Annotated in this window: 110 protein-coding genes, 2 tRNA genes and 1 other RNA gene (2 of these 113 only partly in view); 50 read left to right on the top strand and 63 right to left on the bottom strand. The window is 70.6% G+C overall.

Annotation, left to right across the window (positions count from 1 at the left end; translation table 11 throughout):
• Both fdhA and F6J84_RS06180 read left to right on the top strand, forming a co-directional pair.
• Window positions 1-671: the 3' portion of a formaldehyde dehydrogenase, glutathione-independent gene (gene fdhA / locus F6J84_RS06185; RefSeq protein ID WP_150974718.1), read on the top strand. The gene continues 547 nt to the left of window position 1, outside the view; only the last 671 of its 1,218 coding nucleotides appear in the window; the start codon falls outside the window, past its left edge; it ends in the stop codon at window positions 669-671.
• A 41-nt stretch (window positions 672-712) separates the two neighbouring features.
• Entirely contained in the window at window positions 713-1,111 is a 399-nt protein-coding gene (locus F6J84_RS06180) for a GlcG/HbpS family heme-binding protein (protein ID WP_150972251.1), read from the top strand.
• A 54-nt stretch (window positions 1,112-1,165) separates the two neighbouring features.
• Here F6J84_RS06180 and F6J84_RS06175 read toward each other — a convergent pair whose 3' ends face one another.
• The 5 genes from F6J84_RS06175 to F6J84_RS06155 all read right to left on the bottom strand — a co-directional run bounded on the left by F6J84_RS06175 (window position 1,166) and on the right by F6J84_RS06155 (window position 6,243).
• Window positions 1,166-2,863 (bottom strand): long-chain-fatty-acid--CoA ligase, encoded by a 1,698-nt coding sequence (locus tag F6J84_RS06175; protein WP_150972249.1) that lies wholly within the window; start codon window positions 2,861-2,863, stop codon window positions 1,166-1,168.
• A 62-nt stretch (window positions 2,864-2,925) separates the two neighbouring features.
• Entirely contained in the window at window positions 2,926-3,657 is a 732-nt protein-coding gene (locus F6J84_RS06170) for a PRC-barrel domain-containing protein (protein ID WP_150972247.1), read from the bottom strand.
• Window positions 3,658-3,700: 43 nt separating this feature from the next.
• A complete protein-coding gene (locus F6J84_RS06165) occupies window positions 3,701-4,360 on the bottom strand; it encodes a hypothetical protein (RefSeq protein WP_150972245.1) in 660 nt (219 codons plus the stop codon).
• Between the two features lie 118 nt (window positions 4,361-4,478).
• Window positions 4,479-5,339: an LLM class F420-dependent oxidoreductase gene (locus tag F6J84_RS06160; protein ID WP_150972242.1), complete on the bottom strand. Its 861-nt coding sequence runs from the start codon at window positions 5,337-5,339 to the stop codon at window positions 4,479-4,481.
• Window positions 5,340-5,646: 307 nt separating this feature from the next.
• Window positions 5,647-6,243, bottom strand: a complete 597-nt coding sequence (locus F6J84_RS06155) for a winged helix-turn-helix domain-containing protein (RefSeq protein WP_202980477.1) — start codon at window positions 6,241-6,243, stop codon at window positions 5,647-5,649.
• A 79-nt stretch (window positions 6,244-6,322) separates the two neighbouring features.
• Between F6J84_RS06155 and F6J84_RS06150 the strand changes: the two genes are divergently transcribed.
• Window positions 6,323-7,591, top strand: coding sequence for an MFS transporter (locus tag F6J84_RS06150; RefSeq protein WP_150972240.1), 1,269 nt, complete (start codon window positions 6,323-6,325; stop codon window positions 7,589-7,591).
• Between the two features lie 181 nt (window positions 7,592-7,772).
• Here F6J84_RS06150 and F6J84_RS06145 read toward each other — a convergent pair whose 3' ends face one another.
• The 4 genes from F6J84_RS06145 to F6J84_RS06130 form a co-directional block, all read right to left on the bottom strand.
• Window positions 7,773-8,105: a DUF7882 family protein gene (locus F6J84_RS06145; RefSeq protein WP_150972238.1), complete on the bottom strand. Its 333-nt coding sequence runs from the start codon at window positions 8,103-8,105 to the stop codon at window positions 7,773-7,775.
• Window positions 8,106-8,211: 106 nt separating this feature from the next.
• The gene (locus F6J84_RS06140) at window positions 8,212-8,505 is read right to left on the bottom strand and encodes a hypothetical protein (protein WP_238702618.1); all 294 of its coding nucleotides are present in this window, start codon (window positions 8,503-8,505) and stop codon (window positions 8,212-8,214) included.
• A 127-nt stretch (window positions 8,506-8,632) separates the two neighbouring features.
• Window positions 8,633-9,598 carry a DUF1254 domain-containing protein gene (locus F6J84_RS06135; RefSeq protein ID WP_150972236.1) on the bottom strand — a complete coding sequence of 322 codons (966 nt, stop codon included), beginning with the start codon at window positions 9,596-9,598 and terminating at the stop codon, window positions 8,633-8,635.
• Window positions 9,599-9,679: 81 nt separating this feature from the next.
• On the bottom strand, window positions 9,680-11,737 hold the full coding sequence (locus F6J84_RS06130; RefSeq protein WP_191905768.1) for a serine hydrolase domain-containing protein: 2,058 nt from the start codon (window positions 11,735-11,737) through the stop codon (window positions 9,680-9,682).
• Between the two features lie 162 nt (window positions 11,738-11,899).
• On the opposite strand from F6J84_RS06130, the gene F6J84_RS06125 reads away from it, so the two are divergent.
• Entirely contained in the window at window positions 11,900-12,892 is a 993-nt protein-coding gene (locus F6J84_RS06125) for an alpha/beta fold hydrolase (protein ID WP_191905767.1), read from the top strand.
• 43 nt (window positions 12,893-12,935) lie between these two features.
• Here F6J84_RS06125 and F6J84_RS06120 read toward each other — a convergent pair whose 3' ends face one another.
• Window positions 12,936-13,769 carry a helix-turn-helix domain-containing protein gene (locus F6J84_RS06120; protein ID WP_150972230.1) on the bottom strand — a complete coding sequence of 278 codons (834 nt, stop codon included), beginning with the start codon at window positions 13,767-13,769 and terminating at the stop codon, window positions 12,936-12,938.
• Window positions 13,770-13,841: 72 nt separating this feature from the next.
• Here F6J84_RS06120 and F6J84_RS06115 point away from each other — a divergent pair, with 72 nt between their 5' ends.
• Complete coding sequence (locus F6J84_RS06115) at window positions 13,842-14,438, top strand: dihydrofolate reductase family protein (protein ID WP_150972228.1); 597 nt, start codon at window positions 13,842-13,844, stop codon at window positions 14,436-14,438.
• Between the two features lie 49 nt (window positions 14,439-14,487).
• Here F6J84_RS06115 and F6J84_RS06110 read toward each other — a convergent pair whose 3' ends face one another.
• The 3 genes from F6J84_RS06110 to F6J84_RS06100 form a co-directional block, all read right to left on the bottom strand.
• Entirely contained in the window at window positions 14,488-14,754 is a 267-nt protein-coding gene (locus F6J84_RS06110) for a hypothetical protein (protein ID WP_150972226.1), read from the bottom strand.
• 110 nt (window positions 14,755-14,864) lie between these two features.
• Window positions 14,865-15,629, bottom strand: a complete 765-nt coding sequence (locus F6J84_RS06105; RefSeq protein ID WP_150972224.1) for a YidC/Oxa1 family membrane protein insertase — start codon at window positions 15,627-15,629, stop codon at window positions 14,865-14,867.
• A 103-nt stretch (window positions 15,630-15,732) separates the two neighbouring features.
• Window positions 15,733-15,999 carry a DUF6412 domain-containing protein gene (locus tag F6J84_RS06100; protein WP_150972222.1) on the bottom strand — a complete coding sequence of 89 codons (267 nt, stop codon included), beginning with the start codon at window positions 15,997-15,999 and terminating at the stop codon, window positions 15,733-15,735.
• A gap of 185 nt (window positions 16,000-16,184) precedes the next feature.
• On the opposite strand from F6J84_RS06100, the gene F6J84_RS06095 reads away from it, so the two are divergent.
• The 3 genes from F6J84_RS06095 (at window position 16,185) to F6J84_RS06085 (ending at window position 17,932) form a co-directional block, all read left to right on the top strand.
• Window positions 16,185-16,694, top strand: coding sequence for a hypothetical protein (locus F6J84_RS06095; protein WP_150972220.1), 510 nt, complete (start codon window positions 16,185-16,187; stop codon window positions 16,692-16,694).
• A 363-nt stretch (window positions 16,695-17,057) separates the two neighbouring features.
• Window positions 17,058-17,408, top strand: a complete 351-nt coding sequence (locus tag F6J84_RS15600) for a helix-hairpin-helix domain-containing protein (RefSeq protein ID WP_202980476.1) — start codon at window positions 17,058-17,060, stop codon at window positions 17,406-17,408.
• Window positions 17,409-17,515: 107 nt separating this feature from the next.
• Window positions 17,516-17,932, top strand: a complete 417-nt coding sequence (locus tag F6J84_RS06085) for an SRPBCC family protein (protein WP_150972218.1) — start codon at window positions 17,516-17,518, stop codon at window positions 17,930-17,932.
• A 666-nt stretch (window positions 17,933-18,598) separates the two neighbouring features.
• Here F6J84_RS06085 and F6J84_RS06080 read toward each other — a convergent pair.
• The gene (locus tag F6J84_RS06080) at window positions 18,599-19,219 is read right to left on the bottom strand and encodes an HAAS signaling domain-containing protein (protein WP_150972215.1); all 621 of its coding nucleotides are present in this window, start codon (window positions 19,217-19,219) and stop codon (window positions 18,599-18,601) included.
• Entirely contained in the window at window positions 19,209-19,550 is a 342-nt protein-coding gene (locus tag F6J84_RS06075; protein ID WP_150972213.1) for a PadR family transcriptional regulator, read from the bottom strand. Before F6J84_RS06075 ends, F6J84_RS06080 begins: the two co-directional genes overlap by 11 nt.
• Window positions 19,551-19,701: 151 nt before the next feature.
• On the opposite strand from F6J84_RS06075, the gene F6J84_RS06070 reads away from it, so the two are divergent.
• Complete coding sequence (locus F6J84_RS06070) at window positions 19,702-20,385, top strand: DUF1345 domain-containing protein (RefSeq protein ID WP_150972211.1); 684 nt, start codon at window positions 19,702-19,704, stop codon at window positions 20,383-20,385.
• Window positions 20,386-20,513: 128 nt separating this feature from the next.
• On the top strand, window positions 20,514-21,119 hold the full coding sequence (locus F6J84_RS06065) for a hypothetical protein (RefSeq protein WP_150972209.1): 606 nt from the start codon (window positions 20,514-20,516) through the stop codon (window positions 21,117-21,119).
• 83 nt (window positions 21,120-21,202) lie between these two features.
• Here F6J84_RS06065 and F6J84_RS06060 read toward each other — a convergent pair whose 3' ends face one another.
• Entirely contained in the window at window positions 21,203-22,057 is an 855-nt protein-coding gene (locus F6J84_RS06060) for a hypothetical protein (protein ID WP_150972207.1), read from the bottom strand.
• 230 nt (window positions 22,058-22,287) lie between these two features.
• Window positions 22,288-22,657: a transfer-messenger RNA gene (gene ssrA, locus F6J84_RS06055) on the bottom strand.
• A gap of 229 nt (window positions 22,658-22,886) precedes the next feature.
• Between ssrA and F6J84_RS06050 the strand changes: the two genes are divergently transcribed.
• From F6J84_RS06050 to F6J84_RS15770, 4 genes are all read left to right on the top strand, one after another.
• Entirely contained in the window at window positions 22,887-23,711 is an 825-nt protein-coding gene (locus F6J84_RS06050; RefSeq protein WP_150972205.1) for a siderophore-interacting protein, read from the top strand.
• 53 nt (window positions 23,712-23,764) lie between these two features.
• The gene (locus tag F6J84_RS06045) at window positions 23,765-24,418 is read left to right on the top strand and encodes an SIMPL domain-containing protein (RefSeq protein ID WP_150972203.1); all 654 of its coding nucleotides are present in this window, start codon (window positions 23,765-23,767) and stop codon (window positions 24,416-24,418) included.
• Between the two features lie 75 nt (window positions 24,419-24,493).
• Window positions 24,494-25,354 (top strand): DUF222 domain-containing protein, encoded by an 861-nt coding sequence (locus F6J84_RS06040; RefSeq protein WP_150972201.1) that lies wholly within the window; start codon window positions 24,494-24,496, stop codon window positions 25,352-25,354.
• Window positions 25,314-25,955, top strand: coding sequence for an HNH endonuclease signature motif containing protein (locus F6J84_RS15770; RefSeq protein ID WP_191905766.1), 642 nt, complete (start codon window positions 25,314-25,316; stop codon window positions 25,953-25,955). The genes F6J84_RS06040 and F6J84_RS15770 overlap by 41 nt, the downstream gene beginning before the upstream one ends.
• Window positions 25,956-26,024: 69 nt before the next feature.
• On the opposite strand, the gene smpB is transcribed toward F6J84_RS15770, so the two are convergent.
• From smpB to prfB, 4 genes are all read right to left on the bottom strand, one after another.
• Complete coding sequence (gene smpB, locus F6J84_RS06030) at window positions 26,025-26,501, bottom strand: SsrA-binding protein SmpB (RefSeq protein WP_150892209.1); 477 nt, start codon at window positions 26,499-26,501, stop codon at window positions 26,025-26,027.
• A 69-nt stretch (window positions 26,502-26,570) separates the two neighbouring features.
• Window positions 26,571-27,485: a permease-like cell division protein FtsX gene (ftsX, locus tag F6J84_RS06025; protein ID WP_150892208.1), complete on the bottom strand. Its 915-nt coding sequence runs from the start codon at window positions 27,483-27,485 to the stop codon at window positions 26,571-26,573.
• Window positions 27,482-28,534 carry a cell division ATP-binding protein FtsE gene (ftsE, locus tag F6J84_RS06020; RefSeq protein ID WP_150972197.1) on the bottom strand — a complete coding sequence of 351 codons (1,053 nt, stop codon included), beginning with the start codon at window positions 28,532-28,534 and terminating at the stop codon, window positions 27,482-27,484. The genes ftsX and ftsE overlap by 4 nt, the downstream gene beginning before the upstream one ends.
• A 79-nt stretch (window positions 28,535-28,613) precedes the next feature.
• Window positions 28,614-29,723: a peptide chain release factor 2 gene (gene prfB, locus F6J84_RS06015; RefSeq protein ID WP_150892206.1), complete on the bottom strand. Its 1,110-nt coding sequence runs from the start codon at window positions 29,721-29,723 to the stop codon at window positions 28,614-28,616.
• Between the two features lie 26 nt (window positions 29,724-29,749).
• Here prfB and F6J84_RS06010 point away from each other — a divergent pair, with 26 nt between their 5' ends.
• Both F6J84_RS06010 and F6J84_RS06005 read left to right on the top strand, forming a co-directional pair.
• Complete coding sequence (locus F6J84_RS06010; protein ID WP_150972195.1) at window positions 29,750-31,057, top strand: MFS transporter; 1,308 nt, start codon at window positions 29,750-29,752, stop codon at window positions 31,055-31,057.
• Window positions 31,054-32,298 (top strand): FAD-binding protein, encoded by a 1,245-nt coding sequence (locus F6J84_RS06005; RefSeq protein WP_150972192.1) that lies wholly within the window; start codon window positions 31,054-31,056, stop codon window positions 32,296-32,298. The genes F6J84_RS06010 and F6J84_RS06005 overlap by 4 nt, the downstream gene beginning before the upstream one ends.
• Before the next feature lie 51 nt (window positions 32,299-32,349).
• Here F6J84_RS06005 and F6J84_RS06000 read toward each other — a convergent pair whose 3' ends face one another.
• From F6J84_RS06000 to F6J84_RS05965, 8 genes are all read right to left on the bottom strand, one after another.
• On the bottom strand, window positions 32,350-32,775 hold the full coding sequence (locus F6J84_RS06000; RefSeq protein ID WP_150972190.1) for a hypothetical protein: 426 nt from the start codon (window positions 32,773-32,775) through the stop codon (window positions 32,350-32,352).
• A complete protein-coding gene (locus F6J84_RS05995) occupies window positions 32,772-33,269 on the bottom strand; it encodes a TadE family protein (protein WP_150972188.1) in 498 nt (165 codons plus the stop codon). The genes F6J84_RS06000 and F6J84_RS05995 overlap by 4 nt, the downstream gene beginning before the upstream one ends.
• Complete coding sequence (locus tag F6J84_RS05990) at window positions 33,244-33,645, bottom strand: TadE/TadG family type IV pilus assembly protein (protein WP_191905765.1); 402 nt, start codon at window positions 33,643-33,645, stop codon at window positions 33,244-33,246. Before F6J84_RS05990 ends, F6J84_RS05995 begins: the two co-directional genes overlap by 26 nt.
• 7 nt (window positions 33,646-33,652) lie before the next feature.
• Entirely contained in the window at window positions 33,653-33,859 is a 207-nt protein-coding gene (locus F6J84_RS05985; protein ID WP_150972186.1) for a hypothetical protein, read from the bottom strand.
• 43 nt (window positions 33,860-33,902) lie between these two features.
• On the bottom strand, window positions 33,903-34,823 hold the full coding sequence (locus tag F6J84_RS05980; protein WP_150972183.1) for a type II secretion system F family protein: 921 nt from the start codon (window positions 34,821-34,823) through the stop codon (window positions 33,903-33,905).
• On the bottom strand, window positions 34,820-35,689 hold the full coding sequence (locus F6J84_RS05975) for a type II secretion system F family protein (protein WP_420846179.1): 870 nt from the start codon (window positions 35,687-35,689) through the stop codon (window positions 34,820-34,822). The genes F6J84_RS05980 and F6J84_RS05975 overlap by 4 nt, the downstream gene beginning before the upstream one ends.
• Entirely contained in the window at window positions 35,677-36,852 is a 1,176-nt protein-coding gene (locus F6J84_RS05970; protein WP_238702616.1) for a TadA family conjugal transfer-associated ATPase, read from the bottom strand. Before F6J84_RS05970 ends, F6J84_RS05975 begins: the two co-directional genes overlap by 13 nt.
• A gap of 513 nt (window positions 36,853-37,365) precedes the next feature.
• Window positions 37,366-38,346, bottom strand: coding sequence for a DUF5692 family protein (locus F6J84_RS05965; protein ID WP_150972179.1), 981 nt, complete (start codon window positions 38,344-38,346; stop codon window positions 37,366-37,368).
• A 131-nt stretch (window positions 38,347-38,477) separates the two neighbouring features.
• On the opposite strand from F6J84_RS05965, the gene F6J84_RS05960 reads away from it, so the two are divergent.
• The 6 genes from F6J84_RS05960 (at window position 38,478) to F6J84_RS05935 (ending at window position 44,430) form a co-directional block, all read left to right on the top strand.
• Window positions 38,478-39,116, top strand: a complete 639-nt coding sequence (locus tag F6J84_RS05960) for a TetR-like C-terminal domain-containing protein (protein ID WP_150972177.1) — start codon at window positions 38,478-38,480, stop codon at window positions 39,114-39,116.
• 7 nt (window positions 39,117-39,123) lie between these two features.
• A complete protein-coding gene (locus F6J84_RS05955) occupies window positions 39,124-41,754 on the top strand; it encodes a helix-turn-helix transcriptional regulator (protein ID WP_150972175.1) in 2,631 nt (876 codons plus the stop codon).
• 210 nt (window positions 41,755-41,964) lie between these two features.
• Window positions 41,965-43,143, top strand: a complete 1,179-nt coding sequence (locus F6J84_RS05950; RefSeq protein ID WP_202980475.1) for a glycosyltransferase family 2 protein — start codon at window positions 41,965-41,967, stop codon at window positions 43,141-43,143.
• A gap of 72 nt (window positions 43,144-43,215) precedes the next feature.
• A complete protein-coding gene (locus F6J84_RS05945; protein WP_150972173.1) occupies window positions 43,216-43,404 on the top strand; it encodes a hypothetical protein in 189 nt (62 codons plus the stop codon).
• A gap of 109 nt (window positions 43,405-43,513) precedes the next feature.
• Window positions 43,514-43,595: transfer RNA gene (locus F6J84_RS05940), tRNA-Leu, on the top strand.
• A gap of 61 nt (window positions 43,596-43,656) precedes the next feature.
• The gene (locus F6J84_RS05935; protein WP_150972171.1) at window positions 43,657-44,430 is read left to right on the top strand and encodes a DedA family protein; all 774 of its coding nucleotides are present in this window, start codon (window positions 43,657-43,659) and stop codon (window positions 44,428-44,430) included.
• 51 nt (window positions 44,431-44,481) lie between these two features.
• Here F6J84_RS05935 and ku read toward each other — a convergent pair whose 3' ends face one another.
• Window positions 44,482-45,330 (bottom strand): non-homologous end joining protein Ku, encoded by an 849-nt coding sequence (gene ku, locus F6J84_RS05930; RefSeq protein WP_150972169.1) that lies wholly within the window; start codon window positions 45,328-45,330, stop codon window positions 44,482-44,484.
• A 56-nt stretch (window positions 45,331-45,386) separates the two neighbouring features.
• On the opposite strand from ku, the gene F6J84_RS05925 reads away from it, so the two are divergent.
• Complete coding sequence (locus tag F6J84_RS05925) at window positions 45,387-47,849, top strand: ATP-dependent DNA ligase (protein ID WP_238702614.1); 2,463 nt, start codon at window positions 45,387-45,389, stop codon at window positions 47,847-47,849.
• Between the two features lie 10 nt (window positions 47,850-47,859).
• Here the strand turns inward: F6J84_RS05925 and F6J84_RS05920 are convergent, their stop codons facing one another.
• The 4 genes from F6J84_RS05920 to murI form a co-directional block, all read right to left on the bottom strand.
• Window positions 47,860-48,777, bottom strand: a complete 918-nt coding sequence (locus F6J84_RS05920) for a cation diffusion facilitator family transporter (RefSeq protein WP_150972167.1) — start codon at window positions 48,775-48,777, stop codon at window positions 47,860-47,862.
• Window positions 48,778-48,957: 180 nt separating this feature from the next.
• Entirely contained in the window at window positions 48,958-49,557 is a 600-nt protein-coding gene (gene rdgB / locus F6J84_RS05915) for an RdgB/HAM1 family non-canonical purine NTP pyrophosphatase (protein ID WP_150972165.1), read from the bottom strand.
• Window positions 49,554-50,306, bottom strand: a complete 753-nt coding sequence (gene rph / locus F6J84_RS05910; protein WP_150972163.1) for a ribonuclease PH — start codon at window positions 50,304-50,306, stop codon at window positions 49,554-49,556. The genes rdgB and rph overlap by 4 nt, the downstream gene beginning before the upstream one ends.
• A 26-nt stretch (window positions 50,307-50,332) precedes the next feature.
• Entirely contained in the window at window positions 50,333-51,151 is an 819-nt protein-coding gene (gene murI / locus F6J84_RS05905; RefSeq protein WP_150972161.1) for a glutamate racemase, read from the bottom strand.
• 38 nt (window positions 51,152-51,189) lie between these two features.
• Here murI and F6J84_RS05900 point away from each other — a divergent pair, with 38 nt between their 5' ends.
• Window positions 51,190-52,506, top strand: coding sequence for a nicotinate phosphoribosyltransferase (locus F6J84_RS05900; RefSeq protein WP_150972160.1), 1,317 nt, complete (start codon window positions 51,190-51,192; stop codon window positions 52,504-52,506).
• A gap of 39 nt (window positions 52,507-52,545) precedes the next feature.
• Here F6J84_RS05900 and F6J84_RS05895 read toward each other — a convergent pair whose 3' ends face one another.
• Genes F6J84_RS05895 through F6J84_RS05885 form a run of 3 tightly spaced genes read right to left on the bottom strand, consistent with a single transcriptional unit; the run spans window position 52,546 to window position 55,725 of the window.
• The gene (locus F6J84_RS05895) at window positions 52,546-52,812 is read right to left on the bottom strand and encodes a DUF3039 domain-containing protein (protein ID WP_150892175.1); all 267 of its coding nucleotides are present in this window, start codon (window positions 52,810-52,812) and stop codon (window positions 52,546-52,548) included.
• A 49-nt stretch (window positions 52,813-52,861) separates the two neighbouring features.
• Entirely contained in the window at window positions 52,862-54,427 is a 1,566-nt protein-coding gene (locus F6J84_RS05890) for a hypothetical protein (protein ID WP_150972158.1), read from the bottom strand.
• Window positions 54,403-55,725 (bottom strand): ABC transporter ATP-binding protein, encoded by a 1,323-nt coding sequence (locus tag F6J84_RS05885; RefSeq protein ID WP_238702612.1) that lies wholly within the window; start codon window positions 55,723-55,725, stop codon window positions 54,403-54,405. The genes F6J84_RS05890 and F6J84_RS05885 overlap by 25 nt, the downstream gene beginning before the upstream one ends.
• Between F6J84_RS05885 and F6J84_RS15675 the strand changes: the two genes are divergently transcribed.
• The 3 genes from F6J84_RS15675 to F6J84_RS05875 all read left to right on the top strand — a co-directional run bounded on the left by F6J84_RS15675 (window position 55,712) and on the right by F6J84_RS05875 (window position 58,219).
• Window positions 55,712-56,176, top strand: coding sequence for a hypothetical protein (locus tag F6J84_RS15675; RefSeq protein WP_238702610.1), 465 nt, complete (start codon window positions 55,712-55,714; stop codon window positions 56,174-56,176). The two genes, F6J84_RS05885 and F6J84_RS15675, sit on opposite strands and share 14 nt — an antisense overlap.
• Before the next feature lie 256 nt (window positions 56,177-56,432).
• Window positions 56,433-57,125 carry a phosphocholine cytidylyltransferase family protein gene (locus F6J84_RS05880; RefSeq protein WP_150972154.1) on the top strand — a complete coding sequence of 231 codons (693 nt, stop codon included), beginning with the start codon at window positions 56,433-56,435 and terminating at the stop codon, window positions 57,123-57,125.
• A gap of 104 nt (window positions 57,126-57,229) precedes the next feature.
• Window positions 57,230-58,219, top strand: a complete 990-nt coding sequence (locus F6J84_RS05875; protein ID WP_150972152.1) for a hypothetical protein — start codon at window positions 57,230-57,232, stop codon at window positions 58,217-58,219.
• Window positions 58,220-58,244: 25 nt separating this feature from the next.
• On the opposite strand, the gene F6J84_RS05870 is transcribed toward F6J84_RS05875, so the two are convergent.
• Window positions 58,245-59,534 (bottom strand): CDP-glycerol glycerophosphotransferase family protein, encoded by a 1,290-nt coding sequence (locus F6J84_RS05870; protein ID WP_150972150.1) that lies wholly within the window; start codon window positions 59,532-59,534, stop codon window positions 58,245-58,247.
• A 42-nt stretch (window positions 59,535-59,576) separates the two neighbouring features.
• On the opposite strand from F6J84_RS05870, the gene F6J84_RS05865 reads away from it, so the two are divergent.
• Window positions 59,577-60,671, top strand: coding sequence for a glycosyltransferase family 2 protein (locus F6J84_RS05865; RefSeq protein ID WP_150972147.1), 1,095 nt, complete (start codon window positions 59,577-59,579; stop codon window positions 60,669-60,671).
• 6 nt (window positions 60,672-60,677) lie between these two features.
• Here the strand turns inward: F6J84_RS05865 and F6J84_RS05860 are convergent, their stop codons facing one another.
• From F6J84_RS05860 to F6J84_RS05850, 3 genes are read right to left on the bottom strand one after another with little or no spacing between them, the layout of a single operon-like run.
• Entirely contained in the window at window positions 60,678-62,129 is a 1,452-nt protein-coding gene (locus tag F6J84_RS05860) for a CDP-glycerol glycerophosphotransferase family protein (protein WP_150972145.1), read from the bottom strand.
• Window positions 62,126-63,397 (bottom strand): CDP-glycerol glycerophosphotransferase family protein, encoded by a 1,272-nt coding sequence (locus tag F6J84_RS05855; RefSeq protein WP_150972143.1) that lies wholly within the window; start codon window positions 63,395-63,397, stop codon window positions 62,126-62,128. Before F6J84_RS05855 ends, F6J84_RS05860 begins: the two co-directional genes overlap by 4 nt.
• A 49-nt stretch (window positions 63,398-63,446) precedes the next feature.
• On the bottom strand, window positions 63,447-65,000 hold the full coding sequence (locus F6J84_RS05850; protein WP_150972141.1) for a S1C family serine protease: 1,554 nt from the start codon (window positions 64,998-65,000) through the stop codon (window positions 63,447-63,449).
• Between the two features lie 98 nt (window positions 65,001-65,098).
• Here F6J84_RS05850 and F6J84_RS05845 point away from each other — a divergent pair, with 98 nt between their 5' ends.
• Complete coding sequence (locus F6J84_RS05845) at window positions 65,099-66,301, top strand: aminotransferase class I/II-fold pyridoxal phosphate-dependent enzyme (RefSeq protein ID WP_150972139.1); 1,203 nt, start codon at window positions 65,099-65,101, stop codon at window positions 66,299-66,301.
• A 4-nt stretch (window positions 66,302-66,305) separates the two neighbouring features.
• On the opposite strand, the gene F6J84_RS05840 is transcribed toward F6J84_RS05845, so the two are convergent.
• Window positions 66,306-67,112 carry a carbon-nitrogen hydrolase family protein gene (locus tag F6J84_RS05840; RefSeq protein ID WP_150972137.1) on the bottom strand — a complete coding sequence of 269 codons (807 nt, stop codon included), beginning with the start codon at window positions 67,110-67,112 and terminating at the stop codon, window positions 66,306-66,308.
• A 108-nt stretch (window positions 67,113-67,220) separates the two neighbouring features.
• Between F6J84_RS05840 and F6J84_RS05835 the strand changes: the two genes are divergently transcribed.
• Window positions 67,221-67,294 (top strand) — tRNA-Met (locus F6J84_RS05835).
• Window positions 67,295-67,367: 73 nt separating this feature from the next.
• Here the strand turns inward: F6J84_RS05835 and F6J84_RS05830 are convergent.
• Window positions 67,368-67,841, bottom strand: a complete 474-nt coding sequence (locus F6J84_RS05830) for a MarR family winged helix-turn-helix transcriptional regulator (RefSeq protein ID WP_150974710.1) — start codon at window positions 67,839-67,841, stop codon at window positions 67,368-67,370.
• 78 nt (window positions 67,842-67,919) lie between these two features.
• Here F6J84_RS05830 and idi point away from each other — a divergent pair, with 78 nt between their 5' ends.
• Genes idi through F6J84_RS05795 form a run of 7 tightly spaced genes read left to right on the top strand, consistent with a single transcriptional unit; the run spans window position 67,920 to window position 73,523 of the window.
• Complete coding sequence (gene idi, locus F6J84_RS05825) at window positions 67,920-68,477, top strand: isopentenyl-diphosphate Delta-isomerase (RefSeq protein ID WP_150972135.1); 558 nt, start codon at window positions 67,920-67,922, stop codon at window positions 68,475-68,477.
• Window positions 68,474-69,532 carry a polyprenyl synthetase family protein gene (locus F6J84_RS05820; protein ID WP_150972133.1) on the top strand — a complete coding sequence of 353 codons (1,059 nt, stop codon included), beginning with the start codon at window positions 68,474-68,476 and terminating at the stop codon, window positions 69,530-69,532. The genes idi and F6J84_RS05820 overlap by 4 nt, the downstream gene beginning before the upstream one ends.
• Window positions 69,529-70,407 (top strand): phytoene/squalene synthase family protein, encoded by an 879-nt coding sequence (locus tag F6J84_RS05815; protein ID WP_150972131.1) that lies wholly within the window; start codon window positions 69,529-69,531, stop codon window positions 70,405-70,407. The genes F6J84_RS05820 and F6J84_RS05815 overlap by 4 nt, the downstream gene beginning before the upstream one ends.
• Window positions 70,404-71,999, top strand: coding sequence for a phytoene desaturase family protein (crtI, locus tag F6J84_RS05810; protein WP_150972129.1), 1,596 nt, complete (start codon window positions 70,404-70,406; stop codon window positions 71,997-71,999). Before F6J84_RS05815 ends, crtI begins: the two co-directional genes overlap by 4 nt.
• Entirely contained in the window at window positions 71,999-72,340 is a 342-nt protein-coding gene (locus tag F6J84_RS05805) for a lycopene cyclase domain-containing protein (RefSeq protein WP_150972127.1), read from the top strand. Before crtI ends, F6J84_RS05805 begins: the two co-directional genes overlap by 1 nt.
• Complete coding sequence (locus F6J84_RS05800) at window positions 72,337-72,642, top strand: lycopene cyclase domain-containing protein (RefSeq protein WP_150972125.1); 306 nt, start codon at window positions 72,337-72,339, stop codon at window positions 72,640-72,642. The genes F6J84_RS05805 and F6J84_RS05800 overlap by 4 nt, the downstream gene beginning before the upstream one ends.
• Before the next feature lie 17 nt (window positions 72,643-72,659).
• Window positions 72,660-73,523 carry a prenyltransferase gene (locus F6J84_RS05795; RefSeq protein ID WP_150974709.1) on the top strand — a complete coding sequence of 288 codons (864 nt, stop codon included), beginning with the start codon at window positions 72,660-72,662 and terminating at the stop codon, window positions 73,521-73,523.
• Window positions 73,524-73,586: 63 nt separating this feature from the next.
• Here the strand turns inward: F6J84_RS05795 and F6J84_RS05790 are convergent, their stop codons facing one another.
• Together F6J84_RS05790 and F6J84_RS05785 are read right to left on the bottom strand one after the other, a co-directional pair.
• Window positions 73,587-76,487 (bottom strand): UPF0182 family membrane protein, encoded by a 2,901-nt coding sequence (locus tag F6J84_RS05790; RefSeq protein ID WP_150972123.1) that lies wholly within the window; start codon window positions 76,485-76,487, stop codon window positions 73,587-73,589.
• Between the two features lie 62 nt (window positions 76,488-76,549).
• The gene (locus F6J84_RS05785) at window positions 76,550-77,677 is read right to left on the bottom strand and encodes a YlbL family protein (RefSeq protein WP_150972121.1); all 1,128 of its coding nucleotides are present in this window, start codon (window positions 77,675-77,677) and stop codon (window positions 76,550-76,552) included.
• Window positions 77,678-77,801: 124 nt separating this feature from the next.
• On the opposite strand from F6J84_RS05785, the gene F6J84_RS05780 reads away from it, so the two are divergent.
• A complete protein-coding gene (locus F6J84_RS05780; RefSeq protein WP_150892155.1) occupies window positions 77,802-79,187 on the top strand; it encodes a zinc-dependent metalloprotease in 1,386 nt (461 codons plus the stop codon).
• A gap of 717 nt (window positions 79,188-79,904) precedes the next feature.
• Here the strand turns inward: F6J84_RS05780 and F6J84_RS05775 are convergent.
• Window positions 79,905-81,665, bottom strand: coding sequence for an ATP-dependent helicase (locus F6J84_RS05775; protein WP_150892154.1), 1,761 nt, complete (start codon window positions 81,663-81,665; stop codon window positions 79,905-79,907).
• Window positions 81,662-82,570: an NAD(+) diphosphatase gene (nudC, locus tag F6J84_RS05770; protein WP_150892153.1), complete on the bottom strand. Its 909-nt coding sequence runs from the start codon at window positions 82,568-82,570 to the stop codon at window positions 81,662-81,664. Before nudC ends, F6J84_RS05775 begins: the two co-directional genes overlap by 4 nt.
• A gap of 62 nt (window positions 82,571-82,632) precedes the next feature.
• Between nudC and F6J84_RS05765 the strand changes: the two genes are divergently transcribed.
• Window positions 82,633-83,922 carry a phosphotransferase gene (locus tag F6J84_RS05765; protein WP_150892152.1) on the top strand — a complete coding sequence of 430 codons (1,290 nt, stop codon included), beginning with the start codon at window positions 82,633-82,635 and terminating at the stop codon, window positions 83,920-83,922.
• 21 nt (window positions 83,923-83,943) lie between these two features.
• Here the strand turns inward: F6J84_RS05765 and F6J84_RS05760 are convergent, their stop codons facing one another.
• On the bottom strand, window positions 83,944-87,279 hold the full coding sequence (locus F6J84_RS05760) for an ATP-dependent DNA helicase (RefSeq protein WP_150972119.1): 3,336 nt from the start codon (window positions 87,277-87,279) through the stop codon (window positions 83,944-83,946).
• Window positions 87,240-90,368: an ATP-dependent helicase gene (locus tag F6J84_RS05755; protein ID WP_150972117.1), complete on the bottom strand. Its 3,129-nt coding sequence runs from the start codon at window positions 90,366-90,368 to the stop codon at window positions 87,240-87,242. The genes F6J84_RS05760 and F6J84_RS05755 overlap by 40 nt, the downstream gene beginning before the upstream one ends.
• A 133-nt stretch (window positions 90,369-90,501) precedes the next feature.
• On the opposite strand from F6J84_RS05755, the gene F6J84_RS05750 reads away from it, so the two are divergent.
• Window positions 90,502-90,726: a DUF3107 domain-containing protein gene (locus F6J84_RS05750; RefSeq protein ID WP_150892150.1), complete on the top strand. Its 225-nt coding sequence runs from the start codon at window positions 90,502-90,504 to the stop codon at window positions 90,724-90,726.
• A gap of 4 nt (window positions 90,727-90,730) precedes the next feature.
• Entirely contained in the window at window positions 90,731-91,021 is a 291-nt protein-coding gene (locus F6J84_RS05745) for a hypothetical protein (RefSeq protein ID WP_150972115.1), read from the top strand.
• Window positions 91,022-91,070: 49 nt separating this feature from the next.
• Here F6J84_RS05745 and F6J84_RS05740 read toward each other — a convergent pair whose 3' ends face one another.
• Window positions 91,071-91,787 (bottom strand): ferritin-like fold-containing protein, encoded by a 717-nt coding sequence (locus tag F6J84_RS05740; RefSeq protein ID WP_420846178.1) that lies wholly within the window; start codon window positions 91,785-91,787, stop codon window positions 91,071-91,073.
• 135 nt (window positions 91,788-91,922) lie between these two features.
• Here F6J84_RS05740 and F6J84_RS05735 point away from each other — a divergent pair, with 135 nt between their 5' ends.
• On the top strand, window positions 91,923-93,374 hold the full coding sequence (locus F6J84_RS05735) for a DEAD/DEAH box helicase (RefSeq protein WP_150972113.1): 1,452 nt from the start codon (window positions 91,923-91,925) through the stop codon (window positions 93,372-93,374).
• A 38-nt stretch (window positions 93,375-93,412) separates the two neighbouring features.
• Here F6J84_RS05735 and F6J84_RS05730 read toward each other — a convergent pair whose 3' ends face one another.
• Window positions 93,413-94,282: a PHP domain-containing protein gene (locus F6J84_RS05730; protein ID WP_150972111.1), complete on the bottom strand. Its 870-nt coding sequence runs from the start codon at window positions 94,280-94,282 to the stop codon at window positions 93,413-93,415.
• A gap of 82 nt (window positions 94,283-94,364) precedes the next feature.
• Between F6J84_RS05730 and F6J84_RS05725 the strand changes: the two genes are divergently transcribed.
• Both F6J84_RS05725 and F6J84_RS05720 read left to right on the top strand, forming a co-directional pair.
• Window positions 94,365-95,384, top strand: a complete 1,020-nt coding sequence (locus tag F6J84_RS05725) for an endonuclease/exonuclease/phosphatase family protein (protein WP_150972109.1) — start codon at window positions 94,365-94,367, stop codon at window positions 95,382-95,384.
• A gap of 34 nt (window positions 95,385-95,418) precedes the next feature.
• Entirely contained in the window at window positions 95,419-96,840 is a 1,422-nt protein-coding gene (locus F6J84_RS05720; protein WP_150972107.1) for an aminopeptidase P family protein, read from the top strand.
• Window positions 96,841-96,888: 48 nt separating this feature from the next.
• Here F6J84_RS05720 and F6J84_RS05715 read toward each other — a convergent pair whose 3' ends face one another.
• Window positions 96,889-97,590, bottom strand: coding sequence for a YflT domain-containing protein (locus tag F6J84_RS05715; protein WP_191905764.1), 702 nt, complete (start codon window positions 97,588-97,590; stop codon window positions 96,889-96,891).
• A gap of 72 nt (window positions 97,591-97,662) precedes the next feature.
• Here F6J84_RS05715 and F6J84_RS05710 point away from each other — a divergent pair, with 72 nt between their 5' ends.
• The 3 genes from F6J84_RS05710 to F6J84_RS05700 are packed head-to-tail and all read left to right on the top strand — an operon-like array spanning window position 97,663 to window position 100,671.
• Window positions 97,663-98,931 carry a magnesium transporter MgtE N-terminal domain-containing protein gene (locus F6J84_RS05710; protein ID WP_150892144.1) on the top strand — a complete coding sequence of 423 codons (1,269 nt, stop codon included), beginning with the start codon at window positions 97,663-97,665 and terminating at the stop codon, window positions 98,929-98,931.
• The gene (locus F6J84_RS05705; protein ID WP_150972106.1) at window positions 98,931-99,533 is read left to right on the top strand and encodes a DUF1003 domain-containing protein; all 603 of its coding nucleotides are present in this window, start codon (window positions 98,931-98,933) and stop codon (window positions 99,531-99,533) included. Before F6J84_RS05710 ends, F6J84_RS05705 begins: the two co-directional genes overlap by 1 nt.
• Window positions 99,517-100,671: an Mrp/NBP35 family ATP-binding protein gene (locus F6J84_RS05700; protein ID WP_150972104.1), complete on the top strand. Its 1,155-nt coding sequence runs from the start codon at window positions 99,517-99,519 to the stop codon at window positions 100,669-100,671. The genes F6J84_RS05705 and F6J84_RS05700 overlap by 17 nt, the downstream gene beginning before the upstream one ends.
• Before the next feature lie 123 nt (window positions 100,672-100,794).
• On the opposite strand, the gene F6J84_RS05695 is transcribed toward F6J84_RS05700, so the two are convergent.
• Complete coding sequence (locus tag F6J84_RS05695; RefSeq protein WP_150892141.1) at window positions 100,795-101,175, bottom strand: twin-arginine translocase TatA/TatE family subunit; 381 nt, start codon at window positions 101,173-101,175, stop codon at window positions 100,795-100,797.
• A 70-nt stretch (window positions 101,176-101,245) separates the two neighbouring features.
• Between F6J84_RS05695 and F6J84_RS05690 the strand changes: the two genes are divergently transcribed.
• Window positions 101,246-101,887 (top strand): O-methyltransferase, encoded by a 642-nt coding sequence (locus F6J84_RS05690; RefSeq protein ID WP_150972101.1) that lies wholly within the window; start codon window positions 101,246-101,248, stop codon window positions 101,885-101,887.
• A gap of 59 nt (window positions 101,888-101,946) precedes the next feature.
• Here the strand turns inward: F6J84_RS05690 and F6J84_RS05685 are convergent, their stop codons facing one another.
• The 3 genes from F6J84_RS05685 to dapE form a co-directional block, all read right to left on the bottom strand.
• Window positions 101,947-102,117 (bottom strand): DUF3117 domain-containing protein, encoded by a 171-nt coding sequence (locus tag F6J84_RS05685; protein ID WP_150892139.1) that lies wholly within the window; start codon window positions 102,115-102,117, stop codon window positions 101,947-101,949.
• A 102-nt stretch (window positions 102,118-102,219) separates the two neighbouring features.
• Window positions 102,220-103,434, bottom strand: a complete 1,215-nt coding sequence (locus tag F6J84_RS05680; RefSeq protein ID WP_238702608.1) for a hypothetical protein — start codon at window positions 103,432-103,434, stop codon at window positions 102,220-102,222.
• Window positions 103,419-104,492: a succinyl-diaminopimelate desuccinylase gene (dapE, locus tag F6J84_RS05675; protein ID WP_150972099.1), complete on the bottom strand. Its 1,074-nt coding sequence runs from the start codon at window positions 104,490-104,492 to the stop codon at window positions 103,419-103,421. The genes F6J84_RS05680 and dapE overlap by 16 nt, the downstream gene beginning before the upstream one ends.
• A 60-nt stretch (window positions 104,493-104,552) precedes the next feature.
• Here dapE and dapD point away from each other — a divergent pair, with 60 nt between their 5' ends.
• Together dapD and ppk2 are read left to right on the top strand one after the other, a co-directional pair.
• Window positions 104,553-105,503, top strand: a complete 951-nt coding sequence (gene dapD, locus F6J84_RS05670; RefSeq protein ID WP_150972097.1) for a 2,3,4,5-tetrahydropyridine-2,6-dicarboxylate N-succinyltransferase — start codon at window positions 104,553-104,555, stop codon at window positions 105,501-105,503.
• Window positions 105,500-106,291: a polyphosphate kinase 2 gene (gene ppk2 / locus F6J84_RS05665; RefSeq protein WP_150972094.1), complete on the top strand. Its 792-nt coding sequence runs from the start codon at window positions 105,500-105,502 to the stop codon at window positions 106,289-106,291. Before dapD ends, ppk2 begins: the two co-directional genes overlap by 4 nt.
• 60 nt (window positions 106,292-106,351) lie before the next feature.
• Here ppk2 and F6J84_RS05660 read toward each other — a convergent pair whose 3' ends face one another.
• The 7 genes from F6J84_RS05660 to F6J84_RS05630 form a co-directional block, all read right to left on the bottom strand.
• Window positions 106,352-107,953, bottom strand: coding sequence for an L-lactate permease (locus F6J84_RS05660; protein WP_150972092.1), 1,602 nt, complete (start codon window positions 107,951-107,953; stop codon window positions 106,352-106,354).
• Between the two features lie 134 nt (window positions 107,954-108,087).
• Complete coding sequence (locus F6J84_RS05655) at window positions 108,088-109,386, bottom strand: citrate synthase (protein ID WP_150972090.1); 1,299 nt, start codon at window positions 109,384-109,386, stop codon at window positions 108,088-108,090.
• 155 nt (window positions 109,387-109,541) lie between these two features.
• Complete coding sequence (gene dapC / locus F6J84_RS05650; RefSeq protein WP_150972088.1) at window positions 109,542-110,651, bottom strand: succinyldiaminopimelate transaminase; 1,110 nt, start codon at window positions 110,649-110,651, stop codon at window positions 109,542-109,544.
• A gap of 12 nt (window positions 110,652-110,663) precedes the next feature.
• Window positions 110,664-110,984, bottom strand: a complete 321-nt coding sequence (gene fdxA / locus F6J84_RS05645) for a ferredoxin (protein WP_150892132.1) — start codon at window positions 110,982-110,984, stop codon at window positions 110,664-110,666.
• Between the two features lie 9 nt (window positions 110,985-110,993).
• Complete coding sequence (locus F6J84_RS05640) at window positions 110,994-111,380, bottom strand: DUF6113 family protein (protein ID WP_150972085.1); 387 nt, start codon at window positions 111,378-111,380, stop codon at window positions 110,994-110,996.
• 22 nt (window positions 111,381-111,402) lie between these two features.
• A complete protein-coding gene (locus F6J84_RS05635; RefSeq protein WP_150892130.1) occupies window positions 111,403-111,717 on the bottom strand; it encodes an AzlD domain-containing protein in 315 nt (104 codons plus the stop codon).
• On the bottom strand, window positions 111,714-111,830 hold the end of the coding sequence (locus F6J84_RS05630) for an AzlC family ABC transporter permease (RefSeq protein WP_150972082.1). The gene runs 600 nt beyond the window's last position; the window shows 117 of its 717 coding nt (coding positions 601-717); its start codon lies off the right edge, out of view; its stop codon occupies window positions 111,714-111,716. Before F6J84_RS05630 ends, F6J84_RS05635 begins: the two co-directional genes overlap by 4 nt.

The following is a 111,830-nucleotide window of genomic DNA, read 5'->3' as shown; positions in this document are numbered from 1 at the left end:
CCGGATTCCACGGCGCCTACACGGCGGGTGTCGGACCGGGTTCCACCGTCTACATCGCCGGGGCGGGACCGGTCGGGCTCGCCGCCGCAGTCGGTGCGCAGCTGCTCGGCGCCGCAGTGGTGATCGTCGGCGACCTCAACGAGGACCGCCTCGCGCAGGCGCGGTCGTTCGGCTGCGAGACCGTGAACGTCGCCGACGGGGACCCGAAGGACCAGATCGAGCAGATCCTCGGTGTCCCGGAGGTCGACAGCGGGGTGGACGCCGTCGGATTCGAAGCCCGAGGACACGGCGCGGATGCCGATCACGAAGCGCCCGCCACGGTCTTGAACTCCCTCATGGACATCACCGCTGCCGGAGGTGCACTCGGCATCCCCGGGCTCTACGTCACCGGCGACCCGGGCGGCGTCGACGAGGCCGCGCGGACCGGATCGCTCTCCCTGCGCCTCGGCCTCGGGTGGGCGAAGTCCCTCTCCTTCGCGACCGGGCAGTGCCCCGTGATGCGCTACAACCGGCAGCTGATGATGGCGATCCTGCACGACAGGGTGCAGATCGCGAAGGCCGTCAACGCCACCCCCATCGCCCTCGACGATGCCCCGCAGGGCTATGCGGACTTCGACAAGGGCGCCGCCAAGAAGTACGTGCTGAACCCCAACGGCTACATCGCTGTGTGAGCGACGCCGTCCCCATCCCGAACGTTCTGGAAAGGAACATCATGTCCGTCACCCTGGAAGACGCCCGCCGTGTCATCATCGCCGCCGAGCGGCGCGCGCTCGAGATCGGCCAGCCGATGAACATCGCCGTCGTGGACGCCGGTGGGAACCTGGTCGCCCACGTCCGGCAGGACGGCGCGTGGATCGGCAGCATCGACATCTCGATCAGCAAGGCCTGGACCTCGAAGGCGTTCGACATCGCCACCAAGGACCTCGGCGACAACGCGCAGCCCACGCAGCAGTTCTTCGGTATCCACACCACCAACGGCGGCAAGGTCGCCATCTTCGCCGGCGGCCTCCCGCTCACCCGGGACGGAGCGGTCGTCGGAGCGGTCGGCGTGAGCGGTGGATCCGGGGAGCAGGACCAGACGGTCGCCGAGGCCGGCGCCTCCGCGTTCTGACGCAACGGCACGCGGGGCTCGGCGTCCGGCGCCGGGCCCCGCGCCCGCGCGAGGTCAGCCGGCGAGCAGTTGCTCGCGCACCTCGCGACGCAGGACCTTGCCGATCAGCGACCGCGGGAGCTCGTCGACGATGACCACCCGGCGGGGCACCTTGTAGGCGGCGAGATGGGTCCGGCAGAAGTCCCGGAGGGCGTCCGGGTCGATGGCCGCACCCTCCCGCAGCACCACCGCCGCCGCGACGATCTCCCCGCCGCTGGGCCGGGGCAGAGCGACCACCGCGGCGCCGGTGACGTCGGGGTGGGCCTCGAGCGCGTTCTCCACCTCGGACGGCGACACGTTGAACCCGCCCGTGATGATGAGCTCCTTGAGCCGGTCGACGATCGTGACGAAGCCGTCGGCGGAGACCGTGGCGATGTCACCGGTGCGCAGCCACCCGTCCTCCAGCAGGGCCGCCGACGTGTCACCGGGGCGGTTCCAGTAGCCCTGGAACACCTGCGGACCGCGGACGAGGAGCTCCCCGGGCTCGCCGAGCTCCAGGTCGATGCTCGGGTCCTCCGGGTCGACCACCCGGATCTCGGTGCTGGGGAAGGGCACGCCCACCGTGCCCGGGCGGCGCGTCGGACCCATCGGGTTGCCGAGGGCGACCGGAGACGTCTCGGTCATCCCGTAGCCCTCGACGAGCAGTCCCCCGGTGGCTTCCTCCCACCGTTCGACCGTGTTCACCGGCAGGCTCATCGCCCCGGAGATCGCGAAACGGACCGTCGACAGGTCGATCGTGCCGCGGGCCGCCGCGCGGGCCAGCTGATCGTAGATCGGCGGTACGCCCGGGAGGAAGGTGGGCGGACTGGTGCGGGATGCATCCGTCACGAGATCCAGATCGAACTTGGGGAACAGCACGAGCTTGGCGCCGATGCTCATCGCGAACGTCAGGCAGAGCGTCATCCCGTAGGCGTGGAACAGCGGCAGGACGGCGTAGAAGGTCTCCTTGCCGTCGACGAGACCCGGCACCCAGGCACGTCCCTGCATGGCGTTGGCGCGCAGGTTGGCATGGGTCAGGATGGCGCCCTTCGGCGCACCCGTCGTTCCGCTCGTGTACTGCAGCAGCGCGATGTCACCAACCGACGGACGCGGCACCCGCCGGGAGATGCGCCGGTGGTCGAGGAGGCTCTTCCAGGTCAGCGGGCGCCGGGCCTTCGGTTCGCTCGTCAGCTGGGCGCGCGCGGCGCGCGCCTTGGGCACGGGGAGCCGCAGGGCGAGCCGCTTGGTGAGCGGGAGGGCTGTGGTGATGTCGACGCTGATGATCGATTCGACCTTCAGGTCACGCGGGAAATCGTCGATCACGTCGTAGGTCTTGTCCCAGACGATCGCCACCCGGGCGCCGTGGTCCTCGAACTGGTGACGGAGCTCGCGTGCCGTGTAGATCGGATTGTGCTCGATCACGATCGCGCCGAGGCGCAGCACGGCGTAGAAGGCCACGACGTGCTGCGGGCAGTTCGGCAGCACCAGGGCGACGGGGTCCCCCTTCTTCACGCCGAGGCGACGCAGACCCTCCGCCGCGCGGTCGATCTGTTCGCCGAGCTGCCGATAGCTCGTCGTCGCACCGAAGAACTCCATCGCGGGGAGGTGCCCGTACGTACGGACGCTCTTCTCCATCATCTCCGTGAGCGTCTGCGACGGCTCCTCGATCTCGTGCGGGACGCCATCCGCGTAGGACGAGAGCCAGGGCCGGGATGCGTAGGGGGTGGCAGCCATGTCTCTATCCTGCCTCGGCCCATGAACCCCGCCGGGCATGTTTCCGTTCGGCGGCGGGGATGCTACCGCCCGCGCGACCCGGAGTCGCCTCGCTGATCAGCGGAGCGCCCGCCGTCGTCATCACCGACATCGATGACGGATTCCCGCTCGACCAGGATGGTGTCCCCGGTCGCCGGGTCGATGACCGTGGCCTCCTCGGCAACGATGTAGCGGCGAAGCCTGACCTGCCGACCCCCCGCTCGCGTCTCGGTGTCCGCCGCATCGGTGTCCACCCGGTCACCTGCGTCTGAGCGCGTGTCCACCCGGTCGCCGGCGTCCCGGCTCGTGTCCGCCGTACCGGCCGGGGTGTTCTCGCCGGCCTGCCCGGAGCCGGGGTCGCGACGCAGGTCCCCGTCCGTGTGGACATCGTCACGGTCGTCCTCGCGGCGGCTGTGGGAGTCCGTTCCCGCCGCACGGGCCGGATCGGAGCCGTCCGGGGTTCCGAGGTGGTTCCCGTAGTAACGGTAGAGCTCGTCCTCCTCCGCTTCGCTCAGCTCGCTGTCGTCATCGATCCGGGGCGCGCCCTTCACGACATCCTTCGTGAACGGGAGCCGGAGCGCACCGTCTACGTCCTGCGCGCCCTCCAGCGGAACGAACGACTCCTTCGTGCCGAACAATCCCGTCTTCACGGTGGCCCAGTTGGGCTCGCCGGTCGTGGGGTCGACGAAGATCTGCCCGACCGATCCGATCTTGTCCCCGTCCGGGTCCGTCACATGGGCGCCGACGAGGCGTGCGATGTTGTGCGAGGAGAGCATGGTGTCCTGTCTTCCGTGTCGTGATTGCGTCAAGGAGGGTCCGTCACCGACCGAGTCCGACGCGATCCACCCGGCGGTGGTACCGCATTCCGGTCACCCCGCCCAGCAGTGCGCCGATGAGGGTGATGACCGCTGCTCCGATGGCGGTGAGGATGCCGGTGAGCGTGGCGCTCTCCGGGGTGATCGGGATCCGCGGGAAACCGTCGAGATTGCCCAGGATGTCCCACTGGCTGCCGCCGATCGCGGCGACGATTGCGACGACCACGGCGATGACGATGGCCCAGATCCAGACGGCGAGACCCTGTTTGAGCCCGTCGAACCGTGCCATCCGGGCGGCGACGTAGCCGCCCGCGAAATACGAGATCAGGAGCACGAGGCCGATCACGATGGCGCTGACGACCGTCACGGTGGTGGAGTTGTCGGATGCGGCATCCACGGCCTCATCGACGGTCGCGCCGTTGCTGAATCCGATGGCCGCACCGACGGCTGCCACCAGGGCGGTCAGCAGGACCGCCGTTCCCATCGCCGTCAGCCAGCCGAAGAAGGCCGCACCGAACTGGAATCCGCCGAAGCGCGCCTTCTCGCGCTCCAGCACGTCCCGGTGCAGCGTGCTGTTCGGGTCCACAGGGACTGCGGCGCTCTGGGATCCGGTGTCGTATGCCGGGGCGCCCGGCTCTCGGCGGGACGTGTTGTCGGAGGTCATACCGCGAAAGCTAGCCCGCCCGGACCGCGGGTCGGAGGCGGGTTGCACCGGACGGCGCCGCGGCGTACTCTGCCCAGGCGTCGCGCCGGAGGCATCCCCTCAGGAAGACGAGGAGCCTTCAGGAAGCCAGGTCGAGCTCCGCCGCGAGCGCCTCGAGCGCGGGTGCCGGGTCGTCCGTGGCCGGCAGCATCTGCACGCACACGTGATCGGCGCCGGCGTCGAGGTGCCCACGGACCGCGTCCGCCAGGTCGGCCGGCGTCCCGTGCGGGACGAGCGCATCGACGGCGGCGTCCGTGGCACCGTCATCCAGGTCGGCAGCGGTGAAGCCGTGACTCTCCAGTGTCCGCCGGTAGTTCGAGAGGGCGAGGTAGCGCGTCAGGAAGTCCCGCGCGGCAGCACGGGCTGCCGTCACGTCGGTGTCGGCGACCATCCGCTGCTCGGGCGCGATCAGCGGACCGGGGCCGAGCAGCTCGCGCGCGAAGCGGGTGTGTGCGGGCGTGGTCATGTAGGGGTGCGTTCCCGCGGAACGCTCCGCCGCGAGCTTCAGGGTGCGGGGGCCGAGCGCGGAGATGATCCGCCGGGAGGCCGGGACGCCCGCAGCGTCGAGAGCGTCGAGGTAGGACACGAGCGCGGCATAGGGCTTCTGGTACCGCTCACCGATCGACTCGCGGTGCCCGATGCCGATCCCCAGCATGAACCGGCCGGGGTGCGTGCGCTCCAGCCGGTGGAACGACGCGGCCACTTCCTCAGCCGGTGATTTCCAGATGTTGACGATCCCGGTCGCCACGGTCAGGTGCTCGGTGGCGTCCAGCAGCGATTCCGCGATGGCGAGGTCCGCGTCGGGCGAGCCGCCGATCCACACCGCGCCATACCCCAGTACCTCGATCCGCGCGGCCCGCTCGCCGGTGAGCGCCGCGCCCCGGCTCCAGACTCCGACACGTCCGAAGGCGGAAGCGGCGGGAGAGGGAGGAATGGACATCGGGACTCCGTTCGTGGGCGGTGCGCCCTCAGGCGAGGCACGGGGCCAACCTACCAAGTGCGCCCACGTCGCCCCCGGTGTTGCATGACGCGCCGGGAGACGATCGACGGTCCGTCAAGGCCCTCCCACGCAGGTCGCCCGTGGTGTGGGCTCGGCGTATGAGTACTGCAGACCCGCACCCCGCCAGCGACGACCCCACCCTTCCCCCGCTGAACGACCCCATCGAGGAGGACGAGAAGGACCTCCCCGCCCAGCCCGAGAAGTGATGTGCACGTGCCGGAGGTGACGCCTCCGGCACGTGCACACCTCAGATCACGTCGTCGGCCCCCACCACATCGATCTGCCAGCGCCGGGTTCCTTCTGCTCCGGGCTCGTGGAGGTCGCGGAAGCCGTCCACCGCTTCGGCGAACTTCGCCATCAGCGCTTCCCACTCCTCCTCGGTCAGCCACAGCCCGTAGCGCGTGAACGTGCCGTGCACCTCGGTCGTGCGGCCGCTCGCATACTCCGGCGCCCACTGCGCGACCCGTCGAACGAGGTCCTGATGCTGGGCCGCGATCTCGCGCAGCAGCATGCCGCCGAGCCGCTCATCCTCCACCGGGTGCTCCGGGCTGCCGAGCTGCCACATCTGAGGGGCGCGCCGCCATACCCGATCGCGTCGATCCCGAGCATGCTCGGGAGCCTCCTCGATGAGTTCCGCCGCGGCCAGGACCCGGAGGTGGAAGCTCACCTGATTGGCGGGCAAGCCGAGGTCAGCCGCCAGATCCGCAGCGCGCGCGAATCCTCGGCGGTCGAGCGCCTGTTCGATCTGCATCCGGACCGGATGGGCCATGGCCTTCAGCTGCGCGGCACGGATGGTCGGTGCCTCCGAGTGCGGGTGCCGGACAGGACGTTCAGGCTCGGACATGGCAGCAGTCTAGAGGGATCGCACGTTTACTTGCGCACGACTAGTTGCGCAAGTAAACGTGCGGGTCTACCGTGTCCTCATGACCGTCGCCGAATCCACCCCGCACCGCCTCACGCGCAATCCCGCCTACCTGCTGTGGCTCGCCGGTGACACCTCCACCGGGCTCGCCGAATCACTGGCCGCTTTCGCCATCCCCCTCCTCGCGCTGATGATCACGGATGACCCCGCTCAGGCCGGGGTGATCGGTGCCACCGGGCTCCTCCTCCGGGTGGTCACCAGCCTGATCGGCGGCGTGCTCGCCGATCGACACGACCGCCTCGTCCTGATGCTCGCCGGAGCCGTGCTCGGTCTCGTCCTCGCAGCTGCGTTCACGCTTCTCGCGCTCACGGACGCGTTGACGTTCGCGGCACTCCTCCTCCTGAACGCCCTGATCGCCGCCCGGACCGGGCTGTTCGGCGTCGCGGACGAGTCGGCGCTCAAGCAACTCGTCCCATCGGATGCCATGGGTCGCGCCCAGGGGGCGAACCAGGGTCGCGATGCGCTGCTCGGCCTGCTCGGAGGGCCGCTCGGCGGCATGCTTCTCGCGGCCGGCGGATGGTTCGTCGGAGCGGTCATGGCCATCTGCCAGCTCGCCGCGACCGTGACCGGATGGGCCCTCCTCCGGACCGCGGGGGCTTCGGAGCGCATCCTCCCGGAGAAACGAGCGTCCGCTTTGGCGGAGGTGACGGAGGGCCTCCGGTGGTTGCTGGCCCGGCGCGATCTGCGTGCCGTCCTGGTCGTGACGACCATCATCAACCTCGGCTTCAACACGGGCATGACGACGACGATCTTCGCCCTTCAGCAGGAGGGCTACTCGGCCGCCGTGATCGGGTGGACGGGCGCTGCCGTGAGCGCGGTCATGCTCGTGGGTGCGCTGGTCAGCCCTCTGCTGATCGGGCGCGTCAGCGCAGGGCTGCTCATGATCGTCGGGCTCGGCGCCGCCACCGCGGCGATGCTGACGCTGCCGCTCGCGCAGGGGATCCCCGCCATCCTGGGCGTCCTCGGCTGCGGCGTGATCCTGGTGCCGGCGTTGAACGCCGGTCTGCTGGGGTACTTCACCGTCGCGACGCCGGACCATCTCCTCGGCCGGGCGAACAGCGCGCTTGGCGTGTTCGCGATGGGGGCCATGCCGCTGGCTCCGCTCATCGCGGGGCTGGGCCTGGGCACGCTGGGCCGCGAGGGCACCTTGCTCGTGGCGGGTGCGCTCTGCCTCGCGGCCGCGCTTCTCGCCGTATGCAGTCCGAGCCTGCGGTCACTGCCCGTCGAGTCGGGCTGGACCGAGCACGCCCGCCGCTTCGACGGGTCCTGACCCGGATCGTGCGCCCGGCTGCCTCCGGGAGTCGAGCACCTACGAGGACACGGCGACCGTGACCAGAACCGCGTCGTTGTCCGGCCACGGGGTCATCCGTCGGCGGCGCCCTCATCGAATCGGCGGGCCGCCGGCCCAGACCGATCCGCGTCGTCCGCGCGGACCCCCGCAGGGATGTTCGTCAGCCGACGAGGACTCGGTCCTCTGCCGTGTCGGCTGTCTGCGGCTCTCGGATGACCCGGAGACCCCCCGGCGAATTAGCCGTGTCGGTGAGCGCCTCGAGCCATGCCCGATTGATCTGCGGCTGCCGACTCCCGCTGAACTTGAAGATCAGGGACGCGCCGGCGTGCACCCAGAGGGTCGTGCGGCCGTTACCCAGGCTGGCATCATCCTTCCAGGTGAAGAAGAACGCCTCCGAACGACGCAGCTTCGCTCCCATGACGATCTGAAGGTGCGCCAGCAGCCGATCGTCGAACGTGGCGCTGGCCTGGGTGTTGTAGATGAACTTGCCCATCTTGCTCTCCGGTAGGCACGCGCGGGGCGCGTGCGGAATCGACTCGTCGGTGTCGGACCTCTGGTCGAGCGTGTGCCCTCGTCCCGAGGTCGAGTGCACACCTCGCTCAGAGGTCGAAGAAGCCGCCGTAGGGGTTCTCGTCATCGCCGGTGTCGCGTGGGTCGAACTGCACGGCCGACGTGGAGATCACGACCTCCGTGCGCGGTGAGACGAGCACAGACGTCGATCTGTTGCCCACGACGACGAAGTCGACGAACCTCGCTCCGTCGCGCGCGGCCTCCTCGAACTGGCGGCGCAACTGATCGAGATCCTGTCCCTGTGCCAGCGGAAAGCTCTCGCCGTTCACCAGCACCTCCGTGCGCACCATCGTCTGATCTTCAGTCGTCTGATTGTCGGTCACCTCCCCCACCCTAGGCCCCCCGAAAGCCGGGACCCAGGGCTTGCGCCCCGCCGACCTCTCATGCAGGGCGCCCGGGTCTGCCTGATTCAGAGAGCGACGGGCGCGACTCTCCCGGGGAGGGGTTCCCTCACGTGGCCACCGTTCCGGCGGCGTCGACCGTGGTGAGAGCGGGCAGGGCCCAGGAACCGTCGAGGATCTCGGGGCGAGGCCGGTACAGCCGGACCAGGTAGTTCCATCCCTCGGTGATCGGGATGGCGTTCGGCACGTCCTCCGGGAAGTCCCCGAACCGGACGGTGATGGATCCGTCCGGATTCGGCACCCCGGTGATGTTGTTGACCGTGTAGGCGTCACGGTCGTTCGGCTCGAAGCGGCCCTCCGCGTTGTACACCGAGATCGACCAGAACCCGTCGACCGGCACGTCACGGACGGTGAGTTCGTAGTGCCCGACCGGCAGACGCGGGTCGACGCCGATGTACGACGCTTCGCTCGTGGGCAGCCCGCCCCATCCGGCGGCGGTTCCGATGAGGTGCCGGACCGGATCGACCTCGCCGACTGCCCCGAACATGCGGTCGAATCCGGTGAGATTGCGGGCAAGCGACAGGAGCGCGTCGCGGGTCTCCTTCAGCGAGGCCTCGTCGTAGTCCGGGTAGACGAACGCGGCCGCGCCCCCGCCGGTGATCCGGATGCCCTCCTGGAGCTTCAGCACCGTGGCGACATCGTCGGGGTCGCCGGGATCGACGAGGATGCGGACGGCCACGACGACGTGCGGCGTGCTGTGCTGCTCGAGGGTCAGTTCGTGATCCCCGGCCCCGTGGAAGACCGCGTTCACGTAGTGGTCCTCATTCACGACCATTGCGGTGAGATAGCGGTCGCCCGGATCCGGCAGGTGGAGGGTCGCGCCGCTTGTGACGTCCACGACCGCGAAGCTGTAGAGGGTGTCCCGGTTCAGCCGGATGACGGTCTGCTCGTCGATCGCGGCGGGCTCTCGGTTGTGCAGGAACCGGTTCACACCCCCGGCGGCCGCCTGCAGATCCTTGAACATGCGGTCCGTTTCGGCGCGGCAGAAGTTGTCCACGTTCACACGTATCGTCATGGCGCCGATTCTGGCATGGCGCCCGCCCCCGACGGGCAGCCGTCCCGCGGCGGGGACACCCGCCCAGGCGGTCCCGACGCCTCAGACCCCCTCCGCGCGGAGCGTGATGCTCTCCCCCGCCTCCCCGAACACGACGACCAGCGAGCCGGCCGGCAGGACGCCCGCACCGGCCGCCACATCGATCGCGATGCCGTCCGCGGTGTAGGCCCGCCAGCGGGTGCCCTCCGTGGCATCGAGCCGGGTGTCGGCGGTGACGGTCCGCCATTCCGCGGCGGAATCCGCGCCGATCGTCACCTCCACCTCGCCGTCCGCGAGCGGCGGGATGCTCTCGACCGGGCGGTACGTTCCCGATCCGAATCGCACCCATTCCTCACCGTCGCGGGCGAGGATCCGCAGGTCGTTCATGTCGCGCCCGTTCACCGCGGGCAGTTGCACGAACATCGCCGCCATGTCGTCACCTTCGCGAGGATCGACCGGCGTCGCCCCCTGCGCGTGCGTCACCCAGAGGTGACCGGTGTCGTCCGGATCCGCCATCCTCAGGGTCGGGTCACCCTGCCAGAGCAGGGAATCCGCGCTCTCGCTGACGATCACCCACGTCCGTTCGGTCCGCTCCCTCCATGCGTCCGTCAGTGCGGGGTTCGGTGAGACCTTCTCGCCGAGGATCGTCGCGTCGAGGAACGTGCCCTCCGGTTCCGGGATCTGGACGACGAGGTAGGTCCGCCCCCAGGCGGTGCGGGTCTGCAGCGATCGTGACGGCTCGGTCGTCCTCCAGAAGAGGCCGTCGGTCCGCAGCGTAAAGGTCTCTTCGGGCAGCCACTGCCCGCCGTGGTGGACGCTCACCGCCAGCGCATCCTCCGGCGTCGCTTCGACGCGGATCGGCATCGCCCCCGCATAGGAGCCGGCCATCGCCGCCAGCTGTTCTCCGGTCGCCGTCGACTCGGCCGGTCCCGATGGGTCCAGGGGCTTGAGGGTGGGGGTGACAGCGTCGATCTCGCTGATCGCGCTGCGGAGGATCGTCTGCGCCAGAGTGCTCAGCATCCCCGAGCCGACCTGGCGCCCTGCCGCGGTGACGATCACGGCGAGGTCTGAATCCGGAGCGAGCAGGAACGTCGCGTGGTAGTCCATGGTGTCGCCGCCTTTACCCCACCCCCGTGCCCCGATTGCCGCCAGTCCCGGATCCGCCACGGTGTCCCAGCCGAGTCCGTAACGGAAGCTGGTGGAGGCGATGGGGTCCAGGGTGCCGGCCATCTGGTCCAGCCCCATCTCCTCGATCGAGGCCGGGGAGACCACCCGCTCGCCCCGCCAGGTGCCGTCACCCAGCAGCACCGCCGCAAGCCGCGCCATCTCCCCCGGTGTCGAGAAGAGCGCGCCGGACGCGTAGAGGTTGAGGTATTCCGCCGGCTGGATTCGGCCGTCGAGGATCACCGGGGCGTACTCGCCCGTGGCCAGCGGAGCCGTGGGGTACCCGGACCGGGTCATGCCGAGCGGATCGAACACTCGCTCCTGGACGTACTCGGTGAACGGCATGCCGCTCACCCGTTCGACGAGGAGGCCGGCCATCGTGAAGCAGTCGTTGCAGTACACCGCGACCGTGCCCGGCATGCTCTTGAGTCGTGATTGGGAGAGCTGGGTGAGCATCTGCTCGGCGTATCCGGTGAACGGGGTGGAGGTGAACCCGTTGGCGTAGTCGGTCCCGGGGAAGCCGGCCGAGTGGTTGAGAAGCATGCGCACCGTGATCTGCGGGTAGTCGGGGTCGTCCATCCGGAAATCGGTGACGTAGTCGACGACCGGGGCATCCAGGTCCACCTCGCCGGCATCGACCAGCTGCATGACCGCGACCGTCGTGACGATCTTGCTGACCGACCCGATGCCGTACAGCGTCTCCGTGGTCGGCGGAGTGGCGCGTGCGTCCACGGCTCCGAACGTCCCCGCCCAGGCCACGTCATCGCCGGCGACCAGCGCCAGAGAGAGCGACGACGCGTCGTGCGCCGCGAGCAGCGCTTCCGCATCCGCACTCGCGACGGCAGCGGTGCGCTGGAAGTCCGGCGGTTCCGCGGGAGCTGCGACGGTCACCGCGACCGCGGCGACGACGACGGCGCAGACCGCGAACGCGGCGTAGACGGGGACCGTTGACCTCATTGCCGCGCTCCTTCGTGCCGACGGGCGGCGTGGCGCGGGTGCGCCCTGAATCGGCATCGATGCCGCATGGCGCTGGATGCGGGGTCCCCCGGACCCGTGGGCGTCAGTCTCCTGCATGCGCTCCACGCGGCACAAGTGCGGGGCCGGGTCCATACTGTGCACATGCCCGGACACCGCCGTCGCCCGCGCGCCCTGCCCGCGCTCGCGGGAACCGTCTTGGTGCTCCTGCTGACGGCGTGTGCGACATCGGCTGCCGAGGAGCAGGACGGCACCCAGCCCTCTCCGCAGGCTGCCGCACCGATCGCGGGCACCTTCGATTTCGGCGAGGGGCGGGAGATGTATCTCGAGTGCGCGGGCACCGGGTCTCCCCGAGTGCTGATCATCCCCGGCCAGCGCGCCACCGTGCAGGAGTGGCAGAGCGTCGGACACGACCAGAGCGCGCCTCCGGTCTTCGAGCAGGTCGCAGCGCAGACCCGGGTGTGCTCCTACGACCGGCCGGGCACGCCCCACGACGGCACCGCGACGAGTCGCAGCTCTCCCGCGCCGATGCCGACGAACGCCGAGGTCATGGCCCGGGACCTGCGTGCGCTGCTCGAGGCGGCCGGTGAGACCGGACCGACGGTCCTCGTCGCGCATTCCCTCGGCGGCCTTCCCGGCCTGCTCTACACCGCCGATCACTCGGACGAGGTGCTCGGGCTGATCCTGGTGGACGCCCTCACCCCCGAGCTGCGCCGTGCCGAGACGCGCGCGCAGTGGGAGGTGCAGAAGCTGCTGCTCACCGGCGACGTCGCGGCGATGACGGCCGAATACCCCGACATCGAGTACGCCGACGTGGACGCCAGCATGGACCAGGTGGAGGCGAGATACGGTGACCTGCCTGGCATCCCCTACATCGTGCTGACCGCGGACGATGAGTGGGGTCCGATCGTCGAGCGGATGGTGGCCGAGGGCGCCGTCCCGCCGATCGTTCCCCCTGGCTTCGGCTATCTGCTCGACGAGGCGCAACGCGTGTCCCGGCCGGTCACGGCGGCGCTGATCCCGGGCGGTGTCTGGATCTCCGAGACCGACAGCGGGCACATCATGCACCACGACCAGCCGCAACTGGTCGCGGACACCATCCTCGGCATGGTGGACGAGCTGCGGGCGGCGGGTTAGCGGAAGCCCGGCACGGGAGCCGGCCCGGCTGGGTCTCGGACACTCAGCGACCCGATCCGACCTCCAGCGCCGTGGCAGGCGTCGGACGTTTCGCCTGCGCCAGCACCGAGGGAGATTCACCGGCGTACCGGCGGACGTCCCGGGTGAGGTGACTCTGGTCCGCGTACCCGTGCCGGTCGGCGAGTTCGGCCAACGGCGCGCTGCCCAGCTCCCGGTGGAAGTGCTCGAACCGGATCACCCCCGCCGCCTCTTTCGGCGACACCCCGGCCGCGGCGGTGAAACGCTCCCGCACCCGCCTTGCGCTCCAGCCGGAGCGCAGGGCGAGCTCGGAGATCGCCTCGCGTCCCCCGGTCGCGATGAGCCGGGTCCACATCCACTCCACGAGCGGATCGACGGGACCGGCCTCGGCGCCGAGCCGCAGGAGCGCGGCGTCCACGAGCGCGAAACGCTCCCGCCAATCCGAGGTCCGTGCCAGCTTCTCGGGCAGTCCTCGGGCGAGTTCCGGTTCGAGCTCACGCAGCGGCGTGACGTTCCCGGCGAGGTCCCGACCCGAGCGCCGGAAGAGCCGGGAAGCGCCCGAGGGCGTCAGGTAGACCTGGACGGACGCGTGTCGGCCGAAGAACGCCGTGCGCACGGGTGTCGGGGTGAACCCGGACAGGAACGCATGGTGGGTCTGGTGCCCGGCCGGCTCGTCGCCGATGCCGAGGATGTGCAGCGGCCCGGTGAACGACATCTCCAGCACGAGGAGCGTGCCGGCCGGCTGAACGCGGAACCGCCCCTCCGTGGCGGTCTCGTCGAACCCGACGATGCCGACCACGAACGGTCGCAGTGCCGCGGGAACGGTGTGCGGGAAGATCACCGGCGCGGACGTCCTCATGGACCGGTCCCGCCGATTCGTTCAAGAACGGGAGGTCGGACCGCCGTACCGTCGACCGCGAAGGAGGCAACGATGGGCACAGTGACCATGGTCGAGTTTCTGACGGTCGACGGCGTGATGCAAGGACTCGGCTCGGCGGAAGAGGATACCGACGGAGGTTTCACCAGGGGTGGCTGGGGCGCGGAATACGCCGCGGGCGTCGGTCGGCTACTGCCGCCCGGCGGCTTCTCCGCCACCGCCGCGTATCTTTTCGGTCGTCGGACGTTCGAGCGGATGGCGGCGTTCTGGCCGCATCAGCCCGACGACGATCCGATGGCCGCGCATCTGAACCGCACGCCGAAGTACGTGGTCTCCCGGTCCCGCATGGATGCCGCGTGGTCGGGCACGCGGACCCTGAGCGGTCCGGTGGCGGACAGCGTCCCGGAGCTCACGCGCGCGATCGCGGGCGAGATCGTCATCCTGGGCAGTGGGATGCTCTGTCGGGAACTGCTGGAACGGGACCTGGTCGACAGGCTGCAGCTGTTCATCCATCCACTGCTCCTCGGCAGCGGCAAGCGTCTCTTCGGAGACCTCCCGCGACCCCGCAGGCTGTCGCTGGTCTCCGTCGACAGTTCGGATCTCGGAACGGTGGGGGTGGTCTACGAGGTGCGCCATCTGGCCGACACCTGAGACCGCGGAGTCGCGCTCCTGCCCGGGCACCCGGTCCCGAAGCCCCGCTTTACCAGATGGTGCCGCCGCCGATCGAGATGCCACCCCAGGTGAGCGCGATGAAGATCGCGGCGAAGACGACGGGCGCGATGCCCTTGCCGCTGCGCGCGAGGCCCTTCAGGAGGGCGATCACGGCGAGGATCGCGGCGACGATCGAGAGGCCGCCACCGAGGATCAGCCCGATGAACAGCGGGATGGGCATCAGCACGAGGCCGGCCAGCGCGACCCAGAACGCGGCCCAGGCGGACGGATTGGATGGTGCGACGGTAGAGGACATGCTCCATTATCTCGGGTGCGTCATCCGCAGCCTGTGAGGCGCCCGCGCTGCGTGTTGCCGGTGCCTCGACCGCAACGGAGAGTGGCCTGCGCCGAGGACCGGAGAGGACATTAAGACGTGGGGAACGCACGGGAGGGCTCGGCGGGAAACCTCCGTCGCAGAATCAGTCTCTGCACGAGCGTCCACGTCACCGTGACCAGCAGGTACAGACCAGCGGCGAGGGGAACGAACACGGCTGCGACCGCCGTGCCGAACTGCAACAGGCCCGCCACGCGGAGCATCCCTTCGCCGCCCGGCGTCGATGGTGCGGCAGCGGGTGCGAGCCGCAGGACCCGACGGGTGATCTCGGCGACAGCCACGATCAGGACGATCACGACACCGAAGACCGCGAAGGCAGGCCACATCCAGGCGCCGCTTCCGATGGAACCGACGAGGGTCGCTCCGAGCGGAACGCCGAAGAGCTGTTCGGCGAGCAGCTCGTTCGGGTGGCCGGCGATGACTGTGTGAAGGAACAGCGCATAGATGATGCCGACGACCGGCGCTTGAATCAGCACGGGCAGGCATCCGGCGAACGGGGACGCATTCTCGTCGGCGTAGAGCTTCATCGTCTCGCGTTGCAGGCGTTCGCGGTCGTTCTTGTGTCTGCGCTGCAGGACCTTCAGCTTGGGCGCCAGCCGTGCGCGTGTTTGTTCGGCTTTGGCTTGGGCGATCCCGGTGGGTATCAGAATGGCCCGGATGAGGAGGGTGAGCATCACGACGGCGATGGCCGCGGATGCGCCGCCCGTGAGGGGTTGCATCAGCGATGCCACCCCCATCAGCAGCGCATGTGCCGCGTCGAGGGTGGCCGAGATCGGGGGAAGGGAGAAGAGGTCCATGATGTCCGTCCGTTGATGTGTGAGCTGGTCGCGGAACGGCCACGCAGACATCGACGAACACAGACCCCGCCCCCATGGGGACGGGTGGAGGAGCGTCGGAGCGTTACGCGGCCGCAGCCGCGATCCCCGGAGCGCGCGAGCGCGGATGCCCCGCGGCATCCGGATCACTCTGCGCGAGTGCCACCGACACATCGATGGCTCTCCCCGGGCGGACCAAGGAGGCACTCACCGAGCGGGACGAACCCAGGGCATGCAACAGGACGATGACGACGGCAGTCGCCAGGACAACAGCCCACATCGTCGCCGAGCCGGCGCCCGAAGCGCCGATCACGCTCGAGGCGGAGAGCAGGACCTGCAAGAAGGACGTCACCGCGTCGATCATCGCGTCTCTCGCTTCCCCGCTGGAATGCGCCCAACGTAGCACTGGCCGTTCGTGAGCGGAGATCCAGTGCTGCGGACGTCGAGAACCCTCGAGCCGGGGTCGGGCGCCCGTATCCGGCAGGTCCACCGTGCGCGTGCTCGACACACGGCTCCCGCTCCCCCTAGCCTCGGCGCATGAGCGTTCCTCATGACGTCGCCGTCGCTGCCCCTGGCGTGACCCTTCCTGGCGCTGCGGTGATCGCGCGGATCCGGCGCCTGATCTCCATCACCGTCGTGGCCGGCGTGCTCTATTGCGTGTTCCTCGCAGGCAGCAAGGGAGGGTGCGCAGGCGGAATCACCGGAGACGGTGGATTCCTCGACGCCAACGGAGATCTCACCGACATTGCGCCGTCATGCGTCAGCTTGTCGCTGCGCCCGAGTCCGCTGATGCTGCTCGTCTTCGCGGGGATGGTGATGTTCGCCCTGCGACGGGTGTTGCGCCGGGCCGGCGACGAGGATGCCGCCATCCGCATCCTCGACCGCACATCGGTCGCGGTGGTTCTGGTCGCAGCTGTCTCCGTCGTCATCGCGCAGGTCTGGTTCGGCCTGATCCCGCTGTACGGGATCGGGGATTCCGGCACGTACATCTGGCCGTTCCCCTTCGCCACCGTCGACTTCGTCACGTCGCCGATGACGCCGTATTGAGGCCGGAGAGACGCGAGGCACGCGTCGAAGAGTGCGGGCACGGCTGACGCCGGGATGCCGAAGCGCAGTTACTAGCGCCAGCACCCTACGGCCGGTGTGCGTGAGGAGGACGAACGAGCTGAAGTCGAGAGGAGATTCGGGGTCACCTCCGAGCAAGTCGTCCACGACCATCTCATCTCTCATGTCCTCGCTGCGATCGCGAGCGTCGGCCGCGAGGACATCGTCTTCTTCGTCGGGACTGCCCCTCACTCCCCGACCTTCGCCTGTCGGAAGGTATCGATCTCATCGCGCTGGGCGTTCGCACCTTCATCGGCGGGCGGGGACGGGTGCTGTAGTTGGCGGCCGCTCATCGAGCATTCGTCCGTGCGGGTCTTGCGCGAGCATGCGCTCGGCAGCACGGTCACCGTCGTCTTGTACGAACGGCCGCGCGCGGCGAGCACCGGCTCGCGGGCGGTGCGGCTGCAGGGCGCCATTCTGGCTGCGCGCGCGTGCATCAAAGGACCAGCTGACGCCCGGTCTGGATCGGAAGGTATCGTGCACGGCATGAATGAACACCCGCTTCCTCGCATCGGCGCACCCGCTATCAGGGCGCTCGCCGAGGCTGGAGTGCTGAACTTGGACGACGTCCGGAGAGTCGGCGTTACGCATCTGGAAACACTCCACGGAGTCGGGCCCAAGGCGATCCAGCTGCTCACAGCAGCGCTCGACGAATAGCGAACCGCCTCGCACGTAGAGCTACCCTCAACCGAGACCAACGACCGGATGAGAGCGGCCAAAGAGCTCAGCCGCTTCACTGTCACGATTGGCGCTAGCCTCGATTCGTGATCGAGATTGCCCGAACCCGCCGCACGTCTAGTGCCTCGGCTTCGCTGTTCTTCGAGCGCTGGTGCGCTATCGAAACACACCCCGAGTGGGCGCCGAGCATGGAGTACTTCAAGCTGTCAGAGCCCTTCGGCGTGGGCGCCCGCGGAGTCCTGAAAGCGGTCGGTGGTCAAGAGTCGCCGTTCCGCATCACGACGGTGGGGCCGGGCTTTGTCTATGCCGACACCACCGAACTCGATGGGGCGGAGTTGACCGTGCACCACGAGGCGGTGGAAGGGCTCGACGGTACCGAGGTCACACTGTCTGCATGGCTTGACGGGCCAGGCGAAGCGCAGCTGGCAAAGGGAATGTCTGACGAGGTTCAGCACAGCCTGGAGCGCGACCTGGCTGCGCTCGCAGCGCTGCTCGAGGGCTAGCATCAGTCGGCGAGCCAGGCGATGGTGCCTGCGGACGCGGAGACACGATCGAACGAGCGCTGCTGGTTCCTGAGCGCTCAGCAGACCGTCTCAGGTTGCCCGTTCGCGGACCGGCATTCGGTCAGGTGTGTAGCGCGGTCAAGTCCCGCTACTCACTCGATGCGGCAGTGTTCGACGACCGGTCGCACCGTATCTTGATGTCATGCACTGTTGGCGCCGAACCGTCGCGCTCGTCCTCACCGTGGCAGCGATGACAATGAGTGGCTGCTACATGAGTCCACCTCCGCCTGCCGGTTGCGTTCCAAGGATCACGATCAGCCCAGCCGTGGCCTCTCCCGGCGACACGATCACGCTCGAATCGGACACCAGCTGCGACGACCCGCTTCCCGATGGTGGATGGATTGTGACGGCGGCCCACACTGGCTCGGCGGTCGTACTTACGCAAACTACGAGCGATGATCAGTTCGACGGCTCCTTCGCTGCAATGCTGGTTCTGCCTGCGGACTTTCCGCACGGTCAGGCCTACGCGGGAATCGAGAACTGGGACTACTCGTTCTGTGAGGGCGTTGGCAGTGGCAGCTGCGCCAGCGCGACCGGCGAATTCAGGGTCCGGCCCTGAATCGAGATGTGCCGTACGGGGACCGCTCTTCGAACGCCGGCCTAGCCTCAGGAGCGCCGGAGCGCACGGACGAGCAGCCAGATTCCGACGGCGAGGTTCGCGATGGAGACGACGAACAACGCGTTGACTGCCACGATCGGCGTGAAATACCACGCGTACCAGGGAAGCCCGAAGTCTTCAGCAGCGGGTACCCCGAATCCGGGCACGAGCGAACTGCCGCCGTCTCCACTGGGAATGCGAGTGAGAACGAAGAACGTCGCGGTGAGGAAGCCTGCGAGAAGGGGCGTGAGGGTGGCGACCATCTTCTCCCACCGTCGCCATGCCGCCGAGACCCACACCATGACGAACCCAGCCACGGCGCCGAAGACGGGCACGATGTAGATGCCGACGGCGACTGCCAGGCTCGCAACGATGATGTATGGGCGTGATTCCAACCCGGACTTACGCCGTCGGGTAATCTCGGGCGCGCCGCTGCGGGCTTCGGCAGCGATGAACTCCGGATCTCCGAGTTGCTCGATACGCTCTCTGGCCGCTTCCGCGTCCAGTGATGAGAGTTCTTCGATGATGCCTTGGCGAATCTCGTCGGCAGTGTGCGAGGGAACGTCCGTTAGCGCGGCATCGAGTCGCTGAAGGTAGCGGTCGACGTCGGCCGGGCGGTCAGTGTTCATCGTCTCCAACCTCTCCCACGATCTCCGTGACCGCGGCAACGAACGGGCCCCACTGCTCCCGAAATCTCTCTAGCTCCGATTCGCCCTGACCGGTAAGCCGGTAGTACTTGCGCACCGGTCCGGATCCCGTGTCCTGTTCGAACGAAGCGATCAAACCCCGTTCCCGCAGGCGCGAAAGGATCGGGTAGAGCGTTCCGATGCTCGCGATGAGGCCGGGCTTCGAGAGCGCCTCGGACAGCTGCCAGCCGTACATCTGCTCACGTGCGAGCAGGCCGAGGATGCAGTACTCGGCGACGCCCTTGCGCAGTTGAGCGCCGACCGGAACGACCATGCGTCACAAGCTAACATGTTATGCAAGATAGGCGCCACTGCAGTTCCTAGACAACGACGGCGCGGCGCAAGTCCGCCCGCTGAGCGACCGACTTTCGGACGCTGCTGCACCCGTTGGTTCGCGTGAGCGCGGCGGCCACTACGATTCGGTCATGTCGTCGGACCGACCTCTCATCCCCCGGATGGCGCATGAGGGATTGCGCAACGTGGTCTCGCTCGGCCTCGCGGCCGCCGTCGCCGTGCTCGCACTGATCGGGTACGCCCTGATCGCACCGCTACATTTCACGCCCGACACAGTCGCGCTCACCACCTTCGTGTTCTGGATCGCGTACTCCCTGGGATTCTTGATCCTCACCCACACCACCTTCGGCAAGGCGGATGCGGCAACTCTTCGCAACTGGCTCACCGCGACGAATACACAAAGCCGCAGTCTCGCAATCCCAGCCACCGCCGCCCAATGGGCAATCCTGGCAGTGCTCGCCGTCGCCCTCGTCCTGGTACTCCCCGGACTTCTCGACAGTCCGCTCGCCAACGCGCTGAGCTTCGCCGTTGTCATCACAGCATGGCTGGTGACCGTCACTGCTTACGCGGTGCATTACGCCCGCCTGAACACCCAGGAACCATCCCTTGCGTTCCCAGGGGAGCTTGGCGACCAAGAAGTGTTCGCCGACTACTACTACCTCGCTGCGCAGCTCGCGACCACCTTTTCGTCCTCAGACGTCAGCATCCTGACCACTCGGGCACGCTCCGTCGTCACCGGACAGACCTACATCGGGTTCGCGTTCAGCACCTTCATCATCGCGCTCCTCATCAGCGTCCTATTCCTGAGCAACTAATCCCCAATCACGAACGATGAAGGACCGGCTTACGAGCGCGACGCAGAGCCCGGACGCGCGATAGCGTCGGCAACGTGACGGGCCCTTCCACGGATGACACGCGCCCGAGTGCGGCGGAGGTCCGGAGCGTGCGCGGCGGCCCGGGATCGGCGCTCGCCATCGTGACCGGCGGGCTTCTGGCACTCGCGTTCGGCGGGGGCGTGCTCGATCTCGTGCGCGAGGTACTTCACTACAACTGTTCGTGGGGCATCGGTGGAGAGTGGGGTCCGGACGGCACGTGGCTGTGCGCCGACGGCATCGGCTATGTCGGTGTGGCAGTGGTGCTCGGTGGGATGTCTGCTCTGCTCGTGGTTGCCGGGCTCCTCGTTGCGATTGCGGCGCCGTCGCGCGGTCGCTCCGTCGTGTTTCTGGTTCTGGCTGCGACCCCGATTGGGTGGATCGGCTGGTGGACGTACTACGCCGCAACCTTCTACTCCGGTCCCCGACCCGCCGGCGAGACGGGATGGGGCCTGTGGGCCGCGACGGTGCTGCCCAGCATTATCTTGAGCACCGTGAGCCTGATTATTGGAGCGGTCGGTGCCTTCACGATGCGCCGGTGGTCATTCGTCGCGTTGTGGTGCGGTGTCGGCATGGTGGTCGTCGCCACGGTGCTCCAGCCGGGCATCGGCATCGCGACCTTCGTATCGGCCGGGATGCTGGCGGCGGCTGAGGTCGGGCGGGCACGCGTACGCTGAGCCACCACCTTGCGAGCCCCCGATTGGTTCGCCCCCTCGCGCCGGGATGAGGCTGCGTCCCGCCAGTCGCTGTCAGCATCGAGTTACTCAAGAGGCGGCGATGCCGGATCAATTAGCTGAAACCCCTCGGGGGGTTTGCACCCGCTATGCGCTGCCATACTTTCGAGGTCTCGCCTGGTGAATATCTCGGCGTAGACCATCCGATCCCGAAGCGACTGGCGCCTGCCGCCCATGTTGAAGCCCGCCCATGCACGGATCTCGGGGTCGATGCCGACGCCGCGAAAGTCGCTGCCATACAGGTCCGAGCGGCGAAGCGGTGTACTAGTTGTGAACCGGCAAAGCACAATACGGTCGTCAATAGCTTGAAACGGCTGCACCGACGGGTCGAACCTCGCGGTTACACCTTCCGGAACCTTGATACGGACTTTGTGTGTTGCGATACGGCCGATTCCGATGTGTGGTGTGCGGTGTCGGTCTGTACGCGCGAGCTCGTTGACCCAGTAGAAGAGGTTGCTTTCTGGTCCCAATGGCGACTGGTACGGCTGCGCCTTCTCGACCATGTCCACAATCTCCTGCGGCACCGACGTCAGCCGACTCCTCTGCCTCTTGAAGTCGGACGACGTGGCGCAGATCGGGTATTGGAGTCTTTCCGCCTGCGCGGGAGGATTCTGTCGTGTGACCGCAGCAACCCACGCGTAGAAGCCGTTATCGAGCGCCGCGCGGATAGTCGCGAGCCATTCGCTAAAGACGAGCGACAGAGCGGCCGGCGCCGGCGCGCGTTGGACAGCGAAGAACTCGAACTCGGTCTCACTGATGACCGTCAGGTCGATTTCCCACGGGTGGTCACTAATGTATGTTTCCCACATGCGACCAAACTCAACACGCTTCTCTTTCGCACGGTCCAGACGCGCGAAAGCGAGATCGAACAGCTGCTGCACGCCTCGACACTAGGTGCCCGCGCCGACATCGTCGCAACAACGCCCTGAGACCCGCTGCCCACGTCGACCCTCAACGGGCGATACCCGGATACGGATCGCGCGTCGGCCTTCGTTGTCTCCGGCACAGTCAGCTTCCGCCGAGCGACTGTCTCTCGGCGGACAGAGCAAAGCCCCGCGATCCCAGTGTTCACAAAGGGATCGCGGGGCTTCAGCCTCGCAACAGTGGCAATTGGTGGAGATGGGGGGAATCGAACCCCCGTCCATCGCTGAAATACGGCGCATTCTCCGGGCGCAGTCTGTGCAGACGTTCTGCTCGGCTCCGACCTTTGTCACAGACACCTAAGTCGACAAGCCCAGCCTGGAAAGAGTCCCGAGTGACGTCCAGACGCCGTCACTCAGCAAGATCCCTAGATGACGCCAGGGTCCGTGGCGGGATCACACACGGTCTGACGGACTATCGGGCTCGCTTAAGCAGCGAGAGCGAAGTCAGTGCGCTTGGTTTCGGCACTTATGGTTTTGCAGGGAGCGTTTACGAGATAACCCTGCATCCTCGGCCCGCTTCTCGCAGAGTCACAAGCGATGTCGAAACCGATCATCCCCATGAGCCTCGCGTGGAGGGCCACTGTCACGCTGTGGAATTGTCACCTCGGATACCGAAGCACCCGAGCATCACAGACTACAACGGATGCCGCTCCGCCGCTATTCCGCGCTCGCCCCGGCCGACTCGGGCTCCCGTGCGGCGAACGTTGCGATCCCTGCATCCTCCGCCTGACCGCATCCGTAGGACACGGATGAGGTCCTCCGCAGCGGTCCCGATACGATCAGCGGGATGACTCCTTCTCCTACGCGCGTTCGCCGGCCCTCCGTCCAGCTCACCCTCGAGGTCGTCGCGACGACCTGGCTGTCGCCCGGCCTGGTGCGCGTCAGCCTCGGCGGCGAGCAGGTGTCGCTGATCCCGGAACGCCCGGAGACGGACCAATACTCCAAGCTGTTCTTCCCGCCCGCGAGCAGCACGCTCCAGCCCCCGTACGACCTGGCCGCCCTGCGCGACCAGGTGCCGTTCGAGCAGCTGCCCACCGTGCGGACCTACACGATCCGGCGGGTCGACCGGGAGCGTAGCCTCCTGGACATCGACTTCGTCGTCCACGGCGACACCGGCGTCGCCGGACCCTGGGCTGCAGCGGCGAAGCCGGGCGACTCCCTCACGATGTCTTCACCGGGCGCGGGGTACTCCCCCGACCTCAGCGCCGACCACCGGATCCTGATCGGCGACGAGTCCGCCGTCCCGGCGATCGCGGCCGCCCTCGAGTCCCTGCCCGCGGGCACGTCCGCGACGGTGCTGCTGGAGGCCCGTTCCCCGGAACACCGCATCGGGATGCCGGTGGCCGGAACGGTGACCTGGATCGATGAGGACCACGACCAGCCCGGGAAGAACCTCGTCGCGGCGGTGGAAGCGCTGGAGTGGCCGTCGGGCCGTGTCCAGGTCTTCGCACACGGCGAGCGGGGCGCGATGAAGTCACTGCGCCCGATCCTCACCGCCCGCGGCGTCGAACGCAGCGACCTATCGCTCTCCGCCTACTGGGCTCTCGGTCGGACCGAGGACGCCTTCCAGTCCGAGAAGCGCACGCCCGCCGGGAAGATCTTCGAGGACTGAGCGTCGACCTCCGCTGAAGGGCGGCACCCGGTCGTTCCGCGTAGAGTCGCGGCATGAGCGATGTCACCGTCACCGTCCGCGGCGAGCATGAAGAGCGGATCCCCGCCGAGCAGGGCGTCGTGCGCGTCACCGTGCACGTCGAGGGCCGTGATCGCGGGACCGTCGTGGAGCAGCTCGCAGCCCTGGCCACGCCGGTGCGTGCAGACCTCGACTCCCGGCAGAGCGCGGGGGCGCTGCTGCGCTGGACGAGTTCGCGGGCGAACGTCTGGACCGAGCGGCCCTGGGGTCCGGACGGCGCCCGGCTCGCTCCCGTGCAGCATGCCAGTGTGGAGATCACCGCGACGTTCACCGACCCGGCCGCGCTCTCCGCGTGGGTCGACGACCTCGCCCGGCGCGACGGCACCCAGGTGGACGGGGTCGCCTGGGAGCTCAGCGACACAACCGCCGCGGCCGCACGTGACCGCGTCTCTGCAGCCGCGGTGCGCGATGCCGTCGAGCGCGCGACGGCGTACGCCGCGGCCCTCGGGCTCCACACGGTCGTGCCTCTCGCCGTCGCTGACACGGGACTCCTCTCCCCCGACTCCCCGCCGGCAGCCCCGCGGATGCTGCGCGCCATGGCGGTGGGCGGAGCCGAGAGCGGCATGGACCTCCGGCCCGAGGACATCACGGTATCGGCGTCCGTTGAAGCACGGTTCCTCGCCCGTTGACGCGTTCCCGCCCGGGCGGGCCGAGCGGGCGATCGATGCCGGATCGATGTCGGAGGCCCCCGCGAGAATAGCGGTATGACGACGACGTCAGCACCGCCCCTCCCCCTCTCCGAGGTGGGCGAACGGCTGCGCGAGGCCGTGACGTCGATCGTGGCACCGGAGCGGCTCGCCGCCATGCCGGATGCCGAGCTGCTCGCACTGCTGCGCGTCGCGGAAGAACTCGGCCGCGCCGTCGACGGGCTCCGCGTCCTCGCCACCGGCGAGGTGGCCGAACGTTCGCGTGCCACGTTGGGACCGGAGCGGCTCTCGGCCCGATCGGGATGCCACTCACCCGCCGAGCTCATCGAGCGGATCGGATGCGTGTCCGGACAGGTCGCGCGCTCCCGCCTCCGCCTGGCGGAGCGCCTGCGACCGGGGTATTCGCTCACCGGAGAGCTCCTGCCCGGCGCGTTCCCGGCCGTGCGGGAGGCGGTGACGTCGGGGACCCTCGGCATCGAGGCCGCCGCGGCGATCATCGAGCCGCTCGCCCCGGTGCTCGACCGCGGGAGCATCCTCGCCTCGCTCACGGGTGCGGACGGCATCCGTTCCGCCGAACGGGAACTGGTCGATGCTGCCACCGCGGGTGAACCGGCCGACGGGGTGCGGATCATGGCACAGACCTGGGCCCTGTTCCTGGACCCCGACGGCCCGCTCCGCGATGACGACCGCGGCCGCCGTGAGCGAGGGCTGACCCTCGGCCGGCCGCGGCACGGCACGGTCCCGATCCGCGGGGTCCTGATGCCCGAGGTCGCCGCGCAGCTCCAGCGGCTTCTGGACGCCTACCTGAACCCGAGGGTCGATGAGCAGGGGCCGCACTTCGTGCCCGATGCTCCGGATGACGCGCCGCCGGTGCACGATGACCTGGAGCAGCGCACCCCCCGCGCAGAGAAGACATGACGCCCTGGCCGGCATCCTCTCGGTCGCCGCATCCTCCGACGGCGCGCCGCGCCTCGGCGGTGGCGCCCCGACGCTTGTCGTAACCGTCACACCGGATCAGCTCGACGATCCGTCCGGGCTCGCCTTCCTGCAGGGTGGCGCTCAGGATGCCGCCGCCGTCTCCGCATCCGTCGCCCGCCACATCGGGTGTGCCGGTGCGGTGCAACGCCTCGTGCTCGACAGCGAGGGGCGGATCGTCGAGCTCGGCACCGTCCAGCGCATCTTCAACGCCCACCAGCGTCGGGCGATCATGGTCCGCGACGGCGAGTGCGTCATCCCCGGATGCCACGTGCCGGCGCCGTGGTGCGAGATCCATCACGTCGTCCCCCACGCCCGCGGCGGACCCACGCACACCGACAACGGTGTGCCGCTGTGCTGGCATCATCACCGCACGATCGACACCGGCGGATGGCAGATCGAGATGCGGGCGGGACTGCCCTGGGTGCGACCACCCGGCTGGATCGATCCCCATCGCACCTGGCAGCCCGGCGGTAACGCGGCGATGCGCGCGTGGCTCACGCCGCGATTGGATGACGACACGGGTCCCCGTCCGGGGAGATGATCGATCGGCGGATCCGCTCGGCGAGATCCGGGTCGCTCGGCTGGATCCGGGTCGCTCGGCGAGATCCGATCAGTCGCCGAGGCGGTTCTTGGTGCGCATCGCCCGTTCGGCCTCGCGCTTGTCCTGCCGCTCGCGGAGCGTCTGGCGCTTGTCGAACTCGCGCTTACCCTTGGCGACGCCGATCTCGACCTTCGCCCGGCCGTCGAGGAAGTACAGCTTCAGCGGCACGAGCGTGTAGCCGCCCGCCGACACCGCGTGCGAGATCTTCACGATCTCGTCCTTGTGCAGCAGCAGCTTGCGGGTGCGCTTGGCAGCGTGGTTGGTCCAGTGGCCCTGCGAGTACTCCGGGATGTGCACGGCGTCGAGATACGCCTCTCCCCCGTCGATGTACGCGTACCCGTCGGTCAGGTTCGCCCGTCCCTGGCGCAACGACTTGACCTCCGTGCCGGTGAGCACGAGGCCGGCCTCGTACGTCTTCTCGACGGTGTAGTCGTGACGCGCGCGGCGGTTGGTCGCGATGACCTTCTCTCCGCGTTCCCTGGGCATGGCTGTCTCCTCATTCGACCGTGCGGGCGCACGGCAGCCCGTCAGTCTAGCAACAGACCGGCGACGCGCTCAGGCGCGCAACCAGCGACGGATGGCGAAGCCGGCCGACAGGGCCGCCAGCACCACGCCGATCACGATGATCACCGGGATCACCAACGCCAGATCGGCATACCCGACCCAGGTCGTGACGAAACCGATCCTCGACCGCAGATAGCCTTCGACGCCGAACTCGACGAAGCTCCACACCCCGACGCTGGCCAGCACCGATCCGATGAAGGCCGCGAACACACCTTCCAGGATGAACGGGGTCTGGATGAACCGGTTCGACGCCCCCACCAGGCGCATGATCCCGATCTCCTTCCGGCGCGCGAACGCGGAGAGCCGGATCGTCGTCGCGATCAGCAGCACAGCGGCCACGAGCATGAGCCCGGCGATCCCGACCGCGATGTACGTGGCCACGGTCAGCGCGGAGAACAACGGCTCCAGATACTGCATCTGGTCCCGCACCTCCTCGACTCCCGCCTTGCCACTGAAGGCCTCGGCGATCACATCCGACTGGCTCTGGTCGACGAGGTTGATCGAGAACGTCGCGTTGATCTGATCGGGGGTGATGATGTTCTCGTACTCGGCGCCGAGCTGCTGGATCGCCTTCGCGTACGCCTCGTCGCTCGTCTCGAACGTGTAGTCGCGGATGAGCGGCGAGAGCGTGGGCCCGTCGAGCTCCGCGGAGATCTCGTCGATCTGCTCCTCGGTCGCGACGCCGTCGGAACACGTGGGCGTGGTCGACACGCTCGCGCACATGTACACGGCGACCTGGGCGCGGTCCACCCAGAAGTCCTTCATCTTGCCGATCTGCATCTGCATGAGGATCGCGGCGCCGACGAACGTCAACGACACGAACGTCACGAGCACGACGGAGATCACCATCGAGGCATTGCGCCGCAGGCCGCTGAGCGCCTCGCCCAGAATCAAACCGAACCTCATCGCGTGGGCCCCACTTCGTCGTCACCGTCGCCGAGTCCCAGCCGGTCGGCGAGACCGAGCTCGGTGACCTCCACCTCGGCGATGTCGGCGACCGGCACGGGGCGCGTCGTCGGCTTCGGTTCGGACGGCAGCTTCTCCGCGAGAGCAGCGGCGGCCGCGGCCTCCGCGTTCTCGGTGGCGCGGGCGACCGTGTCGTGCAGCGCCGGCTCGGCGGCCTGTTCCGTCGCCGCGACCGCGGCATCGAGGGTGATCGGTTCGATCTGCCCCGTCTCCGAGATCTCCCGGTGCAGCTCCAGCACGGCGGTCAGGGCCGCGACCGCAGCCGCGCCCTTCTCCGCCTCCGGGACCAGGCGCGGGATGGCGGACGTGTCGCCGTAGCCGCCGTGCTGCTCGTCACGGACGATCTCGCCGTTCGAGAGTTCGATCACCCGTCGCTGCATCTGGTCGACGAAGCCGGCCTCGTGCGTGGCCATGACCACGGTCGTGCCGCCCGCGTTGATACGCGCGAGCAACTGCATGATGTCCACCGAGGTGGCCGGGTCGAGGTTGCCGGTGGGCTCGTCGGCGAGCAGCACCTGCGGGCGGTTCACCAGCGCGCGGGCGATCGCCACGCGCTGCTGCTCCCCGCCGGAGAGTTCGTGCGGCAGCCGCCGCTCCTTGCCGTCGAGGCCGACGAGCGCCAGCGCCTCGGGCACGGCCTGCTGGATGAAGCCGCGGGAGGAGCCGATGACCTGCAGGGTGAAGGCGACGTTCTGGAACACCGTCTTCGTCGGCAGCAGCCGGAAGTCCTGGAACACCGAGCCGACGTGGCGGCGGAAGTAGGGCACCTTGCGGTTCGGCACGCTGCGCAGGTCGCGGCCGAGCACGACCACGCGTCCCTCACTCGGGATGTCCTCGCGCAGGACCAGTCGCAGGCACGAGGATTTCCCCGACCCGGACGCCCCAACGAGGAAGACGAACTCGCCGCGTTGCACCTCGAAGCTCACGTTCTGCAGAGCTGGTCTGGAGGTGCCGCGATACCGCTTGGTGACGTTCTCGAACCGGATCATGGCTGTGACAGCCTAAGCGCGCGGATGCGGGATATCGGGCACGACACCCGGTGGCACCGCATCCGGCGCGCTGCGCGGTTCAGTCCTCGATCTTGCGCTTGCGCCACTTGATGCCGGCGGCGATGAAACCGTCGAGATCGCCGTCGAACACCGCGGACGGGTTGTTGACTTCGTAGTCCGTCCGGAGGTCCTTGACCATCTGGTACGGGGCGAGCACGTACGAGCGCATCTGGTCGCCCCAGCTCGCGGTGATCGTCCCCGCGAGCTCCTTCTTGGTCGCCGCCTCCTGCTCCTTCTGGAGCAGCAGCAGACGGGACTGGAGCACGCGCATGGCCGCCGCGCGGTTCTGGATCTGGCTCTTCTCGTTCTGCATCGACACGACGATGCCGGTCGGCAGGTGGGTGAGGCGGACGGCAGAGTCCGTCGTGTTGACGGACTGCCCGCCGGGACCGGACGAGCGGAACACGTCGACGCGGATGTCGTTCTCGGGGATGTCGACCTGGACGGCCTCCTCCATGAGCGGGATGACCTCGACGGCCGCGAACGACGTCTGCCGCTTTCCCGCAGAACCGAACGGGCTCATCCGCACGAGACGATGGGTGCCGGCCTCGACCGACAGCGTGCCGAAGGCGTAAGGCGCGTCGATCTCGAAGGTCGCGGACTTGATGCCCGCCTCCTCCGCGTAGCTCGTGTCCATCACGGTCGTGGAGTAGTTGTGCTTCTCCGCCCACCGCAGGTACATGCGCAGCAGCATCTCGGCGAAGTCCGCCGCGTCCACGCCGCCCGCACCCGCACGGATGGTGATGACCGCCGGCCGCGCGTCGTACTCGCCGTCGAGCAGCGTCTGCACCTCGAGCTGGCCGATCATGTCGGTGAGCTGGGCGAGTTCCTTGCGGGCCTCGTCCGCAGACTCCTCGTCATCCATCTCGTTCGCCATCTCGATCAGCACCTCGAGGTCGTCGAGACGACTGTCGATCCCGACGATCCGAGCGAGCTCGGACTGCCGGTGGCTGAGCGCACTGGTCACTTTCTGCGCGCGTGCCGGGTCGTCCCAGAGGTCGGGCACGCCGGCCTCCTCGCTCAGTCGGGCGATGTCGGCGCGCAGCGCGTCGACATCCACCACGGCCTGAATATCGGCGAAGGTGGAACGGAGGGCCTGGATGTCGGCAGACAGATCGAGCTCGAGCATGACACTTCAGACTAACGTGGATACTCATGTCCGACCGCGCGGGTTCCGTCCTTCTGAGATTCGCGCCCATGATCTACGGCCCGACCGTGCTCTTCGCGCTCGGCGAGGGCGCCGTGATCCCGCTCATCCCCGTGCTGGCCGCGCAGCTCGGCGCCGACATCGCCCAGGCCGCGCTGATCGCCTCCTTCCTCGTGGTCGGGCAGTTGTGCGGCAACATCCCCGCCGGATGGACCGTCGGCCGCTTCGGCGAGCGGATCACGATGGCGATCGGAGGCGCGCTCGGACTCGTCGGCGCCGGAACGATGCTCGTCGCCCCCTCCACCGCCGTCCTCGCCCTCGCCGTCTTCGTGGTGGGGTTCTGCGCGGCGATCTTCGGTCTGGCGCGGCACTCGTTCATGACCACGCGCGTTCCGCTGTCGTTCCGCGCCCGCTCGCTGGCCCTGCTCGGCGGGTCGTTCCGCTTCGGCATGTTCCTCGGCCCCTTCGTGGCGGCCGCCCTCCTGGCGATCGTCGGCGACGAGCGGTCGGCGGTGTGGTTCTTCCTCGGCTGCCTCGTCGCGACGATCCTGCTCGTGCTGCTGGGCCCGGACCCGGAGAGCGCCGTGCCGTCCCCCGCCCGCGGACCCGCCGCCGGCCGGGTGCCGTCGGGAGCCGCGGCGGACGAGTCGGCGCACGAGGACAGCGGCGAGCCCGTCACCGGTTCCATCCCGACGTCCGAACGCGCCGGGGTGTTCCGGACGATGTGGCGCTATCGATCGGTGCTGTCGCGCCTCGGGCTGGCCGCCGCATCCCTGTCCGCGGTCCGCTCCGCCCGTCAGGTGGTGCTGCCGATCTGGGGCCTGTCGCTCGGGCTGGATGCGCAGACCATCGCGCTCGTCGTGGGGATCTCCGGGGCGATCGACTTCGCGCTGTTCTACGCGAGCGGACAGGTGATGGACCGGTTCGGCCGCCTGTGGGCGGCGCTTCCGGCCATGATCCTCATGGGCGGCGGGTTCCTCGCCCTCTCACTCACGCACGACGTGGACTCCGCGAGCATGTGGTTCGCGATGTTCGCCGCCGTCCTCGGCGTCGGCAACGGGCTCTCCAGCGGCATCCTCCTCACGCTCGGCGCCGACAGTGCACCCCGGAACGACCCCGCCGCGTTCCTCGGCTCGTGGCGCACCCTGACGGATGCGGGCGGAGCTCTTGCGCCGCTGATCGTGTCGGGCCTCGCCGCCGCCGTCTCCCTGTCGGTCGCGACCGCCGCGATGGGGGCGATAGGTATCCTCGGCGCAGCGGCATTCGTGCGATGGGTGCCCCGATTCGTTCCCGGACCAGCGAAGGACGAGACATGACCGAACGCAACTGGGCGGGCAACATCTCGTACTCGGCGGACGAGGTCGCCCACCCCGCCTCCCGGGCGGAGCTGCGCGACCTCGTGCGTGCGGCCCCCGCGGTGCGGGTGCTCGGCAGCCGGCATTCGTTCAACCGCATCACGGACACGGCGGGGCTGCTCGTCTCGACCGCGGACCTCCCCGCCCACGTGGACATCGATGAGGACCGGCGCATCGCGCGCGTGTCGGGGGGCATGCGCTACGGCGAGGTCGCGGGTGCCCTCCAGAACGTGGGCTGGGCCCTCGGCAACCTGGCCTCGCTGCCGCACATCTCGGTCGCCGGCGCGATCGCGACGGGCACGCACGGCTCGGGAGACCGCAACCGGTCTCTGGCAGGCTCGGTCTCGGGGCTCGAGATCCTCACCGCGTCCGGCGACATCCGGATGCTGCGGCGCGGCGAGCCCGGCTTCGAGGGCGCAGTGGTCTCGCTGGGCGCGCTCGGGGTGGTCCTCGATGTCGAGCTCGACATCGAGCCGACCTACGAGGTCGCACAGACGGTCTACGAGCGGGTCGCCTGGGACGACGTGCTCGCGGACCTCACCGCCGTCACGTCGCTCGGGTACAGCGTGAGCCTGTTCACCACCTGGCGTGATCCGGCCCTCGTCGACCAGGTGTGGGTCAAGGCCCGCACGGATGCGGCGCCCGCCCCAGAACGACTCCTGGGTGCGCTGCCGGCCTCCGGCCCGCGCCACCCGCTCCCGGGCGTGTCCGCCGAGAGCTGCACCGTGCAGGGCGGTGTCCCCGGCCCCTGGCTCGACCGGCTGGCCCACTTCCGCCTCGAGTTCACGCCCTCCCAGGGCGAGGAGCTGCAGACGGAGTACTTCGTGGCGCGCTCGGACGCGGCGGACGCGATCCGCGCTCTCCGGCCGCTCGCGGACCGCATCGCCCCGCTGCTGTTCGTCAACGAGGTGCGGACGATCGCCGCGGACGAGCTCTGGCTGAGCGGCGCGCAGGGCCGGGAAACCGTCGGCCTGCACTTCACGTGGCGCCCGGACCAGCCGGCGGTGGAGGCGCTCCTCCCCGCGATCGAGGAGGCCCTGGCTCCGTTCGCACCACGGCCGCACTGGGGCAAGGTGTTCACGATGCCGGCCGACGTCATCCGCTCGCGCTACGAGCGCTGGGACGACGTCGCGACGCTCCGGGCCGATCTCGACCCCCGACGCGTGTTCGTCAACCCTTTCCTCGAGGCGCTCGGATTCTGACCCGGCACCGCCGCGCGGGGTGACATCTCACAGCAGTGGCGTAGCGGTGGGTCACCTCAGGGCGGTGCGGCTCGTCGCGGTCGCCTGCAGCGGCACGCCCTCGGGAACGAAGAGGGACACGACAGGCGGATGCCACACCGCTGCGGCGACCACGCGGGCCGAGACACCGTCGGGCGTGGTCGCAGACACCAGTGCGGCGTCGATCGACGCCGTCGCGAACAGCGCCGAGGCCTGCTCGTGCACGCCGGCCGACGTCAGCTCGGCGCGGGGCGCACCGTCCTCGACCACGAGCGTGAACCCATCCGCTCCGGCGAGCGCCGCGGCATCCGCCAGCCCGTCCAGGCGCTTCTGCGCGAGATAGAGGTCGGTCGCGCAGACGCAGACGAACACTGCGGCGAGCGCCAGCAGCGCATAGCCCAGCACGAGCGGGAGGATCGTGCCCTCCTCCTCGCGGATGCCCCGCCGGACGGTCCTCATGACCCGCCCACCCAGAACCGGGAGACCTTCTGCACGGCGGATGCTTCCACCGGGACCGAGCCGATGCGATCGAGGTCGAACACCGGCGGCATGAACGGGAGCGGGACCCGTGCGGCGACCGTCACCACGAGGCTCGCGCCGGCCGACGGGCAGTCGCCCGCTGCATCCGCGCACGTCCAGCGGAACTGCACCCCGTCCGGGTCGAGCCCGTACTCATCGATGACGGAGGCCAGCACGCGCTCGGCCCGGCCCGCGGCGTCCGCGGCGTCCGTCGCCGTCGAGATCGCCCGCGCGGTATGCCGGGCCGCCGCCTCGACGCCCAGCGACTGCGCCTGGATCGTGCCGAGCGCCAGCATCAGGTACACGATCGGGACCAGCAGCAGCACTCCCCCGACGATGAACTCGAGGGACGCGGACCCGTCCTCCCCGGCGAGCGCGCCACGGACGCCACCGCGGGCAGCCGCCTGATCAGTCGAAGCTCTCGATCGGCGCATGCGCCTGCACCTCCAGTCCACGGGGCACCCCGAGCAGTCCCGCGAGCGGCAGGGTGGCCGCGACGGTGACCCGCACGGCGGGGTACCCGAGCACCCCGTCCTCGCCGACCCGAACGTCGACGCCGTAACCGCTGCCCACCGCCCGTTCGATGACCGCCCGCGTCCGCTCGGCGCCCTGCGCCGGCGTCGTGTCCGCGAGCGCCGCGTGGTAGGCGCCCTCGACTGCCGCATCGTGGACGACGTTGCGCACGTACACGGCGAAGCCGAACTGCAGCACCCCGAGGGTGAGCATCGTGAGGAGCGTGCCGACGAGCACGAACTCGACGGGGGCCGAGCCGCGCTCGTCGTCGAGCAATCGGCGCAGCGTGCGGGTCATGGGCGGATCAGAGGCCGGAGACGCGCGCGATCGCCTGTTGGAAGAGGTCCGCCAGCGCGGGACCCGCAACGGCCCAGATGACGACGACCAGTCCAGCGGTCATGAGTGTGATGAGCACCCAGCCCGGGACGTCACCCTGCTCGTCATCGAGCAGCGCACCCCAGTGCGTGCGTTCCGTTCGGTTCGGGGGCGGGTCGGCGATGTGAACGACCATGTCGCTCTCCTTTCTGTGGGGGGATTTTTCCTCAGGGGGTCGGTCATCCGAGCCCCAGCCGCAGCATGACGACGCCCGGGAACACCGCGATCAGGACGCTGAGCGGAAGAATCAGGAAGACCAGCGGCACCAGCATGTAGATCTCCTTGCGCCCCGCCTGCTCGATGAGCTGCCGCTTGGCGTCGTCCCGCGCGTCCGTCGCCTGCGCCTGCAACACCTGCGCGAGCGGGGCGCCCCGGTCGATGGCCGCGACGATCTGGTCGATGCTCCGTGTCACGGATGGCGTGTCGAGCCGTCGTGCCACACGTGCGAGCGCGTCCGTGAGGGAGGCGCCGGTGCCCACCTCGACGACAGCCCTCCGCAGTTCGGCGACGACCTCGCCCGAACCGACCGTGGCGACCCGGCGGATGGCGTCGAATGCCCCTTCGCCGGCGGAGAGGCACAGTGAGAGGAATTCGAGGACGGTGGGAAGCTCCTCGGCGGCGCGGTGCGCACGCGCCCGCGCGGCGCGACTCAATCGCAGGTCGCACGCCGCGACGCCGGCCGCCGCCGCGATCGGCGGGACGAGGGCGGATGCCGGAGTGGCGGCGCCACTGGCCACCAGCACGACCACGAGGGCGGCACCGGCCACGAGCCCGGCCAGACCCCATCCGAGCTGCCTGGCCCGGAAGCCGTCGGCGCTCATCCGCCACCCGGCGCGTTGGAGACGAGCCGCCACGGCATCCCCGCCGCCGACCCGTGCCGTCAGCCGGCTCAGCGCTTCCAGCCATCCGAGCCGCCCTGTGCCGGCGAGCGGCGTCATGCCCCGCGGATCGGCGATGTCCCGCAGATACGGCGCGACCCGGCGGGACAGTGAGGGCGCACTCCAGCGCGGTGTCGCCCAGAGAAGCAGAGCGACACCCACGCCGAACGCGCCGCCGAGCACGAGCGACAACGCCAGGTGCGTCACCGTGAGCGGATTCACGCGAACCACCTGCGCGGTTCCGGCAGGCGGCCGACGCGGAGCATGAGCCGGAACGCGATCACGGACACCGCGGCCCCCACGACGATCAGCACGACGCCCTCCGGGCTGCTGTAGGCGCGGGAGCCCTCCGGCCGCAGCGCCAGCAGCACGAGGATGACCCATGGGGCGATCACTCCGAGGACGGCGGCGCCACGCACCCAGGACTGGCGTGCTTCGACCTCGGCCCGCAAGGCCGCGTCGGCGCGCACCGACGCCGACAGGGATCGCAGCACCGGAACGAGCTCGGTCCCACCGACCTGCCGCGCCATCCGGAGCGTCTCCAGGATGCGGTCGGCCACGGGGTCGGCGAGGGTCGCCTTCAGCCGGTCCAGGCTGGCGTCGAAGTGGCCGGATGCGGCGAGGTCGCGCGCGTACACGGCGAACGCCGGGCGAAGCACCGCGGGCGCGGACGCCTGCAGCGCGGACACCGCATCCGGCAGCGCGAGACCCGCCCGCACGGACGCGACGAGGAGGTCGCACACGTCCGGCCAGAGCCCCCGCCGGACCTTCATCAGGCGCCGGGCACGCGCCCGCAGCCACCCGACGGGCGCGACCGCGCCGGCGAGACCCGCGAGCAGCGAGAACGCCGGCACCTGCGTGGGCAGCCAGGCCACAGCCGCCGATACCGCTCCGGAGGTCGCACAGGCGACGGCGAGCGCACCCGGACCGATGTGCGCCAGTCCCGCCGCCGCGAGCAGGCGCGCCGGCGCGCTCTCCCGCTGCGGCCGCGCCGGCAGCACCGACCGCCCCGGCCACAGCCGCGGCGCGAGCATGAGCAGAAGACCTGCCGCGAGCAGGGCGCCGAGCAGCACCGTCACGGCGCCCACCGGTAGACCGTGCGCGCCTCGACGGCGTCGTCGACGACGCGGCCCGTCGTCTCCGCAACCTCCACGACGTGCCGTTTCCCGCTCGCGTCCTGTGCGCAGTGCACGACCAGGTGCACGCTCGCCGCTATCGCCGGCACGACGAAGCCGCGGTCGATGTTGCGCCCCGCCAGGAGCGGCAGCGCCGCCAGCTTCACCAGTGCGTCGCGCGCGGAGTTCGCATGGATCGTGGCGGCCCCCGGCACACCGGTGTTCAGGGCAAGCAGGAGGTCCAGCGCTTCGGCGTCGCGGACCTCGCCGACGACGAGGCGGTCGGGCCGCATCCGCAGCGCTTCCTTCACGAGCCGCCGCAGCGGGACCTCACCGGTCCCCTCCAGACTGGGCTGGCGCCCCTGGAGACCGACGATGTCGTGCGCGTCGACAGCGAGTTCGAAGGTCTCCTCCACCGTGATGACGCGCTGGTGCGGCGCGCACTCCGCGATCAAGGCGGCCAGCATCGTCGTCTTGCCCGCGTGGGTCGCTCCCGAGACCAGGATGCTGCGGCCCGCGCGCATGGCCTCCCCGAGCCGCTGCGCCACGGGGGCGGGCAGCATCCCCGCGCCCACCAGCTGCGCCAGGCGCCGGTAAATCGGCAGGAACTTGCGGATGTTCACCGCCCAGTGCCGACGGGTGATCCCGCCGATCACGACGTGCAGGCGACTGCCGTCCGGGAGCGACGCATCGACGAACGGCTGACTCAGATCGACCCGTCGGCCCGTCGCGTGCAGCATCCGCTCGACGAGATCATGCACGGTGGACTCGGTCAGCACGAGCGGCACCCGCTCGGCCCTGCCGCCGCGCGCGATGAACACCTTGTCCGGTGCGTTCAGCCAGACTTCCTCGACGGTCGGGTCGTCGAGGAACGGCTGGAGCGGACCGTAGCCGGCGACGGTCGCGAGCACCTCGCTGACGCAGGCGTCCTCGTCGTCGATCGTCGCGAGGCCCCGGGCGAGGGCGGCGTCGTTGTGCCGCCGCACCTCGGCGCGCGCCAGTCGCTCCCCGCTCGACCGATCCCGCGTCGGATCGATCCCGTCGGCCCGCAGCCGCTCCCGCACCCGTTCCGCCACGGCGGACTGCGGCGGCGATCCCGTCGCTGTTCGCGAAACGGCTGCGGCAGGCGAGGACATGGGGAGCATCCTCGCAAGATCGCGACCGGCCCACCGAAGTTATCCACAACGCCCCGCGCCGAGCCCACCGCGCACGACGCTCCGGCCGCTCGGCGTGCAGGCCGGCGGGCCCGAACCGACGGGCACAACGACGGAGAACAGGCCCGGCACCCCGGGCCACCGCCTCCCCGACCGGCGCGGCGCCGGGGATCTCCGCCGTTGTGCATGCGACCCGCGTGCCGTGCGCACCCGGGGGCGGATGCGGCACACCGACCCGAGCGGGACCGTGCACGGGAGCCGGGCCGGAGCGGGCCGGAGCTAACGGGCGCACAACGACGGAGAACAGGCCCGACACCCCGGGCCACCGCATCCCGAACCGGCGCGGCGCCGGAGATCTCCGCCGTTGTGCACGGCACGGCGGGCGGCGGCTCGATGACCCCGGATGTGCAGCGGCGCCGTGGCCGAGCCCGTCAGGCTCGGCCACGGCGCGTGGTGTTCGCTGCTCCTCCGGCCGGGGGCCGGTGTCGGCGGCGGTCAGGCGGTGACCAGTCGGTCCGTCTCCTTCCGGGGCTCCGGCTGGGCGGCCGGCGCCTCGAGCGGGAGGTTCGCCTCACGCACCTCGCGGTACTGGGGCAGCTCGGTGTACAGCTCGTCGCGCAGCGGGTTGCGGTGCCGCTTCACGATGGTGAACAGCTGGTAGGCCGCGACGGCGATGTTGGCTGCGAGCGACAGGGCCGACACGACGAACAGGGCGGCCGGGTTGTGCGACGACTCGACGGCGAACGGCGACGAGGTGACGAAGGTCGGGACCGCCATCGTGAACATCATCCACAGGGCCAGGGTGTGCGCACGGTGCTGCAGCCAGGCGCCCTTCTTGATGAAGAACGCGGGGATGGTGCACGAGATGAGCAGCGCCGCACCGGCGTAGAAGGAGTGGTCGCCGACGCAGTTGTAGACGTAGGCGAAGTTCCACAGGTCGTACGCGATGATCCAGAACCACATCATGTCGGGCCAGATCATGTCCTTCGACTTGTCGCGCGACACGATGATGCCGGCCCAGCCGCAGATGGTGACCAGGTTGAGGATCCCGGCGATGGCGTTCATGTAGTTCCAGGGACCGCCGACCATGAAGACACCATCGTGCATGCCCTGCAGACCCGCGACCTCGAAGTCACGGATGACGGCTTCGCCGATGTTGATCGCGAGGATGAGCGGCGGGAACATCAGCATCCAGCGGTTGGACGCCAGCCGCGGGACGTACCGGATGAGCATGAATCCCAGGCACCCGATGAGCGCTGAGTACACCTTCACCCAGTGGAACCAGGTGCCCGTGGACGACCCTTCACCGGCCGTCGTCGGCCATACGAAGACGGTCAAGAGGAGGGGCAGCACCACGAAGAAGCCGATGCCGGCCCACTTCCAGCGGCGCGTCACCTCGTTGAGGGCGATGAGGGCGACCAGGACGACGCCGAACATCGCCCAGGAATACCAGGGAATGGATTCGTACAAGAACATTTTTCGGACCTCCAGCTCTGCGGCCCGCGGCATGCGTGCCGTCTGTGGTATTTACGATAGAAATCCCTGTTCAGCGCGTCATTAGACAACTTCCCGAATGTGTCCAGAAAGGCGTGGTGGTACCGTCGGGCATGGCCCACGGAACCGCCGATCCGCACCGGCATGCGGGTGCGCGCGAAGCGCTGGCTGCGGCGCTCAAGGCCAGGCTGCGGACCGAGCCGCTCGACAAGGTGACGGTCACGGAGCTGACGCGCGACTGCGGGATCACCCGTCAGGCTTTCTACTACCACTTCCCCGACGTCCGGCATCTCGCGGTCTGGGTGTTCGAGACCGAGGTCGCCGGGCAGGTCCGCACGTTCGCATCCGAGCTGGGGTGGGCCGACGGTCTCGTCCGGTTGATGCGGTACATGCGCGACAACCGCGCATCGACGCTCGGGGTCCTCGACGGCCTGGGCCGGTCCGGGCTCGAACGGTTCCTGTTCGAGCAGATGCGGCCCGTCACCGAAGCCGTGGTGGACGAGCAGGGCGGCGGACCGGTGCGCGTGGAGGACCGCGTCCTGGTGGTCGACTTCTACACCTCGGCGGTGCTCGCCGTGCTGCTGAGGTGGGTCGCGAACGGCATGGTCGAGCACCCCTACCGTGTCGTCGGCGATCTCGAGGTCATGCTGCACGGCGCGCTGCAGGAGTCCGTCCACCGGCTCGACGCCCGTGCCGCACCGCACCGAGGCCGGACCGAAGACCCTGGCAACCGGGCGTCGCACGGACGATAGTGGTCGGATGCCGACGCCGGATCCCCGTTCCCCTGTGCTGGACGTGATCGGTGACGCGATCACCGCCCGCACCGGTGTCGTCCTGGTCGGCCTCCCCGGTTCCGGCCGTCGTACCCTCCTCGCGCACGTGCGCCGCAGGGTCGAGGAGGAGGGGTGGACGGTCGCGACGGTGCCGGGCCCCGCCGACACCGGCACCCGTCCCCTCGACGCCCTTGCGCTCGCCGGGCTCACCTCCTCTCCCCCCGGCATCGCGGGAGCCGTCCACGCCGTGACGGCACTCGCCTCCTCGGGTCCCGCCCTCATCCTGCTGACGGATGCCCATCAGCTCGACGACACCTCCGCTCAGGTGATCGCCGCAGCCATGGACCGCGCGGACATCACCGTCCTCGCCACCGTCCGCCCACCCCTGTACGACGCGAGCGCGCTGCGCACGGTCGCGGCGCGCCGGGACGCGACCGTGGTGACCGTCCCGCCGCTGCCGTTCGACGAGATCCACCGCCTCGTCGCCGACACCCTGGGCGGTGACATCGACGCCGACGTGGCCGGACGGGTCTATGCGCTCTCCGGCGGCCTGCCCGGCATCGCCCGGGCGATCTGCGTCGAGGCGCGCCGGACCGGCGAGCTCGTGAACGAGGGCACGCACTGGTCCGGCGCCCGCGACCTGTGGACGCCGGCGTGGGGGATCCCGGTGGGCCGGCTCACCGCGGGGCTCACGGAACCGGAACGCGAGGCGCTCTGGGTACTGGCGGAGCTGGGGCCCACGGATGTCTCGACCGTCCGACGGGCCGTCCCCTGGCACATCGTGACCACTCTCGACGACCGCGGCCTCGTCCGGTTCGTCGACGAGGACGATCGCTCGGTCATCGCCCTGTTCCCTCCCCTGCTGGAGGAGCACCTGCGCCACCGCGCCCTCAGCGCCCGGGGCCGGTCCGCCGCCGACCTCGTCTCGGCCGCCTTCCGCGACCACCCGACGACGCCCGATCGCCCGCCCGCACGACCGGCGCTCAGCACGCCCATGCGCTGGTCGTCGTCCCCGGAGGCCGCGGCTATCCTCGGGCGGGTCCTGCGCGAGCACACCGCATCGCGCGTGATCCGGTGCCGCGCGGACTGGGAACGCGACCCCACCGACGCCACCGCGCTGCTCTACCTGCAGGCGCTGCTCGACGACGGCGCACCCGTCGCGCAGATGGAGCACGTGCTCGCCGCAGAGCGCACCCGTGCGTCGGACCGTCCGTCGCTCGAGGCCGTCCGCATCCGCGCGTGGGAGGGCGTGTTCCGCGCGTTCCGCCTGCACGACGTTCCCGCCGGCCTGTCGGTCCTCCTCCGCGCCGCCGCGCAGATGCCGCACGGCGCGGCGATCCTCACGGCGACCGCACAGCACGTACGCCTGGTGACCGGGAGCGACACGGCACCCGAGCTGCCCCTCGTCCCCGAGGCCGGCACTCCGAATCCGCACGCCGACGTCGACGTCGACGTCGACGTCAACGTCGACGGGAACGGGTCGATCGTCGACCTCCCGCCGCTGCGCGCGGCGGACGTCGTCCGGATGGTGCGCGGGGAGATGCTCCTCGCCGGGGGGCGCACGACGGATGCCCGCGAGGAGTTCGCCGCCGTCGTCCCCGTCGACCCCGTGCACTATGACACCGACGCGCTGATCTCCCTCGGCATGCTCTTCGCCGGCGACATCCGCGGGGCCGTGGCTCGCGCGGACCGCCAGCTGGACATCGCGCGGGGCATGCTCGACCGGTCGCAGATCGAGCCGCATGCCTACGTCGTCGCTCTGGGTCTCTATCTGGAGGGAAAGCTGACGAGCTTGAGAGACCATCTCACGGGGGTCTTCGCCCTCGATGCCCCCGCGCCCCTGCGCCCCGCGGCACGGGCCGGTCTTCTGTCCATCAGTGCATCGTTGAGCCTGATGGAGAAGAACCTGCCGAGCGCCAGAGCGATGCTGACGCAGCTGGCGGAGCTGGACCTCGCCGGCGGCCCGTTCGTCATGACGCGCCCGGAACCCGCATCCGCCTCCCTCGCGATCGCCCGCGGCGTACCCGCCGACGAGGCGACGCGCCGCGCCTGGGAGCGGATCGAGGCCTTCATCGACGACGGCAACTTCCTCGCCGCCGTGTTCGATGGAGCCAGGATCATCGATCTGCACGTCGACCCGGACCGTGCTGCCCGACTCACCGAGATCGCCCGCGCGGCACAGGGCGATCTGGTGCCGGCGCTCGGCATCTACATCGAGGGAGCGCTGCTCCACTCCGCCGAACTGCTCGTCGATGCCGCGGCCCGGCTGCGCCGCGAGGGCCTCATCCTCCACAGTGCACGGGCGCACGCCATGGCGATCCGGATCCTCCGCGACGAGGGGCGGACGGACCGAGCGACCGAGGAGTCCGCACACCTGCGCCGGCTCATGGAGGACGGCGGCGAGGAGAGCCGCCTCCTGGTCTCGGAGGTGGCTGCGCCCGCCGCGTATCTGACCCCCCGCGAACTCGAGATCGCCCGGCTGATCGCGCAGGGTGCGAGCAACCGCGACGTCGCCGCCCGCCTCGTCGTCAGCGAGCGCACGGTGGACAACCACCTCTACCGCATCTTCCGGAAGCTCGGCATCACCTCCCGCAGCGAGCTCGCCGGCCTCCTCTGAGTCCGCCTCCGCTGAATCCCCGCGGTACTCACGGCGCTCCCGCCGATACTCGCCGCGCCCGGCGACCGTGCTCCACGCCTGCTGACGCCGTACTCGTCCTCCCTCGGAGCAGCAGGAAACACCCCTCCTGGCCGTTGAACTGTATGCGCCCGCAGAGGCGGAAGACGCAGACAGAACACACCGGACGGGGCATCGCAGGGGTGCCCCTGGATGCAGAGGAGATGGTCGGAGATGGTCGTCCGCGGCCCCATGACCCACAGCCGGATGACGATGCCCGTCAGCACGTCCGCACGGACCGCGTCGCGGGTGGTGGACGACCGGGACCTGGCGGTGCTGATCCCCGCGCACAACGAGGAGGACGCGATCGGCGCCACCCTCGATGCGCTGTCGGAGCAGACCGCGGCCCCCGGCCGGGTCATCGTCGTGGCCGACAACTGCACCGACGCCACGGAGTCCATCGCGGCCGCGCACGGCGCGCAGGTCCTCCGCACGGTGGGCAACACGGCCCGCAAGGCGGGCGCACTCAACCAGGCGCTCGACGCGATCGCCTCCTCACCCCCGACCTTTGTGCTGGTGGTGGACGCGGACACCCGCCTGTCCCCCCGGTTCGTCGAGACCGCGCTGCGCGAAATGGCGCGCGACGAACGGATCGGCGCGGTGAGCGGCCTGTTCCTCGGCGAGCTGGCCTCCGGCATGCTGCAGCAGTTCCAGGCGAACGAGTACGAGCGCTACCGCACGCAGATCCGCTCCACCGGTCGTGTCGCGGTGGTCACCGGGACGGCCTCCCTCTTCCGGCTGTCCGCCCTGCGCGACATCGCCGCGCACCGGGATGCGGAGCTTCCCGGTGTCCGCGGCGACGTCTACGACCGCGGTGCGATCACCGAGGACTCCGAACTGACGCTCGCGCTGAAGACGCGCGGATGGCGGCTCGTCGCCCCGCTGGAGTGCGAGTGCTACACGGAGCTCATGCCGACCTGGGTCGACCTGCACCGGCAGCGCGTGCGGTGGTACAAGGGCATGCTGGACAACCTGCGCTCCTACGGGCCGTCGCCCGTGACGCTGCGCTACTTCGGACAGCAGTTCATGATCGGGACCGGCATCATCACCATCGCGATGCTGATCGTCCTGACGGCGCTCTCCATCGCGGCGGGTTCCTTCGCGTTCCAGCCGTTCTGGCTGGCCCTCGGTGCCGTCTTCGTCGTGGAGCGCATCCTCTCGGTCTGGCCGGCTGGCCCGAAAGGACGGCTGGTGACCGCCGCCGTCATCCCCGAGATCTTCTACGACCTCGCCCTGCAGACGGCGTTCGTGCACGCCGTCTGGCTGGCGATGCTGCGCCGCGACACCTCGTGGAACCACGTGACCGCCGCTCGCGCACCGCTCGCATCCTGATGCGACGTCCTCCGACGCCGCGCACACGCACGCGTCGCCCTCGGACGACGCCCCGACACAGAAAGGTTTCCCATGTACCAGCTCCCCGCCACGTCGACGGGTGTCCTCGCGACGACCGGTGTCGCGCTCGCGGCTCAGAACTGGGTCGCGGCCTGGACGCTCTTCGTCGCGGGCCTCGCCGCACTCTCGATCTCCCGCATCGTCGGCACGCGCAAGGCCGACCGGGTGGCCGCGCGCGTGAACGACGACGATTCCGAGTGACTTCGCGGTCCACCGGAGCCGAGCGGCCGGCGCCCCCGCCCGGCCGGACGCCCGGTCGCGTCACAGTGCCGTAATCGACCAACTCCTGCTGGTTAGACTGATCAGACCCGCGGGAGTGGTGGAATTGGCAGACACGCAGGATTTAGGTTCCTGTGCCTTCGGGCGTGTGGGTTCAAGTCCCACCTTCCGCACGGGGTACGGGGGCAGACGTTCCTGTGCTCCTCCGCCGAACACCGCACCGACGGGACCGCTTTGCACACCACTGGACTCATCCCCTGGCTCGACCCGCAGACGATCATCGAGGCCGCCGGCCCCTGGGCACTCGTCGTCGTGTGCTTCATCGTCTTCGCCGAGACCGGCCTTCTGGTCGGGTTCCTCCTGCCGGGCGACACGCTCCTGGTCATCGCGGGACTCCTGTCGCACAGTACGGCGGTCGCTGCGAACGGCATCTTCGGCGTCAACGTCTGGATCGTGGCGCTGTCGATAGGCCTCTCCGCCTTCATCGGCGGTGAAGTCGGATACCTGATCGGGCACAAAGCCGGTCCGGCGATCTTCGAACGCAAGGAATCGGGGCTGTTCAGCAAGAAGAACGTCGAGCGGACGAACGCGTTCTTCGAGCGCTTCGGCGGTCTGACCGTGATCCTCGCCCGATTCGTCCCGATCGTGCGCACCTTCGCGCCGGTCGCCGCAGGAGTCGGCCACATGCCGTGGCGCAAGTACTCGCTGTACAACCTGATCGGCGCCGTCATCTGGGGCGTCGGCCTCACCATGCTCGGGTACGCCATCGGCTTCGTGCCCTGGATCCGCGACATCGTCACGGAGTACATCGACGTCATCCTCATCGGCGTGGTCGTCATCACGGCGGCCGTCACCATCTGGCACTACTTCCGCGAGCGCGCGAAGGTCCGCCGCGAGATCGCCGAGGGCATCGACGACGGCGTCATCGATTCCGCCGAGGCGCGTGCGCTCGCCCTGGACGAGGATGTGTTCGACCCCCGGGAAGACACCGACGGCCCCACTCGCTGAGCCGGGCCCGCCGCGCCGCGCCGACCCACGACCCGACCGGCGGATGCCGGACTACGACGCCTTCTTGGACTTCTTGGCGGGCTTCTTCGCCGGCTTGTCGTCGGAGGACGCGCCCCCGCGGCTGCGTTCCACGCTCGCGCGCAGCGCCTCCATGAGGTCGATGACCTCGCCGCCGGACTCCTCCTCCGCCCGCTCGCCGAACGTCTCCGCGGTATCGATGCTCTCGCCCTTCTCCAGCTTCGCCTCGATGAGGGTGCGCAACTCCTCCTGGTAGTCGTCGTGGAACTCCGACGGGTCGAAGTCCGAGGAGAAGCTGTCCACCAACGCCGACGACAGCTTCATCTCCTTGTCCGAGATCGTCACCGATTCGTCCAGCGCGGGGAACTGCGCTGCACGCACCTCGTCCGCCCAGAGCAGCGTCTGCAGCACCAGGACGTCTCCTCGCACCCGGAGCGCCGCCAGGCGCGTCTTCTGGCGCAGCGAGAACTGCACGATCGCGGTGCGATCGGTCTGCTCCAGGGTCTGCCGCAGGAGCACGTACGCCTTCGGCGACGACGAATCCGGCTCGAGGAAGTAGGCACGGTCGAACGTGATGGGATCGACCTGCTCGCTGGGCACGAACTCGACGACCGTGATCTCCCGCGACTTCTCGGCCGGCAGCGCCGCGATGTCCTCCTTCGTGAGCACCACCGTCCGATCCCCGTCGTCGTAGGCGCGATCTATGTCCTTGTAGGCGACGACCTCGCCGCAGATCTCGCACGTGCGCTGATACCGGATCCGGCCGCCGTCCTTCTCATGCACCTGGTGCAGCGAGACGTCGTGATCCTCCGTGGCCGCGTACACCTTCACCGGCACGTTGACGAGGCCGAACGTCAACGCGCCCTTCCAGATCGACCTCATGCTGGCCAGTACACACCGGAACGTCCACCCGTGGCTAGGGCTTGCATCCTGGCGGCATGATGGTCGACATGGCGCAGGAGCAGCAGACCGTGACGGTCGGGGGACGCCGCATCCGCCTCAGTCGCCTCGACAAGATCCTGTATCCGGTGACCGGGACCACCAAGGCGGAGGTCGTGGACTATTACGTCCGCATCGCCCCGCTCATGCTCCCCCACCTGGAGGGTCGTCCGGTGACCCGTAAACGCTGGCCGGACGGTGTCGGCGACGCCGCGCATCCGGGATCGTCGTTCTTCGCAAAGGATCTCGAGAGCAGCGCACCCGAGTGGGTGCGCCGGACGGGGATCGAGCATTCCACCGGGACGAAGTCCTATCCCCTCGTCGAGGATGTGCCGACGCTGGTCTGGCTCGCCCAGACCGCGAGCCTCGAGCTGCACACGCCGCAATGGCGGTTCACCGCGGACGCCCTGCCCGGCCCGCCCGACCGTCTCGTCCTGGATCTCGACCCCGGGGAGGGCGTCGACCTCGCCGCGTGCGCGGAGGTCGCGCGCTGGGCCCGCCGCACGCTCGAGGACATCGGGATGCCGCCGCTCCCGGTCACCAGCGGCAGCAAAGGCATCCACCTGTACAGCCCGGTCCCGGCCGGGCAGACGAGCGATTCCGTGTCGGCGCTGGCCCGGGAGCTCGCCCGCTCGCTCGAAGCCGACCACCCCGACCTCGTGGTCAGTGCCATGTCGAAGGCGGCCCGGCCCGGCAAGGTGTTCGTCGACTGGAGCCAGAACAACGGCAAGAAGACGACGATCGCCCCGTACTCCCTGCGCGGACGCGAGCGTCCGACCGTCGCCGCGCCCCGCACCTGGGACGAGCTCGACTCCCCCGAGCTGGCCCAGCTCGAGTTCACCGCGGTGCTCGAGCGCGCGGAGCGCATGGGCGACCCGCTGTCGGCGCTGGGATTCCGGGGCGGAGAGCGGGTCGCGGAGCGCGCACCGTTGCGCACCTACCTCGCCAAGCGCTCCGCCGACCGCACCCCCGAGCCCGTCCCCGACCATCCGCATGCCGATCCGTGGCCACCGGGCGGCGCGCCGCGCTTCGTCATCCAGGAGCACCACGCCCGGCGGCTGCACTACGACCTGCGCCTTGAGCGCGACGGGGTGTTCGTCAGCTGGGCCGTGCCCAAGGGCGTCCCGGCGTCGGCGAGCCGCAACCACCTCGCGGTGATGACCGAGGACCACCCCCTCTCCTACGGCGGCTTCGAGGGCACCATCCCGCGCGGCGAGTACGGGGCCGGCACGGTCACCATCTGGGACGACGGCTCCTACGAGCTCGAGAAATGGCGCGACGACGAGATCATCTTCACCCTCGCCGGGCGCCCGGACGGGCCGCTCGGGCGAGCCCGTCTGGCCCTCATCCGCACCGACGGCGAGGGCGAGAAATCCAGCTGGCTGCTGCACCGCATGAAGACGGCGGATGGGGAGCCGCCCGCACGGGACAGCGCCGCCGCCCCGCCACCGGCGACGGCGCCCGCATCCGATCCGGACTCACGCCTCACCCCCGCCCGGCTGCGCCCCATGCTCGCCGAGAACGCCTCGCCCGCGCTCGCGCGCAGCAGCGCGCGACGGTGGTCGGCTCAGTGGGCGGAGATCAAGTGGGACGGCATCCGTGCCCTCGGGTTCTGGGACGGTGCCCGGCTCCTCCTGCGCGCCCGCAGCGGTACCGACATCACCGCCCGCTATCCGGAGGTGACCGGCGCCGCCACGTTCCTCGGCGACGCGCCGGCCGTCGTCGACGGCGAGATCGTCGCCTTCGATGCCGAGGGCCGACCGAGTTTCACCCTCCTGCAGAACAGGATGCACCTCACCCGCGCCGCCGAGATCCGCGTGCAAGCGGAGCGCGTCCCCGTCCGCTTCGCGGTCTTCGACCTGCTCTCCTCGTCCGGTGCCGACCTCACCAGCCGTCCGCTCCGGGAGCGACGCGCCCTGCTCGAGGAGCGCCTGGCGGATGCGTCCGGCCCTTTCACGGTGCCGCCCGCATTCGACGACGTGGATGCGGCGCTGCGCGCCAGCGCCGCGTTCGATCTGGAGGGCGTCGTCGTCAAGAACCCGGACAGCACCTACCGCCCCGGCCAGCGCAGCGGCGACTGGCTCAAGGTCAAGCACATCCGCACGCAGGAGATCGTGATCGGCGGGATCCGCCCCGGCCGAGGCGGCCGTTCCGGCACGATCGGGTCCCTCCTCATGGGCATCCCCGGCCCCGACGGCCTGCGCTACGTCGGGCGGGTGGGCTCGGGCTTCGACGAGCGCACCCTCCGCCGGCTGGACGAGCTGCTCGCACCACTGCGCAGCGACAGCACACCGTTCATGGACGTCCCGGATGCGGACGCATCGGACGCGGACTGGGTGCGCCCCGAACTCGTGGGCGAGGTCGCCTTCGCCGAGACGACCCCCGACGGCCGGCTGCGTCACGCGCGCTGGCGGGGACTACGCCCGGACAAGTCGCCCGCCGAGGTGCGTCCCGAGGAGTGAGCGCCCCCGCTCAGGCGTGCGCGTCGTGCTCGACGTGCCCGGCCGGTTCGAGCTGGAACGTGGAGTGCTCCACGTCGAAATGCGAGGCCAGGCACTGCTGGAGATCGGTGAGCAGCCCGTCCGCACGGCCCGAGGCGAAGCACTGCGCGTCCACCACGACGTGGGCGGAGAACACCGGTGCGCCGCGGGTGAGCTGCCAGACGTGCACGTCGTGCACGCCGACGACACCGGGCGTGCCGAGGATGTGCTCGCGGATCTCCCGCACGTGCATGCCCTCAGGAGTCGCCTCGCTCAGCACGGACGCGACCTCCCGGAGCAGCCCGATCGCGCGGGGCACGATCATCGCGGCGATGAGCAGCGACGCGACCGCATCGGCCGGCAGCCACCCGGTGGTCAGGATCACCACGGCCGCGACGATCACCGCGACGGATCCCAGCAGGTCCCCGAGGACCTCCAGGTACGCCCCGCGCACGTTGAGGCTGGTGCGCTGCGCCGTGCTGAGCAGCCACATGGCCGCCCCGTTCGCGACGAGCCCGATCGCCGCAACGACGAGCATGAGACCACCGGCGACCTCCACCTCGCCCGGTTCGATCAGCCTGAGGATCGCCTCGATCGCCACCCACAGCGACAGCGCGATGAGGATGACGCCGTTGATCAGCGCACCGAAGACCTCGGCGCGCTGATACCCGAAGGTCCGGCGGTCGTTCGCGGGTCGCGCCGCCACGACGCTGGCGATGAGCGCGATCACCAGGGCCGCTGCATCCGTCAACATGTGCGCCGCATCGGCCAAGAGCGCCAGGGAGCCGGAGAGGATCGCTCCGGTTACCTGGACGAGGAATACCGTGGAGGTGATGCCCAGCGAGATCGCCAGCAGGCGGCGGTTGCCGGCGCTGCGCAGCGATCCCCCTCCGGAGGCGTGGTCGTGCATGATCCCAGGCTAGGCCCCGCGCCGGGGAGCGGGGACCGTGCGAGGACTGTCGGGAACGAGTCTGATTCTCGTTACACGCGGGTCACGACCAGCGCGCGCGACCAGAGTCGACGGTCCGTCGCTGCGATCGGGAGGACCGACCGCGTGCGCTTCCGCCGGGCGGGTCTCCCCGGTGCCGGGTCAGAGCGAGGCGAGCAACGGCGTCAGCGCGGCGAACGCCCGCGCGCGATGCGACTGTGCGTTCTTCTCCTCGGCGGTCCACTCCCCCACCGAACGTTCGGAACCGGCGGGCTGACCGTCGGGGATGAAGATCGGATCGTAGCCGAAGCCGCCGCTGCCTGATGCGGAACGGGCGAGCCGCCCCGGCCAGACGCCCTCCACGACGTGCTCGTCCCCGCCCGGCACGACCAGGGCGATCGTGGAACGGAACTGCGCCCCGCGGTGCGGGTCTGCGACATCCGACAACTGGTCGAGCAGCAGATCGAGGTTGGCCCTCGCGTCCTTCTTGTGTCCCGCCCAGTAGGCGGAGAACACCCCGGGCGCTCCGCCCAGTACGTCGACGCAGATTCCCGAATCGTCCGCGAGCGCCGGAAGCCCTGTGTGGGCTGCCGCCGCCCGCGCCTTGATCAGCGCATTCGCCGCGAACGTCACGCCGTCCTCCACCGGTTCGGGTCCGTCGTAGCCGACGACCTCCAGGTCCGGGCGGGTCTCCGCGACGATCGCCTGGAACTCGGACACCTTGTGCGGGTTGTGCGTGGCCAGGACGATCCGGGACGTCATCGGGCGGCGTCCTCGCCGTCGGCCAGCGCCGCGAGCTGGGCGTCGCGCAGGTCGGCGCATCCGTCCGCTCCCAGCTGCAGCAGGGCGTCGAGCTCCCGCTTGTCGAACGGGGCGCCCTCGGCTGTCCCCTGCACTTCGACGAACAGACCCCGGCCGGTCATGACGACGTTCATATCGGTCTCCGCGCGCACGTCCTCGACATAGGCGAGATCGAGCATGGGCTCCCCGTCGATGATGCCGACGGAGACCGCCGAGACCGAGTCCAGCAACACGGTCGACTTCTGCGCGATGAACTTCTTCGCGCGTCCCCACTCGATCGCGTCGGCGAGCGCCACGTAGGCGCCGGTGATCGCCGCGGTGCGGGTGCCGCCGTCGGCCTGGAGCACGTCGCAGTCGATGACGATGGTGTTCTCGCCCAGCGCCTTCGTGTCAACGACCGCGCGCAGCGCCCGGCCGATGAGACGGGAGATCTCGTGGGTGCGACCGCCGATCCGGCCCTTCACGCTCTCGCGGTCGTTGCGGCTGTTGGTGGCCCGCGGCAGCATCGCGTACTCCGCGGTCACCCAGCCCTTGCCCTTGCCCGTCAGCCAGCGCGGCACGCCGTTCGTGAACGACGCGGTGCACAGCACCTTCGTGCCGCCGAAGGAGATGAGCGCCGAGCCCTCGGCCTGGGCGCTCCACCCTCGCTCGATCGTGACGGGGCGCAGCTGATCGACGGTACGGCCGTCGACGCGGGTGATCTCTGACATGGGACTCCTTCGGGTGGGCCGGGCAGTCAGCGCGGCAGGTCGATCGCGCCGGTCTGCACGAGCTGGACGGAACGCACTTCGCGTCCCATGAGTCGATGGGCGAGGGTGATGAAGTCGTCCGCGGACGACCCCGTGGCCTCGTAGGTGTGGTGGGCGACGGCGTCGGGCCCGGCCAGCAGGTCGCGGGACACCAGCTGACGGTAGACGTCCTTCGCCGTCTCGGTGTCGCTGGAGACGAGACTCACGCCCTCCCCCATGACGTAGCTGATGGCGCCCTCCAGGAACGGATAGTGCGTGCAGCCGAGCACGAGCGTGTCGACGCCGGCATGCCGCAGCGGTGCGAGGTACTCCTCGGCGACCCGGAGGACCTCGGGCGTGTCGGTGACACCCGCCTCGACGAACTCCACGAACCGCGGGCAGGCCTCGGCGAACACGGTGATGCCCGGGTTCACCTCGAGCATGTCCTGGTAGGCCCCGGACCCGATGGTTCCCGCGGTCCCGATGACACCGATCCGGCCGTTCCGGGTGGTCGACATCGCCGTGCGCACCGCGGGGCCGATCACCTCGATGACCGGGACGTCGTAACGCTCGCGCGCGTCGCGGAGCATGGCGGAGGACGCGGTGTTGCAGGCGATCACGAGCATCTTGACGCCCTCGTCGACCAGGGTGTCCAGGACCTCGAGACTGTACCGGCGCACGTCCGCGATCGGTTTGGGACCGTACGGGGATCGGGCGGTGTCGCCGATGTACCGGAGGGACTCCCGCGGCAGCATCTGCGAGACGGCCCGGGCGACCGTGAGTCCTCCCACCCCGGAGTCGAAGATCCCGATCGGTGCGTCGTCCACGAGCATCAACCCTACCCGCGCTCGATAGGGTGTCTCCCATGTCCGCCTCCACGGCCCTGCTGACCGACCGGTACGAACTGACCATGATCGAGGGCGCGCTGCGGGACGGCACCGCCTCCCGGCGATGTGTCTTCGAACTCTTCGCGCGACGCCTCCCCGGCGGACGGCGCTTCGGAGTGGTGGCCGGAACGGGCCGCCTCCTCTCCCTCATCGCGGACTTCCGCTTCGGCGAGGAGGAGCTGCGTTTCCTCCGGGACGGACGGGTCGTGGATGCCGAGACGATCGCTTTCCTGGAGTCCTTCCGCTTCAGCGGATCCCTCACCGGGTACCGCGAGGGCGAGCTGTACTTCCCGGGCTCGCCCATCCTCACGGTGGAGGGCACGTTCGCGGAGGCGGTGATCCTGGAGACCCTGGCACTGAGTGTCCTGAACCACGATTCGGCCGTCGCGACCGCGGCGGCGCGGATGTCGATCGCAGCGGGAGACCGACCGCTCGCGGAGATGGGCTCCCGGCGAGCCGGCGAGCGCTCCGCCGTCGCGGCCGCGCGCGCGGCCTACATCACCGGGTTCGGAGCGACGAGCAACCTCGAGGCCGGCCGCGCCTGGGAGATCCCGACCATGGGCACGGCGGCGCACTCCTGGACGCTGCTCCACGACGACGAGGAGGATGCCTTCCGCGCTCAGATCGCCGCGCAGGGACTGGACACCACACTGCTGGTCGACACCTACGACATCCGCACCGGTGTCGAGACCGCCATCCGGGTCGCCGGTCCGGGCCTGGGCGGGGTGCGCATCGACTCCGGAGATCTCCCCGTCGTGGCGGCGGCCGTCCGCGCCCACCTGGACGATCTCGGTGCCGTGGATACCCGCATCACCGTCACGAGCGACCTGGACGAGTATGCGATCGCCGCACTCGCCGCGTCTCCCGTGGACGCCTACGGTGTCGGAACCTCGGTCGTCACCGGATCCGGGTCACCGACCGCCGGCATGGTCTACAAGCTCGTCGCCCGCCAGGACGCCGACGGCGGCTGGGTTTCCGTCGCGAAGGCGTCGGCGGACAAGGCGTCCACCGGAGGACGCAAGTCCGCCTTCCGCCGCCTCCGGGAGGGCACGGCGACCGCCGAGGTGGTGGCCGTCGCCGACGGGTTCGAGCCGCTCGCCACCGCTGCGCAGCATCCCGATGCGCGCCCTCTGCAGGTCGACCTCATCCGCTCCGGCGAGATCATGCCCGGCTTCGAGGGCCCGGAAGGGGTTCGTGCCGCGCGCGCCCATCATCTGTCCGTTCGGGCCGAGCTGCCGGTGCGAGCGCTCGGGCTCAGCCGCTCCGGACCCGCGATCCCGACGCACGTCGTCTGACCCCCGCCGATCGATCCCTCGACGGCGCAGGGTCGGATGTCACTTCTGGAGCGACTCGTAGATCTCTTTGCACGAGGGGCACACCGGGAACTTCTCCGGGTCGCGACCGGGCGTCCACTTCTTCCCGCACAGCGCGCGGACCGGCTTGCCGGTCAACGCGGACTCGAGGATCTTCTCCTTCTTGACGTAATGCGAGAAGCGCTCATGATCGCCTGGCTCGATGCTCTCCTCGCGGATGAGCTCCTCGAGCTCGCGGTCGAGGGTGGCAAGTCCCCCCTGGTCGGGGCTGTCGAGAGGCGTACTCATGGTTGGTCAGTCTACCGGCGAGCGTCGCATTCGGCACCGCATCGGAGGATCAGTACGCGGCTTCCACGAACTCCATGAGGACGCCCGCGCGGCGTTCGAACAAGAGGGCGCCGACGGCGAGCCCGACCCCGAGCACGAGGACCCCGGTGGTGAGACCCGCCACGAGGGCGGCGACACCGTAGGACGGGTCCGCCGTCACGGCGATCCACGCCCACCACAGCGTCGGGATGCTGACGAGCAGCGTGCCGAGCATGACGAACGCCTGTCCGGCCAGACCCGAGGAGCCGGTGCGCTGCGGCTGCTGGAACGGGCTGTCCCCCGGTCGCGACACGGCGTAGGGACGCCATACCGAGGAGATCGAGCTGAGACCGAGCCCGGACAGGAACAGGGTGGCGGTCACCCCGATCAGCGCCGGAAGATGCGCCCAGCGGCCGTTCACCGCGATCGCCAGCGGGACGGTGACCGCGAACGTCGGGATGCCGATCAGCAGGATCGGCACGAGGCGGCCGATCCGATCGGACACGCCCCGGACGCCGGACGCGATGTGCAGCCATACGGCGGTCGAGTCGTAGGCGACGTCGTTGTGCGGCAACCACCCGAAGAACAGGGCGATCAGCGGGATCGGCACGAGCGCCACGATCTCCGGCGGCACACCGGCGATCAGCAACGGCACGGTCGTCGCCATCGCGGCGACCGGGACGACCAGCACGTTGACCGCGTACCGCCGGTCGCGGAACCAGTAGATGAGGCTCCGCGCGGCGATCGCGCCGCCGGGGGTGGCGGGCATCACCGTGAACCAGCCCATACCGCCGCGCTCACGTTCCACGACGGGACGTTCGATCGTCGTGAGAGCCCGGTTCACGAGCGCGAACCATGCGACGGCCAGGAGCCCGACGGTCAGCAGGGCGACGAGCAGGGAGACCGCGAAAGCGATGGCGTCACCGGCCACAGCGGGCAGCGACCACGCCGCCCCCAGTGGCGTCCACGCCAGGACGTCGGCCGCCGTCTCGAGCTGTGGCGGGACCCGGTCCCCCCAGTCGAGGGAGGCGACGAACACGCCTACGGGAACCAGCACGATCAGCAGTGCCAGCAGGAACATCCCGGTCAGTTCGCGGGAACGTCGCTCGCCGGTGACGTTGGCGCCGACGGCCGCTCCGACGCGAGCCAGCAGGAGGCAGGTCAGGAAACCCAGCACCGGCCCGATCACGGCAGCTGCGCCCGCGCCGCGTCCGATCCACATCGCGCCGAGCGCGATGGCCACGGCGGCGACCGCGAGCATGGGCACGCTGATCGCTCCCGCGAGCAGGATCGCCGCTGCCAAGGGCCGCGGAGACAGCCCCAGCGTCGCGAAGCGGCGCGGGTCCAGCTGATCGGAGGTGCCCGAGACGGGCGCGGCGAAGGCGTAACCGAGCGCGATGGCGGAACCGCTGAGCACCGTCACGACGAAGGCCGCACCATCGGAGAGCGATCCGAGACGGGTGATCCCGACGCACACGAGGGCCACGCCGATGACGACGGCCACGAGGCCGAGGACGGTGCGGACACGCTCACGGGGGTCGCCGCGGAGCGCGCCGAGCAGCAGCGCGAGCCTCAGTCGGAGAACGTGTGCAACCACTCGAGGCCCTCCACCTCGTTCGGTCCGCCGATCAGATCGAGGAAACGCTCTTCCAGGGTCTGCGTGCCACGCACCTCGTCGATCGTGCCCTCCGCGAGCACCTGTCCCGAGACGATGACGGCGACGCCGGTGCAGACTCGCTCGACGAGGTCCATCCCATGGCTGGACAGCAGTACCGTCCCGCCGTTGGCGACGTAGGTGGAGAGGATGTCCAGGATGACGGCGCTCGAGACCGGATCGACCGCCTCGAAGGGCTCATCCAGGACCAGCAACCGCGGCGAATGGATCAGCGCGCCCGCGATCATCACCTTCTTGGTCATGCCGGCCGAGTAGTCCGAGACCGGGCGACCGAGCGCCTGGGTCAGGTCGAAGGCGCGGCCGAGATCCGCCACCCGCCTGTCGACGGTCGCGGGGTCGAGCCCGCGCAGCATGCCGCTGTAGGCGAGCAGCTGACGCCCGGTGAGACGGTCGAACGTGCGCAGGCGGTCCGGCAGCACGCCCACGAGGCGCTTCGCCTGGCGGGACCTCGTGCGAGCGTCGACCCCGGCGATGTGGATCTCGCCGGCATCCGGGCGGAGCAGCCCCGCGATCATCGAGAGCGTCGTGGTCTTGCCCGCACCGTTGGGTCCCACCAAGCCGTAGAAGGAGCCTGCCGGCACGACGAGGTCGATGCCGTCCACCGCCGTCGTCCCCCCGAACGCCTTGCGCAGTCCCGAGACCCGCAGCGCCGGCGGGGCCGGTACCTCGGTGTCGTCGGCGGTGTCCACCGGGGAGAACAGCACGACCGGCACGGCGACGTCGCCCTCGTGCGCGGACTCGGGCTCGGGCTCGACTTCGGGTGCGGCCTCAGGCTCGGGCTCGGGCTCGACCTCGGGCTCGACCTCGGGCTCGACTTGGGGCTCGACCTCGGGCTCGACTTGGGGCTCGACCTCGGGCTCGGGCTCGACTTCGGGTACGACCTCGGGCTCGGGTACGACCTCGGGCTCGGGTACGACCACGGGCTCGGGCGCGGGCGAGGCCTCGATTTCGGGCTCGGGCTGGACTGGGGCCGCGGGAGCGTTCCCGGTTTCGATCGTCTCGGCGGACGCGACCTCGGGCTCGATCGCGTCTGCCGGTCGTGGATCGAGGACCGCCGCGTCGGCCGCCTCCTGCTCGCCCTCCCCCGCGGGACGTGCGGTGTCGGCCGTTCCCCGGGACACGGCCGCCTGCGCCGCCACGGCAGCCGGGACGGGCGGCAGCGGGGGGACGACGGGTGCCCGGGGCGGCAGCGGTGGCCGGGGCGGGATGACGAGATCCACGCCGGCCGCCGCGGGGTTCGCCGGCTCCGCGCGGGAATCCGCGGTCTTCGGCGTCGAGGCGGGCTCCCGGTCCGGCACTGCTGTCTTCTCCGCCGGCGGGGTCGCTTTCTTCGCGGTCGAGCGAGCGGACGCCGGCCGCTTCGCCGTGGCCGGGCGCTTCGTGGCCGGGCGCTTCGCCGCCGGACGCCCGGTCGCGGGCTCCGTCTGCTCCGGGGCGGCCGGACCCGCCTCGGCATCCGCCCGGGACGTCTCCTTCGATGAACCGGCATCCGTCACGGACTGTGCCGTGGGGTCCGTGCTCGCCGGGGCGCTCTTCTTCTTCCGCGGCGGGGACTTCCTGGGCGTGCCGGCCGGCTTCTGGGGGCCCGGATCGGGACGGGTCTCGATCGACGGGGCGGCATGCGAGCCCCGGCTGGGTTCCGGCTCGGACAGGTTCGACGTGACGCCGTGATCGGGCGTCGTGGGCACGTCGGAGCCGGGCGTCGAGTCGGTCATCGGTCAACGGTACCAACCACCTGCGACGCGACACCCCGCTGCGAAGAGGTTCATGTCCTATTGTCACGAAAGCACAACGAATCAGCCGTTTTCCACAGCTCGGGCACCTGACCAGGTGCTCTCCCAGGTGCTCTGGCTACCATGGAAAGAAGCACGAAGGAGTGTCGTGTCGGTGAACCGACCGTGAAGCTTCAGAACTCCAGGAGATGCAGATGAGACTCAAGACCGTGATCCTTGCCGCAGGCATGGGTTCCCGCCTGGGGCGCAGCCTGCCCAAGCCCCTGACAGAGCTCAGCGACGGACGCAGCATCATGCGCCAGCAGCACGACAACATCCGCGCCGCATTCGGCGACGAGGCCCAGATCACGACCGTCGTCGGCTACCGCGCCGAGGCCATCGTGGATGCCTTCCCCGACGCCGATTACGTCTACAACGAGCGCTACGACCAGACCAACACCTCGAAGAGCCTCCTGCGGGCGCTGAACGCCACCGGTCGTTCCGGTGTGCTGTGGATGAACGGCGACGTCGTGTTCGACCCCCGCGTGCTCGGCCGCGCGATCGAGCTCATCGAGCGCGAGCAGTCGTTCGTCACGGTGAACACCTCCAAGGTCAGCGACGAAGAGGTCAAGTACACCGTCACTCCCGAGGGCCACATCAAGGAGCTCTCCAAGACGGTCCGCGGCGGGATCGGTGAAGCCGTCGGCATCAACTACATCGCCCGGCAGGACAAGCGTGCGTTCATGCACCACCTGTCCCGCGTCGGCGACCAGGACTACTTCGAGCGCGGCCTGGAGCTCGCGATCCAGCACGACGGACTGCTCCTCGAGCCGCTCGACATCTCGGACCTGTACGCAGTGGAGGTCGACTTCGCCGAAGACCTCGAGCGCGCGAACCAGTTCGTCTGACTCCCCCACATCCACGAGAGCCCCGTCCGGTCCGCCGGCTCGGGGCTCTCGTGTTCTCCGCCCGGCGCCAGCCCTCACCCAGGCGCCAGGCCTAGGATCGCGGCGTGACTGAGAAGGTGCACCGCATCCATTCGCTCCCGGACGACGCGCCCTGGAGCGGCGGACTGCCGCCGCAGGGATCGCCCGAGCACCCGCTGACGGTGCGCGCCCTGGACCGCGTGCTGGCCATTCAGCGACCCGTCGTCCTCGCGCACCTGCGCAGCATCCGTCTCCGGCACCCGCACGCCTCCACGCTGGACATCGTGCGCATCCTCGAGCGCCGCTACCTCGCCGCGGTCACGACGGGCGGCGCGGCCGTGGGCGCGACCGCCGTCGTTCCCGGCATCGGCACCGGGATCACCCTCGCCCTCAGCGGCGCGGAGACCCTCGGGTTCCTGGAGGCGACGACCCTCTTCGCCCAGTCCGTCGCAGAGGTGCACGGTATGCCCGTCGACGACCCGGACCGTGCTCGGGCACTCGTGCTCACCCTCCTTCTGGGCAAGGAGGGCATCGACCTCGTCGCGCAACTGGCCAGACAGGCCAGCGGACGCGGACCCGGCCGAGACGCCTACTGGGGTGAACTCATCACGAAGACGCTCCCCCGGGTCGCCGTAGGGCCTCTCGTCGATCGACTGAAGACATCCTTCCTGCACCGCTTCGCCGCCCGCGGCGGCGCCTCCTGGCTCGGCAAGGCCTTGCCGTTCGGCGTGGGCGCTGCGGTCGGCGGCACCGGCAACCACATCCTCGGCCGGCGCGTGATCACCACCTCGCACCAGGCGTTCGGGATGCCGCCCCAGATGCTGCCGGCGGAACTCGAACCCCGCCCGGGAGCGGCACCGATCGAGCGACTCGCCGGGACCGGGATCGTCCGCGCCGGAAGCGCGGCGGTCGGAGCAGCGGGCGCCGCCGCGCGCGGAGCGGGCCGGGCCGTCCGCAGCATCGGCGCCGCGGGGCGTCGGGCCGGTTCGGCCGCCGGCGATGCCCGCCGCGCGCTGACCCGCCGCTCCCGCTCCGAGGCGCCGGAGCCGGAGCAGCCGGCCGAGTCACACGACTGATCGGACGCCGCAGCCGGCCCGGCCGTCAGGTGTCCAGCTCGGCCTCGGCACCCTCGGACTCGTCGACCTCCGGGGCGGCGTCCGCCTGCTCGAGCGAACGCCGGTTCCAGCGCTCCCATTCGTCCATGAGCTGCTGCACAGCGGCGTGGAACCGCGCGGTGGGCGCGCCCGGCGAGGTGTCCCCGAAGTAGTGGCGCACCCAGTACGCGAGCCGGGTCACCGACTCCGGATCGTTCAGCACCCGGTCCGTCTCGGTGATGACGTCGGCCGCGCGGTCCGCATCCAGCCACTCGCATGCGGACAGGTAGCCGTGGGTGTCGACGATCGCACGGTCGTCGCTCGGCCGGGTGATCAGGAGCGGACGGTCGGCTGCCAGACGGTCGTACACCATCGCCGAGATGTCGACGATGGCGACGTCCGCCGAGGACAACTGCCAGCCCAGGTGCGGACCGTCGTCGAAGACGTGCTGCGCGGTCGGGTCCGCGGCGTTCGCCGCGGCGATCGCGGCGATGATCCGCCGGTTCGCGGCTCCGTACTCCGGGTCCACGACTCCGCTGCGGGGATGCGGCCGGTAGATCAGCCGGTGCCGCCCCGATGCCAGCAACGCGGCCACCAGCGCCTCGCCGTGGGTCACGATCGAGCCGTAGTGGGCCGAGGGACGATCACCCTCCCACGTCGGCGCGTAGAGGACGACGGTGCGCTCGTCCGGCGTGTAGGGCAGCGCACCGGAATAGTGGTCCGCCTGCGGGCGCCCGATCGCGATGGTGCGCGCATCGAGGTCGTAGTTCCACAGCACCCTGGCCAGCCGCTCGCGGGCCGCATCCCCCGCGATGAAGGCGTAGTCGTACGCCTTGAACTGGTTGGTGGTCATGTACATCTTGTCGGACTCGCCGTGGTTGATGAACACGTGCCAGCGCCGTCCGTACCGGAACATCTGGAAGTTGCGGGTGTTCTGGTTCACGTAGAAGACGACCCTGATGTCCTGGGTCGCCAGGTACTGCTCGATGTTGCGGACCGTCGGGACGAAGGCCACCGGGAGGTCGGTCTCCTCCAGCAGCGCTCGAGCGCCCGTCGCCGTGCGGCTCAGGATGACGACGGGCCACGTTTCCGCGAGCTTCTCGAGGGGCTTGTACCACTGCCGCATCTGGTACATGTTCACCGCGCCGTCCGCGAAGTAGACGGCGATCTTGGCGTGCCCGGGGCGGTGCGGAGGAGCGGCGGCGAGCCGTGCTCGCACGGTCTGCACGGCCCGGCGATTGTCGAGCGCTCGGCGCAGAAGCCCTCGTGCCTTTCGTACGTCCGATGCCCATCCCATCCTTCCAGCCTAACTTCCGGGCGTGCATGGGATGATCGTCGGATGCATGTGAACGCGGGCGGAGCCCGGGACGCCCCCGTTCCCCCGCATGATGCCGGGGTGTCCTTCGTGATGCCGGTGCTCAACGAGATCGGCTACCTCGAGCGCGCCGTGCGCACGGTGCTGGAGCAGGACGTACCCGGCCCGATGGAACTCGTCCTTGCCCTCGGCCCGTCGTCCGACGGCACGACGGAGCTCGCCCGCCGCCTGGCGGAGGAGGACGAGCGCATCGTGCTCGTGGACAACCCCGAGGCGGACATCCCCACCGGGCTGAATCTGGCCATCGCGCGCAGCACGCTGCCGACGATCGTGCGCGTGGACGCGCACTCCGAGCTGGCTCCCGGGTACACCACCCGGGCGTTGCAGACCCTCGAGCGGGTGCGTGCAGCGAACGTCGGCGGCATCATGCGCGCCGACGGCCGCGCTCCCTTCCAGCGCGCGGTGGCACGCGCCTACAACTCCCCCTTCGGTCTCGGCGGCGGCGCGTACCACGGCGGGACCAGGGAGGGCGCTGCGGAGTCGGCCTACCTGGGCGTGATGCGTCGGGCCGTCATCGACGAGATCGGCGGTTTCGACGAGTCCCTGCGCCGCGGTGAGGACTGGGAGCTCAATCTGCGCATCCGCCGCGCGGGCTACCGCGTGTGGTTCGATCCGGCGCTGTCGGTGACCTACTGGCCGCGCGAGAGCTGGACACGGCTCGCGCGGCAGTTCCGTGCCACGGGGGCCTGGCGGGGTGAGCTCGTCCGCCGCTACGGGCGCCGCAACTCGCTGCGCTTCTTCGCGCCGCCCGCCCTGGTGCTGGCAGTGGCCGCGAGCATCGTGGTGGGGATCCTGCAGGCGACCGGTGTGCTCTCGGGCGTGGCGGCCCTCGTGGCCTCCGTCGTGTACCTCCCCGTCCTGGCGTACCTCGCGCTCATCGTCGCGGTCGCGGCCGGTCCCGGCGGTGGCCGCGGATGGCGCGACAAGCTCTGGACGCTGGCCGTCCTTCCCACGATGCACCTGGCATGGGGCACGGGCTTCCTCGCCGGTGTGTTCTCGGGCGCCCACGACACGGTCGACACGTCCCGGCTCGGGACCCGCAACACCCCGCTGCCCTGAGGCGGATCAGCGCTCCACGAAGCCTTGGTCCAGGATGCGGTCGACCACCCGCTCCGCCGCATGACCGTCCTCGCGCGCGTTGAAGCGGGCGCGCCAGCTCTCGTACCGCGCGGTGACGTCCGCGCCCTGCGGGGCGGCCAGCGCCGCGGTGAGCTCCTCCTGCGACCGCACCAGCGGTCCGGGTGCGTGCGCGAGCAGGTCGAAGTAGAAGCCCCGCAACTCGCCCCGGTAGTGCTCGAGGTCGGGGACCAGGAAGTACATCGGCTTGCCCGTCACGCTGTAGTCGAACATGACCGAGGAGTAGTCCGTGATGAGCGCGTCGGCCAGGAGCAGCAGCTGCGAGGTGTCCGGGAACCCGGTGACGTCGATGACGCGCGCACCGGTGGTGTCGGAGCCGGGGAGGAGCGTGCGGGAATGTCCCCGCACCAGGACCACGGAACCCGTGTCCGCGGCCAGCCGCTCGGCGTCGAGGAAGTCCACGATCTCCTCCCGGTCATCGCGCCACGTGGGCGCGTAGAGCAGGACCCGCTCCTCGGGACCGATGCCGAGTCCGGCGCGGACGGCCGTGCTGTCCCCGGTCGTCAGCACGTCGTTGCGGGGGTAGCCCTCCACCCAGATGGGCCGGCCGAGGAAGGCGTAGGCGCGCTTCATGATGCCCGCCGCGTAGGGGTTCTGCGCCAGCAGGACGTTCCAGCGCCGGGCCTCGCGGACGACCGCGACGGCGCGGCGGGGGTCGAAGCCGGGCCGGTGCAGCGCGAGCCGTTTGAGGGGGGTCCCGTGCCAGGTCTGCAGGACGGTCTGTCCCCGGCGGCGCACGAAACGCCTCCGCAGCCAGTCGTTGACCACGAGCAGACGCGCCGCGCCTCGAGTCCGCCACCATTCGGGGCTGCCCTCGACGACGGCGATCGCCCCGTCCGGGACCGGCACGGAGAGGTCCACGACGCTCCAGTAACGCGTCACGCCGGGCGCTCTCCGGCTGAGTTCGCGATCGATCGCCAGCGGGTTGCAGCTGGCGTTCCGCCCGTAGAAGCTCTCGAAGAAGACGGCGTTCTCCAGCTCCGCATCCGCCGACGCGTACCGCCGTTCCAGCGCGTCCTGCCCCTCACCGGAGTCGTACGCGGGGTCGACCGGAGGACCCACCTGCAGCGACCATCCCTGCAGCGACGCACGGAGGGTCGGGAACAGCACCAGGTCCAGCGGCTCCGGCGGGGACGGCTGCTCGGCACCGTCGTCCGGCACGACCTCGAGCACATAGGTCCCCGACGGCAGTGGCAGCTCCGGCCCACCCCAGCGCGCCACCTTCAGCGGCAGCGTCGCCGTCCAGACCGAGCCGGTCACGACTGCCTGTGCCGACACGCGGGCACGAGGACCGACCAGCGCCAGCGACGCGGGCACCGGCCCCTCTCCGGAGAGTATGAGAGCGGGCTCGTCACCGGTGCCCCATCGCGCCGTCGTCATTCCGTGTCCTTTCCTGACCGCTCCGGATGCCTGTCTGCACCGATGGCCGCGATGATCGCACGATACACGCGCTCGGCGTTCCGTCCGTCGCGGTAGGCGTGCACCCGCGCGTCGAGGTCGCGTGCGCGGGCCAGGCGCCGTTCCCGCTCGGCGGGATCGGTGAGCACCGCGTCGAGCTGTCCGAGGGCCTGCGGCCAGGTACGGGCGGGGTCGTCCCCGGCGACGTCGTGGAAGGACCCGTAGAAGCCCCGCCGCCGGGCGTACTCCGCGACGTCGGGAGCCAGGAAGATCTCCGGGAGCGGGACGAGCGACGCGTCGAACGCGAGCGAGGAGTAGTCCGTGATCAGGACGTCCAGCCCCGGCAGCAACGGGGTGACGTCGGCGACGCGGTCGCTGCCCAGCATCCGGATGCGGTCCTCCCCCGCCGGAGGCCGGTAGTCCCCGGCGCCGAGCGGGTGGGAGCGGATGAGGAGGATCGCGTCGCGCTCCTGGAGCAGTCCGGAGATGGCCGCCCAGTCCTCGGCATCGGGGATGGCCGGGTCCGGGTCGCCGTCCCGCCAGGTCGGGGCGTACAGCACGACCGCGCGGTCGCCGATGGGCCCGGTCACCCGCTCGAGCGTGGCGCGTGCGGTGCGTCGCCGCTCCCCCGCCGATCCGCGGGAAAGCACGTCGACGCGCGGTTCACCGACCACCGGTACGCGTTCATCGGGCAGGGAGAACGCGGATTCCAGCCGCCCGCGGACCAGATGGGATGCGGCGGGCAGCAGTCCGATCCGGCGTGTGGCCGAGCGGTACATCGCGGCGAGCACGGTGCGGACGAACCGCGACGAGGGCAGCAGAGCGCTCCGGACGGTCTCCGGGGAATCGATGCCGATCCGCTTCAGCGGTATCCCGTGCCACAGCTGCACGATGAACGCGCCGGAGACCGCATACCGGTCCACGTCGCCGAAGCCGTGGGTGATCACCACGACGCGCGCGCGGGCGGTGCGCCACAGAGCGCGCACCGAGCCCTTCCGGAGCGTCGGGATGCCGCGTGCCGCCGCATCCCGTTCCTGTTCCGGGCCGTCCACCAGCCACACCGCCGGCACCTCTCCGGCCCGTGCCTGCTCCCAGACGGCGAGCGCGCCGTCCGCGATGCCCACGGCGCATCCGAAGACCCATTCGTCGCGGGTCCGGGGAACGAGCCGGGTCAGCACCCACCCGGCGGCATAGAGCGGTATCGCCCGCAGCTTCTTCGCGTTGCCGGCACCGAACGAGAAGGACGCCACCTCGCGAGCCTATCGCGAGGTGGCGTCCGATCCCGTGAGCGGTGGGTGCCTACGGCTGCAGGGTGCCGAGCGTGACGTCCGTCGTGCGGCTCTCGCCGTCACGGACGTAGCGCACGCTGGCTTCCGAACCCGCGGCGGCCGCCCGCACCTGGGCGGTGAGGTCGACGGAGTTGTCGATCGGCACGCCGTTGAACTCGGTGATGACGTCGCCGGCGCGCAGACCGCCCTCGGCCGCGGCGCCGTCCGGGGTGACCTCGGCGATGGCCGCGCCTTCGATCGTCGCGTTCTCCAGCGACGCCGCGTTCTGCACCGTCGCGCCGAGCAGACCGTGCGTGGCCTCTCCGGTCTCGATGATCTCCTCCGCGATGCGCTCCGCGATGTTGGAGGGGACGGCGAACCCGACGCCGATGTTGCCGGACTGCCCGGACGACGTTCCGCCGGAGGACGCGATCGCCACGTTGATCCCGATGAGCCGGCCCTCGTCGTCGACGAGCGCGCCACCGGAGTTGCCCGGGTTGATCGCGGCGTCGGTCTGGATGACGGCGATCTTGATGGTGGCCGAGCTCTGCGGCGTCGCCTGACCCTGACCGAAGTCGAACTGGAAGGGACCCTCGCTCGGATCGCCCGGCTCCTCCTGGTCCTCGCCGGAGGAGTCGTCCGGGGCGGCGGAGGACGCGATCTCGATGGACCGGTTCAGCGCGCTGACGATCCCGGTGGTGACGGTGTTGTCGAGCCCCAGGGGTGCACCGACCGCGACCGCCTGGTCACCCACGTTGAGCTTGCTCGAGTCGGCGAACTCGATCGCGGGAAGACCCGAGGCGTCCTCCAGCTTGATGACGGCGAGGTCGTAGGTGGGGTCGGTACCGACGATCGAGGCCTTGTAGACGCGGTTCTCGGACGTGGTGACCGTGATGGTCGGATCGGCCGTCGCCCCGTCCAGGGTGACGACGTGCGTGTTCGTCAGGACGTACCCGTCGTCGGAGATGATCACGCCGGAACCGGTGCCCGCGCCGCTCGAGGAGGACGCGGAGATGGTCACCACGCTCGGCACGACCTTCGCGGCGACGGCGGTGGTCCGGTTCACGTTCTCGGTGTCGTTGACCGTGATGACGGATGAGCCGCCGGCGGACGCCTCGGTGGAGGTTCCCCAGAGGCTGATGCCGGCGTACGTGCCGCCGAGGCCGGCGGCACCGCCGACGATCGCCGCGGCGACGAGCAGACCCACGGTGCGTGCCGCTCCCGACTTCTTCCGGGGCGCGGAGGGGGCCGGCGTGTCCGCGAGGGGCGTCGTCGGGGCCGTCTGGGCACCCGGCCCGAAGGCCGCTCCTGCGGGCGCGGAGGGCGCGCCGTAGGTCGGGTATCCAGCCGGGTACGGCGGGCGCGGGGGGATGGCGGCGGACGGCGCTCCGGTGGGGAGCGGCGGCCGTGCGGGGGTGTCGTAGGAAGCCTGCGACGGCGCGGCGGAACCGGTCTGCGGAGGCCGCGCGGCAGGCGGAACGTCGCCGACGGGACGGGAAAGGTCGCGGTCGGCGGACGCGGCGGGACCAGCCGCGGACGAGTCGGCGGCGGTCGGTTCGGGGGTGGTGCCCTCGATGTCACTCATGATTGCTCCTTCTGGCAGGCCTTAATCAGGGTGCAGCCCTTTTCTGTGCATTGCCTATGCCGAGAATGGGACGACCCTATGCGACTAACCTGTGTCGAATGCGAACCCTGAGCGGAGCGTGGCGCCGGGCCGCCGCGGGCGCCGGACTCCTCGGCACGGACGGGACCACGTCCCCCACGATCTTCGCGGAGATGAGCGCACTCGCCGCCCGCACCGGCGCCGTCAACCTCGGTCAGGGTTTCCCCGACGAGGACGGTCCCGCCGTCGTGCTCGAGGCCGCCCGGGACGCGATCTCCGCCGGGGTGAACCAATACCCGCCGGGCCGCGGGGAGGCCTCCCTCCGCGAGGCGATCGCGGAGCATCAGCAGCGGTTCTACGGGCTCGCCGTCGATGCCGAACGCGAGGTGCTCGTCACGGCCGGCGCGACGGAGGCGCTGGCCGCCACCATCCTCGCGCTCGTGGACGGCCCCGACGACGAGGTCGTCGTCTTCGAGCCGTTCTACGACGCTTATGCCGCGCTCGTCGCCCTCGCCGGGGCGCGCCTGGTGACGGTTCCGCTGCACTGGCCGGACTTCCAGCCCGACCTCGACCGGCTGCGGGAAGCGGTCGGTGACCGCACGCGGCTGATCATCGTGAACGACCCGCACAATCCCACCGGCACCGTCTTCACCGCCGAGGCGCGCGCGGAGATCGTGCGTCTGGCCGACCGGCACGACGCCGTGATCGTCACCGACGAGGTGTACGAGCACCTGCTCTTCGACGGCCGTCGCCACGTCCCGATGGCATCCATGCCCGGAGCCGCGGAGCGAACCGTGAGCATCTCCTCCGCCGGGAAGACCTTTTCCACCACCGGATGGAAGATCGGCTGGCTGACCGCGCCCGCCGCCCTGGTCGACGCCGTGCTCGCCGTCAAGCAGTTCCTGACCTACGTCAACGGGGCACCGTTCCAGCCCGCGGTCGCGCTCGGGCTGAGGCTCGGCGACGAGGTCTTCGCCGGGATCGCTGCGGACCTGCAGCGCAAACGCGACCTGCTCCGCCGCGGCCTGGAGGCGGCGGGGTTCTCGGCCGCCCGCGCGGCCGGTTCGTACTTCACGGTCGCGGATGCGGCCCCGCTCGGCGCGACGGATGCGCACGCGTTCTGCCGATCGCTCGCCGATCGCGCAGGGGTGGTCGCCATCCCGCTGACCGCGTTCGCCACCGCGGAGCACCGTGCCGACTACGCGACGCTGGTGCGGTTCGCCGCGTGCAAACGCGAGGACGTCCTCACGGAAGCCGCACGGCGGCTGACGGTCCTGCGCTGAGGTTTCAGTCCCGCGGGTGCACGCCGTACCGGCGCAGCCGCAGAGCGGGGTTGACGCGGCGCACGCGGGCCACCTCGTCCGGATCGATGCGCCCCAGCACGATGCCCGATCCTGTGCCGATCGTCGCCACGACCACGCCCTGGGGGTCGATGATGCCCGACCTGCCCACGCCGAGGGGCGGCGGATGGTCCGCGGCCGCGACGTACACCGTGTTCTCGATGGCGCGGGCTTGCAGCAGCGTCTCCCACTGCGCCTCCTTGAGGGGCCCGCGCACCCACTCCGCCGGCACGAGCAGGAGCTCGGCTCCGGCGTCCACGAGGGTGCGCGCGGACTCGGGGAACCGCAGGTCGTAACAGGTCATCAGGCCGCAGGCCACACCGTCGACCTCGAAGATCTCCGGGGCGTCGAGAGCGCCCGCGGCCACCCAATCGGACTCGCGCTGACCGAACGCATCGTAGAGGTGCTGCTTGCGGTACCGGGCGCGGACGCCGCCGGCATCCACGGCGACGACCGTGTTGTGCACGTGCCTGCCGTCTCCGGCCGCCTCCAGCAGACCGGCGATCACGGTGATCCCCTGCTCCGCCGCCAGCCGGGTGAGAGCGGACACGAAGGGCCCGTCCATCGCCTCGGCGTGCTCACGGACGCTCACATCGAACGGGTCGACGAAGTAGCTGGAGTACTCCGGGAACACGACCGCCCGCGCGCCGGCCGCGGAGGCCTCGGCGGTCATCTCGCCGATCGCCTCGAGGTTGCGCGCACGATCGGCGGTGGGCGCGAACTGCGCGACGGCGAGGGTGAACGGATCGGGCACGCCCCCATCCTGGCGTGCGGGAGCCGGCCCGGCAACCGGCGCGAAACGCCCGGGATGACGGCCCCGATTCGACCGCGCGCGATCCCCGTGTTAGATTATCTCTTGTGCCGCGGGGTGGAGCAGTTCGGTAGCTCGCTGGGCTCATAACCCAGAGGTCGCAGGTTCAAATCCTGTCCCCGCAACGAAAACGAAGAAGGCGTCTCCTCCGGGAGGCGCCTTCTTCTTTTGCCCGCCCCGATTCCCGCCAGCGGGGGCTCAGGGCTCCGGATCCACCGCCGCCGACATCCGCATGAGGAATTCGGTCACCACGGCCAGCTCCTCGTCGGTGAACTCCTCCGCGACGCCGCGCATCGCGCCCATGCTGTCGCGGAAGTGCGCGCGGAACGAGTCCCGCGACTTCTGGGTCAGCGCGACGATCCGCGCCCGGCCGTCGTGCGGATGCGGCTTGCGCACGAGGTGGCCGGCATCCGCCAGGCGATCCAGGAGCTTGGTCGTCGAGGCGGTGGAGATCCGCAGGTGCCGGGCGATGTCGTGCGGACTGACCGATTCGTCCCGCTGCTCGCGGATGATCAGCATGCGCAACGCGGCGAGGTCCGTGGCGTTCATGTCCATCTCGCCCTTCATGCCGCTGTACATCCGGTCCATGGCGTCGCTGAAGGCACGGACGGCCGTCAACACCTGCCATACGGCGGTGTTGTCCGACACCCCCGTGCGCGGGACACCCGACATGTTGGACACTCCCTTCCAGCCTATGTAGTATCGGTCGAAAGCCAGATAGCTAGCTAAGCTAGCAAATAAGGAGGTCGAATGGACGAGATCGAGTACGTCGTTCTGCTGGACGACGAGGGAAACGAAATCGGCACGGCCCCCAAGAGCAGTGTGCACGGAACCGACACGGCTCTGCACCTGGCATTCTCCTGCCACGTCCTCAACGAAGACGGGGAGATCCTGGTGACGCGCCGCGCACTTCACAAGAAGACGTGGCCGGGCGTCTGGACCAACAGCTTCTGCGGTCACCCGAAGCCGGCGGAGCCCCTCCTCCAGGCGGTCCACCGCCGGGCCGAGTTCGAACTGGGACTCGCGCTCACCCAGATCCAGCTGGCACTCCCCCTGTTCCGCTACCGGGCCACCGATGCCAGCGGCGTCGTCGAGCACGAGGTCTGCCCCGTCTACATCGCCCGCGCCGAGGGCGAGCCCGTCCTGAATCCGCTGGAAGTCGTCGACGCCCGTTGGGTCGACCCCGCCGAGCTGGCGGCGTCCCTGCGCACGACCCCGTGGGCATTCAGCCCCTGGCTGGTGCTGCAGGCCGAGCAGCTCGATCTGTTCGCCGCACGCAGACCCCTCGAGCACCGGGTGGCCTCATGATCCACGGCCTCGGGCCCGACGTCCGCCAGGGAATCGATGACGAGATCGACGCCGCTCTGGCGCGGCTGCGCCGGCGCGCCGGCGACCTCGGCGAGTCCTTCGCGGCGCTGGCGGATGCGGTCACCCGCGCCGCCAGCGGCGGGAAGCGATTCCGTCCCGCCCTCGTCGTGGCGAACTTCGAGGCCTTCGGCGGGCGCGCCGACGAGATGACCGGCGTCTACCCCGTCGCCGCATCCTTCGAGTTGCTGCACACCGCCTTCGTCGTGCACGACGACGTCATCGATCACGACATCGAGCGGCGCGGCATCCCGAACATCGCCGGCGAGTTCCGCCTGCGCGGGTCCGGCGCCGGAGCGGGCGCCGTGGCCGCCGCAGGACTCGGCGACGCCGCCGCGATCCTCGGCGGAGACCTGCTGCTGTACGAAGCGACGCGCCTGATCGCCCTCGCCGACATCTCGGCGAATCGCCGCGCCGCCCTGATGGCCCTCTTCGACGATGCCGTGGTGGTCTCGGCCGCGGGCGAGCTCGCCGACGTGGAGAACGCCCTGCGCGGGGCGGACCAGTCCGGCGACTCCCTCTTGACGGCCGCCCACGACAAGACCGCCGTCTACTCCTTCACCGCTCCGCTGCGCGCCGGAGCTCTGCTGGCCGGAGCCTCCGCCCAGGACCTCGAAACGCTGCGCCTGTGCGGAGGCGACCTGGGACTGGCCTATCAGCTCGTCGACGACCTCATCGGAGCGTTCGGCACGACCGACCAGGCCGGACGGGATGCCGGCGGCGACCTGCGCGAGGCGAAGCGCACACCCCTGATCGCTCTCGCGCAGCAGACCCCCTCCTGGCCGACCGTCAGCGACGCCCTCTCCCGCGCGCACACCGGCGCGATCGCGGTCCTGGAGGCGCAGCGCGTCCTCGACGAGAGCGGCGCCCGCACCCGGCTCTGCGGCCTGGTGGAGGACACCCTCGCCCAGGCCCTCATCTCCGCAGAACGGCTGCCGTCGGCGGCCGCCACCCTGCTCGGCGGCATCGCCGAGCGCATCCGAGAGCGCATTCCGTGACCCGAACCGATTCCGTCCCGACCGGACTCACCCTGTACGACCGAACCGCCGAGACGGCGGCCGCCGCGGTCATCCGTGCGTACTCCACCTCCTTCTCCCTCGCCTCGCGCCTTCTCGGACCTCGGCCGCGTCCGCACGTGCGGAACGTCTACGCCCTCGTGCGCATCGCCGACGAGATCGTGGACGGCCCCGCTCGGGAGGCGGGACTCGACGAGCTCGCCCAGGCGGCGGTCCTCGACGAACTGGAGCAGGAGACGGAGGCTGCGGTCACCCGCGGATTCAGCGCCAACCTCGTCGTCCACGCGTTTGCCCGGACGGCACGCGAGTGCGGCATCGGCACGGATCTGACCGCGCCGTTCTTCGCCTCCATGCGCACGGACATCTCGACGCGCACGCACGACGACGACTCGCACGACGCCTACGTGTACGGCTCCGCGGAGGTCGTGGGCCTCATGTGCCTCGCCATCTTCGAGAACGCCGGTGCGGAGCGGCCGGGCGCGCCCTCTCCGCACCTCGTGGCGGGGGCACGCGCTCTCGGCCGCGCCTTCCAGGACGTGAATTTCCTCCGCGACCTCGATCACGACTCGCACGAGCTCGGACGGGACTACCTCGCCGTCGACGACCACTCCCGGACCCGGACGGACGTCCTCGACCGCATCGACGCCGATCTCGCCGCCGCGGCGGACGTCATCCCGTTCCTCCCACTGGACTGCCGGCGCGCGGTGACCGCGGCGCACGATCTGTTCGCCGCGCTCTCCGACCGCCTGCGGAACGAGCCGGTCGACGGGCGACGGGTCAGCGTCCCCGCCTCGCAGAAGGCGACGCTCGCGGCACGGGCGTGGCTCGGCGGCGCGCCGCGCGGTGCGCGGGCATGACGCGCCACGGGCGTACGTCCCTCGTCATCGGCGGCGGCATCGCCGGCCTCGCGACGGCGGCGCTCCTCGCCGAGGAGGGGTACGAGGTGGTCCTGTTCGAGGGACGGCCCGAGGTGGGCGGCCGCGCGGGAAGCTGGGAACGCGACGGCTTCCGGTTCGACACCGGACCCAGCTGGTACCTCATGCCCGAGGTCTTCGATCACTTCTTCCGGCTGCTCGGGACGACCTCCGAGGCGGAGCTCGACCTCGTGACGCTCACCCCCGCCTACCGGGTCTACTCCGAGCCGGAGCCGGTGGGCCCGGGCGGCGCCCTCGACGTCGTCTCCGGCCGGGAATCGGCCATGGCCCTGTTCGAGTCGATCGAGCCCGGCGCCGGTGCCCGGCTGGAGACGTATCTCGACTCGGCCGGTGACGCCTACGACCTCGCCGTCTCCCGCTTCCTCTACGATTCCTACGAATCGCTCGCGGGCCTGCGCGACCCGGCCGTGCTCCGCCGGATCGGCCGGCTGGCGAGCCTGCTGACCGTCCCCCTGGCATCCCGCATCGAGAAACGCTTCACGGACACCCGCCTGCGGCAGATCCTGGGGTATGCGGGCGTGTTCCTGGGCGGCTCCCCGTACGACCTGCCGAGCCTCTACCACCTCATGAGCCATCTCGACCTCGACGACGGCGTGCGCTATCCGCGGGGCGGCTTCACCGCGCTGATCGCTGCCATCGAGCGCCTCGCGCGGGAGCGCGGCGTCCGCGTGGAGACGGACGCCGAGGTGGACCGTATCGAGGTGACGAGCGGACGCGCGACAGGTGTCGTGACCACCGACGGCCGGCACTTCACCGCCGATCTCGTCGTGTCGACCGCGGACCTGCATCACACCGAGACCCGTCTGCTCCCCGAGGCCTCGCAGACCTACCCGGAGAAGTGGTGGCGCAGGAAGACGCCGAGCTACGGCGCCCTGCTGGTACTCCTCGGCGTCCGCGGCGAGCTGCCCCAGCTCGCGCACCACACCCTGCTGTTCACCGAGGACTGGCGCACCAATTTCGCCGACATCTTCGGTCCGGACGCCCACATCCCGGATCCTGCTTCGCTCTACGTGTGCCGGCCGAGCGCGACGGACGACACGGTCGCGCCCGAGGGGCACGAGAACCTGTTCGTCCTCGTCCCCATCCCGGCCGAGCCGGGGCTCGGCCGCGGCGGCACCGACGGCACGGGCGACGACACGATCGAGCGCGCCGCCGACGCCGCGATCGCGCAGATCGCATCGTGGTGCGGCATCCCGGATCTGCAGGAGCGGATCGTCGTCCGCCGTACGATCGCCCCGGGGGACTTCGCGTCGGACCTGCACGTCTGGCGCGGCAACGCGCTCGGACTGGCGCACACGCTGGGTCAGAGCGCCCTCTTCCGGCCACGGAACGCCTCCGCGAAGGTCGACGGTCTCTACTACGCCGGTTCGTCGGTGCTTCCGGGGATCGGCCTGCCGATGTGCCTCATCTCCGCCGAGCTCGTCGTCAAACGCCTCCGCGGCGACCGTTCCGCCGGCCCCCTCCCCGAGCCGCTGCCGCGGGAACGGTCCGCCCCGCAGACGGGGACGGCCTGATGCCGGGTGTGTATCTGGCCGCGATCCTGTTGAGCGCAGCCGGGATCGCGGCCCTCGATGCGCGCTTCCGTCTCGCGTTCTGGGACCGGCCCGGCCGGACGGCCGCCGCCGTCGCCATCGGCACGGCGTTCTTCCTCGTCTGGGATGCGGTCGGCATCGCGACCGGCGTGTTCGTGAAGGGCGACAGCCCGCTCTACGTCGGTGTGGATCTCGCTCCGCACCTGCCAGTGGAGGAGCCGGTCTTCCTCGCCTTCCTCTGCTACCTCGCCCTCGTGCTGCACTCGGCCGCGTCCCGCCGGCTGCGCCCCGCTCCCCGCACGGGTCAGGAGGTGAGACGATGACCTATCCGCTCATCGTCCTGCCCTTCCTCGCGGTGACCGTCGTGGTCACCGCCCTCAGCGCGCGGCGCCCCGGCTTCGGACGGCGGATGCGGGCGTCCGCCGTCGCCGCCGCTGCGCTGTTCGTCCTCACCGCCGTCTTCGACAACGTGATGATCGCGGCCGGGCTGTTCACCTACCCGGCGGAGCACCTCAGCGGCATCCGGATCGGACTGGCGCCGATCGAGGACTTCTCCTATCCCCTGTGCGCGGCGTTCGGCGTACCCGCCGTCGCCGTGCTTCTCCCCGACCGGAGGACCGCGTGACCGTGCGCACCACCGGCATGATCGTGCGAACGCTGTTCGTCTCGTCGCGCCCGATCAGCTGGATCAACACCGCCTTCCCCTTCGCCGCCGCGTATCTGCTGGCCACCCGCGAGATCGACGCGACCCTCATCATCGGCACGGTGTTCTTCCTCATCCCGTACAACCTCGCCATGTACGGGATCAACGACGTGTTCGACTACGAATCGGATCTGCGGAACCCGCGCAAGGGCGGCGCCCATGGGGCGGTGCTGGACCGACGGATGCACACCATCACGCTGTGGGCGGCCGGACTGTCCTGCCTGCCGTTCCTCGTCTACCTCCTCATCGTCGGTCCCCCGCCCTCGTGGCTGGTGCTCGCACTCAGCATGTTCTTCGTGGTCTTCTACTCCGCGCCCCCGCTGCGGTTGAAGGAGGTGCCCTTCGCGGATTCGATGACCAGCAGCATCCACTTCTTCTCCCCCGCCGTGTACGCGCTCGTGCTGGCCGAGGCGGCCTGGACCCCGCAGCTCGTCGCGATCATCGCCGCCTTCGCCCTGTGGGGCGTGGCCTCGCATGCCTTCGGAGCCGTGCAGGACGTCGTGGCGGACCGGGAGGCGGGCATCTCCTCGATCGCGACCGTCCGCGGCGCCCGGTGGACGGTGTGGTTCGCGCTGATCTGTTACGCCCTCGCCGGCCTGGTGGTCCTGGCGACGAGCTGGCCGGGTCCGCTGGCCGCCGTGCTGACCCTGCTGTACCTCGGCGCGGTGTGGCCGTACCGCCGCATCACGGACGAGACCGCCGAGCGCGCCACCATCGGCTGGCGCCGGTTCCTCTGGCTGAATCAGATCGCCGGGTTCGGGGTCACGCTTCTGCTCATCTGGTGGGCGCTGCTCACGTCCTGAACCGCCGCACGAAGAAGCCCCCGCACAGGATGCGGGGGCTTCTTCGTGCGTTGCCGGCGGGGCCTACTCGCCCTCGCCCTCGCCCTCCAGCTCCAGCAGACGGTTGATCGCGTCCGTGAGGCGCTGGTCGGCTTCGCCGTACTCGGCCCAGTCGCCACCCTGCAGCGCCGTCTGGCGGTCCTGCAGAGCCTGACGCGCGTCCTCGAGGGCGGCCTGGTAGTCGGCCGCGGGGACAGTCGGTGCCGGCGTCTCGCCGTCGGGGGTCTCGTTGCCCGGCTCGACCGGCGCCACTTCCTCGTCACCGGCGTTCGCGCCCGACTCACCGCCGAACAGGGCGTTGAGCGCCTCGTTCAGGGTGTCCTCGAACGCCACCTCGTTACCGAAGGCCACGAGCACCTTCCGCAGCTGCGGGAGCTGGGTGCCGCTGGATGCCTGGACGAAGACGGGCTGCACGTAGAGCAGGCCACCGCCGACCGGCAGCGTGAGCAGGTTGCCGTTGAGCACCTCGGACTGGCCCTGACGCAGCAGGTTGATCTGCGAGGAGATCGCCGGGTCGGAGTCGAACGTGTTCTGCACCTGACCCGGTCCCGGGATGGTGGTGTTGGCGGTGATCTCCAGCAGCCGCAGCTTGCCGTAGTCCTCGCCCTTCACCCCGTCCTGCGCACCCGCGTCGGAGTCGACCGCCAGATAGCCCATCAGCACGTTGCGGGAGTCCGTCCCGGTGGACTGGGGGATGAAGCTCGTGAACATCGAGTACGACGGCGCCGACTGACCGGGCATCTGCATCGTCAGGTAGTACGGCGGCTGGTTCACGTCGGGGTTCTGCGGGTCCGCCGGCGTCGACCACGCGTTGTCGCGCTGGTAGAACGACTGCGCGTCGTCCACGTGGTAGACCCCGAGCATCGCGCGCTGCACCTTGAACAGATCGGTGGGATAGCGCACGTGGCTCATCAGGTCGCCGGACATCTCCGAGACGGACTCGAGCGTGGTCGGGAACACGTTCTGCCACGCCTGCAGCAGGGGGTCCTCCTCGTCCCAGGCGTAGAGCGTCACGGAGCCGTCGTAGGCGTCGACCGTGGCCTTGACCGAGTTGCGGATGTAGTTGACGTTGTCCAGCGCGATGCGCGGCAACGGGTTGTTCGCGTCCTCGATCGCCTGGCCCATGCTGGTCGCGGTCGAATACGGGTACTGGTCGCTCGTCGTGTAGCCGTCCACGATCCACACGATCCGGCCGTCCACGACGCTCGGGTACGGGTCGGAGTCGAGCGTCAGGTAGGGGGCCACCTTCTGCACGCGGAGCTTCGGGTCACGGTCGTAGAGGATCTGCGACTCCTCGTTGACGTAGTCCGAGAACAGGATCTGCTCCGACTGGAACTTGAGCGCGTAGATCAGGCGGTTGAAGATGTTCCCGATGCTCGGGCCGCCGTCCCCGTCGAACGTCGTCTTGGTCTCGCTGCCGCCGTCGGCACCCGACGGGTAGTCGAGCTCGATGGGGGCGGTGGAGGCCGGAGCGCCCACGATCGAGTACAGCGGGGAGTTCTCGCCGAAGTACACGCGCGGCTGGAAGTCGCTCTCGGAGAGGAAGCCGGCGGCGGGGATCCCGCTCTCGATGAAGACCGGGTCGCCGTCCGCGGTGCGCTCGTTGCCCTTGGCGACGACCATGCCGTATCCGTGCGTGTAGACCAGGCTCGTGTTCTGCCAGGAGGCGGCGTCACCGAGCGAGTTCGTGTTGACCTCGCGGACCGAGACGATCGTGTCCTGCGACTGGCCGTCGATCTGGTAGCGGTCGACGTCCAGCGGGTCCTGGAAGCGGTAGTACTGGCGGTACTGCTGCAGCTGCCGGATGGTGGGCTGGATGATGGCGGGGTCCATGATGCGGATCGACGCGGTCGTCTCCGCGTCCGAGCGCAGCTGGCCGGCCTCGGCGTCGGTCACGGCGTCGTAGTCGGTCTTCTCCAGACCGTCGATGCCGAACGCCGCCTGCGTGGCGTCGATGTTGCGCTGGTAGTACTCGCTCTCGAGCGCCAGCTGGTTCGGCCGCACCTGGACGGTGTTGACGATCCACGGGTAGGCGACGCCCACCACGATCGAGGTGATGACCAGCAGCGCCGTCGCGATCAGCGGGTAGCGCCAGCGGCCGATGATCGCGGTGACGAAGAAGAGGATCGCGACCAGGACCGCGACGATCGAGAGGATCGTGAGTCCGGGGATCGTGGCGTTGACGGTCGTGTAACTCGCTCCCGTGATCCGCTCACCGGGCGCGATCAGCGTGCGGAACCGGTCCATGAAGAGGCTCGCTGCCTGCAGCAGGAGGTAGAGACCGGCGATCACGGCGAGCTGGATGCGGGCGGGCTTGGAGATGCGCAGTTCGCGCTGACCGATCCGGACCGAGCCGTAGAGGTACGACACGAGCGCGGTGACCAGGAGCGAGACGAGGACGACCGCGGAGGCGAAGCCGAGCAGGCCGCTGTAGAACGGCAGACCGAACAGGTAGAACCCGGTGTCCATGCCGAACTGCGGGTCCGTGGTGTCGGTGCTCACACCGTTCAGCCACAGCGCCGTGGTCTCCCACTGGGCGGACGCGGCGAATCCGGCGAAGAAGCCGAAGAAGATCGGGATCCCCCACATGGCGAGGCGCCGCAGCGGCTCCACGACCTCCTGGTACCGGTCCAGCTGCGAACTGAGCCGAACGTACACCGGCCGGAGCCGATAGGCGAGCTGGATGGCCAGCCACACCGGGACGGCCATCCCGAGGAAGCCGATCACGAACATGATCGTCCGTGCGAGCCACTGGGTGAGCAGCACGGAGGTGTATCCGAGCTGCTCGTACCACAGCCATTCGGCGTACAGGCTGGCGAAGACGAAGAAGCCCACGGCGATGGCGGCGATCACGGCGAGCGAGATCGCGATCACGCGGCGGGATCGATTCGGGGCGGCGGGCGTCGGCGCTGAGGTCGAGGTCACCCCTCCATCCTAGGAGCGTGTGGGCAGGCGCGGCCCAGCGGATGCTGTGCGAACTGCCAGGATCAGCCCGCGGCGCAGGTCGGGAACCCGTCCAGCGGCGCCTCGTCGGCGATCGCCTCGAGCACCGAGACGGCGTCGTCGAGGGTGGCGATGGCGAACACCTGAAGTCCGTCCGGCACGTGACCTGCGACCTCGCCGCAGTTGTCGCTCGGTGCCAGGAAGTACTCCGCGCCGACGTCCACCGCGCCCCAGAGCTTCTGCCGGATGCCGCCGATCGGGCCGACGGTGCCGTCCGTCACGATCGTCCCGGTGCCGGCCACGTGCGCGCCGCCGTTGAGCTCGCCGGGCGTGAGCACGTCGATCATGCCCAGCGCGAACATCATCCCGGCCGAGGGACCGCCCACGTTGTTGAGCTGGATCTCCACGTCGATCGGGAAGTCGTACACGGTGGTGACCGAGATCCCCACCTGCCAGGTGCCGGCGGCGTCCCCCGTCCCCTCGTCCGGGGTGACCGACACGGTCTCCTGCCGGCCGTCGCGCTCGACGAGGAAGCTCACCGGAGCCCCCGCGCCCGCGTTGATGGTCTCCCGCAGGGCCGAGAGCCGCGTCACGGGCTCCCCCTCGACCTCGAGGATCACGTCGCCCGGTTCCAGCACGCCCGCCGCGGCGCTCTCCTCGGCCACGATCGACACCTCCAGCCGGGGATCGACGTCGTACCCCAGGTAGTGCAGGGCGGCCGCCGTCGCGTCCTGCTGCGAGTCGACCATGAGCGTCGCGTTCTGCTGGGTCCGTTGCTCGGAGCTCTGGCCGGTCGGGTAGATCTGCTCCATCGGCACCACGGCCTTGGTCGGATCGAACCAGGCGAGCGCGACGTCGACCCAGGACAGCCGCCGCTCCGGCGACCCGACCACCTGCACCGTGAGCAAGTCGAGGCTGCCTCCGGTGGGATACGTCTGCGACCCCACCACCGTGATCAGCGGCACGTCCTCGCCCTCCGCGTCGGTCACTTCGCCGAGGGTGTTGTAGACCGGGCCGGGCCGCTCGATGACGTACGGGCTGGGCAGGAACGACATGCCCAGCAGCGCGAGCAGCGCCACCACGAGGGCCCAGACGCCGGCGAGGGTCGCCCGCGACATCCGTCGACGCGGAGCCGGGGACGCCCCGGCGTCCTCGAGTTCGAACAAGCTCACGCGTCTGCCTTTCGTCCGACCGTTCGCGGCCGGCGTACGGCGATCTGGCTTCGCCCGGCGGTGCGATGTTTCACTGCCACTAGCGTAGATCGGGACGGTATCCCCCGGCTGAAAGGCGCCTGACGTGGCAGACGACGACGACCGCAGCCCGGAAGAGCAGTTCCAGGAACTCCTGCGGCAGCTCTTCGGCGCCGAAGGATTCGACCCGGCCCAGCTCCAGCAGCTGTCCGGCCTCGGCATCGACCCGGCGATGATGCAGCAGATGATGAGCCAGATGCAGGCCGCGTTCGTCTCCGGCGACGGCGGTATCTCCTGGGACGACGCCCAGCGGCGCGCCCTGCACATCGCGAACCAGGGCGATCTCGGCGTGGCATCCGGCGCGCGCGCCGACCTCGACCAGGCCTTCACGCTCGCGACGCTGTGGCTGAGCGAGGCCACCACGATCTCGGACCTCGCCGAGCCCGGACACGCCATCACCCGCGGCGCCTGGGTGGAGGCGACGATGCCGGTATGGCGCGAGCTCGCCGAACCCGTCGCCCTCAGCATCGCCGATGCCCTCACCGCGACGCTGTCCGATCAGGTGCCCGAGGAGATGAAGGGCATGATGCAGGGCGCCAGCCGCATGATGCGCTCGGTCGGCGGGTCGCTCTTCGCGAACCAGCTCGGCCAGGTCGTCGGCCGCCTCTCCATGGAGGTCGTCAGCGGGGGCGACGTCGGCATCCCGCTGATGCCGGCCGGTTCCGCGGCCATCCTGCCGCAGAACTTCGCGGACTTCGGGCAGGGGCTGGAGATCCCGGAGGACCAGCTCGCCCTCTACGTCGCCGCACGGGAGCTCGCGCACGCGCGCCTCTTCCGGCACGCGCGCTGGTTGCGCCTGGACGTCATCGCACAGGTGACCGAGTTCGCCCGCGGCATCCGCGTGGACACCAGTGCCCTCGAGGATCTCGCGGAGCGCTTCGATCCGTCGAACCCGGACGAGCTGCGCGTCGCCCTCGAATCGGGGGCGCTGCTGCCCGAGCGCTCGGAGCAGCAGACCCTGGCACTCACCCGCCTGGAGAACCTGCTCGCCCTCATCGAGGGGTGGGTGGAGGTCGTCACCGCGGACGCGACGTCCCGGCTCCCCAGCGCGGATCGCGTCGCGGAAGTCGTCCGTCGCCGCCGGGCCGTGGGCGGCCCCGCGGAGAAGGCGCTCGGGTCCCTCGTCGGACTGGAGCTGCGTCCCCGGCGCATGCGCGAGGCCGCTGCCATGTGGCGTGCGGTGACGGATGCGGTGGGGGTCGCCGCACGGGACGCCCTGTGGGACTACCCGGACATGATGCCCTCGTCGGAGGACATCGACGATCCCGCCGACCTGATCGCGCGTCTTGCCGCGCGTGCCCGCGGCGAGGCGCCGGAGCGCGACGCGTTCGACGAGGCACTGGACGCGCTGCTGGCCGAGGAGAAGGGCGAGGGATCGCCCGAGCCGGAGGACGGCCACGACGACGGACCGCAGGGCCCCTCCCCGGTGTGACCTGTCCTCCCCCGATCCGTTCGGGGGAGGACTCCTGTGGAGAGCGGACCGGCGGCGGGCACCGGGCGCACAATCGGGGGATGCTCCGCCTGGATCCCGCCCACCCGCCCGCGTGGCGGGACGAGTCCGCCCTGCAGTTCGGCCTCGAGCCCGTCCTCGTCATCGCCGATCCGCAGCCGTGGCAGGAGGTCGTGGTGCACGTGCTGGGCGCCGGAGCGACCCGCTCCGACGCCGTGTCCATCGCCATCGCACACGGCGCCTCCGCCGGCGCGGCCCGCTCGTTCCTGGATCGGCTGCGCCCGGTCCTGCTCGAAGAGCGCGCGCGAGGGCGCATCCATCTCGACGTCGCACCGAACCTTCCCCATCCGGTCGGCGCGGACGCCGCCGGCATGCTGTCCGCCGCGTTCGATCTGGCGCCGTCGCCCGAGCGCGGCGCTCCCGTGCTGCTCATGGCCGCGCATCTCGTCCACCCGGCACAGGCGCGCGCGGTCGCGCGTGACGGTCTGGCGCATCTGCCCGTCGTCTTCGCCGGCGACCGCGCTACGATCGGCCCTCTCCTGATCCCCGGTGACGGCCCCTGCCTAGACTGCGCGAACGCCTACCGCCGAGCGGCCGACCCGGCGTGGCCCGTGGTGGCGGCCCAGTTGCTGTCCCGGCGTGCCGAATCTGTGCCGGCCGCGTTCCTCGCCGAGACGCTCGGCGTCGCCGAGCGGTTCCTCAGCGGGTCTGCCGGGCCCCGGGCGCGGACCCACGCGGTGACGATCTCCGCGCGGGAGCTGCGCCGGACGTGGGCCGAGCGGAGCGTTCATCCAGAATGCGGTTGCCGATCTCTTGCAGGAACCGCGATCGCTGGCGCATCGAACGTCCGGAGCTTTCCGCCCACGAGAGCGAGAGCGTACGCGCGGCCCGCGTGATCCCGACGTACGCCAGCCGCCGTTCCTCGTCGATGGCCTCGAAGCTCTGCGCGTACGAGATCGGCAGCAGTCCCTCGCTCATCCCGATGAGGTGCACGTGGTCCCACTCCAGCCCCTTCGCCGCGTGCAGGGTGGCCAGGGTCACCGTCGCGAGCGAGGGTTCGTGCTGGTCCTTGGCGCGGGCCATGAGCTTGTCCGTGAACGATCGCAGCGTCGCCCCGGGGGGCTCCTCGTCCGCGAGGGCGAGCAGGGCCGCGCGTGCCTCCCAGGCGTTGCGCAGCGCCCCGCCGGCGGGCGGCGGCTCGTCGGTGAGCCCCAACGAGCGCAGGACGTCGCGCACGCTGTCGCGGAACCCGCTCTCCAGCGGGGCCACGGAGGCGGCGCGCAGGGCCATCACCGCCTGCCGCACCTCCGGCTGGTCGAAGAACCGTTTGCCGCCGAGGACACTCGTCGGGATCCCCTGGTCGGCGAGCGCCGCCAGCACCTCCGCGGACTGCGCGTGCGAGCGGTAGAGCACGGCGATCTGGCGCGGATCCGCCCCGGCATCGAGCTGTGCCCGGATGCGGCGAGCGACTCCCGCGGCCTCGTGCGCGTCGTCGTCGTAGCGCACCAGCGACGGCGGAGGCGCCTCGTCGCCACGCTCGGTCACGAGCTGCAACGCTCCGGGCCGACCGCGCATGAGCGCGTTGGCGGTCACCAGCACCGGCCGCTCGGAGCGGTAGTTCCGTTCCAGCCGGAACTGGCGCGCGTCGGGATAGCGACGGGTGAAACCGAGCAGATGCCCCGCGTCCGCGCCGGCGAAGGAATAGATCGTCTGGCTCGCATCGCCCACCACGCACAGATCCCGGCGCTCACCGAGCCACAGTTCGAGCAGCCGGTTCTGCAGGGGCGAGACGTCCTGGAACTCGTCGACCGTGAAGTGCCGGTACTGCTCGCGGACGGCCTGCGCGACGCGCGGCTCGGCCTCGATCATGCCGGCGCACGCGAGCAGCACGTCCTCGAAGTCCAGCTGGTGCCGGGCGTCCTTGAGCTTCTCGTACGCGAGGTGCACGTCCCGCACCTGGAGCGCGGTGAGGGTGCCCACGCCGTTCGGGCGCGCCTCGGTGAAGGCGTCGACGCTGCGCATCGTGACCTTGCGCCACTCGATCCCGGAGGCGATGTCGCGCAGTGTCGCGGTGTCCGGGGACAGCTTGATGGTCTCGGCGGCCTGTGCGAGCAGGCGCACCTTGTTGTCGACGATCGCGGGGGCGGGCGAACCCGCCACCTGCGGCCAGAAGAAGTTCAGCTGCGACAGCGCCGCCGCGTGGAAGGTGCGTGCCGCGACGCCGTCGATCCCGAGGGCGCGCAGGCGGCCGCGCATCTCGCCCGCGGCCTTCGCGGTGAAGGTCACGGCCATCACCCGCCCGGGCGAGTACGTGCCGCTCTCCACGCCGTACGCGATCCTCCGGGTGATGACGCGGGTCTTGCCGGTACCGGCACCGGCGAGCACGCACACCGGCCCGCGCACGGCGAGCACGGCCTCACGCTGATGCTCGTCGAGCCCTTCGAGCGCGACTTCGCTCATACCGCGCCCTCGTACCAGTCACGGATGAGCCGATAGGCGATCGAGGCGGTGCCCGGCAGTGTCACGTCACCCTCGCCTGCGAACGCCGCGCCGATCTGCTCCCGCGTGAACCACCGGATCTCCACGATCTCCTCGCCGTCCGCGCGCGCGGCGTCGTCGCTGCGCGCCGCGGCGTGGAAGCCCAGCATCAGCGAGCGCGGGTACGGCCACGCCTGCGAACCGCGGTACCGCACGTCCACCACGTCGACTCCTGCCTCCTCCGCCACCTCGCGGACGACGGCGGCCTCGAGGGATTCGCCCGCCTCGACGAAACCGGCGAAGCAGGAATAGCGTCCCGGCGCCCAGGCGGCGTTCGAGCCGAGCAGCAGTCGCTCCGGCCGGTCGGCGCTCGTGACGGCGACGATGATCGCCGGGTCGGTGCGCGGGAAGTGCTCGCGTCCGCATCCCGGGCAATGCCGGGCCCAGCCGGCCTGCACCACCTCCGTGCGGGTGCCGCACGCGGAGCAGAAGGGCGCCCCGAGCAGCCAGCGCGCGAGGCTCAGCGCCTCGACCGCGATCCCGGCGTCGTCCGTGCCGAGCTCGCCGCCCACGACGCGGAGCGCCTCCCAGCGTGCCGGCGCGATCCCCGGCGCGTCGGCGTCCGCCGGGAGGATCGCGGCGATGACTCCCGCCTCGCCGTCCCGCCCGAGGAACGCCCACTCGGCGGCGTCCGTGACGTCCTGCGGGGCGAGCAGACGCAGACGCGGGCCCTCCGTGACGGGGACGCGGTCGCCGTGCACGACGAGCACCCGGGTACGGGGGTCGCGGCGCAGGTCGTCCAGCAGTCCCGGTCGCGTACGTTCCGCGGCGGCCCGGTCGATCCCCTCGCGGGCGAACGCCGGTGCGGGGGCTCCGGATGCGGTCACCGATACCTCCTCGACGGGCGTGGCGCCGGGATCCGCCCGGCCGATCGACCTACCCTGAGGGCATGCCACGCTCACCTCTCACTCTAGCCGCGTCGGTGACGGCGGCACTGCCGGGAGCGAACGTCGTCGGGATCCGTCCGCTCGGCACGTCCGAACACGGGCGCATCGCCTCGGCCGTCGCAGATCTGGACGACGGCCGGCAGGTGGTCGTCCGGGTGGGCGAGGACGACGACGCCGGCCGGGGTCTGATCGCCGAGGCACGGGTCCTCGAGGCGCTGTCCGCGGGCGTCCGCAGCCTGCTGCCGTTCCAGGTCCCCGCGCTGCTCGGCGAGACCGCGGTACGCGGCGGCCGGGCGATCGTCGTGGACTTCCTGGACGGCTACCGCGTGGAGGCGGCGGACGTCCCCGCCGGGCCCGGCTTCGCCTCGCTGCTCGGGACCGCCATCGCCGCCGTGCACGACCTCCCCGTCACGGTCATCCGGGCGGAGGGCTTCCCCGCCCGGAGCGCCGACCAGGTACGGGCGGAGGCAGCGCGACTCGTGGACCGCGCCATCGCCACCCGCCGCGTCCCCTCCCCGCTCCACGAGCGGTGGCGCCGCGCCCTGGACGACGACGCGCTGTGGCGCTTCGAAGCCACCGTTGTCCTCGGCGGGCTCGACCCGGCATCGTTCGTGTTCGCCGAGTACGACGACGTCCCCGTGGTGCGCGGTCTCCTCGACTGGCAGGGCCTGTCCGTGGGCGACCCGGCCGTCGACCTGCGCTGGGTCGCGAACGCGCCGGATGCGGCCGCCGCCGTGCACGAGGCGTACGCGGGGGCCTCCCGCCGCGCCGGGGACCCGTACCTGGCCGAACGCGCTCAGCTGTTCGCGGAACTCGAGTTCGCGAAGTGGCTCGTCCACGGCGCGGACGAGGACGACGAGGTCATCCTGCAGGACGCCGAACGCCTGCTCGCCTCCCTGGCCGATGCCACCGCCGACTCCGACATCGTCCGTCCGGACGCCCGCAACGTGGACGACGCCATCGCGCTGCTCGATCGCGTCCCGCGCGCGCAGGAGTCGACGATCGACACGTCCATGCAGACCGACGCGTACGACCCGGTGGCTCTCGGCGCCTATCTGGCGGATGCGGAGCGCTCCGCGCGCGACGAGGACGCCGACAGCGGGGCGATCCCCACCCTGCCCGTGGATCTGTCGGAATGGACCGCATCCGCGTCCGTCCCGGAGGACGCCGCAGTCGACGGAGCGGCGGAGCGGGCGACCGGTACCGACAACGCTTCCCCGGCCGAGGGCGACGATCACGACGAAGCGGCACGGGCGTCGCGCGCGGCGCTCCGCCGATGGAGCGAGTCCTGATCCGCCCGGACGACGCCGGACTCACCCCCGCATGACGCGGTCCTCCGCCACGTAGTAGAGCGCGACGTCGATCTCGTCCAGCGGCACTCCGTGGCGCTCGTGATAGGCGCGCCGGTAGAGCTCCAGCTGCACCATGCGCTCCCGCGCCTCGTCCGCGTTGCGCGGCGCGCGTCCGGTCTTCCAGTCCACGATCTCGATGCGGCCGCCGCGGTCCTCCCGCCGGTACACGGCATCGAGCTTGCAGACGACGACGTGCGGCCGGCCGTCGAGCCCGACGTGACGGAAGTCGATCTCGGTCTCGACCTCGATGGGCTGCAGGGGCCCCCACTCGGACCGCTCGAACGTGTCGACCAGACGGTCGAACGCGGCGTCCGCATCCGCGCCCGCCGGATCGCCGTCCTCCGAGGAGTCCCACAGTGCGTCATCGAGGGACGTCATGGCGCTCATCCCGGCCCGGCGCTCCACCCAGGCGTGGAACCGGGTGCCGAGCGTCGTCTCGGTGTAGGGGCGCTCGGGGAGGGGGCGCTCCACCGCCGCGACCGCGGACGCGTAGTCCGCGACGAAGTCCTTGTAGGCGGAGGCGGGGATGCGGACCGGGGCATGGCCCGGAGTGGGACGCATCCGTTCCTCGCGTTCGGCCAGGAGGAGCGCGAGCTCCTCGTCCGGTTCCACCCGGGGCGCGGCGAGCGCGGCCGTCACGGCGGACGCGGCTGCGGTGATCGCGGGGCGCCGGGCGCCCAGCGGATCGATCGGCCAGGTCAGTGTGCGCACCACGTCCGCGTACGGGTTCTCCCCCGGGTCCTCCTCGGGCACGGGCAGGCCCAGGGCCTCCCCCATCTCGCGCAGGAAGGGGCTGAGCGGACGCGGCCTGCTGGTCCCGGCCCAGAATGACCCGGTCAGGAGCAGGTGGTCGCGCGCCCGGGTCACGGCGACGTAGGCGAGGCGGCGGTCCTCGTCGAGGGCGCGCCGACGATGCGCCTCGATGAACGCCTCGCGGGCACGTCGCAGGGCCTGCTGCGTGGGCGACTGCGCTCCCGACCATTCGTAGACCGGGAGCCACGCGGCATCGCCGCGGAACTCGTACGGCAGCACCCCCGCACCGAGCCAGCCCCGCGTCTCCCGCGGCGCCGTCGGCAGCTCGCCCTCCACCAGGCGCACGACGGCGACCGCGTCCCACTCCAGCCCCTTGGAGCCGTGGATGGTGAGCAGCTGGACCACGTCCGGCTCGGGCGGATCCGTGCGGGGCGCCAGGTCATCGCTCCGTTCGGCGTGGTCGAGCCACGCGAGCAGGCTCGTGATGCTGCCGTGCTCGTCGGCGGAGAGGAAGGCGCCGACCTCGTCCACGAAGGCGCGGACCTGCGCGGAGGCGGTACGCGCCGGTCCCCGCGTCTCGTTGGCGGCGAGTTCGATGTCCAGCCGCAGCTCGATCTCGATCGCGCGGATGAGTTCGGGGATCGGCAGCGTCCCGGCGGCCTGACGGAGTCCGGCGAACACGGCTGCCGCGTCCCGCAGCCGCTCACGTCCCGCGGGGGTGAACTCCGCGAGCCAGCCGTGGTCGGCACGGTGACGGAGGAAGAAGTCCAGCGCGTCGATCAACGACCCGCGGTCCTCCGCCCCCGTGGCGCGCAGGCGCGCCAGCACATCCGCGTCGACCGGCGCCCCACCCGCATCGTGCCGGGCGATCCGGCGGCCGAGGTCGGCCAGCCGGGCGAGGTCCGCCACGCCGATGGCCCAGCGCGGACCGGAGAGCAGCCGGATGAGGGACGATCCCGCCGCCGGGTCGCTGACCACCCGGAGCGCGCTGACGATGTCCACGATCTCGGGAGTGGTCAGGAGCCCGCCCAGTCCCAGCATCCGGTACGGGATGCCGTGGCGGGCGAGCGCCTCCGCGAACCGCGGCATGTGACGCTTCGCCCGGAAGAGGATGGCGGCGGTCGTCGTCTCGCCGCGGGCGGCCCGTTCGCGACGGACCTCCGCGAACCAGGCGGCCACGGCCTCCGTCTCGGCGTCGAGGTCGGTCCGCGCCTCGATACGCACGTCTCCCGGTGCCGCGCCGGGGCGGGCACGCAGCTCCCCCACAGCCCCGGACGAGCGCGCCGTCAGCGGCGCGAGCACGGCGGTGGCCGCGGCGAGCACCGCCGGACTGTTGCGCCAGCTGGTGAGCAGGCTGAAGCGCGCGCAACCCGTGGTGGGCGCGAACGCAGCCGGAAACCCCTCGAGGTTCCCCGCACTCGCCCCGCGCCATCCGTAGATCGCCTGGTTGGGGTCCCCCACCGCCATGACGGCCGTGGACGCGAACAGCCGCGCGAGCAGCAGCGTCTGCACGACGGAGGTGTCCTGATACTCGTCGAGCAGGACCACGCGGTAACGGTCGCGGAGCTCGGCCGCCACGCCGGGGTCGGCCAGGGCGATCTCGTACGCTCCCGCGACCTGGTCGGCGAAATCGATCACGCCGAGGCGCTGCTTGCGCTCGGCGTACGCCCGGGCGAGCCGGGCGAACAGCGCCAGGCGGTCGACCGCCGCGGCATCCGTCCGCACCTCGGCGTACACCGTGGTCCGAGCGGTCTCCGATGGCCGTTCCAGGACGTCCCGGAACCGCTCCGGGAACCGCTCCAGCTCCGCCAGGTCGACCAGGTTGTCCACGCTGTCCCGAGCCACGCGCAGCGCGTTGTCGATCAGCGTGCGCAGTGCCCCGTCGTACCCGTCGAGCTCCCGGTCCTCCGACGTCAGCACCACCCGCCGCATCAGCAGCCAGGCCGCCGATTCGGACAGCACGACGGCCTCGGCGTCACGTCCGATCCGCACCGCGTGCTCGCGCACGATCGCATCGGCGAAGCTGTTGTAGGTGGCCACGGTGGGGCGGTCCAGCAGATCGTCCACCGCCGGGACCTCCGGCTGCGGGGTGCCGCCCGGGACCACGAGCGCATCGAGGGCGGCGCGGCGGGCATCCTCGCCCGCGCCCGCTCTCTCGAGTTCCGCGAACACGGCCAGAGCGCCGCTCCGGTGCAGATCCTCGAGGCGCTCGAGGAGGCCGCGGCGCTCGAACTCCGCCAGCCGCGCGAGCCGGTGCTGGATGCGCTCCGCGAGTTCGCCCGCGGCCTTGCGGGTGAAGGTGAGCCCCAGCACCTGATCACGGCGGACGATGCCGTTGGCCACCAGCCAGACGACGCGGCCGGCCATCGTCTCGGTCTTCCCGCTCCCCGCACCGGCGATCACCAATGCCGGTCCGAGCGGTGATTCGATGACCGCGGTCTGCTCGTCCGTCGGCGGGAACTGCCCGAGGGCGGCGGCGATCGCCGCGGCACTGATCCGGCCGGTCACGAGGCGCTCACCGGAGGCACGGTGTGGATGCGGCATAGACCGTGACCGAAGTCGTCCCGGCAATGCTCCTCGTACGGTGCGCGGAACGCCGCGCCGCTCATCACGGCGGCGGCCGTCTGGAGCCGGGCGAGGAACGCCGCGCGCGCGCCCTCGTCCAGCGGATGCTGCGTCGGGGTCGTGAAGTCGTGCCGGGTGCCGGGCTGCAGGACGAGCAGCCGCGCCCCCGCGCCCTCCCGCCCGCCGGCGTCGGGGACCGCGCCCGCCGCCACCGCCACCTGGTAGGCGGCCAGCTGCGGATGATCGGCGACCTTCGCGTCCGTGTGCGGCACGCTCTTCCCGGTCTTCAGATCGACGATCACCACGCGGTCGTCCGGTGTCGCCTCCACCCGGTCGATGGTCCCCGAGAGGATGATCGGCTGCGCCTCGGGATCGCCCGCGAACGGCAGCGGGACCTCGAACCGCGATTCCGCCCCCAGGAGCCGCCCGCCGGCGGCCTCGAACTGACGCAGATACGCCGCCAGCCTGCGCACCAGGTCGCGGGCGCGGGCCCGTTCGGCCCGCTCGCGCCACGGCGCCTCGAACTCGAGCTCGCTCCACCGCGACTCGACCGCGGCCCACAGCGATTCGGCGTCGGGTCCCGCCGTCTCCAGCGCGTGGTGCACGAGCGTGCCCAGACCCGCCGTGACCGTCCCGGGGTCGCCGCCGAGATCCCCGATGACCCAGTCGAGTTCGCAGCGTTCCAGAGCCTCCACCCGCGACGGCGACACGCGCACGCTCTCCGCCCGCGGATCGCGCAATGCCGCCGTGGAGCTCGGCTCCACGATCCCGTACCAGGAATCCGGATGCGCCCCCGCCACGCGGGCGTCGGCGAGCAGCGCCAGCTGCGCCGCCGCGTGCTCGCGCGCAGCCGCCGACGATCCCGGCGAGGACAGCATCCGGCGGTGCGCCGCGACCAGTCCGCGCAACGACAGCGGGTGCACGACCGGCGCGGGAACCGCGTCGGGCAGGATCTCGAGGAAGGGGCTGGGCGCGTGCGCGTCGTCGTCGACGGCCGTGACCACGAGCGCCCGTTCGGCCCGGGACAGCGCCCGGGCGAACAACCGCAGTTCGTCGTGCAGCACCTCCCGGCGACGGTCCAGCGACGACGACGGCACCGCATCCGGCAGCCGCGCCTCGGACAGCCGCCAGCCCTGCAGCAGCGTCCCCCGCAACCGCGTGTTCGGCCACACGCCGTCCTGGAGACCCGCGATCACCACGGTGTCGAACTCGAGACCGAGCGCCGCCGTGGGGGTCAGCACCTGGACGCGCTCGCGGCTGCTGGGCACCGTGAACAGGTCTTCGGCCACATCGCTGTCGAGGATGCCGCGCACGAAGACCATCGGGTCCGCGACCCCGCCGTCCTCCGCCCGCTCGCCGAAGCGCTTGGCCGCCTGGACCAGTGCCACGATCGCGTCGAGGTCACGCCCGGCCTGCTCGGCGAGAGGCCCGTTCCCCGCGGCCGTCTGCACCCAGACCCGCTGGAAGCCGCTCCGCGACCACGCCGTCCAGACGAGCTGATGCGCGCTCGCGCCCTCGTCCAGTTGGGTGCGCAGCAGCGCCAGCGTCTCGGCGACCTTCGCCGCGCGGAGCGCCTCGCGTGTGCCCAGCAGGACCAGCTCGGTCGGATGGCGCAGTCCCGACGCCAGGAGTTCCCGCGCGCTGCGGGTTCCCCCGGCCGCGATCTCCGCCTGCCGGAGCGCTGCGCGGAGGCGACGGAGGTCCACGGGGTCCAGTCCCGCCGCGAGCAGCGTCTCGGCCGGGTCCGCCACCGCATCGTCCGCCGCGGCCCCGATCACGCCGACGAGGTTGCGTACGCACCCGCGGCGTCCCAACGGCTCGACGAGCCCCGGCGCCCGTGCCGGCACCTCACGGGCGGAAAGCTCCGTCTCGAGCGTCGCCACCTGCCGGGAATCGTGGGCGATGACCGCGCAACGATGCCATGGCACGCCGTCCCGGAGGTGCCGCTCCCGCAGCAGCCGGGCGATCGCGTCATGCTCCTCCACCGCGGAACGCGCCAGCAGCACCCGGACGGAGTCGTCGGCGCCCGTCATCCGGGGTGCGGCGCGGTGCGCCACGATCCCGGCCGCCCCGATGCGCTGCGTGACGGTGCGCACCACGTCCTCCTGGGCCGGCGTGCCGCGGTGCACCGTCCGCAGCACGGACGCCCCGCCCAGGGCGTCGGCCAGGCGCGCGAAATGCTCGGGCCGCGCGCCGCGGAACACCCCGGACCCGATGTCGGGATCGCCGAACGCGGTCACCGCCACCCCGCGGTCGTGCAGGGCCTCGAGCAGCGCCACCCCGCCGAGGGTGAGCTCCTGCGCGTCGTCGACGAGCACGGCGCGCAGCCGGCGGACGGCGGCGAAGGCCGGGTCCGCGTGGTCGAGGCGTCGGACGAGGGCGACGGCCTCGTCCACCAGCCCCGCCGCGTCACGATGGGCGGCGCGCAGGCTCGCACGCACGTCGTCGTATTCCGCGATGAACCCGGCCAGCGCCCGCCACACCGGCACCTCGCAGCGATCGGCGAGTTCCACCAGATCCCCCGCCGTGATGCCGAGAGCCGTGCATTCCGCGACGAACGCGCGCACCTCGCTCCGGAACGCCCGGGAGGAGCGGACCGCCGCCCCGAAGCCCTCGGGCCAGCGCGACGGCAGGCCCTCCGCCTCGTCCGCCTCATCGCCGCGCAGCAGTTCGTGCACGATCTGGTCGTCGTCGGCACCGGTCAGCAGCCGGGGAGCCGGCTGCCCCTGCTGCACGTCGTACGCACGCACGATCTCGAAGGCCAGGGAGGCGAGCGACCGGGCGGGTGGCCCGGAGCGGGCGCGACCCATCGCGAGGGAGAGGCGATCGCGCAGTGCCGTCGCCGTCTGCCGGGTCGGCGTCAGCACGAGGACCGCGTCGGGATCCAGCCCGCCCGCCACGAGCGCGGCGGCGCGGGCCACGATGACCGCGGTCTTGCCGCTACCGGGGGCACCGACCACGACGCCGGAGGCGGCCGGACCCCGGGAGATCACGGCGACCTGGTCGTCGTCCCAGGCGAGCTGCTCGGATGCCGGAGCAGCCCCGGTGCGCGCGGTCACGGTTTCCATCACCGCAACGCTAACCCGAGGCACGGACATGCGTTCGCCCACAGCGTGCGCGCCGCCATCCCCGCGCGAGTCCGGGCGGGCGGAGGGCCGCTAGGCTCGACACGTCCCCGAGTCCGACCAGAGAGGCACATCCGTGGAGATCCGCATCGGCATCGCTAACACCGGCCGCGAACTGAACTTCGAGACTGACCAGCCCGCCGACGTCGTGAAGAAGTCCGTCGCGGACGCCCTCGGCGAAGGTGCCCCGTTCGTCGGATTCACCGACGTCAAGGGGAACTCCTACCTGGTCCCCTCCGCCGCGCTCGCCTACATCGAGCTGGGCACCGAGGAGACGCGCCGGATCGGCTTCGTCGCCTGATCCGATGCAGATCCTCCTCGCGTTCGTCTTCGGCGCGGCCGTCGGCCTGATCGCCCACTTCGTCCTGCCGGGCCGCGAGCTGCGCGGTGCGGCGCTCGCGCCCGTGGCCGGGACGCTGGTCGGCGGTGCCGTCTGGCTCGCGCTCACCTGGGCCGGGATGGGCACGGACAACCCGCTCATCTGGTTCGCCTCGGCACTGGTCCCCGCGATCGTGGTCGTTCCCGGTATCGCCCTGCTGACGCGCTCCCGGCGGACGCGCGACGCCCGCACCGCCGAGCGTCTCGGGATCGCCTAGAACAGGTCGTCCCGCGCCGCCGTCCCGCGCCGCCGTCCCGACGGAATGGTCAGGAGGACAGGCCCATGGACTCCATCCGGCGGGCGTGCGCGGCCATCAGCTGCGTGAACACCGGCTCGACGCGTTCCTCCAGCGCCGCCCCGTCACCGGTGCGGCGCAACGCGGACCGCGCGATCAGCAGCGTGTCGCCGACGAGCCGGCGCCCCCACATGGCCAGCAGCGACGACCACTCCCGGTCAGACGCGATCGTGTCCTTGATGATCTCCACGATCACCTGGCGGTCGTCGTCCGCCTCGAGGGTGCGGGCGACCCGGCGTCCGGTCTCCCCGTAGCTGGCCGACAGGGCGACGTAGAAGTCGTCGAGCATGCCCGCCGTGATGTGCACCGAGATCAGCGTCTCCTGCGGATGCACGCCGTGCGTCGCCGTCCGGAAGGCGTCCAGCGGCTCGCGGAACGGCAGCATGAGGGCGGTGGGATCGTCACCGCGCTCACGGATGACGGCCACCAGCGCCTCGTGCTTGCGCAGGGCCGCCCCCGCCGCACGCGAGAGGGATTCCTTCCGCGCCAGCTCGGGCGTCGCGGAGATCAGTTCGCTGAGCGTCTCGAAGAACCCCAGCTGCAGGTAGGCGGCCTGCCCGAGGAAGATGTCCACCTCGGGGGCGAGCTCCGCGAAGTCGACGCGGACGGCGCCGTCCAGGTCGCCGCGCGAACGCAGCCGGAGGGCGCGCACCGCGGGGGCACGGCGACGTCGCAACCAATCCCACACGCGGTACAGCCTACGGCTCGGGTATCGTGGGTTTGCGCCCCGGCATCGGACCGGGGCCACCGCGCCTGTGCCGAGAAGAGGGCGTGGACTACCGCCGGCGGACTCTCACCGCCCTCGACCAGACAGGTTCATATCGTGACGACCTTCGCCGAACTCGGCGTAGACCAGGACATCATCGACGCCCTCACCGCGCGCGGCATCGTCGATGCATTCCCGATCCAAGAACAGACCATCCCGCTCTCGTTGCCCGGCCAGGACATCATCGGCCAGGCCAAGACGGGCACCGGCAAGACCTTCGGCTTCGGCATCCCCGTCGTCCAGCGCCTGGGCCTCGACCCGGCGCCCGGCGTCAAGTCGCTGATCGTCGTCCCCACCCGCGAACTCGCGGTGCAGGTGTACGAGGACATGGACATGCTGACCTCGAACCGCTCGACGAGCGTCGTCGCCATCTACGGCGGCAAGGCGTACGAGGGGCAGATCGACCAGCTCAAGGCGGGCGCGCAGATCGTCGTGGGTACGCCCGGGCGACTCATCGACCTGAACAACCAGCGGCTCCTGGACCTCTCCAACGCGACCGAGGTCGTCCTGGACGAGGCCGACAAGATGCTGGACCTCGGCTTCCTCGCCGACATCGAGAAGATCTTCCAGAAGGTCGCCCCGGTCCGTCACACGCAGCTGTTCTCCGCCACCATGCCCGGGCCGATCGTCGCCCTGGCCCGCCGGTTCATGTCGAACCCGATCCACATCCGCGCCACCGACCCCGACGAGGGTCTGACGCAGGCGAACATCCGCCACCTCGTCTACCGGGCGCACTCGCTCGACAAGGAGGAGGTCATCGCCCGGATCCTGCAGGCCGAGGGCCGCGGCAAGACCGTCGTCTTCACACGCACCAAGCGTGCCGCGCAGAAGCTCGTGGACGAACTCAACGATCGCGGCTTCAACGCGGGTGCCGTGCACGGCGACATGAGCCAGGAGGCGCGCGAGCGCTCCATGGCGGCGTTCAAGGCGGGTAAGAAGGACGTCCTCATCGCCACCGACGTGGCCGCCCGTGGTATCGACGTCGACGACGTCACCCACGTCATCAACCACACCATCCCGGATGACGAGAAGGCGTACCTGCACCGCGTCGGCCGCACCGGCCGTGCCGGCAAGACCGGCATCGCCGTGACCTTCGTGGACTGGGACGACCTGCACAAGTGGGCCCTGATCAACCGTGCCCTCGACTTCGGTCAGCCCGAGCCCACCGAGACCTACTCGTCCAGCCCGCATCTGTTCGAGGACCTCGGCATCCCGGTCGGCACCAAGGGCCGGCTGCGCAAGCTCCCCGTCGCCGGCGCCACCGGCAGCGTCCCCACCGTGTCCGCGTCGCGGCCGGCGGAGAGTTCCGACGCGCCCCGGCGTCGCCGCCGTCGCGGAGCCGCCTCCGACACCGATGGTGCACCGGTCGCGACCCAGGACGCCCCGCCGCTCGAGGGCCGCGGCACGCACGACGGTGGCGGCACCGAGCACCACGACGGCAAGGCCACGGCGTCCCGGCGTCGCCGCCGCCGCGGCCCGCGTCCCGATGGGGCGCCCGCCGCGTCCTGACCCGAGCGGCGTCTCCGACGCACCGCGCCCCCGGCTCGCTACGGCGAGACGGGGGCGCTTCCGTGCGCGCGCTCGATGATCCGGGCGACCATCTCCTCGCTCGTCGTGTTCTCGCCGGGGCGGTTCGGCTTGCCGGCGCCGTGGTAGTCGCTCGAGCCGGTCACGATCAGATCGTGCCGGCGGGCGAGGTCGCGCAGGACCTTCTTGCCCGCCTCCGTGTTCTCCCGGTGGTCGATCTCGAAACCCGCCAGCCCGTGGGCGATCAGCTCCTCCAGCACCGGCACCGGCATCATCCGGTCCCGTCCGGCGGGCGTCGGGTGCGCGATGATCGGCACGCCCCCCGCCGCCACCACGAGATCCACGGCGGTGACCGGGTCCGGAGCGTAGTGGGATTCGTAGTAGCCCTGACGCGGGTGCAGCACGGTGGCGAACGCGGCGGAGCGATCGGCGACGATCCCGCGCGCCACGAGGGCGTCCGCGATGTGCGGGCGGCCGACGGTGGCGTCCGCCGTGGTCTGAGCGAGCACGTCGTCCCAGGTGAGGTCGTAGTCCCGTCCGATGTTCGCGACGATGCGCTCGGCACGGCCCATCCGGTCCTCGCGGATGCGGGTCGTCTCCGCGAGGAGCGCCGCATCCTCCGGATCGAACAGGTACGCGAGCAGGTGCACGCTGCGCCAGCCGTGCTGGGCGCTCAGTTCCATGCCGGGCAGCAGCGTCATCCCCAGCGACACGGCGGCGGGCGCGGCCTCCGCCCAGCCCGCGGTCGTGTCGTGATCGGTCAGGGCGACGGTGCGAAGGCCCGCGGAATGCACAGAGCGCATCACATCCGCGGGCGGCTCGGTCCCGTCGGAGTACGTGGAGTGCAGGTGCAGGTCGGCGGGTCCGTGGAATCCGCGGCCGCTCGTCATGCTCCGAGCGTAGCGTGCGGCTCCGCCCCCGCCGCGGCATCGTGTCGGCCGATGCACAGCCTCCCTGCATAAGCTCGACATCGTGCGTCGTCTCCTGGGGATCCTGCTGACCGTGCTCTGCGCGATCGGTGCGGCGGTCGTCACCTGGCCGGAGTTCTTCCGTCTCGAGCGCACGTATCCCCTGGCCCAGGTCATCTCCTTCCGAGGACTGATCGTCGCCGGATTCGGCGCGCTGCTCCTGGTCGCGCTGCTGTTCGCAGCGATCCGCCCCATCCGGCGGATCGCCCTGTCACTCGCGGCCGTCGCCTTGATCGCGGTCGTGGTGAACGCCGCGGTCGTCGGGACGCGGGGAACCGGGACCGGGACGCTGCCGGAGAAGACCGAGAGCAGCATCCGCGTGATGACCTGGAACACCGCGGGGGACGCCACGTCACCGGCGACGATCGCGCAGACCGCCGTCGCGATGGGCGCGGACATCGTCACGCTCCCGGAGACGACGATCGAGACCGGCGGGCAGGTCGCCGTCGCCATGCGCGACCTCGGTCAGCCCATGTGGGCGCACCACACCGAGTACGGCTCGGACGGCTGGGCGGCGGATTCCACCACCATCCTCATCTCGCCCGCACTGGGCAGCTACGCCGTCACGGCCGCGTCGCAGGACGGGTCCAGCAACACCTCCACCGTGCCGAGCGCCGTCGCCATGCCGATCGACGGGAACGGTCCGATCGTCGTCGCCGCGCATGCCGTCGCGCCCCGTGAGGACTTCATGGTGGATTGGCGTCACGACCTGCAGTGGCTGGCGGACCAGTGCGCGGGCGAGAACATCATCCTGGCGGGCGACTTCAATGCAACGATCGACCACATGAGCCGGCTCGGCACCGACGGCGGCACCCTCGGACGCTGCCGGGATGCGGCAGTCCTCACCGGCAACGGAGCGGTGGGCACGTGGCCGACGAGCTATCCGCCCCTCGCCGGCGCACCGATCGACCATGTCCTGGCGACACCGGACTGGACCCCCACCGGTTCCGTCGTGCTGGGTTCCCTCGACGCGGCCGGCGGCGACCACCGTCCGCTCATCGTGCAGCTCGAGCGCACCGGCTGAGCCCTTCCCCAGGCCCCGGTGGGAGACTGGGGTCATGTCAGAATCAGCGGACACCTCTCCCGAGACCCTCGCTCCCGAACCGGGGACCGAGCAGCCCTCGAATCGCAGACAACCGTTCCCGGCGGGATTCCTCGCCACGATCTCCGAAGGCTGGGTCGAGCGCCCGGAGACCGTCGGCGCCCCTCGGGAACAGGCCGGGTTCGCCGCGCGCCGACGCGCCGCGCTCTCCGCGATGTTCCCGGGTTCGCGGCTGCTCATCCCGGCCGGCGAGCTGAAGACGCGCAGCAACGACACCGACTACCCCTTCCGGGCCCACTCGGCGTTCGCCCATCTCACCGGATGGGGCGCGGATGCCGAGCCCGGCGCCGTGCTGGTCTTCGAGCCTCGGGAGTCCGATGGCCATGACGTCATGCTGTACTTCCGCGAACGCGCCGACCGCACGACGGCCGAGTTCTACGGCGACGCGACGGTCGGCGAGTTCTGGATCGGCCCGCGCCCGTCCCTCGCCGCGGTCGCGGCGGACCTCGGCATCGCGACCGCGCACATCGACGCGCTCCGCCACACCGACGCCGACCGCACGGTCGACGAGGACCCCGAGCTGACCCGGGTCGTCTCCGAGCTGCGGCTGGTCAAGGACGAGTACGAGATCGCTCAGCTGTCGCTCGCCGTCGAGGTGACCGCATCCGGTTTCGACGACATCGTGCGCGAACTCCCCCGGATCACGTCCCACCCGCGCGGGGAGCGCGTGGTGGAGGGCGTCTTCCACCTGCGCGCGCGCAGCGACGGCAACGGCGAGGGCTACGACACGATCGCCGCATCCGGACCGCACGCCTGCTACCTGCACTGGACGCGCAACGACGGCGCGGTCCTGCCCGGCGACCTCATCCTGGTCGATGCCGGCGTCGAGGTGGACAGCCTGTACACCGCCGACATCACGCGCACGCTCCCGGTCAGCGGTCGCTTCACGGACGTGCAGCGCCGCGTCTACGAAACCGTACGGGAGGCCGCCGACGCCGCGTTCGCGGCTGCACGTCCCGGCGTGCTCTTCCGTGAGGTGCACGCGGCAGCGATGGCCGTGATCGCGAAGCGGGTCGCCGAATGGGGGCTGCTGCCGGTGACCGCCGAAGAGGCGCTCGACGCGGACCGCGGCGGCCAGCACCGCCGGTACATGGTCCACGGCACGAGTCATCACCTCGGGATCGACGTGCACGACTGCGCCCAGGCACGGCGCGAGATGTACTACGACGGCGTCCTGGAGCCGGGCATGGTGTTCACGATCGAACCCGGGCTGTACTTCCAGGCGGACGACATGACCGTTCCCGAGGAACTGCGCGGCATCGGCGTCCGCATCGAGGACGACGTGCTGATGACCGCCGACGGTCCGGTCAACCTGTCCGCGGCGATCCCGCGCACCGCCGACGAGGTCGAGGAGTGGATGGCACGCCTGAGCGCGTAGCCGACGGGCGCGGGCGGGGCATGCCTCGCCCGCGCACGCCGGGACCGGTCAGGAGCGGTCGGAGTGTCCCGGGTCGGGGTCGATGCGCTCCCCGTACCGGGGCGGAGCGGGCGGGGCGTCCTTGCGCTCGTCGTCCGGCGTCGAAGAGGGTTCTGCGGGCTTCGGCGGCACGGGAGCGGCGGGATCGATCCGCTCGCCGTAGCGGGGTGCGGGTCGGGGCGTGGCGGCATCCGTCCCCTGCCCCGCGAAGGGCGTGGGCGCGGCCGGTGCGGCGGTCGCCATCGGCGCCGCACCCAGCGCCGCGCGCGCCTTGCCGAGGTGGGTGGAGGTCACGCGCACCTCGTAGTGGTCCGCGACGACCTGCATGACCGAGGCGAAGTCCCGGCGGCGACGGACGAACGAATACATGATGATGTTCATGAGCATCCCGATCGCCATGCCGACCAGAAGCACCCCCACGAAGGCCTGGATGGCGACGGTCGGGGTCCCCAGGACGAAGATGAAGGCGAACAGCACACCCAGGACGAGCCCGTTCACGGCTCCGGAACGGGCCGCCGCACCGTAGCCCAGCCGTCCCGTGATGCGCTCGATCGAGCGGAGCCCCTGGCCCACGATCGCGATCTGCTTCGCCGGCACATCGGCCGCGATCAGGGACGAGACCGCTTTCTGCGCGCCCTCGTAGTTCGGGAAGGACGCGACGGTCTCCCCCGCCTCGGCGGAGCCGGCGGTAAACGGTGTCCCCATGCTCATGCACCTATCTTGTCACGGCCTGCTCCGCCAGGACCGGGCGCCCGGCGCACCCCCCGGTCTACGCTGGAGGGTGTGAGCACACAACGGGTCTTCGTCGCGCGCCTGGCCGGATGCGCGGTCTTCGATCCCGCCGGCGACCGGCTCGGAAAAGTGCGCGACGTGGTCGTCATCTACCGCCCCAACGACTCCCCGCGGGTCGTGGGCCTCGTGGTCGAGATCCCGGGCCGGCGCCACGTGTTCGTCTCCATCGGACGCGTCACGAGCGTCGACACCGGTCAGGTCATCACGACCGGCCTCATCAACGTGCGCCGCTTCCAGCAGCGCGGCGGCGAGGTCCGCGTCATCGCGGAGCTCATCGGGCGCAAGGTCACCTTCGCCGACGGGTCCGGGCAGGCCGTCATCGAGGACGTCGCGATCGAGCGGAACCGCCTCGGCGAGTGGGACGTGGGCCAGTTGTTCCTGCGCAAGCCGAAGACGAGCGCGTCGCCTTTCGCCAAGGGGCCGACCACCTTCGCCTACTGGAGCGACGTGCATGAACGTCAGTCCCCCGGTGAGGCGCAGTCCGCCGAGCACCTCGTGGCCAGCTACTCCGACCTGAAGGCCGCGGACCTGGCCAACACCCTGCTCGATCTCCCGCCCGAGCGCCTGCTCGAAGTCGCCGAGGAGCTCTCGGACGATCGCTTGGCCGACGCGCTCGAGGAGATGCCGGAGGAGGAGCAGGTGCACATCCTGGAGGCCCTCGGCGAGGAGCGCGCCGCCGACATCCTGGATGCGATGGAGCCGGACGACGCCGCCGACGTGCTGGCCCAGCTCCCCGAGGACCAGCGCGAGGAGCTGCTGGACCTCATGGAGCCGGACGAGGCGGACGACGTCCGTGCCCTCCTGAAGTACGGTCCCGACACCGCCGGTGGTCTGATGACCCCGGAGCCGATCGTGCTGTCGGCGGAGAACACGGTCGCCGAGGCGCTCGCGCTCATCCGTCGCCATGAGCTGCATCCCGCGCTCGCCGCGGCGGTCTTCGTGACGCTCCCCCCGTTCGAGACGCCCACCGGTCGCCTGCTCGGCATCGTGCACTTCCAGCGGATGCTGCGCTATCCGCCGCACGAACGCCTCGGCCCGATGATCGACGACTCGATCGAGCCCGTGCCGGCCACGGCATCCGCGCAGGAGGTCGCGCGCCTACTGGCCAGCTACAACCTCGTCTCCCTGCCCGTCGTCGACCCCGCCCACCGCCTCGTCGGCGCGGTCAGTATCGACGACGTGCTCGACTACCTGCTTCCCGACGACTGGCGTACGGGCGACGCGGAAACGCACGCCCCGCTCGCCGGAGGCCGCCCGTGATGGCGCGGCCCGGCCGGACGCGCGTGCCCTCACTGGATGCGCCCCGGGGCCGCACCGGGATGCTGAACCGCACCCCCCAGCCCTCCCGGGACCGCTTCGGCCGGTTCACGGAGTCGATCGCCCGTGCCATGGGGACCCCCTGGTTCCTCCTCGGCCTCAGCCTGTTCTGCATCATCTGGCTGGCGTGGAACACGCTGATGCCCGCGGATCTCCGCTTCGATGCCGCCTCGAACGGCTTCACCGCGCTGACCCTGGTCCTGTCGCTCCAGGCGTCCTATGCCGCGCCCCTCATCCTGCTGGCGCAGAACCGCCAGGACGACCGCGACCGCGTCCAGATCGAGCAGGACCGCCAGCGCGCGGAGCGCAATCTGGCGGACACCGAGTACCTGGCGCGCGAGATCGTCGCGCTGCGCATGGCGATGACCGACGCGTCGAACGTCGCGGTCACCCGGGACGTGCTCCGCGACGAGCTGAAGGCGCTCCTGGAGGATCTGGACGGCCGGGCCGCCGGCGAGCCGGATCACCTGACGGCGGAGCGCGAGGAGCGTCGTCGTCGTGCGGACCGCAGGGAGAGGGCCGAACGGGATGCCCGTGAACGCTGACCAGCCGCTCGCCGAGCGCGTCCGGGCCGCCGTGAGCGCCGTCTCCGACCCGGAGCTGCGCCGCCCGCTCGGCGAACTCGACATGATCCGCGACGTGACGGCGACGCCTGCCGGCATCCGCGTCGACGTCGCCCTCACGATCGTCGGGTGCCCCGCATCCGACCGGATCGAGCGGGAGGTACGCGCCGCCGCCGAGACGGTGGCGGGCGGCACGCCCGTCGAGGTGGCGCTGGGCGTCATGACCCCGGAGCAGCGGGCGGAGCTCACCGAGCGTCTGCGCGGCGGCCGGAGCCGCGGCATCCCGTTCACCGCAGACAGCCTGACGCGGGTGATCGCGGTCACGAGCGGGAAGGGCGGAGTCGGCAAGTCCACCCTCACCGCCAACCTCGCCGTCGCCCTGGCGCAGAGCGGACGGTCGGTCGGTCTGATCGATGCGGACGTGCACGGCTTCTCCATCCCGGCGCTCCTCGGTCTCGTGGATGCGGAGGGGCGCACGACCCGGCCCACCCGGATCGACGACCTGATCGTGCCGCCGGTCGCATACGGCGTGAAGACCGTGTCGATCGGCATGTTCCTGCGGGAGGGGGACGAGGGCAGGGCCGTCGCCTGGCGCGGCCCGATGCTGCACCGGACAGTGCAGCAGTTCCTCACGGATGTGTGGTTCGGCGACCTCGACATCCTCCTCATCGACATGCCGCCCGGCACGGGCGACGTCGCCATCTCGATCGGTCAGCTGCTCCCGCACGCCGACGTGCTCGTGGTCACCACCCCTCAGCAGGCGGCGGCCGATGTCGCGGTGCGCAGCGGTCTCGTCGCCCGGCAGACGGGCCAGCGGGTCGTAGGGGTCGTGGAGAACATGGCGCCGCTCACCCTCCCCGACGGGACCGTGCTGGATCTGTTCGGCTCCGGCGGCGGCGAAGAGGTCGCGAGGGCACTGTCGGCGGATGCCGAGCCGGTCCCGCTGCTCGGTTCCGTGCCGCTGAGCCCGGCGCTGCGTGCGGGCGGCGACTCCGGACTGCCCGTGGTGCTCGGCACTCCGGACGACCCCGCCGCGCGGGCGATCGACGCGATCGCGACGGCCCTCGTGTCGTCCGGCCCGCGGCTGGCCGGACGGTCGCTGCCCTTCGGGGTGCGCTGAGCGCGCCCGCACCTCGAACGCGCGCGGAGCCCGTGCCGCGTTCGCGCGATCCTGCGAAGTTCGCGGCGGGCGCTCAGAACGCGCGCCGGGCGCCCGCGGGAACGTGTCCGGCGGAGCCGCGGCTCAGGTCGCCTCGTCGTCGTAGGGCGGTTCCTCCCCCGACGCCGCGTCGTGGCGCGGCGGCTTCGGAGCGGCGGCCGGGGCGACCGCTGCGGCCACACCCGCGGCGCGGACGGTCGCGGTGGGCGGGTCGTCCAGCAGCGCCTCCCGGATGATGCGGCGGGGGTCGTACTGCCGGGGGTCGAGTTTGCGCCAGTCGACGTCGTCGAAGTCGGGGCCCATCTCGTCCTGCACCCTGGTCTTCGCTCCGCGGAGGAAGTCGCGCGCACGCCCTGCGAACCGCGCGAGCGACTCCGCGTAGCCGGGCAACCGCTCGGGACCGATGAGGAAGGCGGCGATCACGCCGATCAGCAGCAGCTTCTCGATCGTGAGCCCGAAGAACATGCCTTCAGATTACCCGCCGCGCCTGCCGGTTCCTCGCCGCCGGCGCACGTAGGCTGGCTGCGGAGGAAGCATGCCCGGACACGACGCGAGCGACAGGTTCGCCCACGAGGCCATCATCGAACCCGATTGGATCTCCCGCGCACGCACACACGCCCTCGAGCTGGGCGCGGACCCCATCAGCGCACCCGTGGGAGCCCAGGTGGCGGTGCTCGCCGCGGCGTCCCGCGCGCAGAGCATCGTGGAGATCGGCACCGGTGCCGGGGTCTCCGGGCTCTGGCTGCTGCACGGCGCCCCCCGTGCCGTGCTCACCACGATCGACAAGGAGCCGGAGCACCTCGCGATGGCACGCCGTGGCTTCACGGACGCCCGCGTCGCGCCCACGCGCACCCGGTTCATCACGGGCCGCGCATCCGACGTCCTCCCGCGCATGAACGAGGCGTCGTACGACATCGTGTTCGTCGACGCCGACCCGGAGGGCGTCATCGAGTACGTCGAGCACGGCCTCCGCCTGGTGCGTCCCGGCGGCCTGGTCCTCGTCCCCCGAGTGCTGGCGGGCGGGGCCGTCGCCGACCCGGTGCGCCGCGACACGGTCACGACCTCGTACCGCTCGCTCATCCAGGAGACCCAGAGCTCCCCTGCCGTGATCGGCGCCCTCTCCATCGTCGGTGAGGGACTCCTCCAGCTCACGACGGTCGGCGACACCTCACGCTGAGACGGTGATGGCCGGCTCCTCGAGAGGACCGGCCATCACTGTGCTTTCGACGTCGCGACTCAGGCGCCGACGACCTCGCTCAGCACATCGTGGAGTTCCTTCGCTTCGGCGTCGTTGACCGAAACCACGAGGCGACCGCCTCCTTCGAGCGGAACCCGCACGATGATGAGGCGCCCCTCCTTCACAGCCTCCATCGGCCCGTCCCCGGTTCTCGGCTTCATGGCTGCCATCGTGGCTCCCTTTCGTCGATGTCTTTAGACGGCAAGTTTATCCCGGTCAGCGCCATCCTGGACGCATCCTGTGCGCAGACGCCCTCGCGCCGTCATCGCGCGTCACGGCACACGCAGGAACGTGTTCGCCTGCGCATACATGTTGTAGATCCACCACCACTGCGCGCCGAGGGCCCCGGCCAGCACCACCAAACGCCAGATCGTGCTGCGCGGGACGGCGAACGCGCCGGCCAGCGGACTGAGCGGGAACAGCAGCCGCAGCGTGCTGGACTGCGGGAAGAAGACGGCCAGGAGGTATACGAGGTAGGCGACCGACCACAGCCGGATCTCCACGCCGAGCCGACGCACCTGCGGCAGCCACAGGGCGGCCGCCACCGCGATCAGGAGCAGGGCGAGCGCGGCGTAGCCGAGGAGATGCGGCCACCCCAGCACATCGGCCCAGAACCGCGTGCCGACCAGGAATCCGTCGAACGGCAGGAAGTGCGCATCCGATCCCGGCAGCCAGATGCGCCGCCAAGACAGTTCCGTCTCGAGGTACGCGCCCGGCTCGCCCGTGACGACCGCGGCGATCACCTGCCAGGAGAATCCGACCGCGGCGGCGAGCAGCCCCAGCAGGACGATGTGGACCACCTCCCGCGCCGGCAGTGCCTCCGTGCGGCGCCGGAACCAGCGCCAGATGCCGTACAGCGCGAGGAACAGGGAGAACGCCAGGATGCCGGGTCGGGTGAAGCCCATCACGGGGATCAGCAGGTAGAGCCACAGGTAGCGCCGCCGCATCACCTGCAGGAGCGCCAGGAACAGCCAGAACAGGAAGAGTGATTCCGCGTACCCCACCTGGAAGAGTGCGGCGAGGGGACCCGCGGCGAAGAAGACGACCGCCCACGTCGCCGCGCCGCGGTCCAGTCGGAGGCGCAGCATCCGGTAGAGCACGAGGCTCGCGCCGTAGCCGGCGACCACCGAGATCGTCACCGCCGCCGCCGGCCAGCTGCCCAGCACGGTCCCCAGCGCAGCCGCCAGGTACGGGTAGACCGGCATGAACGCCCAGGCGTTCTCCACGACGAGACCCGCCTCCCGCGGCAGCTCCGCGGGATAGCCCGCCTCGGCCACGAGCCAGTACCACGCCGCGTCCCAGCCCATCGCGAGATCGCCGATGGTGGCCTCCGGGCCGAAGCGGGACCCCGGCCCGGAGATCCCGGCCGCCGCGAGGAAGAATCCGGTCGTGACGATGCGGGCGGCGAGGTACAGGATGCCGATGCGGGCGGCCGCGGGAAGGCCCTGCCACCCCGTGCGGTGCGGCGGTGTCAGCTGCTCAGCCACGCCCGGAGTCCGCGCTCGACGTCCTCGATCTGGGCGAGCGGCACGCGCTCCTCGTCGTGGTGGGCGAGGCTCGGATCCCCCGGACCGTAGTTCACCGCGGGCACCCCCATCTCGGAGAACCGGGCCACATCCGTCCAACCGTACTTCGGCCGGGGTTCGGCTCCGACGGCGGCGAGGAACTCCTGCGCCAGCGGCGCGTCGAGGCCGGGACGCGCACCGGAGGCGCGGTCGACGACGTCGAGCTCGAAACCGGCGAACACGTCCCGCACGTGGGACTCCGCCTCGGCCACGGTGCGGCTCGGCGCGAAACGGTAGTTGACCTCGACCTCGCACAGATCGGGGATGACGTTGCCGGCGATCCCGCCGCTGACCCGGACCGCGTTGAGGCCTTCCCGGTAGGCCAGGCCCTCGACCTCGATCGTTCGCGGCCGGTACTCGGAGAGTCGGGCGAGGATGGGCGCCGCGGCGTGGATCGCGTTCTCCCCGATCCATGCGCGGGCACTGTGCGCACGGACGCCGCGGGTGCGGACGACGGCACGCAGGTTCCCGTTGCACCCTCCCTCGACCTGGCCGTTGGACGGCTCGCCGAGGATGGCGAAGTCACCGGCGAACAGGTCGGGACGGGTGCGGGCGAGACGGGTGAGGCCGTTCAGCTCGGCATCCACCTCTTCGTGGTCGTACCACATCCAGGTCACGTCCACGCGAGGGTCGGTGAGCTCTGCGGCGAGCTTGAGCTGGACGGCCACGCCGCCCTTCATGTCCACCGTGCCGCGCCCCCAGAGGGTCGGCACCCCGTCGACGTCCACGAAGCGGCTGGGGACGTTCGCGTTGATCGGCACGGTGTCGATGTGCCCGGCGATGACGACGCGCTGCGGGCGGTCCAGCTGCGTGCGGGCCACGATGGTGTCGCCGTCGCGGTAGACCTCCAGATGCGGCAGAGCACCGACCGACGCCATGATCGCGTCGGCGAGGGTGGTCTCCTCTCCGGAGACGCTCGGGATGTCGCAGAGTGCCCGGGTGAGCTCGACGGAGCCCAGGGAGAGGTCGAGCTCGGTCATGCCCCCACTCTACCGAGGTGCGCGCAGCGGCCGGATGACCGCGACCGCTAGCCTGGACGCGTGAGTGAACTGCGTTCTGTATGGGGTATCGGTCTGGCGACGAGCGCGAACGGGACGGTGCTCGACACCTGGTTCCCCTCGCCCCGTCTGGGTGAGGCGGATGAGGCCGCGGACAGCACGGTGCGGGAGGACCTGCAGCCGCTGGTCGGGCCGGACGGCCGCCGCCGGGTGACCCGCGAGATCGTGGCGCTGCGGATCGACCTCGACGCGGCACCCGTGTCCACCTCCGACGCGTACCTGCGGTTGCACGCCCTGTCGCACCGCCTCGTCCGGCCGAACGAGGTGAACCTGGACGGCATCTTCGGGCATCTGCCGAACGTCGCCTGGACCAATGCCGGCCCGGTGCACCCCGACGACGCCGTCACCCTGCGCCCCTGGCTGGCGCAGGCCGGAATCCAGGTGCAGAGCCTGGACAAGTTCCCCCGCCTGCTCGATTACGTGACCCCCCAGGGCGTGCGGATCGCGGATGCCTCGCGGGTGCGCCTGGGCGCGTACCTCTCCCCCGGCACCACCGTGATGCACGAGGGCTTCGTGAACTTCAACGCCGGGACGCTCGGAGCATCCATGGTGGAGGGCCGCATCTCCCAGGGCGTGGTGGTCGGTGACGGCAGCGACATCGGCGGCGGGGCGTCCATCATGGGCACCCTCTCCGGCGGCGGGAGCCACCGGGTCTCCATCGGAGCCCGCACGCTGCTGGGCGCGAACGCGGGGATCGGCATCTCCCTCGGTGACGACTGCGTCGTCGAGGCCGGGCTGTACGTCACGGCGGGGACGAAGGTGGTCCTGGCCGATGAGGCCCCCACCGCCGACGGGACGCGTCCGGTCGTCAAGGGGGCCGCGCTCTCCGGCCGGGACGGGGTGCTGTTCCGGCGGAACTCGCTCTCCGGCGCCGTCGAGGCGGTCGGCCGCTCGGGAGTCGGCGTCACCCTCAACGAGGCGCTGCACGCATGAGTGCATCCCTGCCCAAGAAGCGCTACGAGGCCGAACTGGCACGGCTGCAGGCACAGCTCGTCGACATGCAGGCCTGGGTGCAGGCGACCGGCGCCCGCATCGTGGTGATCTTCGAGGGCAGGGACGCCGCCGGCAAGGGATCGACGATCAAGCGCGTCTCCGAGTACCTGAACCCCCGGGTCACGCGCATCGTCGCCCTCCCCACTCCGACGGAGCGCGAACGCACCCAGTGGTACTTCCAGCGCTACATCGCGCACCTCCCCGCCGCAGGGGAGATCGTCCTGATGGACCGGTCCTGGTACAACCGGGCAGGGGTCGAGCACGTCATGGGCTACTGCACCCCGGATCAGTACCACCGGTTCCTGCATCAGGCGCCGATCTTCGAGCGGATGCTGGTGGAAGAGGGCATCATCCTGCTGAAGTACTGGTTCTCGGTCTCCGACGTGGAGCAGGAGAAGCGATTCCAGTCCCGTGCCGAGGACCCCATGCGGCGGTGGAAGCTCAGCCCGAACGACGTGCTCTCCATCACCAAATGGGAGGACTACTCCCGCGCGAAGGACGCGATGATCCTGCACACGGACATCCCGGAGGCCCCGTGGTACGAGGTGGACAACGAGGACAAGCGCCGCGGGCGGATCAACATGATCCACCATCTCCTGGACCGCATCCCCTGGGAGCCCGTGTCCAGGGAGGACATCGAGATCCCGTCCCGCCCCGCCTCCGGCGGGTACACGCGTCCTCCGCGCGACGACGACGGCCTCGTGCCGGATCACGTCGCCGGTCTCTGACCGGGTCGCGTCCGCCGCGGGTGCGCCGCGGGTGCGCCGCGGGTGCGCCGCGGCGGCGGTTCAGAACAGCAGCGCCAGCAGGAAGCTCCAGGCGCAGATGAACGCCAGCATGCCCAGGCTGTAGCCGATCGCCGAACGGAGGATCTCCCCCTCGCGCCCGGCGAGTCCGACCGCGCCGGCGGCGATCGCGATGGACTGGGGCGAGACGACCTTGGCCGTGGTGCCGCCGGCGGTGTTCCCGGCCACGAGCAGAGCCGGGTCGACGCCGATGCGCTCGGCCGTCGCCACCTGGAGCGGGCCGAACAGGGTGTTGTTGTTCACGACGGAGCCGGTGAGGAACACGCCGATCCAGCCGATGATGGGCGCGAGCAGCGGGAAGACCGGACCGGTCGCGGCCAGGGCCGCGCCCATCGAGGCGGAGCCCCCGGAGTAGTTCGCGATGTTCGCGAGCATGAGGATCAGCGCGATGAGCACGAGCGCCTGCCACAGCTCGGCGAGTGTGCGCCACAGTTCGTGGAACAGGTCGCGCAGGTGCAGGGCGGACGTCGTCAGGAACGACACGATCACCGCCAGGAGGATGGCCGTGCCGGTCGCGTTCAGCGGTGTGAGGCTGAACGCGGCGCTGACCACGTCACCGTTCTCGTAGCCGACCTCCCCCGCGAGTCCGGGAATGGGCCAGGTGAAGACCGTGCCGGAGAGTGGCCCCGTGGTGAACAGCTCCTTGAACGCGGGGATCGACCAGATCAGGATGAACGCGGTCAGGATGTAGAACGGGCTCCAGGCCGACACGATCGCGCCCAGCGAATGGCGCTCGACGACCGGCGCCTCCGCCCCGTCCTCGCGGAAGATACGGCGGGGCTGCCACACCCGTCCCAGCAGGAACACCGCGACCATCGCCCCGAGGCCCGCGCCGACGTCGGCCAGTTCCGGTCCGAGGAACCAGAGCACACCGGCCTGGATCCCGCTGAAGACCACCGTGACGACCAGGGTGGCCGGCCACGTCTCGCGCAACCCCCGCCATCCGTCGAGGATCAGCACCAGGAGGAAGGGGATCAGCAGCGTCAACGGCTGCAGCAGCACCACGAGCGCCCGGGAGAGCTCGGAGACGTCGATGCCGGTCACCTGCGCCCCGACGATCACCGGGATGCCGATCGCCCCGTACGCCCCCGCTCCCGCGTTCGCCACCAGTGAGAGCATCGCCGCCTTGACCGGACGGAACCCCAGTTGGACCAGCAGAGCCGCACAGATGGCGATCGGCACGCCGAACCCGGCCGCCCCCTCGAGGAAGGCGCCGAAGGAGAAGCTGATCAGCAGCACCTGGATGCGCTGGTCCGAGGAGATGCCGCCGATCGACGCGCGGATGACGGCGAAGCGGCCGCTCACGACGGCCAGGCGGTAGAGCCACACGGCCATGACGATGATGTACGCGATCGGCCAGATCGCGGTCAGCAGCCCCAGCAGTCCTGCTCCGGCGGCGGCGGGAGCCGGCATCCCGAAGACGAGCACCGCGACCAGCACCTCCGCCACCAGCGCGATGGCAGCCGCGACGATGCCTTTGAGCTTCAGCACCACGAGCCCGATCAGGAAGACCAGGATCGGGACGGCGGCGGTCAGCGCCGACAACAGTCCGTTACCCAGCGGGTCGGTGGTCTGGATCCACATCCGGTCTCCCCTCGCCAGTCGGCCCTCACACGTTAGGGGACGAGCGGCTCCGGCGACAGGGTCTTCCGGATAACAACGACGATGAGGGGCCCGGGCGTGTGCCCGGGCCCCTCATCGTCGTCGTGCGGCGGTGGTCAGCCGGCGCCGGGGTAGTTGCGCTCCGGAGCGCCCGTGTACAGCTGCTGCGGGCGGCCGATCTTCGTCTGCGGGTCGGTGTTCATCTCGCGCCAGTGCGCCAGCCAGCCGGGCAGACGGCCGATCGCGAACAGCACGGTGAACATCCGCGTCGGGAAGCCCATGGCCTTGTAGATCACGCCGGTGTAGAAGTCGACGTTCGGGTAGAGACGACGCTCCTTGAAGTAATCGTCGTTGAGCGCGATCTCCTCGAGCTCCTTCGCCAGGTCGAGGAGCGGGTCGCTCACGCCGAGCTCGGCGAGCACCTCGTCCGCGGACTCCTTGACGAGCTTGGCGCGCGGGTCGTAGTTCTTGTAGACGCGGTGCCCGAAGCCCATGAGCTTCACGCCGTCTTCCTTGTTCTTCACGCGCTCGACGAAGCGCTGCACGCTCTCGCCGGAGTCCCGCATGCGACCGAGCATCTCCAGCACGGCCTCGTTCGCACCGCCGTGCAGGGGGCCGGAGAGGGCGTTGATGCCGGCGGAGATGGAGGAGAACAGGTTGGCGCCGGTCGAGCCGACCAGACGCACGGTCGAGGTGGACGCGTTCTGCTCGTGGTCCTCGTGCAGGATGAGCAGACGCTCGAGGGCACGGGACATGACCGGGCTGATCTCGTACTCCTCGCTGAGCACGCCGAAGTTGAGCTTCAGGAAGTTGTCGACGAAGCTCAGGGAGTTGTCCGGGTAGAGGAACGCCTGACCGACGCTCTTCTTGTGCGCGTAGGCCGCGATGACGGGCAGCTTCGCCAGCATCCGGATGGTGTTGAGCTCGACGTGCTCGGGGTTGTGCGGGTCCGAGTGCGACTCGTAATAGGTCGAGAGCGCCGCGGTGGCCGCCGACAGCACCGACATCGGGTGGGCGGTGTGCGGCAGCGCGGAGAAGAAGCGCTTGAGGTCCTCGTGCAGCAGGGTGTGCCGGCGGATGCGGGTGTCGAAGTCGGCGAGCTCCGATGCGCTCGGCAGTTCGCCGTAGATCAGGAGCCAGGCGATCTCGAGGTAGGTCGAGTTCTTGGCGAGCTGCTCGATCGGGTAGCCGCGGTAGCGCAGGATGCCCTGGTCGCCGTCGATGTACGTGATCGCGGACTTGGTGGCGGCCGTGTTGACGAAGCCGTAGTCCAGCGAGGTGTGACCGGTCTGTCTGGTCAGCGAAGAGATGTCGATGGCAGGAGCGCCGTCCGTGGCGCGGAGCACAGCGAATTCGGCTGTGCGATCCCCGACGGTCAGAGTTGCTTTGTCCTGCGGCGAGCCGGCATCGCTCACGGCGCCTCCTTGCGATCGATAATCGTCGGGGTTCCGACCGCCGATGGCGGTCCTTCCGGCGCGCCTGATCAGCATCACCGGTCGAATACAGCCTAGCGGCGGCCGGGGCCTACAGTGGTCGCCGCTAAAGGAAGCCGAATTCGAGTGGAGATATCCTACGAAGCGGTCCGCAGTCGCACTGCCGCTGCGGCGATGCGCTCGTCGCTCGCGGTCAGCGACAGGCGGATGTGCCGCGTGTGGAACGGTCCGTAGAAGTGGCCGGGACCGGACAGGATGCCCAGCTCCGCCAGGCGCGCGACGCTCGTCCACGCATCCTCGTCGCGGGTGGCCCAGAGGTACAGTCCGGCCTCGCTGCGGTCGATGCGGAACCCGTAGGCCTCCACGGCCGGGCGGAGGACAGCACGGCGGCGCGCGTACCGTTCCTTCTGCTCCTGCACGTGCCGGTCGTCTCCGAGTGCCGCCGTCATGGCTGCCTGCACGGGCGCCGGCAGCATCAGCCCGAGGTGTTTGCGGGCCGTCAGCAGCCGCGCCACGATGTCCCGATCACCGGCGAGGAAGGCGGCGCGGTAACCGGCGAGGTTCGACTGCTTGCTCAGCGAGTACACCGAGAGCACTCCCGCCGGGTCGCCCCCGGTGACGGCCGGGTCGAGCACGGACGGGATGGGACGCGCGTCCCACGGAGCCTCCCAGCCGAGTTCCGCATAGCACTCGTCCCCGACGAGCACCGCACCGAGCTGACGTGCCCGTTCGCGGGCGCGTCGCAGTTCCGGCACATCCCACACGCGTCCGTCCGGGTTGCCCGGGGAGTTGATCCAGACCAGACGGGTCCCCTCCGGCCAGTCCTCCGGGTCGTCCGCCGCGACGGGGGTGGCGTCGACGAGACGCGCACCGACCTCGTACGTGGGATACGCCGCACGCGGATGAACCACGACGTCGCCCGGCCCGAGACCCAGCAGGAGCGGCAGCAGGGCCACCAGTTCCTTGGAACCGATCGTCGGCAGCACGTGGGCGGGGCTCAGACCGGTGACCCCCCGTCTGCGCGAGAACCAGTCGACGATCGCCTCTCGGAGCGGCGGGGTGCCGAGGGTCGCCGGATAGGCGTGCGCGTCCGTCGCGGCCGCGAGGGCCGCCGCGATCAGGGGCGGAGTCGGGTCGACGGGCGAACCGATCGAGAGGTCGACGATGCCGTCGGGGTGGGACCGGGCGGTCTCCGCGTACGGGGCGACGGCGTCCCAGGGATACTCGGCGAGGTCTGCGACACCCATCTCAGCGGATGCTCATTCGCCCTGCGGCGGGAGTGCCGCGATGAGCGGGTGATCCTTGTGGATCACACCCACCTTCGCCGCCCCACCGGGCGAGCCCACGTCGTCGAAGAACTCGACGTTGGCCTTGTAGTAGTCCTGCCATTCGTCCGGCAGGTCGTCCTCGTAGTAGATCGCCTCGACCGGGCACACCGGTTCGCATGCACCGCAGTCGACGCACTCGTCGGGGTGGATGTAGAGGGAGCGTTCCCCCTCGTAGATGCAGTCGACGGGGCACTCATCGATGCAGGCGCGATCCTTGACATCGACGCACGGAAGAGCGATCACATACGTCACGGCAACAGTCTAGTTCGACTCGGAACGGGCTCGGCGTACACCGCTCAGGTCCGGCCACGCCACCACGAGCGCGGTGAGCACGGGGGCGCTCGCCATCCAGGTCAGGGCGAGGCCCTCGTTGGCCACCGTGAACAGCACGGACCCGCCCGGGGACGGCAGGGAGAAGAAGTACGTGGCCAGCATGATGCCGCCGCCTCCGGCGAGGGCGGCCCAGCGGTCACCGGTGAGCAGCCGGAGTGCGATCACCAGTGCGCCCGCGCCGATGACGCCCAGGATCAGCCCGACGGGCACCACGCCGAGGAAGGAGGCGTGCGCGAGCGAACCGGCCGCGCCGTAGACGAGGCCGACGACGAGGGCGATGGCCCAGGCTGCGAGACGGGAGGAACGGGAACCCACCAGCGGATTCTACGCGGTCATCTCATGCAGCCCATCCGAGCAGCCGCAGGAGCGCCGCGACCAGGGCGGCGGCGACCACCACGACGAGGAAAGGGGCCCGGAGGGCGAGCAGCACCCCGGCGGCGAGGAGGGCCGGCACGCGGGCGTCGACGGTGACCGCCTGACCGACGCCGAGCGCCTGGACGGCGACGAGCGCGCCCAGCAGCGCCACCGTCAGGAGATCGGAGATCCGCGCCGGTCGCGGTGCGGACAGGAGCGACGCCGGCAGCAGGTAGCCCACCGTCTTCAGCGCGACGCACACGATGGCGGCCAGGAGGACGGCCGTCCAGAGCGTCATGCGGCTCCCCCACCCGATACGGCGTCGCGCCGTCCGAGCCAGTTGAACCAGCCCACCACGATCGCCACCAGCGCCGCGATGAGGACGGGCAGCCCCGGCATCAGGGCGGGCGT

It is taken from the genome of Microbacterium caowuchunii (assembly GCF_008727755.1).
In the GTDB taxonomy this organism is placed as follows: Bacteria; Actinomycetota; Actinomycetes; order Actinomycetales; family Microbacteriaceae; genus Microbacterium; species Microbacterium caowuchunii.
This window is presented reverse-complemented; position numbering and strand designations above follow the sequence as displayed.

What these genes read in the sequence shown, in the direction of transcription:
- F6J84_RS05850 (WP_150972141.1), bottom strand. Translation starts at nt 65,000, where the DNA reads ATGAGTGACATCGAGGGCACCACCCCCGAACCGACCGCCGCCGACTCG.
- F6J84_RS05860 (WP_150972145.1), bottom strand. Translation starts at nt 62,129, where the DNA reads ATGACGACGGCGCGATGGGGCACCGGTGACGAGCCCGCTCTCATACTC.
- F6J84_RS05870 (WP_150972150.1), bottom strand. Translation starts at nt 59,534, where the DNA reads ATGGGATGGGCATCGGACGTACGAAAGGCACGAGGGCTTCTGCGCCGA.
- smpB (WP_150892209.1), bottom strand. Translation starts at nt 26,501, where the DNA reads ATGCCCAGGGAACGCGGAGAGAAGGTCATCGCGACCAACCGCCGCGCG.
- F6J84_RS06075 (WP_150972213.1), bottom strand. Translation starts at nt 19,550, where the DNA reads ATGGTCGTTCCGGTCGGCGCTCAACTGCGCAAGGGCGTCGCCGAGTAC.
- F6J84_RS05990 (WP_191905765.1), bottom strand. Translation starts at nt 33,645, where the DNA reads ATGACCCGCACGCTGCGCCGATTGCTCGACGACGAGCGCGGCTCGGCC.
- F6J84_RS05865 (WP_150972147.1), top strand. Translation starts at nt 59,577, where the DNA reads ATGCATGTGAACGCGGGCGGAGCCCGGGACGCCCCCGTTCCCCCGCAT.
- F6J84_RS05720 (WP_150972107.1), top strand. Translation starts at nt 95,419, where the DNA reads ATGTCAGAATCAGCGGACACCTCTCCCGAGACCCTCGCTCCCGAACCG.
- F6J84_RS05715 (WP_191905764.1), bottom strand. Translation starts at nt 97,590, where the DNA reads ATGAGCATGGGGACACCGTTTACCGCCGGCTCCGCCGAGGCGGGGGAG.
- F6J84_RS06125 (WP_191905767.1), top strand. Translation starts at nt 11,900, where the DNA reads ATGCCCGGACACCGCCGTCGCCCGCGCGCCCTGCCCGCGCTCGCGGGA.
- F6J84_RS05795 (WP_150974709.1), top strand. Translation starts at nt 72,660, where the DNA reads ATGATCGTGCGAACGCTGTTCGTCTCGTCGCGCCCGATCAGCTGGATC.
- F6J84_RS06130 (WP_191905768.1), bottom strand. Translation starts at nt 11,737, where the DNA reads ATGAGGTCAACGGTCCCCGTCTACGCCGCGTTCGCGGTCTGCGCCGTC.
- F6J84_RS05985 (WP_150972186.1), bottom strand. Translation starts at nt 33,859, where the DNA reads ATGGTCGTTCACATCGCCGACCCGCCCCCGAACCGAACGGAACGCACG.
- F6J84_RS05820 (WP_150972133.1), top strand. Translation starts at nt 68,474, where the DNA reads ATGATCCACGGCCTCGGGCCCGACGTCCGCCAGGGAATCGATGACGAG.
- F6J84_RS05635 (WP_150892130.1), bottom strand. Translation starts at nt 111,717, where the DNA reads ATGACGCTCTGGACGGCCGTCCTCCTGGCCGCCATCGTGTGCGTCGCG.
- dapE (WP_150972099.1), bottom strand. Translation starts at nt 104,492, where the DNA reads ATGACCGAGCTCGACCTCTCCCTGGGCTCCGTCGAGCTCACCCGGGCA.
- F6J84_RS06155 (WP_202980477.1), bottom strand. Translation starts at nt 6,243, where the DNA reads ATGTCCGAGCCTGAACGTCCTGTCCGGCACCCGCACTCGGAGGCACCG.
- F6J84_RS05945 (WP_150972173.1), top strand. Translation starts at nt 43,216, where the DNA reads ATGTACCAGCTCCCCGCCACGTCGACGGGTGTCCTCGCGACGACCGGT.
- F6J84_RS05695 (WP_150892141.1), bottom strand. Translation starts at nt 101,175, where the DNA reads ATGTTCTTCGGGCTCACGATCGAGAAGCTGCTGCTGATCGGCGTGATC.
- F6J84_RS05895 (WP_150892175.1), bottom strand. Translation starts at nt 52,812, where the DNA reads ATGAGTACGCCTCTCGACAGCCCCGACCAGGGGGGACTTGCCACCCTC.
- F6J84_RS06050 (WP_150972205.1), top strand. Translation starts at nt 22,887, where the DNA reads ATGACTCCTTCTCCTACGCGCGTTCGCCGGCCCTCCGTCCAGCTCACC.
- F6J84_RS05900 (WP_150972160.1), top strand. Translation starts at nt 51,190, where the DNA reads ATGTCCGCCTCCACGGCCCTGCTGACCGACCGGTACGAACTGACCATG.
- F6J84_RS06080 (WP_150972215.1), bottom strand. Translation starts at nt 19,219, where the DNA reads ATGAACACTGACCGCCCGGCCGACGTCGACCGCTACCTTCAGCGACTC.
- F6J84_RS06045 (WP_150972203.1), top strand. Translation starts at nt 23,765, where the DNA reads ATGAGCGATGTCACCGTCACCGTCCGCGGCGAGCATGAAGAGCGGATC.
- ppk2 (WP_150972094.1), top strand. Translation starts at nt 105,500, where the DNA reads ATGAGTGCATCCCTGCCCAAGAAGCGCTACGAGGCCGAACTGGCACGG.
- rph (WP_150972163.1), bottom strand. Translation starts at nt 50,306, where the DNA reads ATGTCAGAGATCACCCGCGTCGACGGCCGTACCGTCGATCAGCTGCGC.
- F6J84_RS05925 (WP_238702614.1), top strand. Translation starts at nt 45,387, where the DNA reads ATGATGGTCGACATGGCGCAGGAGCAGCAGACCGTGACGGTCGGGGGA.
- F6J84_RS05955 (WP_150972175.1), top strand. Translation starts at nt 39,124, where the DNA reads ATGCCGACGCCGGATCCCCGTTCCCCTGTGCTGGACGTGATCGGTGAC.
- F6J84_RS15675 (WP_238702610.1), top strand. Translation starts at nt 55,712, where the DNA reads ATGACGAGATCCACGCCGGCCGCCGCGGGGTTCGCCGGCTCCGCGCGG.
- F6J84_RS06160 (WP_150972242.1), bottom strand. Translation starts at nt 5,339, where the DNA reads ATGTCCATTCCTCCCTCTCCCGCCGCTTCCGCCTTCGGACGTGTCGGA.
- F6J84_RS05765 (WP_150892152.1), top strand. Translation starts at nt 82,633, where the DNA reads ATGCCACGCTCACCTCTCACTCTAGCCGCGTCGGTGACGGCGGCACTG.
- F6J84_RS06095 (WP_150972220.1), top strand. Translation starts at nt 16,185, where the DNA reads ATGAGCGTTCCTCATGACGTCGCCGTCGCTGCCCCTGGCGTGACCCTT.
- prfB (WP_150892206.1), bottom strand. Translation starts at nt 29,723, where the DNA reads ATGCTCGAGCTCGATCTGTCTGCCGACATCCAGGCCCTCCGTTCCACC.
- F6J84_RS06105 (WP_150972224.1), bottom strand. Translation starts at nt 15,629, where the DNA reads ATGGACCTCTTCTCCCTTCCCCCGATCTCGGCCACCCTCGACGCGGCA.
- F6J84_RS05755 (WP_150972117.1), bottom strand. Translation starts at nt 90,368, where the DNA reads ATGGAAACCGTGACCGCGCGCACCGGGGCTGCTCCGGCATCCGAGCAG.
- F6J84_RS05690 (WP_150972101.1), top strand. Translation starts at nt 101,246, where the DNA reads ATGCCCGGACACGACGCGAGCGACAGGTTCGCCCACGAGGCCATCATC.
- F6J84_RS06115 (WP_150972228.1), top strand. Translation starts at nt 13,842, where the DNA reads ATGGGCACAGTGACCATGGTCGAGTTTCTGACGGTCGACGGCGTGATG.
- F6J84_RS06040 (WP_150972201.1), top strand. Translation starts at nt 24,494, where the DNA reads ATGACGACGACGTCAGCACCGCCCCTCCCCCTCTCCGAGGTGGGCGAA.
- F6J84_RS05760 (WP_150972119.1), bottom strand. Translation starts at nt 87,279, where the DNA reads ATGCCGCATCCACACCGTGCCTCCGGTGAGCGCCTCGTGACCGGCCGG.
- F6J84_RS06110 (WP_150972226.1), bottom strand. Translation starts at nt 14,754, where the DNA reads ATGTCCTCTACCGTCGCACCATCCAATCCGTCCGCCTGGGCCGCGTTC.
- F6J84_RS15770 (WP_191905766.1), top strand. Translation starts at nt 25,314, where the DNA reads ATGACCTGGAGCAGCGCACCCCCCGCGCAGAGAAGACATGACGCCCTG.
- F6J84_RS05880 (WP_150972154.1), top strand. Translation starts at nt 56,433, where the DNA reads ATGAGACTCAAGACCGTGATCCTTGCCGCAGGCATGGGTTCCCGCCTG.
- ftsE (WP_150972197.1), bottom strand. Translation starts at nt 28,534, where the DNA reads ATGATCCGGTTCGAGAACGTCACCAAGCGGTATCGCGGCACCTCCAGA.
- F6J84_RS05700 (WP_150972104.1), top strand. Translation starts at nt 99,517, where the DNA reads ATGCCCGTGAACGCTGACCAGCCGCTCGCCGAGCGCGTCCGGGCCGCC.
- F6J84_RS06150 (WP_150972240.1), top strand. Translation starts at nt 6,323, where the DNA reads ATGACCGTCGCCGAATCCACCCCGCACCGCCTCACGCGCAATCCCGCC.
- F6J84_RS05950 (WP_202980475.1), top strand. Translation starts at nt 41,965, where the DNA reads ATGCAGAGGAGATGGTCGGAGATGGTCGTCCGCGGCCCCATGACCCAC.
- ku (WP_150972169.1), bottom strand. Translation starts at nt 45,330, where the DNA reads ATGAGGTCGATCTGGAAGGGCGCGTTGACGTTCGGCCTCGTCAACGTG.
- F6J84_RS06180 (WP_150972251.1), top strand. Translation starts at nt 713, where the DNA reads ATGTCCGTCACCCTGGAAGACGCCCGCCGTGTCATCATCGCCGCCGAG.
- F6J84_RS05830 (WP_150974710.1), bottom strand. Translation starts at nt 67,841, where the DNA reads ATGTCGGGTGTCCCGCGCACGGGGGTGTCGGACAACACCGCCGTATGG.
- F6J84_RS05745 (WP_150972115.1), top strand. Translation starts at nt 90,731, where the DNA reads ATGCAGATCCTCCTCGCGTTCGTCTTCGGCGCGGCCGTCGGCCTGATC.
- F6J84_RS05995 (WP_150972188.1), bottom strand. Translation starts at nt 33,269, where the DNA reads ATGCGCCGATCGAGAGCTTCGACTGATCAGGCGGCTGCCCGCGGTGGC.
- F6J84_RS06170 (WP_150972247.1), bottom strand. Translation starts at nt 3,657, where the DNA reads ATGCTCTCCTCGCACAACATCGCACGCCTCGTCGGCGCCCATGTGACG.
- F6J84_RS05965 (WP_150972179.1), bottom strand. Translation starts at nt 38,346, where the DNA reads ATGTTCTTGTACGAATCCATTCCCTGGTATTCCTGGGCGATGTTCGGC.
- ftsX (WP_150892208.1), bottom strand. Translation starts at nt 27,485, where the DNA reads ATGAGGTTCGGTTTGATTCTGGGCGAGGCGCTCAGCGGCCTGCGGCGC.
- F6J84_RS06010 (WP_150972195.1), top strand. Translation starts at nt 29,750, where the DNA reads ATGTCCGACCGCGCGGGTTCCGTCCTTCTGAGATTCGCGCCCATGATC.
- crtI (WP_150972129.1), top strand. Translation starts at nt 70,404, where the DNA reads ATGACGCGCCACGGGCGTACGTCCCTCGTCATCGGCGGCGGCATCGCC.
- F6J84_RS06120 (WP_150972230.1), bottom strand. Translation starts at nt 13,769, where the DNA reads ATGAGGACGTCCGCGCCGGTGATCTTCCCGCACACCGTTCCCGCGGCA.
- rdgB (WP_150972165.1), bottom strand. Translation starts at nt 49,557, where the DNA reads ATGACGTCCCGGATCGTCCTGGCCACGCACAACCCGCACAAGGTGTCC.
- F6J84_RS06165 (WP_150972245.1), bottom strand. Translation starts at nt 4,360, where the DNA reads ATGACCTCCGACAACACGTCCCGCCGAGAGCCGGGCGCCCCGGCATAC.
- F6J84_RS06070 (WP_150972211.1), top strand. Translation starts at nt 19,702, where the DNA reads ATGTCGTCGGACCGACCTCTCATCCCCCGGATGGCGCATGAGGGATTG.
- F6J84_RS05660 (WP_150972092.1), bottom strand. Translation starts at nt 107,953, where the DNA reads ATGTGGATCCAGACCACCGACCCGCTGGGTAACGGACTGTTGTCGGCG.
- F6J84_RS05845 (WP_150972139.1), top strand. Translation starts at nt 65,099, where the DNA reads ATGCGAACCCTGAGCGGAGCGTGGCGCCGGGCCGCCGCGGGCGCCGGA.
- F6J84_RS05800 (WP_150972125.1), top strand. Translation starts at nt 72,337, where the DNA reads ATGACCTATCCGCTCATCGTCCTGCCCTTCCTCGCGGTGACCGTCGTG.
- F6J84_RS06005 (WP_150972192.1), top strand. Translation starts at nt 31,054, where the DNA reads ATGACCGAACGCAACTGGGCGGGCAACATCTCGTACTCGGCGGACGAG.
- F6J84_RS05920 (WP_150972167.1), bottom strand. Translation starts at nt 48,777, where the DNA reads ATGCACGACCACGCCTCCGGAGGGGGATCGCTGCGCAGCGCCGGCAAC.
- F6J84_RS06145 (WP_150972238.1), bottom strand. Translation starts at nt 8,105, where the DNA reads ATGGGCAAGTTCATCTACAACACCCAGGCCAGCGCCACGTTCGACGAT.
- F6J84_RS05970 (WP_238702616.1), bottom strand. Translation starts at nt 36,852, where the DNA reads ATGTCCTCGCCTGCCGCAGCCGTTTCGCGAACAGCGACGGGATCGCCG.
- dapC (WP_150972088.1), bottom strand. Translation starts at nt 110,651, where the DNA reads ATGGGTGTCGCAGACCTCGCCGAGTATCCCTGGGACGCCGTCGCCCCG.
- F6J84_RS05960 (WP_150972177.1), top strand. Translation starts at nt 38,478, where the DNA reads ATGGCCCACGGAACCGCCGATCCGCACCGGCATGCGGGTGCGCGCGAA.
- F6J84_RS05730 (WP_150972111.1), bottom strand. Translation starts at nt 94,282, where the DNA reads ATGACGAGCGGCCGCGGATTCCACGGACCCGCCGACCTGCACCTGCAC.
- F6J84_RS06175 (WP_150972249.1), bottom strand. Translation starts at nt 2,863, where the DNA reads ATGGCTGCCACCCCCTACGCATCCCGGCCCTGGCTCTCGTCCTACGCG.
- F6J84_RS05805 (WP_150972127.1), top strand. Translation starts at nt 71,999, where the DNA reads ATGCCGGGTGTGTATCTGGCCGCGATCCTGTTGAGCGCAGCCGGGATC.
- F6J84_RS06000 (WP_150972190.1), bottom strand. Translation starts at nt 32,775, where the DNA reads ATGAGGACCGTCCGGCGGGGCATCCGCGAGGAGGAGGGCACGATCCTC.
- F6J84_RS06135 (WP_150972236.1), bottom strand. Translation starts at nt 9,598, where the DNA reads ATGACGATACGTGTGAACGTGGACAACTTCTGCCGCGCCGAAACGGAC.
- F6J84_RS05775 (WP_150892154.1), bottom strand. Translation starts at nt 81,665, where the DNA reads ATGAGCGAAGTCGCGCTCGAAGGGCTCGACGAGCATCAGCGTGAGGCC.
- F6J84_RS05685 (WP_150892139.1), bottom strand. Translation starts at nt 102,117, where the DNA reads ATGGCAGCCATGAAGCCGAGAACCGGGGACGGGCCGATGGAGGCTGTG.
- F6J84_RS05705 (WP_150972106.1), top strand. Translation starts at nt 98,931, where the DNA reads ATGGCGCGGCCCGGCCGGACGCGCGTGCCCTCACTGGATGCGCCCCGG.
- idi (WP_150972135.1), top strand. Translation starts at nt 67,920, where the DNA reads ATGGACGAGATCGAGTACGTCGTTCTGCTGGACGACGAGGGAAACGAA.